Origin of the sequence: Pandoraea sp., from assembly GCF_004297875.1 — a bacterium.
Lineage (GTDB): Bacteria > Pseudomonadota > Gammaproteobacteria > Burkholderiales > Burkholderiaceae > Pandoraea.
Genome location: NZ_SCSK01000001.1, coordinates 1 through 113,105, shown reverse-complemented (window position 1 = coordinate 113,105; position 113,105 = coordinate 1). Strand labels below are relative to the sequence as shown.

The following is a 113,105-nucleotide window of genomic DNA, read 5'->3' as shown; positions in this document are numbered from 1 at the left end:
CGTCGACGCCGTGGTGGCGAACCAGCCCCAACAGCGTGGCGCCGTAGCGCCGCGTATATTCGACGCGCAGATGATTGGCGAGATCGACCTCGATACCCAGGCGCTCGACGATGTAGGCGGTCATGCCGGCGTTGATGCGCGGAAAAATCGCGTGCGAAGCGTGGTGCAGCGTGTTGTCCAGATCGAACAGCCAGACCGGGCCGGCGGACCCTCGCGCGGGATTCTGCGGGCGAGAACGGGAACAGCGGCGGGACGGGGTCACGATGCGCTCCTGCTAGCCGGTCAGTCGCGCCAGATGATAGGGCGTACTGCCGTATCTGGCGGGGCCGGTGATGGTCTCGACGCCGGCCAGCCTCCATGGCACCGGCCGGGTGAAGCGCGGGCCGGCATAGACGAAGGTGTGAAACTCGCCGTTTTCGCCGCAGGCGTCGACATCGCGCGGCAGATCGTCGAGCAGCGCCAGATCATATTCCCGGCCGACGAACTCCGGGCCCAGGTGCCGACCGTCGACGCAGACCAGGATCGCGCGGTAGCCCAGCGCGATGAATTCGTGCGCCAACGCCAATCGCGGCTGTTGCCACAACGGCAAAACGGCCTCCAGTCCTGCCGCGGCGCAGACTTTCTCTTCCCAGTCGCGATGCGCCTGGAGGTCTATATCGCCAAACACGCCGTGGGTAATGCCGTCTGCCGCGAAGCGCTGCAATTGAGCGGTAAAGACGCTTTCGTAGGACTCCCAGCCGGCCCGCGCGCTCACCAGCGCAATGCCCAACGCATCGGCCTGCGCCTGCAGCAGCGCGGGCGGCAGACCGTGCGAGCGCGAACTGGCGCCGTTCTCGTCGAGCATCGCCAGCAGGTATCGCACTGCGTAGCCCTGGGTCAGCGCACGATGGAGCGCGAGGCAGGAATCCTTGCCGCCGCTCCAGGAAAAGAATGCCTCAGGCGCGCTCAATGCGAGCGAATCATGGTACCGAACGGCTGTTCGGTCAGAATTTCGAGCAGCACCGAGTGCTCGATGCGGCCGTCGATGATGTGCACCGACTTGACACCGCTCTTGGCGGCATCGAGCGCCGATGAGATCTTCGGCAGCATGCCGCCCGAGATCGTGCCGTCGGCGAACAGTTCATCGATCTCCCGCGCCGAGAGGTCGGTGAGCAGATTGCCGTGTTTGTCCATCACGCCGGGGATGTTGGTCATCATGACCAGCTTCTCGGCACCCAGCACGGTGGCCAGCTTGCCGGCCACCAGATCTGCGTTGATGTTGTAGGACTGGCCGTCGTCGCCCAGGCCGATCGGGGAAATCACCGGAATGAAGGCGTCGTCCTGCAATGCGCGCACCACCGCCGGGTTGATCGACTCGACTTCGCCGACGAAGCCGATATCGAGGAATTCGCCGGCCCGGTCGCGGTCCGGCAACATCATCTTGCGCGCGTGGATCAGGCCGCCGTCCTTGCCGGTCAGGCCCACCGCCTGTCCGCCATACTGATTGATCAGCATCACGATGTCCTGCTGGACTTCGCCGCCCAGCACCCACTCGACCACTTCGATCGTCTCTTCGTCGGTCACGCGCATGCCCTGGACGAAGGTGCCCTGCTTGCCGATTTTCTTGAGCGCCTGATCGATTTGCGGGCCGCCCCCGTGCACCACCACCGGGTTGATGCCGACCAGCTTGAGCAGAATCACGTCGCGCGCGAAGCTTTGCTTGAGCCGCTCCTCGATCATCGCGTTGCCGCCGTATTTGATCACCACGGTCTTGCCGTGGTATTTGCGGATGTATGGCAGCGCCTCGGCCAGAATTTCGGCCTTCAGAGTCGGTGCGATGCTATCGATATTAGGGGCGGGCAGATCGGACATGGCAGCAAGATTTCGCTCGGTGGTCGGGAAACACGGCGCATTGTACAAGACTGCGCCGAATTCGTGCGATTTCCGCGGGCTCTCCAGGCACGGTAGAATCCGCCTTGCGCCGCGTCCGGCGCAACGTTAGGGCCGCAAGCCCGAACCAGCCGGCATGGCGCCGGACACATGAACCCGAGAGCATCGGCATGACGGTCGATACCGCCGAACTGGAAACACTGCGTACGCCACTGCTGAAGTTTGCGCGGCTGCAGCTGCGCAACGACGCGATGGCCGAGGACGTGGTGCAGGAAACACTGATCGCCGCGCTCGAGCGGCCCGATCGCTTTGCCGGCCAATCGTCGCTCAAGACGTATCTGACAGGCATTCTCAAGCACAAGATCATCGACGCACTGCGCGCCGGCGCGCGGGAAATCTCGCTGTCGCACGCCGGGGCCGACGACGAGCGCACCGACGACGAACTGTTCGACGCGCTGTTCGACACCACCGGGCACTTCCGCGATAAGCCGCGAGACTGGGGCGATCCGGACGCCGTATTGCGGCAAAAGCAGTTTTTCGAGATCCTGGAGTTGTGTGTCGAGAAGCTGCCCGCCAAGACCGGGCGGGTGTTCATGATGCGGGAGTGGCTCGAACTCGACACCGACGAAATCTGTAAGGAGCTGGGCGTGAGTACGACTCATGTTTGGGTCATGCTCTACCGGGCACGCATGCGGCTGCGCGAGTGTCTCGATCTGAACTGGCTGGGTCAAAGCGCTTAACGCCTGGGGGTTGCCGATGAAATTCAAATTGACTTGCCATCAAGCACACCGTCTGGTGATCGAGCGCATGGATCGCCAACTCGGTAGCTTCGAGCGTGTGCGGCTGCGGGCGCACCTGGTGATTTGCGACGCCTGCACGATCTTCAACAGGCAGATGCGCCTGCTGCGCCGCGCCATGCGCCAACTCGGCCAGGATGACTGACCGTGCCGCGCGCTACCCAAGGCAATCGCGATGGCATGGCGACACCGGCCGACTGCCCCCGTTGCGGCGCGCCGGTGAGTTGCGGGCATGCGCAGGGCGCCGCGCGATGCTGGTGTTATACCGCGCCGCATCTGCCGCGCGAACAACTGGGCGAATATGACCGCTGCCTGTGCCCTGCGTGCCTGAGCGCGGCGCAGGCCGCCGCCATACGTAACGGGCGGTGACGGCCGATCCGCGCGCGGCGCTCAATCTTGCGGCACGTCGTCCTTGCTTGCGGCCGGCAGCCACGGACACAGGCGCCGATTGGCGCCCTGCCGCGGGCCGGCGCCGGCATTGTGCGGTGTGCCCGTGCGCCACGGCGATGCGGGCGGACCAGGCACGGGGGCCTGCTTGCGCGGCGGGCTGACGCGCTTTTGCTGCCCATCGCGAAATACCAGTTTCTGGCGAGTACCGAGCGTTTTGTTGGCCATGATGATTACGATCCGGACAGGACCATCGCTGCCGCCCCAGGCGTCCCAGCCATCGGCTCGCATAGGGGCATGCTCGTTCCATAGTCTACGCCCGCGCGCGACAGCCTGCGCCAATGTGGCATAGTGTCGCAGTTTGTCGCGCTCCCTGCGCGGTAAACTCGCCGCCATGAAACTGTTTCCCTCCGGACGCACCAACCTCGCCCAGCTGTTCTGGCTGCGCTGCCTGTCGATTGCCGGCCAGCTCATTGCCATCTTCGTCGCCCGCGAGGGACTGGGCGCCCACTTCCCGCTCACGCCAATGCTGGTGGTGATCGCCCTGGAGGTGGCTTTCAACGGGCTGACATGGGTGCGCATGCAATTCACCGCCGGCAAGCTCGGCCGCGATACCGACGTGGAATTGATGGGCCATCTGCTGGTGGACATCGGCGCGCTGTCGGTCCTGCTGTTCTTCTCGGGCGGCGCGACCAACCCGTTCGTCTCGCTCTATCTGCCCGGACTGGCGATTGCCGCGGCGGTATTGCCATGGCGCTATGCGGCGCTGCTGGCGCTGCTGTCGCTGACCGCCTACGGGATTCTGAGCGTCGCCTATGTGCCCCTGAATCTGGACTATCCGGCCGATCTGATGACGTTGCACCTGGCCGGTCTGTGGGTCAATTTCGTCATCAGCGTGCTGTTGATCACGTGGTTCGTCTCGCGCATGTCGGGCGCCCTGCGCACCCGGGATGCCCAACTCTCGGCCGCCGAGCAGCGCCTGCTGCGCGACGAGCGGATGGCCGCGCTCGGCTCGCAGGCAGCCAGTGTCGCGCATGAACTCGGCACGCCATTGTCGACCATGGCGGTGGTGATCGGCGAGTTGCGCGACGAGATGCGCACCAACCCGGAACTGAAGCCGTTCGACGCCGACCTGGAGACGCTGGAGCAGCAGATCGCGCTGTGCAAGGGGGCGATCGGCCATGTTCAGGCGCGCGCGGCGGCGTCCGTGCGCCAATCGGTGCAGGTCTGGCTGCCGGCGTTCGTCGAGCAATGGCGGCTGCGCCATCCCAATGTGGAATTCACGCTGAAGCTGCCGCGTACACTGAGTGCGCCGGTCGACGATACCGTGCAGGTCGGACAAATTCTGACGATTCTGCTCGATAATGCAGCAACGGTCTGCCCCTCGCACGTCGTGCTCGGCTGCGAACTGAGCAGCTCCGGCCTGGTCTTCCATGTTATCGATCGTGGGCCGGGCATTCATCCGCTGCTGCGCACCCAACTCGGCACGGCTCCGGTGGTGAGCAGCCACGGCGGCCACGGCATGGGGCTGTACCTGGCATTTGCGAGTGTGGCGCGGCTGGGCGGCACACTGGCGCTGCACGAGAACCGTCCGCTGGGCACGCGCGCCGAATTGCGTCTGCCGATGACGCCCAGGTCGCGCCCGGACTCACCGGACCTATCCACCGATAACGAGACGCTACCCGAATGAGCGAGCAGCATTTTCTTCTGATCGACGACAACCCCGTATTTGCCAGCACGCTGGCACGCGCGCTCACGCGTCGCGGCTTTGCCGTGCAGATCGCGCACGATGCGAGCGCGGCGCTGGCGCTGGCGCGCACGCGCGCGTTCGACGCGATCACCGTCGACCTGCACCTGGGGCCGGATCCCGGCCTGCCGCTGATCGCGCCGTTGCGCGCGCTGCAGCCCAAGGCCAGTATTTTGGTGCTGACCGGCTACGCCAGCATCGCCACGGCCGTGCAGGCCGTCAAAGACGGCGCCGACAATTATCTGGCCAAACCGGCCAATGCCGAGACGATCCTGGCGTCACTGCGCCTGGACGCAAGCGAGGCGCGTGCCGAGGCGGCCCTCGAGCGCCCGTCGCCGCTGTCGGTGGCTCGGCTGGAGTGGGAGCATATCCAGCGTGTCCTGGCCGAGCACGAGGGCAATGTCTCGGCCACCGCCCGCGCCCTGAACATGCATCGCCGCACATTGCAGCGCAAACTCGCCAAGAAGCCGGTCAAGCAATAGCGAGGGCAAAAAAATTGGCCGCGCAGGCGGCCAATCAATATCATCAGGCAACACGCCGCAGGCGCGCCGCCTCAGAGAACGTAACGCGACAGATCTTCGTCCTGCGACAGCGCGCCGAGGTACTTGTCGACATAGGCGGCGTCGATCACCACCTGCTCGCTGGCGCGTTTGCCTGCCGAGAAGGAAATCTCTTCCAGCAGTTTTTCCATCACCGTATAGAGCCGCCGCGCACCGATGTTTTCGGTCTTCTCATTGACCGAGTAGGCGATTTCCGCCAGGCGCTGAATGCCGTCCCGGCTGAACTCCAGCCCCACGTCCTCGGTCGCGAGCAGCGCCTGGTACTGCTTGACGAGGCTCGCATCGGTCTGGGTCAGGATCGATTCAAAGTCGCCCACGGACAGCGAGTCGAGCTCGACGCGAATCGGGAAGCGACCCTGCAACTCGGGAATCAGATCGCTCGGCTTGGCCAGATGAAAGGCGCCGCTGGCAATGAACAGGATGTGATCGGTCTTGATCATGCCGTATTTGGTGCTGATCGTGGTGCCTTCGACCAGCGGCAGCAGATCGCGCTGCACACCTTGCCGGGAAACCTCGCCGCCGCCCACTTCGCTGCGTGAAGCGATCTTGTCGATTTCGTCGAGGAACACGATGCCGTTTTGCTCGACATTGCGCACCGCCTGCAGCTTGATCTCGTCGTCGTTGAGCATTTTCGCCGCTTCCTCGTCGGTGAGCAGCTTGAGCGCTTCCTTGACCTTGAGCTTCTGGCGTTTCTTGCGGCCCGTGCCCAGATTGGCGAACATGCCCTTGATCTGCTCGGTCATTTCTTCCATGCCGGGCGGGCCCATGATTTCCATGCCGGGGGCGGCCTGCTCCAGATCGACTTCGATGTCCTTGTCGTCGAGCTGGCCTTCTCGCAAGCGTTTGCGGAAGGTCTGTCGCGTCGCGCTCTCCGGCCCTTCTTCCGGAGCGCTGTCGGCCGCGTGAAAGCGAATGTCACGCGACGGCTCCCGCGCGGGCGGCAGCAGGATGTCGAGGATGCGGTCCTCGGCCTGATCTTCGGCCTTGGTGCGCACCTTGCGCATTTCGGTCTCGCGGGTCTGCTTGACGGCGATCTCGATCAGGTCCCGCACGATGCTGTCGACATCGCGCCCGACGTAGCCGACTTCGGTGAATTTGGTGGCCTCGATCTTGATGAACGGCGCGTCTGCCAGCTTGGCCAGGCGACGCGCGATTTCGGTTTTGCCGACCCCGGTCGGGCCGATCATCAGGATGTTCTTCGGCGTGATTTCCTGGCGCAGCGGGTCGGCGACCTGCTGCCGGCGCCAGCGGTTGCGCAACGCCACCGCGACGGCCTTCTTGGCCTTGTGCTGTCCAATGATGTGCTTATCAAGTTCCGAAACGATTTCGGAAGGCGTCATATGTGTCATGAGTCCGATCCTGTGGCCCGCTTATTCGAGCGTCTCGATGATGTGGTTGCTGTTGGTGTAGATGCACATCTCGCCGGCGATGGCCAGCGACTTGCGCACGATCTCTTCGGGCGTCAAGTCAGTGTTTTCGAACAGCGCGCGAGCTGCGGCTTGCGCGTAGGAGCCGCCCGAACCGATCGCGGCAATGCCGCCTTCCGGGTCGAGCACGTCCCCGTTGCCCGTCAACACCAGCGTGGTCTCGCTGTCGGCGGCGATCAGCATCGCCTCGAGCCGGCGCAACATGCGATCGGTGCGCCAATCCTTGGCGAGTTCGACCGCGGCACGCGTCAGATTGCCCTGATGCTTCTCGAGCTTGGCCTCGAAGCGGTCCAGCAACGAAAAAGCGTCGGCGGTGCCGCCCGCGAAGCCCACCAGCACCTTGCCCTGGTAAATGCGGCGCACCTTGCGCGCGCTGCCCTTCATGACGATATTGCCCAATGTGACCTGGCCGTCGCCGCCCAGCGCCACCTGGTTGCCGCGCCGAACCGAGACAATCGTCGTACCGTGATATTGCTCCATGCCTGTTCCTTCTAGAGGGGCACGATCTGCCCGTGAAAAACCGCCCAAGGCCGCGGGAGGTGACCGCCGGCGGTTTGGACGAAGATTGTTTTTGTAGTTTAGGGCAGCCAAAAAAATATCAAGGCCGCGGCGCAGCATGAAAAAAGCACACGCGCTGCGTGTGCTTTTCGGGGAAACTCGTTACCAGTGTGATTAAAAAACCACACTGGTGCGGTTGTGTTGCAGACCGATCAGTCGCCGAACAGTTTTTGGCGCAATTCGCGCCGCTCCTGCGCTTCGAGCGACAGCGTGGCGGTCGGCCGCGCCAGCAATCGCGGCACGCCGATCGGCTCGCCGGTTTCCTCGCACCAGCCGTATTCGCCCGATTCGATGCGCGCGAGCGACTGTTGCACCTTCTTGAGAAGCTTGCGCTCCCGATCGCGCGTGCGCAACTCGAGCGCGTGCTCTTCCTCGATGGTCGCGCGGTCGGCCGGGTCGGGGACAATCACGGTCTCACGCAGATTCTCCGTCGTTTGCCCCGCATTGCGAAGAATTTCTTCCTGAAGCTGCTCGAGCCGATGCTTGAAGAACGCGAGCTGATCCTCGTTCATGTAATCCTTCTCGCTCATCTTCAGGATTTCGGCTTCGGTCAAAAGTTTTTTCTTGCTCATGGGTTTTTGTGGCATCTCTCTCGGATTGGCTGGCGATGCCGCAGCCGGCATATCGCCGGCCTCAGCGCCAGTGCTACCGGTTCCGTATCGGTCACGTGGCAATACGGCTCCGGGCTAACCTCCTGGTGTGCCGCATCGCCGAACCATCCCGCCATCAGACGCAGCGCGGTGTCTCCCACCCCGCTGCCGCCTCGAAATGGGTCGCTCCAACGCTCCCGCACCCCGTTTGGCGATACGCACCCTTCTTACCATTGCACCGGCAATGTGCATGCGGCGCGCTGGCGCCGCGACCCCCGGTGGGCAGGTATTGTAACCGAATCATTCTTCAATGCCCGGAACGCCTGTTGCCCGTTAAATCAGGCAGCGCTCCAATCCTTGCAGAATAATCTCTTTCGGCAAATCGGCCCCGATAAATACCATTTTGGTATTCGGCCGCTCGCCGATCTGCCACGGTCGTCCCAGGTCGCTGCCCATCATCTGATGCACGCCTTGGAAAACCACCCGCCGGGGAACGCCTTTCATGCTCAACACACCTTTATAACGCAATAAGCGCTCGCCGTACACCTGCAGAATGCTGCCCAGGAAATCCTCCAGCTTTGCCGCATCGAAAGGACGCTCACTGCGGAACGTGAAGGATTTGATCGCATCGTCGTGAGCGTGATGATGGTGGTGGTGATCATGACCGCAATGCGCGTGATCGTGATCGTGCCCATGCTCATGCTCGTGGGCCTCGTCGGCGAGAAAATCGGGGTCGATGTCCAGCTTCTCGTTCAGATTGAATCCGTTCAGATCGAAAAAGTCTTTCAGGTTCGCATCCCCGAAGTTGACCTGCTGCTGAGGCGCGCGCGGGTTCATATGCGTGAGGCGATGCTTGAGTTCGGCCAGCTCGGCTTCGTTTACCTGGTCGGACTTGGTGATGAACAGGCGGTCGGCGAACCCGACCTGCCGCTGCACGACCTCGTGCTGATCGAGCTGCTGCTGGCCGTGCTTGGCGTCGACCAGCGTGATGACCGCATCGAGCCGGTACGTATCGGCGATTTCGTCGTCGATGAAAAAAGTTTGCGCGACCGGGCCCGGATTGGCCAGCCCCGTCGTCTCGATCACGACGCGATCAAACGCGATCTGCCCGTCATCGCGCCGCGTATTCAGATCGGACAGCGCCTGCACCAGATCGCCGCGAATCGTGCAGCAGATGCAGCCATTGCTCATCTGCACGATCTGCTCGCTGCTTTCCTGCACCAGAATATCGTTATCGATATTCTCCTCGCCGAATTCGTTTTCGATCACGGCGATCTTCATGCCGTGCGCTTCGGTAAGGATCCGCTTGAGCAGCGTCGTTTTGCCACTGCCGAGAAAGCCGGTCAGGATGGTCACGGGAATCATGGAGATGAGGTCCTTTTCAATGAAATTGCTGAAATCCGAAAGCCAGGGCTTCAACCAGCGCCGTCAACTCGCGCATTGAGCGCACCTGCCCCGAACGGTAAATTCGATCTGCTCGCCGACAAAGCCCCGCGGTAACCGCCTGAACTCGTGCCCGCTCAGTTGGGGGCGAGCCGGCCAATCGTCAAGGCAAAAGGTGCGATGGCACTGCATGCAGCGGAAATGACCATGCCCGGCGTGGGGTTGTGCCGCCAGCGCCTGCTCGGCGCCCGCGGCCGTTGCCATCGCAAAGCGGTAAAGCCGGTCGTCGCCGACCTGCCTGAGCGCCCAGCCTTGCGCCACCAGCCAGTCGAGCACGCGGTAGACGGTCACCCGGTCGAGCGGATCGCCGGCCAGGGCGGCCAGCACTTCATGATGCGCCAGCGGCCGGCCGGCCTTGAGCAGCAGCGCGAAAATCCTGGCGCGGGCAGCCGTCACCCGCTCGCCGCGCTCGCGTAGACGGTCACACGCCTGTTCCAGGTAGGGCTGCAAGACAAGCTTATCCATGGGCCGATTTAAGCACAGCCATTTTACAGACGCAACAGAGTTGCATCAGCATGGCGCCACCCTCGCGGGCTCGTCAGCCGGCCGCGCCAGTCGTTAATCGGCCCGCTGCAGCCACAACCCTTTCAGATATTCGCCTTCGGGAAAGCTCATCAGCATCGGATGATCGAGCCCGGCCGACAGGCGTCTGAGCAGGCGGGCGTCGACGCCGGCATCGGCCGCCGCGCCGGCCACGATCTTCTGGAACAATTCGCCGTCGATCGCGCCGGAACACGAATAGGTCCACAACTGGCCGCCGGGGCGCAACAGGCGCAGCGCTGCCATATTGATGTCCTTGTAGGCGCGCGCGGCGCGCGTCACGTGTTGCGGAGACGGCGCGAATTTCGGGGGATCGAGCACGATCATGTCAAAACTCTTGCCTTCCTCGCGCAGCGCTCGCAGCGTCTTGAACACGTCCGCGTCCCGCCACTCGGCGCGCGACGCTTCGAAGCCATTGGCCTGTGCGTTGCGCGCAGCCAGCGCGAGCGCCTCGCCGGAAGAGTCGATCGAAATCACGTGGCGTGCTCCGCCCTTGAGGGCCGCCAGCGAAAAGCCACCGGTATAGCAAAAGCAGTTGAGCACGTCGCGCCCCGCCGCCTGCTGCTGAATCAGCAGGCGATTGTCGCGCTGATCGATATAAAACCCGGTCTTGTGGCCACGACGCACGTCGACGTGATAGCGTATGCCGCTCTCTTCGGTCAGCAGTGCCTCGGGCGGCTCGGCCCCGGCCAGCACGCCGGTGATGCTGGCCAGCCCTTCGCGCTCGCGCACCGCGACGTCCGAGCGCTCATAGACGTTGGGACAGCCGGTGGCGGAGGTGAGTGCCGCCACCAGTGCCGCCTTCCAGTGCTCGACGCCGGCGGCCATGAATTGGCAGACCAATTGGTCAGCCCCATGCTCGCCGCGATAGCGATCGACAATCAGCCCCGGCAGGCCATCGGCCTCGCCAAAAATCAACCGCACGGCCGCCGTGCCGGGCACCATGGCCTCGCGGTAGGCAAGCGCCGTCTGGACGCGACGCTTGAAAAATGCATGATCGACCGGCTCTGCCTCGTTGAGGGTCCATACCCGGGCGCGGATCGCCGAGTGCGGGCTGTACGCCGCACGCGCCAGAAAGCGGCCGTCGTCAGCCTTGACCACAACCGTGGCACCCAGCGCGGGCTTGCCCTCCACGCGCGCGACGGCGCCCGCATAGATCCATGGATGGCGGCGCAAGAGCGACTTTTCCTTACCGGGTTTGAGGATCAGTGTGTTCATGGATGCAAGGCTGTGCGAGGGATCGGCGCGGGCGCTGGCACGGCGGCGGGGCCCGGCGAAGAGGGCCGCATGATACACCCGCCCCGGCGACCCGGCTCAATCTTTCTTTTTGGCGCGCGGATGGGCCTGATCATAAACCTTGGCCAGATGCTGGAAGTCGAGCTTGGTATAGATCTGCGTGGTGGAAATATTGGCGTGCCCCAGCATTTCCTGCACCGCGCGCAGATCGCCGCTCGATTGCAGCACGTGGGAGGCGAACGAGTGCCGCAGCATGTGCGGATGCACATGGGTTGGCAAGCCCGCGGCCAGCGCGTGCTGCTCGAGCGCAAGCTGAACGGCTCGGGCATTGATGCGGGCTCCGCGCACCGACAGAAAAAGGGCGTGCGGCTCGCCCCTGGCCATTTGTTCGCGCACGGCCAGCCACGCCTGAAGGGCCTTGGCCGCATGGCTGCCAACCGGTACGCTGCGCATTTTTCCGCCTTTGCCTGTCACCACGACTTCGTGCTCGGCGGCGTTGAGCCAGCTGCGTGAACGATAGCCGGAGCTGTCAAAGAATGCTGTATCGAGACTGACCAGTTCGGACAGGCGCAGCCCGGACGAATAAAGCAACTCGAACATCGCGTGATTGCGCCGGGCAAGCGGCTCGTCACCTGCACAATAGGCCGTGAGCGCCACGGCCTGCTCGGCCGACAATGCCTTGGGCAAGGGTTTGGGGCTCTTGGGCGCGCGCACCCCATTGACCGGATTGGCCGCGAGCGCCACGCGCTGCGCCAGCCACGCGAAGAATCCGCGCCAGGCCGACAATTTGCGCGCAATAGAGCGCCCGCTCAGGCCTTGCGCATGCAATTGCATGGCAAACCGGCGAATATCGGGATGCGTCAATTGCGCCAGCGCCCTGCCGTCGGCCAGCTGCATCAATTGCGCCAGATCGCGTCGATAGCCCTCCAGCGTATGCGTGGCGAGCTTGCGCTCGGTCGCCAGTGCCGCGAGATATTCATGCACCTGCGCTTGCCCGGCTCGCCCAGATTCAGGCTCGGCGAGGTCGTCTGCGCGGGTCGGCATGGGGCTTTGGACAGCGCTTAGCAGGTGGTCCGCAGCCTGCCGAGCGTGGCGCTGGCCAGCTGCCCGATCTGCGTGAGGAAATCGGTCGACATGCCTGCGTGAAAGCGACGCGGGTCGGGCGAGCCCATGACCAGCAACCCGAATACTTCGGCGTCCTCGCGCAGCGGATCGCGCAAGGCCAGCAGCGCCACCGATGCGGGCTCGACTTCGGCGCCCAGCCAGGTCACCGCCTCGAAGCCGGTGTTGCTGCCGCAGTACGGAGTGCTCAGACTGCCCGCGAAGATGCGCACTTCCTCGCTGACATTGCGCGCAAATTCGGCCGGCTGATAAGGTTCGTCGACATGCCACGCGCGCAATGCCGAGACCGGCACGTCGAACACCTCACGCAAGCCTCGCGTGATGGCGCCCGGCACGGCGTGCGGATCGCGCTCGCCGAGCACTTGCAAAGTCCAGCGATGAATTTTGCTCGAGGTGCCGTCGTTCTCGTGACCATAACGCAGCAGCTCGGCCAGACGGCGTTCGAGCTGCTTGTTTTTGTCGCGCTGCATCTCGACCTGCCGCTCCTGCAGCGACACGGCGCGCTGGCCATGCGGGCTGGTCAGCTTGATGTTGGCCACCAATTCAGCATGCTTTTCGAAGAATTCGGGGTGGGACTGCAAATATTCGGCAATGTCGCGATCGTTCATGGTGTCCGTGAAAATGAGGAGGGCGCCCGCCAAGGGTGCGCGCCTCGCATTACAGTTCGATTTCGCCTTCGAACACGGTGGTTGCCGCGCCGGTCATGACGACAGCGCCGGCACCGTCCCAGGCGATCGACAGGATGCCGCCGTGCGTATGCACTGCTACCGGGGTATCGAGCAAACCGCGGCGAATGCCGGCCACCACCGCCGCGCATGCGCCCGTGCCGCAAGCGAGCGTCTCGCCGGCGCCCCGCTCGTAGACGCGCAACCTGATCGTGTGACGATCGAGCACTTGCATGAACCCGGCATTGACCCGGTTCGGAAAGCGCGCATGACGCTCGATGAGCGGGCCATCGTGCGCCACCGGGAACCGCTCGACGTCATCGACCGTTTGCACCGCGTGAGGGTTGCCCATCGACACCACGGAGATCCAGACGGTCTTGCCGTCGACCTCGAGCGGCCATAGCAGATCGTCATGCTCCGGCCGGCCGGTGAGCCCGTGCGCGTCGAATGGCACCTTGGCCGGCGACAGTTCTGGCCGGCCCATATCGACCGAGACTTGCCCGTCCTCATGCATGGTCAGGGTGAGAATGCCCTGTTGCACCTGTACGCGCACGCTGCGCTGGTCGGTCAGCTGATGGTCGCGCACGAATTTGACGAAGCAGCGCGCGCCATTGCCGCAATGCTCGACCTCGCCACCGTCCGCATTGAAAATCCGGTAGCGGAAATCGACGCCATCGATGGTCGGCTTCTCGACCACCAGGAGCTGGTCCGCGCCCACACCGAAGTGGCGGTCGGCCAGCGCGCGCCATTGCTCGGCACTCAGGTCTACCTGTTGATGGATGCCGTCGAGCACGACAAAGTCGTTGCCGGCGCCGTGCATTTTGGTGAATTTGAGTTTCATTGCGCTATTGTAGTGGAGTCGCGGCGCCGGCACCGGCGTCAATACACGCCGGCCTCGCCCTCGGGCCGCGTCTTGAAGCGCTTGTGCACCCAGTAGTACTGCTCTGGCATGCGCAGGATCTGTTCCTCGAGGAAGGCATTCATGCGGCGCGTATCGGCCACCGGGTCACCGCTCGGGTAATTCTCCCACGGGGCGAACACCTTGAGCTTGTAGCCGCGGTAATTCGGCAGCACTTCGGTGACGATCGGCAGGATCTGCGCGCGGCCGGCCTGCGCCAGACGCGAGATCGATGTCAGGGTGCATGCCTGCACACCGAAAAACGGCACGAACACCGAATTGCGCAACCCATAGTCCATATCCGCGGCCAGCATGATCGGCTTGCGCTCGCGCAGCACCCTCAGCACCTCTCGCGCGCTGTCGGCGCGCGATATCATTTCGGCGTCGAAACGGCCCCGCTGCCGTTTGGCCAGCGCGTCGAAAAACGGGTTCGACATCGGCGTGTAGAGCGAAGCGCATGGCCGCCTGAGCGCATGGTTGATAAAAATCGAGCCCGCCTCGATGCCGACAAAATGAAACCCGAGCAGAATCGTCGGCGGCATGTCGGGATCGGTCAGGTCCACTTCGCTCTCGACCTGCACCAGTCGCTCCATCTTCTCGCGGTCGGCAAACCACTGCACGCTGCGCTCGGCGTAGCTGCGAATCGCGTGCCGGAACGCGGCGCGCGCCACGCGCTCGCGCTGCGCGTCATCCCAGTGCGGGAAACACAGGCGCAAATTGGTGTGCACGACCCGGCGGCGCGAACTTGGGATCAGGTACAGCAGGCTGCCCAGCGCATCGCCGAATCGGCCCACCACGCCATAAGGCAGGCAATTCAGGGCGCGCAACAAGGTCGCGCCGAACAAGTAACCGAATTTCCCGGGTTTCTTCTTGGACATAATCGAATCACAATCAGCCGCAAAGCCGCCGCGCCCCTGCTCGCTCATCCTCGGCGACCCCCCTGCGGCGACTTGACAGCGCAAAAATTTTCAGAGGCGTATAATAAACGGATCGCCGAGTTAACAGACAACTTGCGGGGCGATTCACGGTCGGGGTGACCCGGCCGTCAGTAAAGTAATCCGCTAAAGCGTCGCCGCTTCAACGAAAGACGGCAACGTGAAAAGCCAAAATCGTTTAGGAGCTTGAAGTGGCGACCGACTACCTGTTTACCTCCGAGTCCGTTTCCGAAGGCCATCCCGACAAGGTGGCCGACCAGATTTCCGATGCTGTGCTCGACGCCATCCTGGCCCAGGACAAGTATGCGCGCGTCGCAGCCGAGACACTATGCAATACCGGCCTGGTCGTGATGGCCGGTGAAATCACCACCACCGCCACCGTCGATTACCAGCAGGTCGCGCGCGAAACGATCCGCCGCATCGGTTACGACAACACCGACTACGGCATCGACTACAAGGGTTGCGCGGTGCTCGTGGCCTACGACCGCCAATCACCCGACATCGCGCAGGGCGTGGACCGCGCCCACGACGACAACCTCGACCAGGGCGCCGGCGACCAGGGCCTGATGTTCGGTTTCGCCTGCAACGAGACGCCGGAGCTGATGCCGCTGCCAATTTATCTGGCGCACCGGCTGGTCGAGCGGCAATCCGAGCTGCGTCGCGACGGCCGCCTGGACTGGCTGCGCCCGGATGCCAAGTCGCAGGTGACGATCCGTTACGTCAACGACCGGCCGCACAGCATCGACACGGTCGTGCTCTCGACCCAGCATCACCCTGACATCACACTGGACAAATTGCGCGAGGCAGTCGTCGAGGAAATCATCAAGCCAGTGCTGCCGAAGGATCTCATCAAGGGCGACGTCAAATTCCTGGTGAATCCGACCGGACGCTTCGTGGTTGGCGGCCCGCAGGGCGACGCCGGCCTGACCGGGCGCAAGATCATCGTCGACACGTACGGCGGAGCCGCGCCGCACGGCGGCGGAGCCTTCTCCGGCAAGGACCCGTCCAAGGTAGACCGTTCGGCTGCCTATGCGGGCCGTTACGTTGCGAAAAACATCGTGGCCGCCGGTCTGGCGGAAAAATGCCTGATTCAGGTGTCTTATGCGATCGGCGTGGCGCGCCCGACCTCGGTGATGGTCAATACCTTCGGCACCGGCAAGGTCAGCGATGCGAAGATCACCGAACTGGTGATGAAGCATTTCGATCTGCGACCCAAGGGCATTATCCAGATGCTCGACCTGCTGCGTCCGATTTACACCAAGGCCGCAGCCTACGGCCATTTCGGTCGCGAAGAGCCGGAATTCACCTGGGAGGCGACCGACAAGGCCGCCGAACTGCTGGCCGATGCGGGCCTGCGCGCCGTGGCCTGAGCCCCGCCAGCCCGAATTCCGCAACGCGCCGCCGGGGTAACCCGCGGCGCGTTTTTCATTGGCTCAGCGCAGCAACAATCGAAGCATTGCGGCAAAGCGCTTGCCGTAGGGGGCGCTGAGCAGTCCCATGCCGTTGACGCGCGCCTGGTAGAACACCGGTTTCATTTTGGTGAAGGCCAGAAAGCCGTCATAACCGTGGTAAGCGCCCATGCCCGAGGCGCCGACGCCGCCGAACGGCAACGTATCCTGCGCGATATGCAGCAGGGTGTCGTTGACCGTCACGCCGCCCGCCACGGTTTGCGTCAGGACCTGCTCGACCCGCCGGCGATCATCGTCGAACATATACAACGCCAATGGACGGGCATGAGCGTTGACATAGGCGATCGCCTCGTCGAGCGAGTCATAGGGCACCAGCGGCAGGAGCGGCCCGAAAATTTCTTCCTGCATCAGGCGCATCGAATCGCTGACGCCGGTGTAGACCACCGGCGGCAAGCGCCGCCGGTCAACTTGCGGGGTATCGGCCGACAGCAGATGCGCCATCGCGCCCTGGCTCAGCGCATCGTCGTGCAGCCCTTGCAGCCGGCCGAAATGCCGCGGTGAAATGATGCTGGCGAAGTCGGGATTGTCGGCCGGCCGCGGATAGAGGCGCTGGGCAATGCGCGTTGCCTCGGTAACGAATTCGTTCTGCCGCTCGCGCGGGACCAGCACGTAGTCCGGCGCGATGCACGTCTGGCCGGCGTTGAGCAGCTTGCCCGCGAGAATGCGCTCCACCGCATTCGAAAAACGCGCGCCCGGGCCAATGATGGCGGGCGATTTGCCACCGAGTTCGAGCGTGACCGGCGTCAGATGCTCGCTTGCGGCACGCATCACGTGATGGCCTACCGCGGTCGAGCCGGTGAACAATAAATGGTCGAACGGCAGCGCGGAGAATTCGCGGGCGACCTCTGCATCGCCATTGACCACGGTGATCTGATCGGGCGGGAAGTAGCGTGCAACCAGTTCGGCAAAAAGCTCTCCAAAACGCGGCGTGTATTCCGACAGCTTGATCATCACACGGTTGCCCGCGGCCAGCGCATCGGTCAGCGGGCCGACGGCCAGATACAGGGGATAATTCCACGGCACAATGATGCCGACGACCCCCAACGGCTGCGGTACCAGCGCGGTGCGAGCCGGCAGGAACCACAGGCCGGCCCACTGCCGGCGCCGTCGCATCCAGCGCTTGCCGTGCGCCAGCGCATGGCCGATTCCGCCCAGGCTGGGAAACAGTTCGAGCAAATCGGTCTCCTGCCGCGGCCGCCCGCCGAAATCGGTGTCGATGGCCTGCGCCAGCGCCTCGCGATGCTCGCGCAGCATCGTGCGCAAAGTGGTCAAGCGGGCCGCTCGCGTCGACCAGCCGGGTACCGGTTCGCGCGCATAAGCCTCGCGCAGCGCAGCAAAACGTTGCGCCAAATTTTCCATCCTGCTCTCCCTGTCGATTTTATTGATGTCTCGTTATGGCGCGAACGCGCGCGCCAGAATCGCTTCCTGTGTTGCCTGGTTGACGTCGGCCGGCAGCGTACCGTAGACGCGTCCGCCGGACATTTCGAAGCGGCTGGCGAGAAAAGCTCCGGCGAGCGCGCTCGGCGCATGTGCGAGCATCAGGCCGGCCTGCGCCAGCAGGATCCATTGCTGAGCGATATGCCGCGCCATCGCTTCACGCGTCTCGGGCGGGCCGCTCACCTGCCGTCTCAGATCGGCCAATGCCGCCTTGAGCGCCGCGTGCCCCGACACCTGGTCGTCCAGTGCGTCGAGCAACGCATGCGCCAGCTCGGGCTCGCGCTGCACCGCACGCAACACGTCGAGGCACATGATGTTGCCGGAGCCCTCCCAAATCGAATTGACGGGCGCCTCGCGGTACAGCCGCGCCATCGGCCCGGTCTCGACGTAGCCGTTGCCGCCCCACACCTCCATGCTCTCGCCGGCGAATTCGAGCGCGCGCTTGCAAACCCAGAATTTCGCCGCAGGCAGCAAAATTCGCCGCCACGCGCGCGCCACGGGATCGTCCGGTCGGTCGAATGCGGCCGCCAGCTGCATCATCAGCAAGGTGGCGGCGGCCGACTCGAGCGCCAAATCGGTCAATACATTGCGCATCAGCGGCTGGGCGATCAGCGCCTGGCCGAACGCGCGCCGATGCCGCGCGTGATGGATTGCCTGCACCAACGACTGGCGCATCAGCGCGGCGCTGCCGATCACGCAGTCGAGCCGCGTATAGGTGGCCATCTCGAGGATGGTGGGAATGCCGCGCCCCTCGTCGCCCACCATCACGCCGTAGGCGTCCAGGAACTCGACCTCGCTGCTGGCGTTCGAGCGGTTGCCCAGCTTGTCCTTCAAACGCTGGATCTGCACCGGATTCTTTTGTCCGTCCGGCTTGAACCGCGGTACGAAAAAGCACGACAACGCATCGTGATCGGTGGTGCGCGCCAGCACCAGGTGGGCATCGCACATCGGCGCGGAGAAGAACCATTTATGCCCCACCAGCGCATATGCGCCGCCGCGCCCGCCCGGCCCCAGCGGCGTGGCCCGCGTCGTATTGGTACGCACGTCCGAGCCGCCCTGCTTCTCGGTCATGCCCATGCCGATCAGCACACTGCGCTTTTGCGCCAGCGGCAAATCGCGGGCGTCATGCTCGCGGGCGAAAAGTTTGTCCTGGAGTTGCGCAAACAGCGCCGGCTCCCTGGCGAGCACAGGAATGCTGGCGAAGGTCATGGTGGTCGGGCACAGGGTGCCGGCCTCGACCTGCCCATGCAGGAAATAGCCGGCCGCGCGCGCGGCCATCGCGCCCGGGCCCGGCGCGGACCACGGCAGCGCATGCAGGCCCTCGCCGCGCAACAGCCCCAGCAACGCATGCCAGCTCGGATGGAAATCCACCCGATCGATACGCCGCCCCTGGGGATCGTGGGTCACCAGTTCGGGCAAATGGTGATTGGCCTCGTCGGCCCATTGCTGCACCTGCGTCTGGCCAAGACGCGCACCGAAGCGCTGCAATTCGGCGGCGTGCCAGCCGGCGCCATGACGCTCGACGGCCTCACCGAGCAAGGCATCGCAGCCATACAGGTCGTAGTTCTCCAGCATGGGCACCTGGTTTTCGACCTGATGCGTCGTCCATGGTGAACTCATGATATGTCCCTCCGAGCACGGTCCGTTCCGCGAACGGCCTGCTTTCATCATAGATGACGCGCCGCTTGCGCCGCGCTGCCCACATCATAGAAGGGTTGCCGGCGCCAGGCAGCCGGCAAATTAGAGGAATACCTCGCATTGAGTCCGCCGACGCCGCGATTGCCGTGACTACAATCAGCGCACAACGACGATATAAAAACCGGGAGGAAGACATGGAGTACGACTATCTCGTGGTCGGCGCGGGATCGGGCGGGTGCGCGCTCGCGGCGCGCCTGGCCGACGCGCTGCCCGAGCGCACGATTGCGCTGCTCGAGGCCGGGCCCGACGACCATCACTGGCTGGTCAAAACGCCGCTCGGGCTGGCCGGCCTGGTGCCGTTCAAGTCGGCGCGCAACTGGGCGTTCCATACGACGCCGCAGCCCGCGCTCGACGGCCGGCGAGGCTATCAGCCGCGCGGGCGCGGCCTGGGCGGCAGCAGCTCGATCAACGCCATGATCTACACACGCGGGCATCCGCTCGATTACGACGCGTGGGCCGACGCCGGTTGCCCCGGCTGGCGCTGGCAGGACGTGCTGCCGTATTTCAAGCGAGCCGAGCACAATGAACGCGGCGCCGACGCCTGGCACGGCACGCAAGGGCCGTTGAACGTGGCCGACCTGCGTTCGCCCAACCCGTTTTCGATGCGCTTTGTCGAGGCCGGCCGCCAAGCCGGCTTTGCGGTCAATGGGGATTTCAACGGTGCCTCGCAAGAGGGTGTGGGCCTGTACCAGGTGACGCAAAAGAACGGCGAGCGCTGGAACGCGGCACGCGCTTATTTGCACGGCCGCACGCGGCAAAACCTGCATGTCATGACAGGCACCAGCGCATTGCGTATCGTCTTCGAGGGCCGGCGCGCCGTGGGAGTCGAGGTGCAGCGGGGCGGCCGGCGCGAGACGTTGCGCGCACGCGCCGAAATCGTGCTTGCCGCCGGCGCCTTCAACAGCCCGCAATTGCTGATGTGCTCCGGCATCGGTCCGACCGAGCACTTGCAATCGCTGGGCATCCCGGCGTTGGTCGAGGCCCCCGGGGTCGGCGCCAACCTGCAGGATCACCTCGATGTCATCATCAATAAATGCGTGCCGTCGAGCGATCTGATCGGCTTCTCACCCGCCGGCATCGCACATTTGAGCGGTGCGCTGTTTGGCTACCTGCGCGAGCGGCGCGGCGTGTTCAGCAGCAACGTGGCCGAGGCCGGCGGCTTTTTGTCGAGCCAGCCGGGGCTCGATCGCCCCGATCTGCAATTGCACTTCCTGGTGGGGATTTCCGACGATCACAATCGCAAGCTGCATGTGCGTCACGGCTTTTCGTGCCACGTGTGCGTCTTGCGCCCGAAAAGTCGCGGCAACGTCACCCTGGCCAGTGCCGATGCGCGCCAGGCGCCGGTGATCGACCCGCGCTTTTTGAGCGAGCCCGAAGATCTCGAAGGCCTGTTGCGGGGCCTGCGCATCGTGCGCAAGATTCTGGCGGCGCCCGCGCTCGCCGAATTCGGTGGCAAGGAGTTGTACTCGCAGGATGTGCAGAGCGATGACGGGCTGCGGGCGCTGATCCGCGCGCGGGCCGATACGATCTACCACCCGGTGGGTACCTGCCGGATGGGCAGCGACGCGGCCGCCGTGGTCGATCCGCAGTTGCGCGTGCGCGGTATCGAGCGGCTGCGCGTGGTCGATGCCTCGGTCATGCCCACGCTGATCGGCGGCAACACCAACGCGCCGACCATCATGATTGCCGAAAAGGCCGCCGATCTGATGCGGCATGACGCGTCGTGAAACGCGCCTGCCGTCACACCGGAGTCAGGCTAGGCTGACAGCTTCTTGCGCAGCAATTCGTTGACCTGCTGGGGGTTCGCCTTGCCTTTGGTGGCTTTCATCGCCTGGCCGATCAGCGCGTTGAAGGCCTTCTCCTTGCCGGCCCTGAACTCTTCGACCGACTTGGCATTGGCCGCCAGCACTTCGTCGATGATCTTCTCCAGCGCACCGGTGTCGGAGATCTGCTTGAGGCCTTTCGACTCGATGATGCGATCGGCTGCCGCTTCGTCGTCGGCGGGCTCGTCCCACATATGCTGGAACACTTCCTTGGCGATCTTGTTGGAGATCGTGCCGTCGGCGATGCGCGCCAGCAAGCCGGCGAGTTGCGCGGCCGACACCGGGCAGGCCGCCAGTTCGATGCCGTCACGGTTGAGTTGCGAGGCCAGCTCGCCCATGATCCAGTTGGCGGCCGGCTTGGCACTGGCCGCGCCGGCCCGGGCGACGACCGCCTCGAAATAGGTCGCCATGGCCTTGGATGACGTCAGCACGGCGGCGTCGTATTTGGTCAGTCCGTACTGCTCGACCAGGCGCGCTTGCATCGCGCCGGGCAACTCCGGCAGTTCGCCGCGCACACGCTCGATCCAGTCGGCGGCGATCACCAGGGGCATCAGATCCGGATCGGGGAAATAGCGATAATCATGCGCGTCTTCCTTGCTGCGCATCGAGCGGGTTTCTCTCTTGTCCGGATCGTACAGGCGCGTCTCCTGCACGACCTCGCCACCGTCCTCGATCAATTCGATCTGACGCCGCACCTCATAGTGAATTGCCTCCTCGAGGAAGCGAAACGAGTTCAGGTTCTTGATTTCGGCGCGCGTGCCGAAAGCTTCCTGCCCCACCGGGCGCACCGAGACGTTCGCGTCGCAGCGAAACGATCCTTCCTGCATGTTGCCGTCGCAAATGCCCAGCCACACCACCAGGCCGTGCAGCGCCTTGGCATAGGCCACCGCCTCCGCGGCGCTGCGCATATCCGGCTCGGTGACGATTTCGAGCAGCGGCGTGCCGGCCCGGTTCAGATCGATACCGGTCATGCCTGCGAAATCCTCATGCAGCGACTTGCCGGCATCTTCCTCGAGATGGGCGCGCGTGAGCTGCACCGTCTTTTCGTAGGCCGGCATGCCCGTCTTCTCGTCGGCCGGGACTTGAATGGTCAGCGCGCCGCCCTGCACCACCGGGATTTCGTACTGGCTGATTTGATAGCCCTTGGGCAAATCCGGGTAGAAATAATTTTTCCGGGCGAAAATGCTTTGCGGCGCAATCGTCGCACCGATCGACAGCCCAAACTGGATCGCGCGTTCGACCGCGCCCCGGTTCATGACCGGCAATACGCCAGGCAGCGCCAGATCCACCGGGCACGCCTGTGTGTTGGGCGCCGCCCCGAAGCGGGTCGATGCCCCTGAAAAAATTTTTGATGCCGTGGAGAGCTGCGCATGCGTCTCCAGGCCAATCACGACTTCCCATTGCATAGTGCTTACCTTTTCATTCATCAGCCCGCGCGGCGCGTGGCCGCCGCGCAGATGCCGGCGTGAGGATCGAACATGACCGGCCATGCCTCTTGGTAAATGCCCGGCGTACAGTACTGCTCGCAATTCGCATGCGCCAGCGTCACGCGCCCCGGCTCCTGCCAGACCATCAGCTCGCAAGCGCTGCCGTCGCGCGCGCGCAGCTCGATTTGCGGACGTGTGCGCGTTTGCCGAAACTCGGACAGCTCGAAATGGCAACTGCCGCGCTGCCCAACCCATAGCCGCCAGGACAGCGCCTGCACCCAGTTGTCGCGCACCTTCAGGGTCGCCTGCTCGCGAAAGCCGTCCACATCCGTCTGAGCACAATGGCCGTCGAGATCGATCGGGTGATAGGCGATCGGCGCACTCGGCAGCGAACTGAAACTGCACGACGCAAGGAGCACGGCACAACCGGCCGCGGCCAGCGCATACCGCATCAGACGCCCCCCTGCGGTTGGCGGCGATGCCAGTCGGTCACCTGCTGGAACGCGTGCGCGACCTGCAGCATGCGCGCCTCGTCAAAATAATTGCCGATGATCTGCATGCCGACCGGGCGCTGCGCCTGGCCGAAGCCAACCGGCACGCTCATGCCCGGCAAGCCCGCCAGACTGACCGACAGCGTATAGATATCGGCCAGGTACATCTTGAGCGGATCGTCGCTCTTCTCACCCAGATTCCATGCCACGCTCGGCGCGACCGGTCCGATGATGAGGTCGCACTGGGCGAAAGCGTCCTGGAAGTCCTGCGCGATCAGGCGGCGAATGCGCTGCGCCTGCAGGTAATAGGCGTCGTAATAGCCATGCGACAGCACGTACGTGCCCACCAGGATGCGGCGCTTGACCTCGGCGCCGAAGCCTTCGGCGCGGGTCTTCTTGTACATGTCGAGCAGATCGGCATATTGCGCGGCCCGATGTCCGTAACGCACGCCGTCGAAGCGCGACAGATTGGACGACGCCTCGGCCGGCGCGATCACGTAATACACCGGGATCGACAGTTCGGTCTTGGGCAACGAAATCTCGACTCGCACGGCCCCGAGGCTCTCCAGCGTCTGCAAGGCATTTTCGATCGCCGTGCGTACGTCGTCGGCCAGCCCGTCGCCGAAATACTCGCGCGGCAGGCCGACGCGCAGCCCGGCCAGCGGCTGAGCCGCACTCGCGCCGGGCAACGGCTGGCCGAGCTGGCGCATGTAATTTTCGGCCGGACGCTCCAGGCTGGTCGAGTCGCGCTTGTCGAACCCTGCCATGGCGCTGAGCAACTGCGCGCAGTCCGCCGCGCTGCGGCCGAGCGGGCCGCCCTGGTCGAGCGACGAGGCAAACGCGATCATGCCGTAGCGCGACACGTTGCCGTACGTCGGCTTGATGCCCGTGAGCCCGCAAAAAGCGGCGGGCTGCCGAATCGAGCCGCCGGTGTCCGTGCCGGTAGCCACCGGCGCCAGCCCACCGGCAACTGCCGCGGCAGACCCGCCGGACGATCCGCCGGGCACGGCGCTCAGGTCCCATGGGTTTTTCACGGGGCCAAAATGGGAGTTTTCGTTCGACGAGCCCATCGCGAACTCGTCCATATTGGTTTTGCCAAGGCATACCATGCCCGCTTCGGCCAGGCGCTCGACGACGGCGGCATCGAACGGACTGCGGTAGCCCGCCAGCATGCGCGAGCCGGCCGTGGAAACCCATTCGCGGGTGACGAAAACGTCCTTGTGAGCCAGCGGAATACCCAGCAGCGGGGCGGTCGCGCCGCCTTCGCCGCGCGCCAGCCGTGCGTCGGCCGCGCGGGCCTGGGCCAGCGTGGCCTCGGGCGACACGTCGACAAAGGCGTTGAGCGCCCGAGCCGCGTCGATACGGGCCAGATAATGTTGGGCCAGCTCGACGCTGGACACGCGCTTGGTGTCGAGCGCCGTGCGCAGGTCTTGCAAATCGGTCAGGGAGAGTTCCATAAAACCATCAGGAGAAAATGCGATTGAGCGGCGCACAGCATTGCGCCGCGCTCATTCAATGACTTTGGGTACCAGATACAGCCCGTCCTGCACGGCCGGCGCGGGCCGTTGATTGGCCTCGCGGTCGACCGCCTCGGTCACCGCGTCCTCGCGCAGGCGCAGGCTCACCGCCTGGATCTGTTCGATCGGATGCGCCAGCGGCGCGACGCCTTCGGTGTCGACCGCCTGCATCTGTTCGACCAGCCCGAAAAACCCATTCAATTCCGCAAGCGTGTGCTCGGCTTCGCCGGGCGCGAGTTCGATGCGCGCCAGATGCGCGATGCGCGTGACATCGCTGAGATTCAATGCCATGAAATATCTCAATAAAAATCAATGCGTTTGAGTCGCCGACGGCATGCCGCGACGCGGCCAGACAGGAGGATTTTCCGAAAGCCGGCTATGGCGGCGCCGGGGTCGGTTCGCGGCGCCAAACTCCGCTTTTTTCCTGCAAAATCCCCAAAATTATAAGGTATCATTGCACATTAAATTTTTGGCCGGGCAGCATTTTGCATGTTTTAGCCCGGTCGATGCCGCGCTCGCGGGCCCCGAAGCGGCGTGCGGCACTCGACATGCAGCCACCCGGTTGGCCTTGGTGCGATTGGCACAGGACCAGCGCTGGCGCATCGGCCCGCAGAAATTTCGAGTTCGAGCCCCGTATTTCAGACACTGCCAACCCGCCCATCGAATTCGGCCGGTGGCATCACGCGAAACAGGATTTTGCATGTTCGGTTTTCTACGCAGCTATTTTTCCAACGATCTGGCAATCGACCTCGGTACGGCCAACACGCTGATCTACATGCGCGGCAAGGGTGTCGTCCTGGACGAGCCCTCGGTCGTCGCGATCCGTCAGGAAGGCGGCCCCAGCGGCAAAAAGACGATTCAGGCGGTCGGCAAGGAAGCCAAGCAGATGCTCGGCAAGGTGCCCGGCAACATCGAGGCGATCCGGCCCATGAAAGACGGCGTGATCGCCGATTTCACGGTGACCGAGCAGATGATCAAGCAGTTCATCAAGATGGCGCACGAATCGCGCATGTTCTCACCGAGCCCGCGCATCATCATCTGCGTGCCATGCGGCTCGACGCAGGTCGAGCGGCGCGCGATCAAGGAAGCCGCGCACGGCGCCGGCGCCTCGCAGGTCTATCTGATCGAAGAACCGATGGCCGCGGCCATCGGCGCCGGCCTGCCGGTATCGGAAGCCACCGGCTCGATGGTGGTCGACATCGGCGGCGGTACCACGGAAGTCGGCGTGATCTCGCTGGGCGGCATCGTCTACAAGGGTTCGGTACGCGTGGGCGGTGACAAGTTCGACGAGGCGATCGTCAACTACATTCGCCGCAACTACGGCATGCTGATCGGTGAGCAGACCGCCGAAGCGATCAAGAAGGAAATCGGCTCGGCCTTCCCCGGCTCCGAGGTCAAGGAGATGGAAGTCAAGGGCCGCAACCTCTCCGAGGGCATTCCGCGCGCCTTCACCATCTCCAGCAACGAAATTCTCGAAGCGCTGACCGACCCGCTCAACCAGATCGTCTCGTCGGTCAAGATCGCACTCGAGCAAACACCGCCCGAGCTGGGCGCCGACATTGCCGAGCGCGGCATGATGCTGACCGGCGGCGGCGCGCTGTTGCGCGACCTCGATCGCCTGCTGGCCGAGGAAACCGGCTTGCCGGTGCTGGTGGCCGAAGACCCGCTGACGTGCGTGGTGCGCGGCTCCGGCATGGCGCTCGAGCGCATGGACAAGCTCGGCAGCATCTTTTCGTACGAGTGAACTTGCCAAGAGCACGGCTCCGCGGCGCGGCCGACGGATCCCTTTAAGACGGTTTTTCAAGGCATTGCATGCAGTACAGTCCGCCGCCACTCTTCAAGCAAGGGCCGTCGGCGCTGGCGCGACTCATCTGTTTCGTCGCGTTGGCCGTCGGCCTGCTCGTGGTCGACTCGCACTACAAGACGCTGGAAAATCTGCGCTATTTCATCGGCACGGCCCTGTATCCGTTACAGCGCGTGATGCTGGTGCCGCGCGACAGTCTGGTCGGCGCTTCCGATTTCCTGGTCAGCGAAGGCCAGTTGCGCGCCCAGAATCGCCTGCTGCGCGAGCGTAACCTCGAGTTGTCGGCGCAAGCGATGCGCAACGCCGAGCTCAGCGCCGAGAACGACCACCTGCGACAATTGCTGGCGCTGCGCGACCGCATGCAGGTACCGACCATCCCGGCCCAGATCGAGTACGACACGCGCGATCCGTTCACGCAGAAGGTAGTCATCGACCGCGGCTCGCGACAGGGGGTCAAGGCCGGCGCCCCCGTGATCACCGAGCAGGGACTGCTGGGACAGGTCACACGCGTATTCTTGATGTACTCCGAAGTAACCCTGATTACCGACAAGGATCAGGCCGTGCCCGTGCAACTGTTGCGCAGCGGCGTGAACAGCGTGGTCTACGGGGGCTTGCCGGGCGGCGCGCTCGATCTGCGCTTCATCCCCTTGAGCGCCGACGTGAAAGTGGGCGATCAGGTAGTCACCAACGGCCTGGGCGGTGTGTATCCCGCCGGCGTGCCGGTCGCTCGCGTCACACGTGTGGACAAGCAGTCCGACACGACTTTCGCCCGCATCGTCTGCCAACCGGTGGCGCAACTGCACAGCCAGCGGCAGGTGCTGGTGCTGCAATACAACCCGCCACCTCCGCCCCCGACCGAGGCCGCCGGCTCCACCGATCAAAACGCGCCGCCGACCGACAAGAACGGCAAAGACGGCAAGAAAGGCGACGCTCGCAAGACCGGCAAGCCCCAGGGTGCGACCGCGCACGGCAAGGCCACTGCCGCGCCCGCGCAGAAAACGCCGGAAAAGAAAACACCATGAAGAGTCTTCCATGACCCGCCCGCAATACATACTGCTGCCGGTCAATCCGTACTTCATCGCCATCAGCCTGATCGCCGCCTTTCTGGTCAACCTGATGCCGTGGGGTGACGTTCCGGTGATGCCCGACTTCGTCGCGCTGGTGTTGATTTTCTGGAATATTCACCAGCCCCGCAAAGTCGGCATGGGCATCGCCTTCATCGTCGGGCTGCTGATGGACGTGCACAATGCGGGCCTGCTTGGCGAGCACGCACTCGCCTATACGCTGCTGTCCTACGGTGCGATCATGATTCACCGGCGCGTGCTGTGGTTCACGCTCTTCACCCAGGCGCTGCTGGTGCTGCCGCTGCTGTTGCTCGCCCACCTCGTGCCGTTCCTGATACGGTTGGCGACCGGCGCCCCGTTTCCCGGCTGGTGGCCATTGCTGGCCGCGTTCGTCGAAGCGGCGCTATGGCCGATCGTCAGCATCCTCCTGCTGGCGCCGCAGAAGCGCGCCGTCGATCGCGACGATACGCGGCCGATCTGATTTCGCCACGCCAGGGACGGCCCGCTTCGCATGACCGAATTCAAAAATCTCGAGCAGCAACTCAAACAGTTTCACCTGCGCATTTCCGCTGCCGGGCTGTTCGTGCTGCTGTGCTTTGGGCTGCTCGCGGGACGCTTCGTCTATTTGCAGGTGTTCAAGCACAAGCTGTATGCACTGCAGGCCGACGAAAACCGCATCGCACTGGCGCCGATCGTGCCCAATCGCGGCGTCATCATGGACCGCAACGGCGTGGTGCTGGCCGACAATTACTCCGCCTATACGCTGGAGATCACGCCGTCGAAGATCGACGAACCACTGCCAAAGCTGATCGACCAACTGGCCACGGTGGTACGTATTACGCCGCGCGACCGCTCGCGCTTCAAGCGGCTTCTCGAGGACGGCAAAAGTTTCGAGAGCTTGCCGATCCGCACTCGGCTGAGCGATGACGAAGTCGCGCAGTTTGTTGCTCAGCGTTATCGTTTTCCGGGTGTCGAGGTGCATGCCCGCCTGTTCCGGCAATATCCGCTCGGCGAGACGGCCGCACACGTGATCGGCTATGTCGGCCGCATTTCGCAGCGCGATCGCGAGCACCTCCAGAAAATGAGCGAGGAAAACGACGCCGATCCCGCCCACTACGACATTCGGCGCGATATCAACAACTATCGCGGCACCGATTACATCGGCAAGACCGGTGTCGAGCAGAGTTATGAAACCCAGCTGCATGGCGTCACCGGTTTCGAGGAGGTCGAGGTGACCGCGGGCGGCCGGCCCGTGCGCGTCATCTCCCGCACGCCGGCGACGCCGGGCGACAACCTGATCCTGTCGATCGACATCAAGCTGCAGGAGGTCGCCGAGAAGGCTTTTGCCGGACAGCGTGGCGCACTGGTGGCAATCGAGCCGTCGACCGGCGATGTGCTGGCTTTCGTATCGGAGCCCAGTTTCAACCCCAACCTGTTCGTCGAGGGCATCGACCAGCAAAACTGGGATGCGCTCAACAACTCGCCCGACAAGCCACTGCTCGATCGCCCCTTGCGCGGCACTTATCCGATCGGCTCGACCTACAAGCCGTTCATGGCGCTGGCCGGACTGACCCTGGGCAAGCGCACCGAGGACTGGAGTTTCCACGATCCTGGTTTTTACAAGCTCGGCAACCACGTCTTCCGCAACGACGTGCGCAGCGGACAGGGACAAGTCAATATGTACCGCTCCATCGTGGTATCGAACGACACCTATTACTACATGCTCGCGCACGATCTCGGCGTCGATGCCATTCACGATTTCATGGTGCCCTGGGGCTTCGGACAGCTCACCGGTATCGACATCGCCGGCGAGGCGCGCGGCGTGTTGCCCTCCAAGGCCTGGAAGCGCATGGCATACAAGACACCGGCGCAACAGCGTTGGTACGAGGGCGAGACGGTGAGTCTTGGCATCGGCCAGGGCTATAACTCGTTTACGATCCTGCAGACCGCGCACGCGGTCGCCACGCTGGCCAATAACGGCGTGGTGATGAAACCGCATCTGGTACAGGCCGTTCAGGATCCGATCACGCATCAGATTCAGCTGACCGTGCCGCATGCCAGCTTCCGGATCCCGGTCAAGCAGAAGTACATCGACTTCGTCAAACATGCGATGGAAGGCGTGACGAGCAATCCCGAAGGCACGGCCTACCGCCAATTCATTGGCGTCCCCTATACGGTCGCCGGCAAAACCGGTACTGCACAGGTCTTTTCGCTGACCAAGGGCGAGGTCTACAACCATAACCTCGTGCCGGAATTCAAGCGGGATCATGCCGTTTTTGAAGCGTTCGCTCCGGTAGACCACCCGAAGATCGCGCTGGCGTTGTTGGTCGAAAACGCCGGGTGGGGCGCTTCGGTCGCGGCGCCCATCGCCCGCAAGGTACTGGACTATTATTTGATCGACGAGCCCAAGGAGCGCGCCGCGCAAGCCGCCGCCAACCAGGCGGCGGGCATCCCCGGCGCTGCCAGTGCGCCCGGCGCCGCCAGTGGCGTCGTGGCGCCGGCCTCGGCGGCGGACGCCCGCTCGGCGCAGTCGCCAGGCGCGACCGTATCGCGCACGTCAGGCCCGCCGCATGCCGCCAAGGCTCCCTTGCCGCTGTTCAGGGACGAGGCGCGCCGACGCGCCGCGCTTCGCTCCCACGGAGAAAGCCAATGATGACGCTCGACAAGCCGTCCATCACGGACCGGGTAAAGCGGGCATTCGCCGCATTCGATTTGCCCCTGGTGGTAATCATGTTGTTGCTGCTGGCGATCGGACTGGTCGCACTCTACAGCGCCAGCATCGACGTGCCGAGCCGGGTCACCAGCCAATTGCGCAATATCGGGCTGGCGTTCGTGCTGATGTGGCTGCTGGCATCGCTGCCGACCCAGAAACTGATGCGCATCGCCGTGCCCCTTTACGCGTTCGGCATCGCCCTGCTGATCGCGGTATTCGTGATCGGCGTCACCAAGAACGGGGCGCGACGCTGGATCAATGTGGGCGTGGTGATCCAACCGTCCGAGATCATGAAAATCGCCATGCCGCTGCTGCTGGCCTGGTATTTTCAGAAGCGTGAAGGCGGCGTGCGCTGGTACGACTATGTTGTGGCGGTGGTTTTGTTGCTGATCCCGGTGGGACTGATTGCCAAACAGCCCGACCTCGGTACGGCGCTGCTGGTCGCTGCCGCCGGACTCTACGTGATTTATCTGGCCGGACTGAGCTGGAAACTGATCTTGCCGGTCTTTCTCGCCGCCGTCATCGCCATCGGGTCGCTGCTGGCCTTCGAGAGTCGCATCTGTCAGCCCAACGTCAGTTGGGTCGGGCTGCATGATTATCAGAAACATCGGATCTGCACATTCCTGGATCCGACGTCGGATCCGCTGGGCAAAGGGTTCCACACCATTCAGGCAGTCATCGCCATCGGCTCCGGCGGCGTTACCGGCAAGGGTTGGCTCAAGGGCACCCAGGCCCACCTCGAATTCATCCCTGAAAAACACACCGACTTCATTTTCGCGGTCTTCGCCGAGGAATTCGGCCTGATCGGTGAGAGCGTGCTGTTGCTGCTCTATTTTGCGCTGGTGGTGCGCGGCCTGATGATCGCCGCCAGCGGAGCCACGCAGTTCGGGCGATTGCTGGCCGGGGCGATCAGCATGATTTTCTTTACTTATTCGTTCGTCAACATGGGCATGGTCAGCGGCATCCTGCCCGTGGTCGGCGTGCCATTGCCATTCATGAGTTACGGCGGCACGGCGCTGGTCACGCTCGGCGTGGGCGTCGGCATTCTGATGAGCGTCGCGCGCGAAAAACGCCTGATGCAGAGTTAGAGGCCGCCTGCCCGAGCGCGGGCAGGCGGCCTCCCTTTATGGCTCAGTGGGCCGGACTGCCTGCCGGCGCCGCCTGTTGAGCAGTCTCGGCCGCGCGTCGTGCTGTCAGGGCTCGCAATTTGCCCAACGCAGCGATGTCGCCCTGCGCTGCCGCGCGCGCATACCACACGCGCGCTTGATCGATGTCGGGCGTCATGACACCGTAGCCGTGCTCGTAGTAACTCGCGACGATGTATTGCGACGGCAGGTCGCCCCCTCTGGCCGCTTTGAGATAGAGATCGAAGGCTTTGTGGTAATCCAGCGGGACGCCGCGCCCAATGAAGTATTCGTTGGCCATCGCCGCTTCAGCCTCGATGTGCCCCTGTTCGGCGGCCTTGCCGTACCAAAAATTGGCGTCCTTGATGGATTTGTTCACCACATACCCATCGTCGAACATCTTTCCGTAAAGAAATTGGGCCTGACTCATGCCAGCCAGAGCGGCCTTGTGCAGCCATTGCGCGCCCTCTTGCGGCGCCGCCTTCGCTGCGCCCTCGCCATTGAGCAGCATCATCGCGTAATCGAATTCAGCCAGGCGGTTTCCCTGGCCAGCGGCCTGGCGAAACTGCGCCAACGCCTGTTTTCGATGTCCTGCCTGGTAATTGCGTATGGCCTGCTCGGTCAATTTTTTTGCCGGCGGCGGCGCCTGGGCGGCGTCCGCCGACGATGAGAGCGCTGCGATCGCAGCACCGCAGACGAGCGCCATCGACGCGATCCGCCTCATGTTTTGCCATGCTTTCATGAAATACCCCCGCAGCTTCATTGCACCTGGTTGAACGCCTGACGCTTAGTCGGCATGCAAGCGGAATCCTGACACCTCGCTCGTTGCACCGATCATCATAGCCCGATCGGCCCGAACCTGCGCTGCGGGTTATCGGCTAGCGGCAGACCTCGGCCCAGCAGTTGGGCGTTTCGTACAGACGCACCCGCGTCAGACGCAGATTGACGCCGTAATGAGCGTCGAACACCGCTGCCAAAACGTCGAAAGCGACGGCCGCGAGGTTCTCTACCGTCGGCACCCGGTCCAGCACGACCGTCTTGTGATCCGGCAGGCTGTCGAGAAACCCCCTGACGGCAGCATCGTTCTCGTAGACCAGGAAGGCGTGATCCCACACGTCGATCAGGTGCTCGCGAGCGAGCGTCTTGACGTCGGCGAAGTCCATCACCATGCCGTTGTCGGAGGCGCCCTCGTGCTGCATGATCTCGCCGCACAGGGTAATTTCCAGAACGTAACGATGTCCGTGCAGGTTACGGCACTGGCTCCGATGATCGGGAATGCGGTGACCTGCGTCGAACTCAAGTTTTCGGGTAATGGTAATCACGCAAAATCGCTCTTCAATGAGGAGGCGGCCCCGTAGCCGGCGTTGCACTCAATCGACACACGCCGCGCTGGCCGGGCCTGGCGCCCCCTAGGGAATATTCAGATACTTGTGCGTTTGCATCGACAGCCGCCAGCGCGGATGCTGCTTGCAATAATCGATAGCCCAACGCGTATTGGCCTCGCGCAGCGGGCCGTCCATCGGCTGCAAATAAAAGTGCTCGAAGTCCAATGCCTCGTACCCGGCCAGCGACTGACGCGCCTGCGGCACCACCACTTTCAGCTCGTGCCCCCGAGTCACGACCAGCGGCGCATCCGCTTTCGGACTGACGCAAACCCAATCGATGCCGGGTGGCACAGGCTGGGTGCCGTTGGTCTCGATCGCGATGCGGAAGCGCGAGCGGTGCAGCGCATCGATCAATGGCTCATCGAGCTGCAGCAAAGGTTCTCCACCGGTGCACACGACGAAGCGGTGCTCGCTGTCGCCGGCTGGCCAGAGCGACGCGATGCGTTCGGCCAGGGCTTCCGGCGTCGCATATTTTCCGCCGTTCTCGCCGTCAGTGCCGACAAAATCTGTATCGCAAAAGCGGCACACCGCGTCGGCGCGGTCCTGCTCGCGGCCAGTCCAGAGGTTGCAACCCGCGAAGCGGCAAAATACGGCCGGCCGGCCGGCGTTGGCGCCCTCGCCCTGCAATGTATAGAAAATTTCCTTGACGGTGTAGGTCATTGTCCGCCCTGGGCTATGTAGCCCTCATATCCACGGCGACGCAACTCGCACGCCGGGCATTCGCCGCAACCGTAACCCCAGGCATGCAGCTCACCGCGCTCGCCGAGGTAACAGGTATGCGTGGCTTCGCGCACCAGCTCGACCAAAGGCGCACCGCCCAGCGAGTGCGCAAGCCGCCAGGTCTGGGTCTTGTCGATCCACATCAGCGGCGTCTCGACGATGAAACGGCGATCCATGCCAAGATTGAGTGCCACCTGGAGCGCCTTCATGGTGTCGTCCCGGCAATCCGGATAACCGGAGAAGTCGGTCTCGCACATGCCGCCGACCAGCACGCGCAAGCCGCGACGGTAGGCAATGGTGGCGCCGATCGTCATGAACAGCAGGTTGCGGCCCGGCACGAAGGTGTTGGGCAAATGATCCGCGCTCATTGCAATCGAGACTTCGCGCGTCAATGCGGTGTCGCTGATCTGACCGAGCACCGACAGGTCGATCATGTGATCCTCGCCCAGCCGCGGGGTCCACGCCGGGAATTCGGCACGCAACCGTGCCAGCACGTCGGTGCGGCAATCCAGCTCGACCCGATGGCGCTGGCCGTAATCGAAACCGAGCGTTTCCACGCGAGCATAGCGCGCCAGCGCCCAGGCCAGGCAAGTGGTCGAGTCTTGTCCGCCGGAGAACAAGACCAGTGCGGCATCTTCAGATATCGTCATGATCGCATGTACGCAAATTCCCCTGCTGCGGGGATCCCCACGCCGAATCCATCACACATGCGGGACAGCGGCGGGCTCTGGCGGCGACCATTTTGCCGGACCGCGCATGAGGCGGGCAAAATCGTCGCAAAACGCAAAAAGGGCTTGCATGGATGCAAGCCCTTGGTGTTCTTGGTGGCGTACCTTACCACATAAAAGAACCATTTCCGTCCGAATTGTAGCAAATATTGCAACGCAATCGGAAACCGGCTCAATTCATAGGGGACAACAACGAGCACCGCGCATGCGCGCGGATCACTCGACGGAGATCAGCTGGCGCTTGTAAATGTCCCTCTTCTCAACTGAGTCCCAATACTTGGCCGTCAGAACCTTGATCCGCGCCGGAGAAGTAATCGTCAGGCGTTGGACCTGATCAGTCAGCTTCAATGGGAATCGGATCGAGACCTTCCCGTCATCAGTCCGCAGATCCAGCCGGCCAGTGTCGGTGATTCCAGCCACTCTGCCGTCAATGAGTTCCTCGTACCGCTCCGGCTCACGGATGGTATCAAGTAGCGTTCTGATGCGAGTAATCTCGTCAGGCCTTCCCTCCCAGAACTGCCGTCCACGCGGAGATTGCCAGGTAAATTGCGCCGCCAGCCCAGCTCCGTCCAATGCCTTCATGAACTCACTGAGCTGGTGCGCCGAACGACCGCCGACCGCGTCAACTGCATCGTAGAAATCATCCTGCCTCGCGTTCAGCAGACGAAACATCTGCGTCAGCGTCGCTTGCAACAAGCTCTCACCCGTTAAATCGGGTAACGCGCTCCCCGTCACGAAGATCCGGGTAGAGCCGTGACCCAAGCCAGCCAGCTTAAGGTTGAGCGCGCTTACGATATCGTCCGCAACGCCGCGTGCAGCATCGTTTCCGTAACGCAGTCGGTGTGCAGCAAGCTTCCATGCTTTCGACAATGGCTCCATGGCTGAAATAAACCAGTCGAGAGCAATGCTGCCGTTCGCACGAGGGCCGATGAGGCGTAAGTCAACCAGCTCACCGGCCTCCTCGGCCTCTTCGAGCATTAGCTGGTGCGCAACGCTATGAGCCGCGTCGCTCTGATTTTTCGCGGCCAGTTGCAGGAAGAAGTCTTCCGGATCTGCTTGGGCACGCTCGGCTGTCTCGCTTGCGAACTTGGCTAGTGAGTCAGCGTGCTCTTTCAGGAACTTGCTGCTCATAAGTGAATCTCCGCAAAGCCCTTCGCCGAGACACGGTCGTGCCCGAATCCAAGGACACCACGCCAATATGCCTCTCTATGAAAAACATCATCTTGCGGAGACATCTCGATGTAAAGATCCAGGTTGAAGATGTTCTCTGCCGCTGCTCTGTTCAATAAGTTATCCACTTGCTGCCGCAGCGCAGCAGTCACGTTGACGTGGCCATTGACCCAGCGCGGATTCCACAATACGCAATCGATATCGCCCGGGGACGGCTTTTCTGTCAAAAATGAACCGTCGAGCCACAATGTGCCGCCTATGCCCAGTGCCTGCAACGCCCCATACCACCTGGCCAGGTTCTGGTGCAGATCCTGGCGGCGGAGGTCTGCGCCGAATGGCGCAACGGCCAAGGCGTGGAGACCTTGAATCGTCATGTTGTGCATTCCCGGCTGCAGCAGCGGTGGGAAATCAGGTTTCGCCATTCTTCTTATCTGTTTGCGATCAGCAATGAAGGGCCGCCTGATCGACAAGCTGCCCCCTCCCCGAACGGCCGATGGTATCAGTTATCGGTCAGCGACATCCGATTCGTCGGCCGGCCATTGCCCATCTCGTCGAGATCCAATTTCCCGCCAGGTCAAGTTAGTCTGACGATGGCTCGGACCAAAATGCGTCGCCGTCCTCCGGACCATCCCGCAGACCGACAATGCCAAGGTATAGAAGAACGGGGATGGTTTTGCGATTAGCAGCCCCTTGCAGGTCAATCGCCAGCCAGCCGAGACTGAGCCCCCATACTATCGGACCTAACCACTCAGCCCACCAAGGGAACCTCGCAATGAGATTCTTTAAAAGCTCTTCAGCAGCTTTACGCCCAATGAAAGCCGCTATCGCTGCAACAGCGAGCCCCTGAACGATCGTCGCAGTTATTTCGGGGCCGAGCAGAGAAAACAATATCGGCAGAAAATATGCTTTGTTTTTCTTAATCTTATCGAAAAACTCATCCTGCTGATCCTTCCCCACCCCCGCTTTATCAAACATCTCACGTTGTTGCTCAGGCTTTAGTTCGAAAAACATCTTTTCTACGGTGAATTTCACCAATCTTTCAAGCTTCGCCTCGACACCACCAATTAATTTCTGCCTTACCTTTAATTTCTTGCTCACATCCTCGATGATTTCATGGATGCTAACTCCCGCCGGCTCCTCCGAAGATGTCAATTTTCTGTACGCGTACGCAATGTCTGAGCTGCCAAGATAGCGAATTTCTCGCTCTAAAGTCTTTGCCAGCGACTCTTTTTGGGATCGACGGCCGCCTTGCTTAAAGGAACCAAGCGCCTCGTTCAATTCGGTATCTGACGATAGGTTCGTGAAACTCTCAATTCTATCGATCAAAAACGAAAAATCATCTGCCTCGCATTTCATCAACAGCGAATTCAATTCGTATGCCATTTTTCTTCCCGTAGCTTATCGTCGTGAACTTGCCTCAGTTCAATAATTCGCACCCGCAACAGATTCGTTGCGCACTTGCAATCACTCCAACTTCGAGAGCGTGCCAATTACGGCACGCAAGAGGCGTCTGGCCTCAAATCCGTCCGTCGTTTCTGCAAACCCGCGTCGAACGCGATCGGCTAGCTCATAGCATCGTTCGTCGTCGCTGAGCGTCTCCAATCCGATCAGGAGCTCCTCGTCACTGGCAACAGCGTTCCATGCTGCCTCGCCGTCCCGCCATTCCAGATCGACGGCGCTGCACTCCTCGCCAGGTTTTACATAACCCGGAGGCGCAGGAATTGGGTCGCCATTGCCTCGAATCAAGCTAACCAGCTCCCACCGCGAATAATCCTCGGTGTAGTCGTGGAACGCTTCTGCCAGAAAACCGCCATCGACTGCGGCCTCGAGCAGCACCAGCCAGCGGAGCGTCTCAGGAGAGGCTGGTCCTTCGCACGACGACTTGACGTCGTCCGGTACGCTTTTCATGATCGCCTGCGCCAGCTTCTCGGGCGACACGCTTGAGCGTATGGATCCACCGCAGTGATTTTCGAGATATTTGGCCTCGCTGCCGCTCGTGTACCGGAAGATTGTCCGGCTCGGCCGGCCAACCGGGTGAAACTCACATCGCCAGTACGCACCGGATGGGGACGCGTACGGAAGAAGCAGCATCCTTCCGTAGCCATTCCGAATCAACCAGATGCCGGCCTGCAGTACCTTGGCCCCTGCTTCCATGATCACCTGCTCGGGTGATTTCTTTTCGAAAATCGAATCTTCATCAGACTTGGCCATAGGCCTTTGGTCTCCATTTTTCATGGTTCACAGCTCGCGCTCGCTCCTTCCACTGCCGACCTGTGAACAACGGCTGGATTTCGTCGGGCAATTGCTGTGAAAACCATGTGTCTACCTTGGGGACAATCGCTCATCCACCGTGAATCCGAGAAAGGTGTCCACATGCGTGTTCGTCTTGCGCACACAAACTTCAGAGGGTTTGCCGCGCGCCAAGCCATTGATCGTCAATGACTTCTTCCCCTTTTGCACTGACAGGGCTCTGCCTTGTTAACTTCTACTACGTTAACACATAATTAAATATTCAATATCTATGCCCCGGTCGTCAACCAGCACCAATGAACGCATTCAATCGCGCTTACACACGTAAGCATGATCGGGCGCCCATTCCTGCGGGAGACATGGATGGCACTCAAGCCCTGTATTTGCTGCGGCGACCTGTTCGAACCGCGCCCGCAAACACCACATCAGACCTACTGCTCGTCATCGACATGTCAGCGAGCTCGAAAGCGTCAGTGGCAGCGGGAGAAGCTCAGCACCGATCCCGATTACCGTGACAACCAGCGGGACGCACAGCGCGCCTGGCAAAAGCGTCACCCGGATTACTGGCGCCAGTACCGGAGCGACCATCCGGATTATGTGGCCCGTAACCGAGCTCAACATCGGGATCAGCCCCAAAGCTCGTTCGGCGATTTTGCAAAGATGGACGTGTCGCCGATCGCCCCAGGGCTGTACTGGATTCGGCTGGCTGCCGCGCCAGGACGAGAGCCGAAGGCTTCGTGGCTTGTCGCGATCGAGCCGGTTTGCGTCGACTGCCCGTGCAAAAAGGATGCGTGCAAAGAGAGGACGTGATCGACATCGAAAAAGCCGGCCCTTACCGTCTTTCTCACACCATCTCTCGAACATCCTGCATGGGCGTAAATTCGGCGGCACCACGAGCTTCCTGCTCCCGGAACGCAGCCAACGGGCAACGGGAATCCGAGAGCGTTCAATCGTTTCACTCACGCGATCGGTTGCCATGTTGCAAGAAGAAGACCCTAGCGACGCCACGCCCTCGCCGGCCGTTCATCGGGCAGCAGAATATGTCCGGATGTCGACCGAACATCAGCAGTATTCGACGGAGAACCAGGCGGACAAGATCCGGGAGTATGCGAATCGTCGCGGCATCCAGATCGCCCGGACCTACGCGGACGAAGGCAAGAGTGGCCTGAGCATCGATGGGCGACACGCTCTCCAGCAGTTGATTCGGGACGTCGAGTCTGGTCACGCTGATTTCGAGATGATCCTGGTCTATGACGTCAGCCGGTGGGGACGTTTCCAGGATGCCGACGAAAGCGCCTATTACGAATACATCTGCCGACGAGCTGGCATTCAGGTCACATACTGCGCTGAACAGTTTGAGAACGATGGCTCGCCGGTTTCCACTATCGTGAAAGGCGTCAAACGAGCAATGGCCGGTGAATACAGCCGTGAACTGTCGGCCAAGGTTTTCGCTGGGCAATGTCGACTGATCGAGCTGGGATATCGTCAAGGTGGCCCCGCCGGCTATGGTCTGCGACGCGTCCTCGTGGACCAAAGCGGTACGTTTAAGGCCGAACTGGCGCGGGGTGACCACAAGAGCCTACAAACCGACCGCGTGATTCTGATGCCGGGCCCTGAGCCGGAGGTGGCCACGGTCAATCAGATCTATCGCTGGTTCGTCAACGATGGGTTGACCGAGTCGGAAATCGCAACGCGGCTCAACGCTCAATGTATCGGCACGGATCTGGGTCGAGACTGGACCCGTGCGACCGTCCGCCAGGTGCTCAGTAACGAGAAGTACATCGGCAACAACATCTACAACCGGATTTCATTCAAGCTCAAGAGGCATCGGGTAGTCAATCAGCCCGAGATGTGGATCCGGAAGGACGGCGCATTTGAGCCCATTGTGCCGGCCGAGATCTTTAACAGAGGGCGAAATATAGGCAAACCAGGCCGAAATCGGCCCGGTCCCGGGCGGCGCGTGGCACACGCAAAATCGCCAGGAAACCCGCATGGCGCGGGAAACGGCAGAAATGAAAACGCCCAACCGAGAGAGGTTGGGCGTCTAATTTTGGTGGCCTGGGACGGAATCGAACCATCGACACACGGATTTTCAATCCGCTGCTCTACCAACTGAGCTACCGGGCCAAGGAAGCGAGATTATAAGCAAATCCCGGTATGACTGCAAGCCGCCTGCAACAAATAGGCGGCGTTTCAGCGTTCGTGCTTGGCCCTGCTCAGTTCAACCCCCAATTGCTTGAGCTTGCGATACAAATGCGTCCGTTCCAGCCCGGTTTTCTCGGCCACACGCGTCATGCTGCCGTTTTCCTTGGTCAGGTGGTACTCGAAATAGGCGCGCTCGAAGGCGTCGCGCGCTTCGCGCAGCGGAACATCGAACGAAATGCCGGAGGACGACGCCGGCGCAGTGCCGTCATGAGTGCTGGCTCGGCTTGCCACGCCATTGCCGAACCCGTCCTCGTCGATATCGACATAGCTATCGGACTCGTCGTCGAGACCGGCCACCTCCACACCTGCCGCATCGGCGGCACCGACCTTGCCCGGGCCCGAGTCCTGTCTGCCGTGGGCGAGTCCCTGCGCGACCGCCTGCAGCAATTTCTGCAATGCGATCGGCTTCTCCAGGAAATTCAGCGCGCCAATCTTGGTCGCTTCGACCGCGGTATCGATCGTTGCATGTCCCGACATCATGATGACCGGCATCGTCAGTTGACCCTGTGCGGCCCACTCCTTGAGCAGCGTCACGCCATCGGTATCGGGCATCCAGATATCGAGCAGGACCAGATCCGGAACCTGCTGCGCGCGATAGGCGCGCGCAGCCTGGGCGTTCTCCGCCACTTCCACCACATGACCTTCGTCGCTGAGAATTTCCGAGAGCAACTCCCGGATACCCATTTCGTCGTCCACCACCAAGATGGTTGCCATTTACGCTACCTTCGTGTGTTCCACCGTCTGCTCGCCGGACGGCGCAGAGTCTTCTTTCAACTGCGTGAACAGAATCGCGATCTGTGCACCGATCACACCCTCGCCGTCGGGACCCGGTCGATTCCTGATGTCGATGCGCGCGTCGTGCTCATCGATGATCTTCTTGACCATCGCCAACCCCAGTCCCGTTCCCTTGGCCTTGGTGGTGGCATACGGCTCGAAGGCGCGAGTGAGAATGCGCGCCGAAAATCCCGGGCCGCTGTCGGTGATCGTCAGGCGCACCGCATTGCGCTTGCGTGCGCCGTCGCGCGACTCGCCTTCTTTGTATTCTACTGTCTTCGTTTCAATACTGATAAGAGGGTTTGCGGATTCAGCGACCGCGTCCTGCGCATTTTGCAGCAAATTGTGAATCACTTGGCGCAATTGCGTGGGATCGCCGCGAATAATCGGCAAATCGGCCGCCAGGTTGGCGGTGATGATGTGACGGCTGCCGTCGTCGGCGTACAGGCCCAGCACCTCGACGATCAAGTCGTTGAGCTGGAGGTTCTGCAACACGGCCGGCGGGGTGCGCGCATAGTCGCGAAAATCATCGACCATCCGCTTCATCGCAGCGACCTGATTGACGATCGTGGCAGCCCCCCTTCGCAGCACTTCCGCATCGGCCGGCGGCAGCTTGTCCGACAGCTTGTGCTGCAACCGTTCGGCCGACAGCTGGATGGGCGTCAGCGGATTCTTGATCTCGTGCGCCAGCCGGCGCGCCACCTCGCCCCAGGCTGCGGAACGCTGGGCCGAAATCACATCGCTGATGTCGTCGAACACCACCACATAGCCGCCGGTGTTTTGCGCACCCTCGGGCAAGCGCGCCCCGCGCACCAGCAACGTCACCGGATCGGGCTCGTTGGGCAGCGTCAGCGCGATCTGCTGTTGCCAATGCCCGCCCGTGAGCTCGGCATTCGCTCCCTGATCGGCAAACGCCTTGCGCAGGATCGCGCCAAATTCCACCAGGGCCGGTATATCGTCGAGCAGGCGATTGAGCTCGTCCTGGAAGCTCTGCTTGAAAATACGTTCGGCGCCCGGATTGGCCGTCGTCATTCGAAACTCGCGATCGAACACGAACACGCCGGCCGTCAGGTTGGAAAGAATACTCTCGAGATAGGCCTTGGAGCTCTCCAGCGCCAGGCGATTATGCTCCACCGCGATACGGGCATCGGCCAGCTGGCGTGTCATCGCATTGAACGCCTGGGTCAGGAAGCCGAGCTCGTCGTTGGTGCGCATCTCGTGCTTGGGCGTGTAGTCGCCCTCGGCCACCTCCTTGGTGCCCTTGGCCAGCAAAAACAGCGGGCGAGCCAGCTGGTTGCCCAGCGCCAGCGCCAGCATCATTGCCACGAACGTCGCCAGGAACAGGCTCAGGGTCAGCGTGCCGATATACATTTTGCGCAGCCCCGTGCGCCCCAGGGCCTTCTCCTGATACTCGCGATAGGCGGTCTGCACCGCCTCGGCGTTGCTGGCAAGATTACGCGGCACGAGCTGAGTGACTTGCAGCAACCGCTGGCTGCTGCGCAGCGACGCGCCATACGACGACGGTATCGGGATGATGACGAGCCAGCGCAGCTGATTGCTTTGCGCGTCGCTGCTCTTGATGTCGCCGCCGCTGTCGATGCTCTCGTTGCCGCCCTCGAATCCGGCATAGCCGCCCGGCGCGCGCGCCTGGCGCAGTTCAAGGGCGGTTGGCGCCTGGGGCAGCAACTGACTGAAATTGCTCGAGGCCGAGGCCAGCACACGGCCGTTGCTGTCGAGCACGGTGGCCTCCTGCAGGCCGAACTGGTCACGCAGGCGCAGCAGGCCCAGCGACGAGGTCGGGTCGCCGCTTGCCGCCAGTTGATCCGCAACCAGATGCGCCTTGTTGCGCAGATCGCTCAGCCCATTGTCGAGCACCGCCCGGCCAAGCTCAAGGCCGGAGTCGAGCGCCGACTCGACGCGCACGTCGAACCACGATTCGATACTGCGAGATACGAACTGGAGCGATACCAGATAGATGATCACTCCGGGCAACACGCCGACCAGGGCAAAGTAGAACGCCAGCTTGGCAAGCAAGCGCGTGCCGAATTTGCCCTGCCGCAAACGCGCTACGATGATCCAGATCAGCGAGAAAAAGATCAGCAGGAAAATCAGCGCGACCGCGACGTTCGCGCCATAGAGCCACGAGTAATAGCGATCGAAAAACTCGGTGTTGGCGCTTGCCAGCGCCAATAGAATAAGCAACACCAAGGCGACCACCGCGACGGTGGCAACCAGCGCGCGACTGACGATTCGTTTGAGACGGTCGCTATTTGCCATGATCGGCGGCACTGGCCGGCCCCGGTACAGGTACAGGTACAGGTAACACCCCGCTCGCGGCGCTCGAAGCTGGCGCTGCCTCCGACACGGACGCAGCCGGCGGCGCAGGTGCCGGCTCGGCCGGCTGCGTCGGGGTAAAGATGAAATGCTTCCAGCTGGAACTCATATTCCAGTCCCGGTTATTGACGGCATCGATCTGAAACGGCTTGGGCATCAAAGCGGTATCGAGCCGCATGCGCACCGAGGCATGGTAAGTCTCGCCCGGCCTGACTTCATCACTTTTGATGACCCGCCAGGCGCTGACGTTGCGCACCAGGGCCAACGCCGACGCCAGCGTCGGAAACCCGAGTTGCAGGCCACCGCCGTTCGAGACGCGGTACTGGCGAGTCAGCGGCTGAAACCACAGACGGGTGCTTTGCGAGGCACTGACCACCTGCCGGTCGAACCAGTACCAGCGCGACTGGGTCAGCTCGAAATCAGTCGTGAAGTAAAGCGGAATGCCTCGATTGACCGCATCCTCCAGACTGCTGTTGAGCACGAAGTCGAAGTGGGCATCCAGCGTCCAGCCGCCGGCGCCGCGTTCGAGCCGGGTATCGCCGACCTTGATCTCGTTATCCGCGCGCGCAGCGTCCGTGCGCGACAGCGCAGAAGCAGCCAGCAGCAGCGTGAGCCAAACCAGGAGCGGTCGTCGCAAGGTTACCGTTTCCGAAAGCGTGCGTAAAAAAAGCCGTCGTGCGCGCCGTCAGGGGCTGGCAACAACTGGCCGGGAGCGTCCAATCGTACCGCATCTGGCGAGACTCGTTCAAACCATTGCGCCTGGGCCTCGTTTTCGTCCGGAAATATCGAACAGGTGACGTATAGCAGTTCGCCACCGGCCGCCAGGGCACCCCACAAGGCCTGCAGGATGCGGCGTTGCGTCAGGACCAGGCGGGGGACGTCGTCGGCGCGACGCAACCAGCGGATGTCAGGATGGCGCCGCACGATACCCGAGGCCGAGCATGGCACATCGGCCAGAATGCGTTCGAACGGCCGGCCGTCCCACCATTGCGCCGGGTCGCCGGCATCGCCCACGCGCACCGTCGCGTGCAGCCCCAGCCGATCGAGATTCTGATCAATGCGATCGGCGCGGCCGGCATCGGCCTCGAGCGCTACCAGGTCGATATCGGCCAGTTCGAGCAAGTGCCCGGTCTTGCCGCCAGGGGCCGCGCAAGCATCGAGCACGCGCATGCCGTCGGCCGCGCACAGGAGCGGCGCGGCGAGTTGCGCTCCGGCATCCTGAACCGACAACAGGCCTTGTTGGAATCCCGGTAACCGCTCGACGGGCACTGCGCGCGCGAGCCGGATCGCCGCGGCATCGCTCGGCTCGCCATCCAGGCCGGCCGCACGCAGGCTTGCCAGCGCCGCCTCCAGCGTCGTGCGACGACGATTCACGCGTACCGTCAGCGGCCCGCGCGTATCGCCGGCCGTCAAAATCGACTCCCATTGCGTGGGCCACGCGCGACGCACTGCATCGATCCACCACAGCGGATAATTCCAGCGCGCCTCGGGTTGTTGCATGACCTGCGCCGTGAGTGTCTCCTGTTCGCGCAGGAAGCGTCGCAGCACCGCATTGACGAACCCTTTGGCCGACGCCGTGCGAACGTTGGCCGCCACCGCGGCGACGGCCTGGTCGACGACCGTGAAGGGCGGATAGGCCGCCTCGCCAGGCGCATCCAGCAGCAACGCCAGGGCGCACAGCAATATACCCCGCACCTGACCGGCGGGCGCCTGTCTGGCCAGGGCGGCGAGCAACGCCCGCGTCGTCCCGAGGCGGCGCATCGCGCGATACGACAAATCCTGCGCCGCCGCCCGCGCGTTGACCGGCGCACCGAGCGTCGCGCGGCCGAGGGCCGCCGGCAGGGCGGTGCCGCTCAGGACGGCATCAACGGCGCGCGCGGCGCGGTCGAGCGAAAAAGCCAGGCCTTCCGGATTCAACGATGATTTCGGCATGAAGCGTAGTGCCGCACGACGCGGCCTCAAAAAAAGAAATGCCCGCACCAGGCGGGCAGGTCGGTTGGCGATACCTGTTAAACCGGATACTGCCCGGTGCGCGCCATTTCCATCAGGCGGGCAATCCGGTCTTCGGTGGCCGGATGAGTCGAGAACAGATTGGCGATCGCGCCGCCCGCGAGCGGGTTCATGATCATCATCTGGGCCGTGGCGGGGTGTTCTTCGGCCGCCGCGAACGGGATTCCCTGCGCGTACCGATGAATCTTGTCGAGCGCCGAGGCCAGCGCCTGCGGGTCACCCGAAATTTCTGCGCCGCCGCGGTCCGCCTCATACTCTCGCGCGCGCGAAATCGCCATCTGGATCATCATCGCGGCCAGTGGCGCGAGAATCGCGACCGCGATGCTGGCGATCGGATTGGCCGGGCGGCCATTCTCATCGCGCCCGCCGAAAAACATCGCGAAATTGGCCAATGCCGAAATGGCGCCGGCCATGGTCGCCGAAATCGTCGAGATCAGAATATCGCGATGCCGCACGTGCGTCAGCTCATGCGCCATGACACCGCGCAACTCCCGCTCGGACAAGACCCGCAGGATGCCGGTGGTGGCGGCCACCGCGGCGTGTTCGGGGTTGCGCCCGGTGGCAAACGCGTTGGGAGCATCCTCGTCGATCAGGTACACACGCGGCATCGGCAAGCCGGCCCGTTGCGCCAGTTCCTGGACGACACCGTAAAACTGCGGCGCATTGGTCTGGTCGACCTCCTGCGCGTTATACATGCGCAGCACCATCTTGTCGGAAAACCAGTACGAAAAGAAATTCATCGCCAGCGCAAACGCAAGCGCCATCATCATGCCTCGCTGGCCCCCGATCACTCCGCCCACGACAACGAACAACGCCGTAATGGCGGCCATCAGGATGGTCGTTTTCACCCAATTGAACATGCGCGTCTCTCCTTGCGTGCGAAGCGTTGCAGAGCCATACGGCTCGACCACCTTATGTAGTCGGCGCTTTAGATGGGGGAATTTTCCAAAAATTCAAGCGCTTAGGATCTGTCTTAAACGCTAGCGCCTCACCAGAGCCAGGCGCAGGCCGAGCCCGATGAAAGCGCCGCCGACGATCCGGTTCAGCCAGCGTTTGAGCGCGGGACGCTGCCCCATGCGGTGTGTGAGGCTGCCTGCCATCCATGCCACGCCGCTGTTCCAGACCGTGCTCATGGCGACGATGATCGCGCCCAGCGTGAGAAACGCAAGCGCCTGGTGAGGACTGTCGCCACGCACGAACTGCGGCAGGAAGGAAAGGAAGAAAAGGATCACTTTGGGGTTCATGACGTTGGTCAGGAAGCCCTGCAGAAACACCGCCCGCAGCGATCGCTGGGGCGCCGTCTCGGTCGGCCCCGCCGGTGCCGCGTGGCGCGCGCTCAACAACCGAACGCCCAGATAGATCAAATAGGCTGCGCCGGAAAACTTGATGATGGTGAAAGCCAGCGGCGAGGCGGCCAGCAGCGCAGTCAGCCCAAACGTGCTGGCCAGCGTATGGACGCAGCAGCCGGCGGAAATGCCCAGCGCGGAGGCCACGCCCGCCGCACGCCCCTGCGCGACACTGCGCCCGACGATATAAGCCGTATCGGGGCCAGGGGTGACATTAAGCAAAAAGACGGTCAACACGAACAACGGCAGACTTGAGATACCCAGCATCATGCACTCCTGGCCGCACCCAGGCGCTCGCCTGGCTGAATGGGAAACCCTTGCAGAAACTCGCGCGTCGGCAAACGTTTGCCGCCAGGCTTCTGCCATTGCGTGATGCGCACGGCCTGCCCCGCATCGGCCGCGCCGCAGGCGATCACCACCCCCTCGGGTCCGACTGACAATACCGTGCCCGCGGCCGCCCCAAAAGCGTGCCCGTCGGCGATCTGGGCACGCCATACCTTGAGCGCTGCATCATGCAGCTCGGTCATCGCGCCCGGAAACGGGTCGAACGCCCGAATCTGGCAAACGAGTTGCTGCGCGCTGCGGGTCCAGTCGAGCACGGCCTCGTCTTTGCCGATCTTGGCCGCGTAGGTTACCCCGTCGGCCGGCTGCGGCGTGGCCGGCAAGTTGCCGTCGCGCGCCAATTGGGTGAGCGCCAGGACGATCTGGCGAGCGCCCAGCGATGCGAGTCGATCGTGCAAGGTTGCGGTCGTGTCGTCGGGGCCGATCGGCTCGCGCGCGACCGACACCATGGCGCCGGTATCCAGCCCGGCATCCATTTGCATGATGGTGATGCCGGTCTCATGGTCGCCTGCCTCGATCGCGCGATGAATCGGCGCGGCGCCGCGCCAGCGCGGCAGCAGCGATGCGTGGATATTGAGACAGCCGTAGCGGGGAATATCGAGCACCTCCTGCGGCAGTAACAGGCCGTAAGCCGCCACCACCATCACGTCGGCATGCGCCTGGCGCAATTGCGCGAGCGCCTCGGCGGCTTGCTCGGGATACTTGCCAGTGCGTTTGAGCGACGGCGGCTGCGCCACCGGCAAGCCGTGCGCCAGCGCGAACTGCTTGACCGGGCTGGCGTGAAGTTTCATGCCGCGCCCCGCCGGACGGTCAGGCTGGGTCAGCACCAGCGGCACCTCGAAGCCTGCCGCTTGAATCGCAGCCAGGGCGGTTTCGGCAAATTCCGGCGTACCGGCAAAGACAACGCGCAAGGTCATGGGAGGTCGGGAATTCGAGTGAAAACAACCGGCTGCCAGGTCGTCATGGCAACTTGCCGACAAAGGGTACCGCGGTGTGCCCGCTCAGCCGGCTTCCCGCTCCAGCTTTTTCATTCGGCCCTTGATGCGGTTGCGTTTGAGCGGCGACAGGTATTCGACGAACACGTGGCCTTTCAGATGATCGATTTCATGCTGGACGCATACTGCCAGCAATCCCTCCGCCTCCAGCTCGAACGACTTGCCGTACTGGTCGAGCGCGCGCACGCGTACCCGCTCCGCACGCTCGACGTCGTCGTAGATGCCTGGCACCGACAGGCAGCCTTCTTCCCAGACCTTCCTCGCTTCGCTGCGCCAGACGATCTCCGGGTTGATGAAGACCTGCAACGCATCGCGCGCATCGGAGATATCGATCACGATCACCTGCTCGTGGACGTCGACCTGGGTTGCCGCCAGCCCGACGCCCGGCGCGTCGTACATGGTCTCGGCCATGTCGGCGACCAGCTGGCGGATGCGCTCGTCCACCGCGCCGACGGGTTTGGCGATCTTGTGCAGCCGCGGATCGGGGTAACGAAGGATATTAAGTAACGCCATGGCAAATGTTTAGGACAGCGCCGCCTTGTCACGGGTCAACCGCTGCATGCAGAATCAGCGTCCGCACCGAGCAGCGCCGATCGTCGGGAAAACGGCCGAAAGCCCGCGCATGGCTCGCAACTTCATATATTGGATAATGGAAAATTTTAGCACAGCGCTCGCCTGGCCGCCCGCCGCCGCCAGCGCCAACCACCCGCGCCGCCATGCCCAGTTCCGCCGATGAAATCCGCGACTGGCTGCGCTTGATGAACACTGCTGGCGTGGGCCCCGAATTCGCCCGCAAATTGCTTGCGGCGTTCGGCTTGCCCGCCCAGATCTTCGCGCAATCCGCGCGCACGCTCGCCACGGTCGTGCCGCCCCGCCTGGCCGCTGCCCTGCTGGCCCGGCCTGACCAGCCCTTCGAAGCGCTGGCGGCCCGCACCGCAGCCTGGGCGGCCGAACCAGGCAATCATTTCCTCACCCTGGCCGACCCCGACTACCCGCCCGCGCTACTGGATCTCGCGGATCCGCCGCCCGTGCTCTATGCCAAGGGACAACTCGCAAGGCTGAGCCGCCCAGGCGTGGCGATCGTCGGCAGCCGCCATGCGACGCCTCAGGGCCTGGCCAATGCCGAGGCCTTTGCACGCACTCTCGGCGGCGCCGGCCTGACGATCGCATCGGGCCTCGCCCTGGGAATCGACGCGGCAGCCCACACAGGCGCCCTGGGCACGGCGGGCAGCACCGCGGCGGCCGTGGGCACCGGCCTCGATATCGTGTATCCCGGGCGACATCGCACGCTCGCTGCACGTATCGCGGCCGACGGCGTGCTGCTGTCGGAATTTCCGCTCGGCACCCCGGCCCTGAGCCATCACTTTCCGCGCCGCAACCGCCTGATCGCCGCGCTGTGCCGCGGCACGCTGGTGGTCGAGGCGGCCGCCCAATCCGGTTCGCTGATCACCGCGCGGCTGGCCGCCGAACTCGGGCGCGAGGTGTTCGCCATGCCGGGCTCGATCCACTCGCCGCTGGCCAAGGGGTGTCATCAACTCCTCAAGCAGGGCGCCAAGCTGGTCGAGACCGCACAGGACATTTTCGAGGAGTTGCGCTGGGCCGCCGGCGAGGCGCCATGCGCGCCGCCCGCCAGGCTGATGCCGCTTCGACCCAGTTTGGCTCGCCCGGGTCATGACGGCCCGGCCAGCGACGACACCTTGCTGCGGGCGCTGGGGTATGATCCGGTGAGCGTCGACCAACTGTGCGAGCAAACCGGCGTGCCGGCCGCGCAAATGCAAAGACGCCTGTTGGCGCTGGAGCTGGAGGGCGCCGTGACCCGCCTGCCTGGCGGACTTTACCAGCGCACCACCCAGATTTGACACGTTTTTCATGGCTGCTCTCGACCCCGTCGCCCAGCGTGACCTCATCATCGCCAAGCTCAACACGCCGGATACGCTGTTGGTCGCATGCCTGTGCGCGGCATGGTGCGGTACCTGCCGCGAATACCAGCAAGCCTTCGATGCGCTGGCCGACAGCCATCCCGAGATGTGTTTCGTTTGGGTCGATATCGAAGATCATGGCGATTGGCTCGACGATCACGACATCGAAAACTTCCCGACCATCTTGATTCAGGACGAACATCGCCCTCGTTTTTTTGGCACCGTGTTGCCATTTGCCAATATCCTGGAGCGCATGCTGAACGATCCCGCGACCCTCGGCAGCGATACGCCGCAGGCCCCCGATCTGCGCGCCCACCTCACCGCAACCGGCGCCCGCTGAGCACCGCCCATCGCCTGCCGGCCCGTCGCTGCCATGCTTGCCGATTGATAAAACGGCGCTTATTATGTGCCGCGTCTGGGCCCCGGATGCCGGCCCAGCGTGCGCCGGTATGTTATAAAGCGATCGAATACAGTCCGGCCGTCCCTCGAAACCCTATAGAACGTCATGTCAAAAGCCCTGATCATTGCTGAAAAACCGTCCGTCGCGAATGACATCGCGCGGGCCCTGGGCGGCTTCACCAAACACGACGACTATTTCGAGAGCGACGATTTCGTGCTGTCCTCCGCCGTCGGTCACCTGCTGGAGATTGGCGCGCCCGAAGAATATGAAGTCAAGCGCGGCAAATGGAGCTTCGCCCATCTGCCGGTCATTCCGCCGCATTTCGACCTCAAGCCGATCGCCAAGAGCGAGTCGCGCCTGAAAGTGCTGACCCGGCTGATCAAGCGCAAAGACGTCGACCGCCTGATCAACGCTTGCGACGCGGGTCGCGAGGGTGAATTGATTTTCCGGCTGATCGTCCAGCACGCCAAGGCCAGGCAACCGGTCACGCGACTCTGGCTGCAGTCGATGACCCCGCAGTCGATCCGCGACGGTTTCGCCAAGTTGCGCGACGACGCCGACATGCTGCCGCTGGCGGACGCCGCGCGCAGCCGCTCGGAAGCCGACTGGCTGGTGGGCATCAATGGCACGCGCGCCATGACTGCCTTCAACAGCAAGGGCGGCGGCTTTTTCCTGACGACCGTTGGGCGCGTACAAACGCCAACGTTGTCGATCGTCGTCGAACGGGAAGAAAAGATCCGCAAGTTCGTGTCGCGCGCCTACTGGGAAGTCAAGGCGCAATTTGTCTGTGCCGCCGGATTTTACGAAGGGCGCTGGTTCGACCCGCAGTTCAAGCGCAACGAATTCGACCCTGAACAGCGCGATTCGCGCCTGTGGAGCCAGGCCGCCGCCGAATCGGTGGTCGCCGCCTGCCGCGGCAAGCCGGGTACCGTGACGGAAGACGCCAAACCGTCCACACAGCTCTCGCCGCTGCTGTTCGACCTGACCAGCCTGCAACGCGAAGCCAACTCGCGCTTCGGCTTCTCGGCCAAGAACACGCTGGGCCTGGCGCAGGCGCTCTACGAAAAACACAAGGTCCTGACCTACCCCCGGACCGACGCGCGCGCGCTGCCCGAAGACTACCTTGCGACCGTCAAGGAAACGCTCGAAGTCCTCAAGGAAAGCAACAACTACAACCCGTTCGCCAAGCAGATTCTCAGCGCGGGTTGGGTCAAGCCGAACCGGCGCATTTTCGACAACAGCAAGATCAGCGATCACTTCGCCATCATCCCGACCCTGCAGGCGCCGAAAAATCTGTCCGAGCCCGAACAGAAGCTTTACGACCTGGTGGTTCGACGGTTTCTCGCCGTGTTCTTCCCGGCGGCCGAATACCTCGTCACCACGCGCATCACCGAGGTCGTCGGACATCGGTTCAAAACCGAAGGCAAGGTGCTGGTCGCCGCCGGCTGGCTCGCGGTCTACGGCAAGGAATCGGCACCTGCTGCCGACGACAAATCGGCCAAGGACGGCGAGAGCGGCAATCTGGTGCCGGTCGCCAAAGACGAAAAAGTCAAAACCGACGCCATCGAGGCCGTCGGCCTGCAGACCAAGCCGCCTGCACGCTACTCCGAAGCCACGCTGCTCTCGGCAATGGAAGGCGCCGGCAAGCTGGTGGAGGACGACGAGCTCCGCCAGGCGATGGCAGGCAAGGGGTTGGGCACGCCGGCGACACGCGCTGCCATTATCGAAGGACTGCTGACAGAAAAATATCTGGTGCGCGAGGGGCGCGAACTGCACCCCACCGCCAAGGCCTTCCAGTTGATGACATTGCTGCGAGGCCTGGGCGTCGACGAATTGACATTGCCCGAACTGACCGGCGAGTGGGAGGCCAAGCTCTCGCAAATCGAACGCGGACAGCTCAAGCGCGACGCATTCATGCAGGAAATCGCGCAAATGACGCAGACCATCGTCAAGCGCGCCAAGGAATACGACTCCGACACGGTGCCGGGCGACTATGCCACGCTGACCAGCCCCTGCCCGAATTGCGGCGGCGTCGTGAAAGAGAACTATCGACGCTTTGCCTGCACCAACTGTGCCTTCTCGATCTCGAAAATCCCGGGCAGCCGGCAATTCGAAATCCCGGAAGTCGAGGAATTGCTGAAAACCAAGCAGATTGGTCCGCTGACCGGCTTTCGCAGCAAAATGGGCCGGCCGTTCTCGGCCATTCTCAAGCTCGTCGAAGATAAAGAGGCCGGATATAAGCTGGAATTCGACTTCGGTCAGGACAGCGGCGACGAAAACGGCGAGCCCCCCGATTTTTCGGCACAAGAGCCGCTTGGTCTCTGCCCGAAATGCGGCGGCAAGGTCTACGAGCACGGCATGCGCTACGTGTGCGAAAACAGCGTCGCCCAACCGAAGACCTGCGATTTCACCTCTGGCAAAGTGATCCTGCAGCAGGAGATCTCACGCGAGCAATTCCAAAAATTGCTGTCCGACGGCAAAACCGACTTGCTGCCGAACTTCAAATCGTCTCGCACCGGCCGCACTTTCAAGGCCTATCTGGCCAAGCAAAAAGACGGCAAGATCGGTTTCGAGTTCGAGGAGAAGGCGCCGCGCAAAACGGCCGCAGCCACGCCGGGCAAGGCCGCAGCGGCCGTCAAGACCGCCAGGAAAACGCCAGCCCGGCGCACCAAGCGCGCCGCCGGCGATGAATCGGCCGGGCCAAGCGACGAGTAATCGGGTTGCGCCGGGCGCGCCGGCGAAATAGCGGCGCTAGCGCACCGATTGCTGCCAGTCTTCCCCAGCAGCAGGCATGGCGATGCCGCCTTCGCGCTGCGCCAGCCAGCAATCGGTACGCGGCTTGGCGTCGGCCTGGCGGAAGCATTCCACGGTCATGTCGATGAACGTGCGAATCTTCGCCGACAGGTGCTTGCGGCTCGGATAGACCAGGTTCACGTCGAATGTCGGCAGCGTATAGTCGGGCAGCAACGCCACCATATCGCCATGCTTGAGGTCGCTGCCGACCAAATATGAGGGCAGGAACGCGATACCGTGCCCGAGCAATACGCTCTGGCGCAGCATGGCGGTGTTGTTGCAGATGAACTGATTCTGAAATTGGATGCGAATTTCCTCTCCATCCGCGCTGGTGAAAATCCGCTCGTTTCCAAAAATCTCGCTGGGCATGCCCAGCATCGCGTGTTGCGCCAGGTCGTGCGGCGTGTTCGGCGTGCCGTGCGCGGCCAGATAGCCGGGCGACGCACACACCAAGACGCAGGTCTCCGACAACAGCCGCGTGATCAGCGTTTCGCTTTGCACCATATGCGCGGCGACGATGCCGACGTCATAACCCTCTTCGACCATATCGAACGGCCGATCCGTCAGGGTCAGATCCACCAGCACCTGCGGGTGTTGCTTTTGATAACGGTGCATCAGCGGCGCCAGATTGCGCAATGTGAACGACACCGGCGCAACCACGCGCAGCACGCCCTTGGGCTCGCTGGACGCGCTGGAGACCATCGCGTCGGCCTCCTCGACCTCGTCGATAATCTGCCGACAACGCTCCAAATACGCTTGTCCGGCCCCCGTGAGCGAGAGACTGCGCGTCGTGCGATTGAGCAGGCGAACGCCCAAATGCGATTCCAGCTCCGCGACATGGCGCGTGACCACTGCGGCAGACAAATCGAGCTGCGCAGCAGCTCGGGCAAAACTGCCGTTATCGGCCACCTTGACGAAAACGCGCATCGACTGCAAGCGATCCATGAAATATTCGACGACCCTTCGGGCCGCGCCAGCGATGACAAAACGAAATCTTACAGGAAGGCGCGTCAACGCGTCGGCTGCGCCATTACGCCTTCCTTTCTTGACTAAAGTTAAGGTGCATACGATGAATCTGCACTAAAGTTTGTCTATTAATCCATTTTGTCGGCACATCCCCGCGCACATGCCCAACCCATCCGAAGCACTCTCCGTGGACGACCTGTTCGACCCCGCGCTGCTGCGCAAGTACGATCTCAACGGGCCGCGCTACACCTCGTACCCCACGGCGCCGCAATTCCACGACCGCTTCGGCGCCGCCGAATATCGCCAGGCGGCCGCGCAGAACCGTCAGAGCGGGCAACCACTGTCGCTCTACATGCATCTGCCGTTTTGCGACACCGTCTGTTTCTACTGCGCCTGCAATAAAGTCATCACGCGCAACCGCGCCCGCACCCGTCCCTACCTCGATCGCCTGTACCGCGAAATCGCTGCGCAGGCCGCCCTGTTCGATGGCGCGCGGCGTCCGATTGCGCAATTGCACTGGGGCGGCGGCACGCCGACGTTTCTGTCGCACGACGAAATGAGCGAGTTGATGGCCGTCACGGGCGCTCATTTCCAGCTGCTGGGCGACGACCAGGGCGAATACTCGATCGAGGTCGACCCGCGCGAGGCCAGCCCCGACACCATCGCCCTGCTGCGCGAGCTAGGTTTCAACCGGCTGAGCGTGGGCGTGCAGGACTTCGATCCGCAGGTGCAGCGCGCCGTCAACCGGATTCAGCCGCGCGCCGTGACCGAGGCCACGGTGAACGCCGCACGCCAGACCGGATTCCGCTCGATCAGCCTCGATCTGATCTACGGCCTGCCGCACCAGTCGGTCGCCAGCTTTTCGCGCACCCTCGATGCGGTGCTGGAACTGGCGCCCGATCGGCTGTCGGTGTTCAACTACGCACACCTGCCGCAGTTCTTCAAGATGCAGCAGCAAATCGACGAGTCGGCGCTGCCCGGCCCGGCTGAGAAATTGGCAATCCTCAAGACCTCGATCGAGCGCCTTGGCGAGGCCGGCTACGTCTATATCGGCATGGACCATTTCGCCCGGCCCGATGACGAGCTGGCCCAGGCGCAGGTCAATCGCACCCTGTACCGGAATTTCCAGGGCTACAGCACCCATGCCGATTGCGATCTGATCGGACTGGGCGTCTCCGCCATCGGCAAGATAGGTAATTTTTACGCACAAAATCTCAAAGTTCTGCCCGACTATCAAAATGCCATCGACGCCGAAGGCTTGGCGGTCACGCGCGGCATCATGCTCAACGACGACGACCTGCTGCGCCGCGCCGTCATCAACCAGTTGATGTGCCACTTCGAATTGCCGCTCGAACCGCTCGAGACGCAATTCGGCATCGACCCCGCCGACTACTTCCGCGACGAATTCGAACGACTGCGCGCCTTCGAGGCCGACGGCCTGCTCGCCATCGAACCCGACCGGCTGCGCGTGCGACCGGCTGGGCGCCTGCTGGTACGCAACATCTGCATGGTGTTCGATCGCTATCTTGCCGCGCAGCCGGCGCAGCGCTTCTCCAAGACTCTCTGAGGCACCATACGCAAAAAACCCGCAGCATCGATGCCGCGGGTTTTTTTGTGTCATGGCAACAACCAGCGGCCTCAAGCCCCCAGTTGCGCCTCCAGTCGGGCCTTGGCCTGCAGCAGCGCTTCCGGCATGCCGTGCTTGAGCTTCTCGAACAGCTCGCCATGCAGCGCCAGCTCATGGCGCCACGCATCCCGGTCGATCGAGGTGACCTGCTCGAACTGCTGCTCGGTGAACGTCAGGCCGGCCCAGTCCAGATCTTCGTAACGAGGCGAGATGCCGAACAGATGATCGGTGCCCGTGGCCTTGTCCTCGATACGTTCGAGCATCCATTTCATCACGCGCATGTTCTCGCCAAAGCCCGGCCACACGAACTCGCCATCGGCATTCTTGCGGAACCAGTTGACGCAATAAATCTTCGGCAGCTTGCCGCCGGCCGCCGCCAGCTTCTCGCCGAGCGCCAGCCAGTGCTGAAAATAATCGCTCATGTTGTAGCCGCAAAACGGCAGCATCGCGAACGGGTCGCGGCGCACCACGCCTTGCTGGCCAGCTGCGGCCGCCGTGGTCTCCGAGCCCATCGTGGCGGCCATGTAGACGCCTTCGGTCCAGGTGCGCGCCTCGCTCACCAGCGGCACCGTGGTCGAGCGCCGCCCGCCGAAAATGAACGCGTCGATCGGCACGCCGGCCGGGTTTTCCCAGTCCGGATCGATCGATGGGCATTGCGCGGCAGGCGCCGTGAAGCGCGCGTTCGGATGCGCTGCCTTGCGCCCGGTCTGCGCGGCGATTTCCGGCGTCCAGTCGCGGCCTTGCCAGTCGATCAGGTGCGCGGGCGGCTCCTTGGTCAGGCCTTCCCACCACACGTCGCCGTCGTCGGTCAGCGCGACGTTGGTAAAGATCACGTTGTCCTTGAGGGTGGCCAGCGCGTTGTAATTGGTCTTCTCGCTGGTGCCGGGCGCCACGCCGAAGTAACCTGCCTCGGGGTTGATCGCATAAAGACGGCCGTCCTTGCCGGGTTTGATCCACGCAATGTCGTCGCCGATCGTGCTCACGCGCCAGCCTTCGAAACCCTTGGGCGGGATCAGCATCGCGAAATTCGTCTTGCCGCAGGCCGAGGGAAACGCCGCCGCAATGTGATACTTCTTGCCCTGCGGCGAAGTCACGCCAAGGATCAGCATGTGCTCGGCCAGCCAGCCCTGGTCGCGCCCCATGGTCGAGGCGATGCGCAACGCAAAACATTTTTTCCCGAGCAACGCGTTGCCGCCATAGCCGGAGCCAAAGCTCCAGATTTCGCGGGATTCCGGAAAATGCACGATGTACTTGGTATCGTTGCAAGGCCACGGCACGTCGGCCTCGCCCGCAGCCAGCGGCTTGCCCACACTGTGCACGCAGGGCACGAAGGTGCCGTGCTCGCCCAGCACGTCGTACACCTCGCGCCCCATGCGGGTCATGATGCGCATATTGGTCACCACGTACGGGCTGTCCGACAGCTCGACGCCGATATGGGCGATCGGCGAGCCCAGCGGCCCCATCGAGAATGGCACCACATAAAGGGTACGGCCGCGCATCGCGCCGGCAAACAGGCCATCGAGCGTCGTGCGCATCTCGTTCGGATCGACCCAGTGGTTGGTCGGACCGGCATCTTCACGGCGCGCCGAGCAGATGAAAGTGCGGTCCTCCACGCGCGCCACGTCCGACGGGTCCGAGCATGCAAGGTATGAATTGGGGCGCTTGGCCGGGTTCAAGCGAACCAGCGTGCCTTGCCGCACCATTTGCTCGCTCAACCGGTCGTATTCTTCCTGCGAGCCGTCGCACCATACGATCCGATCGGGCTGAGTCAGCGCGGCGACGCGCGCCACCCAGTCGATCAGGCCACGATGCTTTACATAGCCCGGCACGTTCAACGCCGCGACGCCACCCATTTGAGGCTGATTCATCCACAAATCTCCGTAAAGGGTTGAAAAGAAAACCTTTGATGCACCCTTCCGGATCAAGCCGCCAACAAAAGAGACTGTTCAAGCCTCGCCAGGCGCGTTGCTGGTGTCCCGTGGCGGCCGATACCTCGCCGCGGGCCGGGCAACGCGTCCGCGGAATCGGAGGCCGTCGCCGAATAGGGTGAAAACTTGCCTCGCCGAGCGCCATCAGTGCGCTCTAAAATAGGGGACCCAGCATACCACCGTGCAAGCGGCCAAAGTTTTGCGCTGCACCATGGGTGTGCTCCGCCCTGTCCGCTGACTGCCATTATGAAAATAGCCATCCTCGACGATTACCAGGACGCCGTTCGCAAGCTCGAGTGCTTTGCCATGCTGGCTGGGCACGATGTCAAGGTGTTCAACAACACCGTCAAAGGCGTCGGGCAACTGGTCGCCCGCATCGGCGACGCCCAGGCACTGGTGCTGATTCGGGAGCGCACCGCCATCACCGCGCAACTGATCGACAAGCTGCCTCATTTGAAAATGATCAGCCAGACCGGGCGGGTCGGCAGCCACATCGACCTGGAGGCATGCACCGCGCGCGGCATCGCCGTGCTCGAAGGGGTGGGCTCGCCGGTGGCGCCCGCCGAGCTGACGTGGGCGCTGATCATGGCGGCGCAACGGCGCATTCCGCAGTACATGGGCAGTCTCAAGCACGGCGCCTGGCAGCAGTCGGGCTTGAAATCGTCGAGCATGCCGCCCAACTTCAGCCTGGGCCAGGTATTGCGCGGCCAGACCCTGGGAATCTGGGGTTATGGCAAGATCGGCCGTCTGGTGGCCGGCTACGGCAGGGCATTCGGCATGCGGGTGCTGGTGTGGGGCCGGGCGGCCTCGCGCGAGGCCGCGCAGGCCGATGGCCATACCCTGGCCGAGAGCCGCGAGGCGCTGTTCGAGCACAGCGACGTCCTGTCGCTGCACTTGCGCCTGAACGACGAAACCCGCCACATCGTGCGCCTCGAAGACATGCTGCGCATGAAGCCCGCCGCCCTGCTCGTCAATACCAGCCGCGCCGAGCTGATCGAGGAAAACGCGCTGATCACCGCGCTCAACCGCGGTCGCCCCGGCATGGCGGCCATCGACGTGTTCGAGAGCGAGCCGATCCTGCAAGGCAACCCGCTGCTGCGCCTGGAGAATTGCATCTGCACGCCGCACATCGGCTACGTCGAGCGGGAAAGCTATGCCCTGTATTTCGAGACGGCCTTTCGCAACCTCATCGATTATCTCGACGGCAACACCCAAAGCGTGGTCAATCCGGCCGCCCTGCACGGATTCGGGCGTTGAGTCGCGCCGGCTCAGGCGTTCAGATGACGTAAAAAGCGCTCGCCGTCGCGCCGGCCCAACTGATAGGCGGGCAGCATCAGCTCGGGATGCGTATAGTCCCAGCTTGAAATCGGCACCGGCTCGGAGGGCTGCACGTACCAGCGCTGCTGGCCATCGAGGTTGACGGTAAACATCTGCGGACGCGGATAGCGTCGCGTCATCAGCACCAGCACATGGCCAGGCACGGGATCGAGCGCATCGACCGGCACGTTGTCGACCAAGCCGCCGTCCAGCACGGGCTTGCCGGCACGCCGCAGCACCGGCGTGAAGGGGGGCGTACAGGACGATTGCAACAGCAGATCCGCCAACTCCTCGAGATCGGCGCAATCGCGCACCCGCACATACTCGGCGGAAAACCCGAGGCGCCGACCGAGCGTGGGATGCAGCGCATGCCGCACGTGCTTGTCGACGTTGTAGGCGAGCAGCCCGGCCACCAGTGCGGTGCGCGCGCCCAGCCAGCGCGGGATATGCGACACCGCGACGCGAATCTCCGGCGCCTGCTCGCGCAGCCTGGCAAACTGCCCCGCGTAGATATCGAGCAGCGCCTGGCGATAGATACGGTAGTGGGGAAATACCCGTTCGCGGCGCAGCAGATTGCCCCAGTAAGCATTCTTGCGATTGTCCTTGAGCGCGGTGCGGTAATACGCCATCACCCAGTCGGCATCGCGCGTATGCAACATGCATGCGGTCGCGGCGCCCGCCGACACCGCGGCAATCACTCTCGGCCTCAACGGCATCTCGACGTTCACGCGATCCCAGAACCCCGCCTGCCACCAGCAGCGGTTGCCGCCCCCTGCGAATACCATTTGATCGAACATGCCATCCCCCGCCCCCGTTGGCGCTCCCTGCCCGATACAACGCGCCAGCCGGCGGATCGGTGCACAGCTATCTAGAGCAACGCGTAGGTGGTGGTCGCATGCACGGCCATCTCGCCGCTCTCGTCATGGATTTCGATTTCGCCGAACACCAGATTGCGGCCCAGGCGCAGGACCCGCGCGCTCACGCGCGTGTCTCCCTGCCGCACGGCACGCATGAACTGCGTGGTCAACGAGACCGTCGTCATCGGCCGAAAGCCGCCCAGGGCAGCCGAGATCGCCACGATCATCGCGGTATCGGCCGCTGCCATGAAGACTTGCCCGCACACCACCCCGCCGGCATGACGCAACGCGTCGGAAAACGGCAGCCGCAGCACGCTGTGCCGCTCGTCCACGGACTCCACCTGCAAGCCAAGCGCGCCGACCCACGGCGCCAGCACCTGTCCCAGCAACGCCTGTGCGGCATCTCGATCCATCCTTGATCGCTCCTCGTTGGATATCTTCACCCCGGACAGTCCCGCGCGCCCGACCCGGCCACTCGCGGTGCAGCCCCGGTCGGGGCAGGCGCGGACGGGCCGCACGCGCAAGATACCTCATCAATCGAAAGACACGCCAGATTCATTTCGTTTTGGTACAGTTAGGCATTTTTATCATGACTGGGGACAACACCATGCGAGGGACGGACGATCTGGGTAAGTTGGTATTGCGGCTCAACCTGGGCATTTTGCTGCTTTTCCACGGCGTCAAAAAAATCACCGGCGGCATCGGTTTCGTTCATACGATGGTCGTCGCGCACGGCCTGCCCCCGCAAGTCGCGTACCTCGTGTACATCGGCGAGGTGGTCGCACCGGTGCTGCTGATTCTCGGCTTCTATTCGCGCATCGGCGGACTGATCGTCGTCATCAACATGCTGTTCGCGCTGTTTCTCGTGCATATGCATCAACTTGGCAGTCTCGCACCCACGGGTGGATGGGCGCTGGAACTGCAAGCGTTCTATCTGGTCAGCGGCCTGTGCGTGCTGCTGCTCGGTGCCGGCCGCTTCAGCATCTCGGGCGGCCGCGGTACCTGGGACTGAGCGCCGCGCCGCCGCGTCAGCGCGGGCACCAGGCAGCGGGGCCGGGCGCACCGATGGTGTCCCGGCCTTGGTCTTTCCAGGAGTTGTATCAAAATATGCCCACACGCCATGGGTGTAATCAGCGGTAATACGCCCGTTGCACTTTGCAAGATTTGCCGCTTGGCAATCACGTACTCTGGAACTGCCGATTCCGGTCACCTTTTTGGAGTGCGTATCATGCAGAAAAACCAGCTTTCCTTACTCGCCGCGTCGGTCGCGCTGGCGGCTTCGACCCTGTTGGGCACCGTCCGGGCCGCCGAGCCGCCGAGCTCACCTGTGGCCGCGCACGCGCCGATGGCGCGGCATCACGGTCACGACTTCATGCGCTCGATGCAACAGCTGCACGACCAGCTCAAGCTCTCGCCGCCCCAGGAACAGGCATGGCAACAAGCGCTCGCCCACATGAAGCGCAACCGCCAGGCGCAGCACGAAAACATGGGTCGTTATCGCGCCTTGCGCGACTCGATGCAGCATCAGCGGATTCTCGACCTGTCCTCACTGCGTGCCCAGCGCGACAAAATCTTCGCCGACAACCAGCGGCTGCGCGCCGATACCGAAGACCAGTGGCTGGCGTTCTACAATGGCCTGAACGACAATCAAAAAGCGACCGTCAGCGCCGCCATCGAGGCCCGCATGGCGAAGATGAATGCCTGGCGAGAGCACCATCGCACGCACCGCCACTGGCACCATCAGGAGCCCGGCGCACCGGCGGGCGCGTCGCAACCGGGCGCGCAACAATAGCCGGCGGGCCACGCCGCCGGTCGCGGGATCAGGCGCTCACACCCAGGATCACGCTCGATGCCTTGAATGCCGCGATCGCCGGCTCGCCCTCGGCCAGACCGAGTTGGGTCACACTGTCGTTGGTGACGACGGCCGTCAGAATGGTCCCGCCGGGCAGGGCCAGCGTCACCTCGGCGTTCACCGCGCCGCGCGTGACGCTGCCGACCACGCCGGCCAGCTGGTTGCGCGCCGACAGGCGCACGGTCGACGGGCCGCCGCTCATCAGCATGACCCATGAGGCCTTGATCAATGCGAACGCCTCGCTGCCCACGCGCAGCCCCAGCGCGGCGGTACTCTCGCGCGTGAGCACCGCGACCACCGCCTGGCCGCCGGGCAGGGCCAGCTCGACCTCGTCGTTGACGGCACCGGGGCGCAACGCGCTGACCGTGCCGAATAACTGATTGCGCGCGCTGGTGCGCATCGCCAGCCGCCCGATCAGGCGCCACTGGTCGTCGAACCGGTCGATATTCTCACCGATGCGGGCGAGGAACTTCCGGTGCTCGCGTTCGACCGCGCGGAACGTCTCGATCAGCCTGATCGCACGTTCGGTCAGGGCCGTACCGCCCCCGCCCTTGCCACCGGTCGAGCGCACCACCAGGGGCTCGCCCGCCAGGTTGTTCATCGCATCCACCGCATCCCACGCGGCCTTGTAGCTCATGCCAGCGGCCTTGGCCGCCGCCGTGATCGACCCGCACGCCCGAATCTGCTCGAGCAGGGCGATGCGGGCATGGCCGCCCAGGCTGCCGGCTTCGCTTTGCAGCCAGAGAGCGCCCTCCAGCTGCAGCGCGGCAGGCTCGGGGCGGCGGGAATCGTCGGGTTCGGACATCGCAGGACAGGATCAGGGATCGACATAAAGGCAACGCGCCTAGGATACCGACACCTGGCGCACGTCGGCAAAATACACGAACTCGGCGAACGAGGCGGGCCGGCTGAACAGATAGCCCTGCGCATATTGCACGCCCCGCGCGCGCAGATAATCGCGCTGCGTATAATTCTCGACACCCTCGGCCACCAGCTTGAGATTCAGGCGGGTGCCCAGATCGATGATCGAGTCGAGAATCGTCAACGCCACCGTATCCTCGGTCGAGATCGGCAGGAATTCCTTGTCGATTTTCAGGTAGTCGAACGGAAACTGCTTGAGGTAGCTGAGCGAATTGTTGTCGGTGCCGAAGTCGTCCAGCGCCACGGTCACCCCGGCATGCCGCAACTCGCTGAGCACCGCGCGCGCGGTGCCCGCATCCTGGATCACGCAACGCTCGGTGATTTCGATCGTCAGCGGATACGTGCCGATCAACGTGCCGTAATACTTCGCAATGTCGCTGACGATCGTGCGGCTGCGCAAATGCCGTTCGGCCAGGTTGACGCTGATCTGGAGACCTGCCGGCAGATCGCCGGCGCCAAGATCGCTGCGGATCTGGCGCAGCACGAAGCGGGTCAGGTCGATGATCAGATCGCTGCTCTCGGCCAACGGCACGAAGGCGTCGGGCCGCACCAGTCCGTGCGTCGGATGATGCCAGCGCAAGAGCGCCTCGGCTCCCGTGCAGCGTCCGCTCGAAAGCTCCACCACCGGCTGGTAGTACACCTTGAACTCACCGCGCTTGAGTCCGCGGGCAATCTGCCGGCGAGCGTACTGGTCGGGATTGAGACGGCGGTGCATCAACAAGCCCAGCAAGGCCGCGATGATCGCCCCGAAGGCCATCAGCAGGGGGATCTGCGACCACGCCAGCCGTCTGAGCAAATCCTCGCTGGTCGCCAGCCGCACCGAAAACGGGTAACGCGTCGATGCCAGCGTCACGCCGAGCACATCCAGCCCGGCCGGGACCGCCGGCATCGAACGCTGCAAACGACGCGACTCGGAACTCAACGCCCCGCCCGGAAAACCGACCGCCGCCCAGCGAAAATCGCGGCCGCGAATGTTATCCAGGATATCGAACAGATAAGGGCTGTCGATCGAGCCGAGCACCCCGTCGGTCGGGGTCACCGGCAGATACAGCAGCAGCGCCGGCCGCCCCGGCACCAGCGGGGTCCCGCCAAGCAGGCGGATCTGCTCGCGCGTGGACGGCTCGGGCAGCAGACTGGACAGCGGCTGGCTGAAGCTTTGCGTGGCCGACGAACAAACCATCTGGCCGCGCTGCACCAACACGATGGCGCGGAAATACGGCTGCATGGCCGCGGCGGACTGCAGCTTCGGGCCGACCTGCGCGCAGGGCTGATCGACCCAGGATCCGACTCCCTCCAGCGCCCGGTGCGACTGCTCGATCACCCGCTCGATGCCCGCGCGAGCCCGCGACGCCGCATCCTGCAACATGCCGTTGGCCTCGTCCCGCACACGCAGCCACGCCAGCACGAACACCACCGCCAGCGTCAGCGCCATCACCAGCAGAGTCCCCAGCCACTGCACGACACGAGAGTGCTTGATCATGTTCGCCGCTAAGTGAAAAAGTGAGTCACGCCAACGCCCCGCGCCGCGATATCGCCTTCCGGCGCGGCAAACAGGGGCATTTCGTACAGTGATGCAAAACCGGTCGTGCCGCCCCGAGAAACAGGGCGTTGGCAGCAAGATCACATCAATAATGCCTTCCCGCTCATGGGGGACTGTACACGATTCCCGAGTCCTCACCAATGATGACTATTCGGGATATAGCGAAAGACTATCAGGCAACGAGATGTCCGGTTCTCGACAATAATTGGCAAAACAACGAATTCCCGATGATCTACACTCGTGCTATCCGATTGACACCCTCTTCCAAGTTATTCCGTTGCCATGGACACCAGTTTGAAGCAAGGCCGCCAGACGCCGACCCCGCCGGGCCGGGCCGCCGAAAACGCCACCGTTTTCGGCATTCTTGGCGCCATCAGTTTTTCCCATTTGCTCAACGACATGATCCAGTCGTTGATCCTGGCCATTTATCCGCTGCTGAAGAATTCTTTCGATCTCTCGTTCGGCCAGATCGGGCTGATCACCCTGACCTATCAAATGACCGCGTCCATGCTGCAACCGGTGGTGGGCTTCATCACCGATCGCCGGCCGCAGCCGTACTCGCTGCCGGTCGGCATGGGCTTCACGCTGGTCGGCTTGCTGCTGCTGGCCACCGCCCCGAACTTCGGCATCCTGTTGGTCGCCGCGGCGCTGGTCGGCATGGGCTCGTCGGTGTTTCACCCCGAGTCCTCGCGCGTGGCGCGCATGGCCTCGGGCGGGCGGCACGGCCTCGCGCAATCGCTGTTTCAGGTCGGCGGCAATGCCGGCACCTCGCTCGGGCCGTTGCTCGCGGCGCTGGTCATCGCACCCTATGGGCGCGGCACCGTTGCCTGGTTCTCGCTGGCCGCGCTGCTGGCCATTTTCGTGCTGATCCACGTGAGCCGCTGGTACAACGCCCATCGCCAGGGCAGCCGGGGCAAGGCGGCCACGCGCCGCGCCGGACACGCGGAACTGCCGCGCAACAAGGTGTTGTTTTCGCTGGGCATCCTGATGCTGCTGATCTTCTCCAAATACTTTTATTTGGCCAGCCTGAACTCCTATTACACCTTCTATCTGATCGACAAATTCCACCTGTCGGTGCAGAGCGCGCAGATCTACCTGTTCATTTTCCTGTTCTCGGTGGCCGTCGGCACGCTCGCGGGCGGCCCGATCGGGGACCGTGTCGGCCGCAAATACGTCATCTGGGTTTCGATTCTGGGCGTCACGCCATTCACGCTGGCGCTGCCCTACGCCAACCTGTTCTGGACCGGCGTGCTGACCGTCGTCATCGGCCTGGTGCTGGCTTCGGCCTTCTCCGCGATCCTCGTGTACGCACAGGAACTGGTGCCCGGCAAAGTCGGCATGATCGCCGGCATGTTCTTCGGCTTTGCGTTCGGCATGGGCGGGATCGGCGCTGCGGTGCTCGGCAAACTGGCGGATGCGACCAGCATCGAGTTCGTCTACCACGTCTGCTCGTTCCTGCCGCTGATCGGCGTACTGACCGCCCTGCTGCCGAATCTCGAGCGGCCGCGGCACGCCAGCGCGTGAGTTTGCCGCCGCGCCTGGCCCGCAGTGGCCCCGGCCAACGGCACGGCGCGCTACATCCAGCCGTTGACGGTCGCCACGAAATAGCGCGGCGCCTGCGGCGGCGCACCCGCGCCGCTGGCCACCTCCGATTTGCGCGGCCGACGGAACTCGATCACGCGCACGCGATGATGGCGCAGGCCGCAACGGACGCGCAGATTTTCCCAGCGCCCGGTCCGCTCCCCATATAGCGACCCCGGCATCGCGACAGCCGTGTCGATCGGAATCGGGTGGCCGATCGAGAAAATCGTCGTGCGATGCCTGACGCTCGCCGCCAGCACCTCGCTGTCGGACTGCGCAAACGCATGACCGGTCAAACGCAGGCGCACTGCCTGGGTGATCGCCTGCGCGCAGCGGGCGACCTCGCTGCCGACGTGCAATTTTTTAGTGAGGTAATTGAAATAATCATGATCAGGCGCGGCATGCAGCACAACGACCGGCAGACCGACGGCCAGCGAAAGCGCTAGCCGTCGGAGCAGGCGCCCCGAGTGGATTGGCATTGCTTGGAGTCCCCGTGATTGACAACTTGGAGGGACTATTATCGCCATGCCAGGGGCGACACGCAAATCGCGCCGCGCGGGCTCAGGGCAAACCGCAGTAAGCCTCGAGCCGGTAGCCGTCCGGATCGATCACGAAGGCCGCGTAATAATTCTCCCCGTAATCGGCGCGCAGCCCGGGCTTGCCGTTATCGGTGCCGCCGGCGTGCATGGCGGCGGCGTGGAATGCAATTACGCTCTCGCGATTGGGTGCGCGCAGGCAAAAGTGCAGCCCCGAGCCGGTATCGGCCGGCACCGGGCGCGCCGCCATGCCGATCCACAAGGCGACACCGTCGCGCCCATATCCCAACATATCCCCGGACTCGCTCAAACAGGTATATCCCAGCGGACGTAATGCCGCATCGTAAAACTTCCTGGCGACATCAATATCTCGCACTCCGATCGATACATGATCCCACATCGTTCACCTCCTGAATCGCGCCGTCGTGGCGCTCAAAAAAGCCGATCCACCATCACGGCGCGACGCGGCTGGCCTGAAACTCCCCTTCGAGCCGCCAGGTCTTGCCGTCGGCCTCGAGCGCTTCGCCGATCCAGCGAAACGACGCAGGCGCGATCTCGGTAAAGCGCCAGCGCGTCGGCGTGCCGTTGGCGTGACGGCCAAGCTGAACGATCTCGTCGCCGCAGCGGCGCCCGATCATCTCCTCATGCACGCCGGCCACCGGATTGAACCAGGACACCCGCCACGCCTCGATCAAGGGATCCCACACGCGCAGCGTGGTGCCGTACATATCGCGGTCTTGCTCTGGCGCCGTGGCGCGCTGCGCGCGGCGCGGCATGATCCACACGTCCTGCATCGCGCGGCCTTCGAGCACCCAGCCGAAATGGACCTCGCCGGTCACGCCCCGGCCGCGCAAATCGACCCGGTAGTGCTGCACCTCGAGCGCCCAGCTGCCGACCAGCCACCCATACGCATCGAGTTCGGCCGGAATCTCAGGCGCTCGCCGCGGCGCCGCCAATACCTCATGAAAACCGCCGCCCAATGCGGCCCGCACCACTTGCATCGTCAAACCTCCTAAAATAGGCGCATCGCCTGCTGTTCGCGTCGCGCGGCTGCCGCCGGTCGGCACCGCCCGCGTGAACATCAGCATAGGTCCGCACGAGGGAATGATTCTTGGCGAAAATTGCGCTCGAACTGGCTCAGGCACTTTCCCGGCGCGCCACCACGGGCGCGGCCGGCAATGCGTCGCGCCGCCGGTTGGCGCAGGGCGACGGCTGGGCGGTCGACGACGTGATATGCACCGCGGGACCGCAGGATCGCGCTTTCGAGGAGCGCCACGAAACGGTATCGATCGCCATCGTGCTGGCCGGCAACTTCCAGTACCGCAGCGTGCCCGGGCGGGCCCTGATGACACCGGGTTCGGTGCTGCTGGGCAACGCCGGCCGGTGTTTCGAATGCGGGCACGAGCACGGTGCGGGCGACCGCTGCCTGGCGTTTCGCTACGCACCCGACACCTTCGAGCGCCTGTATGCCGAGGCTGGCGCGCGCGGCCCGACACCCGAGTTCCGCCACCCGAGCCTGCCTGCCCTGCGCGCCCTCGCGCCGCTCGTGGCGCAGGCTTGTGCCGGGCTGAGCGCACCGCACAGCGACATCGCCTGGGAAGAACTCGCCCTGCGCCTGGCCGCACAGACCGTACGCGTGGCCTGGGCGCTGCCCGAGGCAGCCGGGGCGATGCCGCGTGGCGCCGAAGCGCGGGTCGCGCAGAGCGTGCGCGAGATCGAGCATCGATCCGGAACACCCCTATCGCTGAGCGGTCTGGCCGGCGAGGCGGGCCTGAGTCCTTATCACTTTTTGCGCACTTTCGAGCGCGTCACGGGGCTGACCCCGCATCAATACCTGCGCCGCACGCGCTTGCGCAACGCCGCCGCCCGGCTGTTGAGCGACGACGCGAAAATTCTCGACGTCGCGCTCGATAGCGGCTTTGGCGATGTATCGAATTTCAATCACGCCTTCCGTGCCGAATTCGGCCTCAGCCCACGCGCCTATCGCCGGCAGGGCGCGCCGCGCGCCAGCGAATCAGCGCTTGGCAGCCAGCCGGCTTGAAGGCGACAATACCAGCCCCCTGCTCCTGCCCCTGCGCCCATCGCCATGCAACACCTCGAATTCGAACTGACCGGCGACTTCGTCGCGCTCAACGACCTGCTCAAAGTCACCGGACTGTGCGACAGCGGCGGCGCCGGCAAGGCGCTGGTAGCCAGCGGCGCGGTCAGCGTCGATGGCCACACGGAGACGCGCAAAACCTGCAAGATCCGCGCGCACCAGACCGTAGCACTGGGCGATGTGCGCATCCATGTCATCCCGGCGCGCCCATAGTCCGGCTTGATGCGCCCGATGCCAGGAGCTCAATCGGCGTCCAGGCAGACGGCCGCACGCGCAGGCCGCGCCGGTCGGCGCGAGACCTGCAGCATGCCCAGCGCGGCCAACAGAAGGAGCATCGACGCCAGCGGCAGCGCATGGGCGCCGGCCGCGCCATACACGCGCCCGGCCACGGCCGACCCAGCCGACATGCCGACGTACAGCGCCGACGCGTTCAGCGCCAAAACCACCGCGCGCGCCTGCGGCGCCAATTCCACCAGGCGACGCTGCTGCGCGGGCACGAACACGTCGTTGGCAACCGCCCACAGGATCAGCACGACAAACGCGACACCGCTCACACCGGGCGCCGCGTAAGCCAGCGCGAAAGTGCCGATCAGCACGCCCAGCGCAACCGCTCCGCGCTCCAGCGGGTGGCCACCCAGCGAGCCACGCCATTGCCCACGATACTGGCGACGCCAAACACCAACAGCGCGCTCGAGGCCTCGCCGCCGGACAGGCCGAAGCGCTCCCGCAACAGCGGCACGATCAGCGTGTAACTGACGAACAGCCCCGCCATTTGCAGGAATACCACGCTCACGCCGCTGGCAATCGCCGGCTGGCGCAACAGCCCGACCAGGTCGCGCGGCGCCATGCGCTGGCCCGCCTCGCGCACCCTGACGAATACCAGTACCGCGACGATCACGCCGACATTCAATCCGGCCACCACGACGAACAAGGGGCGCCAGCCGATATTGAGCGCGACCCAGGCCGATGCCGGCATGCTGAGCACCGACGACAGCGTCATGCCCATGAAGACCGCGGCCAGCGCGCGCCCCTGCTGGTGGCGCTCGACCAGGCCAGCGCCGAGCGCCGACGCCACCGGCCCGATCGCGGCGGCACCCAGCGCGGTCAGCACGCGCGCGGCAAACAACGCGCCGTAGCTGGGCGCCGCGGCGGCCAGCAACGCACCGAGCGTGGCCAGGCTCAAGCCGCCAAGCAACAGCGCGCGACGCTCCAGAGCGCCCAGCACCATCTGGATCAGCGGCGCGCTTACCGCATAGGTCAAGGCAAACACCGCGATCAGGTTGGCCACCGCGCCCCGGCTCACGTGCAAGCCATCGGCGATCGACGGCAACGCGCCGATCGCCGCCATGGTCGTGGTGCCCATCACGAAATACGCGGCGGTCAGGGTGGCGAGGGCATAAGCGCGTCGTCGATCGTTCATGAGTGTTCTCCCGGGGCTGCCAGGCGTTGGCAAGTGCTTGTCACTCTAGGGAAGATCAATGTATATTAAAAATGGATTATTAATATACGACCCATAACCAACATGGATTTGCGCAGTCTTGATCTGAATCTGCTGGTGTCGCTCGACGCCCTGCTCGCCGAGCGCAACGTCACGCGTGCGGCCGCGCGCCTGCATGTGAGCCAGCCGGCCCTCTCGGCTCAGCTCGCGCGGCTGCGTGCGATTTTCGACGATCCGTTGCTGATGCCCGCCGAGAGTGGCCGCGGCATGGTCGCAACGGCCCGCGCCGAGCGCTTGCAGACAGAATTGCGCGGTGCGTTGCATCACCTGCAAATGGTCATCAGCCGCGCGCCGAGTTTCGATCCGCATAACGACGTGCGCAGCTTCACCCTGGCCTCCAGCGACAATGCCAGCATGCTGATCGGCCTGCCGCTGTTCGAGGCGCTGCGCACGGCCGCTGGCGACGGCATCCGCATCGCCTGGCGCAGCGTCGACGGGGCGCGCGTCGCGGCGCAGCTGGAGAGCGGCGAAATCGACTTTCTGATCGCCGCGCCCGACGTCATGCCGCCGGCCATGAAAGCCACCCGCGTCATCCAGGAGCGCTTCGTCATGGCGCAACGCAAGGGGCATCCGCGCGGCACCGGTCCGCTCGATTTGTCGAGCTACTGCGCGCTGCGGCATGTGCTGGTGTCAATCAGTGGCGGCAACTTTCACGGCTTCATGGACGAGCATCTCGAAAGGCTCGGCGCACGGCGCACGGTTGCCGTGTCGGTCCAGCAGTTTGGCCTGGCCGCCGCGATTCTGCAGGTGACCGACTACGTGTGCACGCTGCCGGCCCGGCTCATGCAGCGCTACACCGACACGCTCGATGCGTTCGAGCTGCCTTTCGCGGCACAGGGCTTCTCGCTCTATCTCGGCTGGCATCCACGCTTTCATGCCGATCCAGCCCATAGCTGGCTGCGCGACATGATCCTGCGCTGCGTACGCTAAGCACTTGCCGTACGGCACGCGCGGCGCGCGCGCCCGATGCCGGTCGTGATCGGCTCGCACTGGCATATATCGTATCGTCGCCTAAAATAAAGGCAGCCTCGCATTGCCAGAGCACGCCATCCGTGCTGGGCGGTGCGGTCTGTGCGCCCTCTCTCAAGCGAGAGCATGCGTGCGGTCGATATGTGGGACACCGTTATTTTGAGGCAGCGTTCGCACAGCCCACCGGAATAATCTACCGGGCGACCTCACGCGTTCATTCAAAGGAGGTTGTATGGCTAACGCCACTGGGCTAAGCGTCTCCGGCAAACTGCGCCGGGACGCCGGGATCATCGGACTGCTCTTTGCGAGTACCAGCAGCATTGTCGGCTCAGGCTGGCTGTTCGGGGCCTTCCATGCGTCGAAAATCGCCGGACCGCTGAGCATCTGGAGTTGGGTCATCGGCGCTGTCATCATCATGCTCATCGCCTTGTGCTTTGCCGAGCTGGCGGCCCTGTTCCCGCGTAGCGGCGCCCTGGTGCACATGAGTCACGCCAGCCACGGCGACGGCCTCGGGCGCATCTGGAGCTGGATGCTGTTTCTCGCCTATGTGCCGATACCGGCGGTCGAAGCCGAGGCGATCGTCACGTATGCCAACAACTACCTCCCTTATTTCATTCAGCCCGGTAGTCAAGGACTCCTGACCGTCACGGGTTTTATCGCCTGCGCCGCGTTGCTCGGCCTGATGGCGCTGCTCAACCTGATGACGGTGCGCTGGCTGCTCAACTTCAACTCCACCATTACCTGGTGGAAGATCCTGGTGCCGGCCATCACCATCGTGGCGCTCATCGGCGCCAGCACGCACTGGGATGTGATGCATGCCGACCCGACCGGGTACAAGCTCTCCGGCATGTTCACCTCGCTGCCGGCTGCCGGCATCATTTTCAGCTACCTGGGGTTCCGTACCGCGATCGACCTTGGCGGCGAAAGCTCGAATCCCAACCGCAATATCCCGCTCGCGGTGATCGGCTCGGTGCTGCTTGCCGCCGTACTCTACGTGCTGTTGCAGATCGCCTTCCTCAAGGCATTGGCGCCGGCCGATCTGGCGCGCGGCTGGGCCAACCTCAACTTCACCGGGCAGATGGGGCCGTTCGCCGGTCTGGCCGCGACACTCGGCCTGGGCTGGATGGCGACGCTGCTCTATATCGACGCCTACATCTCGCCCGGCGGTACCGGCCTGATGTACATGACCGGTGGCTCGCGCGTGCTGTTCGCGGTCGGCGAACTCGAAGCCGGCCCGCGTTGGCTGGTCAAGCTCAACAACAATCAGGTGCCGTGGACCTCGGTGCTCCTGATGTGGCTGGTGGGCGTGATCTTCCTGTTGCCGTTCCCGGCCTGGCAGCAAATGGTCAATTACATCACCTCGATTACCGTGCTGACCTACGGCCTGGGCCCCGTCGCGCTGCTCGTCATGCGGCGCAGCCTGCCCAACCTGAAGCGTCCGTTTCATCTGAAAGGCGCCCAGCTCATCGCGCCCATTGCCTTCGTATGCAGCAACTGGGTCATCTATTGGACCGGCTATAAGACCAACTCCTTCCTGTTCGCCCTGATCGCCGTCGGTTTTGTCCTGTACGCGCTGCACTACCACCTGGTTGCCAGGAAACCCGTGCGCGACTTTGGCTGGCGCCATATTGCCTGGCTGCTGCCCTGGTTTGGCGGCCTGTGGGTTCTGTCCATGCTGGGCGGCATCGGTGGCGGCAAGGATCTGCTTGGCTTCGGCTGGGAAGTCGTGTGCGTGGCCGTATGGAGTCTGATTGTGCTGTGGTTGGCGGTTGCCACCGCGTTGCCCAAACACGAAACGGCCGAGATCATGTCCCGCATGGAGAAAACCGTCTGACGGCTCGCGCGCCGCAAGCGCCGGCATCCGCTTGCCGTCCGCGGCGGGCGGATACCCGGCGCCGGAGTACAATGCGCCGCTACGCCGTCAAGGACATATCGTGAAGAAAACCGATCTCGAGAAACTGAAAGGTCTGAAGCTGACCAATCAACTGAAGCAAAGCCAGCCGGCGCGCGGCGGCAAGGGCGCGCGCACGAAGGCGGGACAGCCCGCGCGCGCCAGCAAGTTGATGAACGCGTTGCTCAAATCGCCGGAACCCGAAGCGGACGAGCGCAAGGCAGGCGACTGAGCCTCGCGCGCTCAGTCGCGGGTATCGGGCGAGGGCAGCGTCGAAATTCCCTGCGCCTGCGCGGCCGCTTCCTGCGCCCGTAACGCGCGCAAGAATCCCTCCCGTTGCCGCAGGCGCGCCCAATAGGCCGCGACGGCCGGCGTGAAGTGTGCCGCCAGCCCCAGGTGCTCGGCCAGCAGCAACGCATAGCCGACCGAGACGTCGGCGGCGGTAAAACGCCCGGCGCACAAATAGTCCTGCTCCGCCAGCAGCGTCTGCAGGCTGCGCAAGCGCGCCAGAAACCACTTTTGATAATCGGCCGCGACCTGCGGCATGCGCCGCTCCTCCGGCTCGAAATGGGTATAGCGCAATACCAGCGTTTGCGGAAAGGTCAGGGTCGCCTCGCCGAAATGCAGAAAGTTCAGGTAGCTGCCGAAATCCGGCTCGCCGGCCTCGACGTTCAGCGTATTCGGCATGTAGCGCGCGGCCAGGTATTGGCAGATCGCGGCCGACTCGGTCATGCGCGTCGCACCGTCGAGCAGCAACGGCACCGTGCCGAGCGGATTGACCTCCAGATAAGAGCGGTCCCGCGCGCGCGGCGGAAACGGCAGCATGCGCAGTTCGTAGCGCAGGCCCAACTCTTCGAGCATCCAAAGCGGACGAAACGAGCGCGCGCTGACGCAATGAAAAAGCGTGATCATGGGCGAGCCGCCGCTCTCAGGTTTTGAGTCGATAGCCGGTCTTGAAAATCCACGCCACGACCGCCAGGAACACCGCCAGAAACACCAGCGTCATGCCCAGGCTGATGCCGATGCTCACATCGGCGATGCCGTAGAAGCTCCAGCGAAAGCCGCTGATCAGGTAGACCACCGGATTGAGCAGCGCCACGGTGCGCCAGAACGGCGGCAGGATATGGATCGAATAGAAACTGCCGCCCAGGAACGTCAGCGGGGTGATGATCAACAGCGGCACCACCTGCAGTTTCTCGAATCCGTCGGCCCAGATGCCGATGATGAAGCCCAGCAGGCTGAAGGTCACGGCAGTGAGCAGCAGAAACAGCACCATCCACACCGGATGATCGATGCGCAGCGGCACGAACAGCGTGGCGGTCGCCAGGATGATCAACCCCAGGATGATCGACTTGGTCGCGGCCGCCCCCACGTAGCTCACGACGATCTCCAGATACGACACCGGCGCGGAGAGCAATTCATAGATCGTGCCGGTGAACTTCGGAAAATAAATGCCGAACGATGCGTTGGAGACGCTTTGCGTCAACAGCGACAGCATGATCAGGCCCGGCACGATGAACGCACCGTAACTGATGCCGTCGATCTGCGCGATGCGCGAACCGATGGCCGCGCCGAATACCACGAAATACAGCGAGGTCGAAATCACCGGCGAAATCACGCTTTGCATCAGCGTGCGCCAGGTGCGCGCCATCTCGAACAAATAAATCGCGCGGACTGCATACAGATTCATTGTCCGTCCCTCACTAGGCTGACGAAAATATCTTCCAGCGAACTCTGCGTGGTTTGCAGATCGCGGAACGGAATGCCCGCCTGATTCAGATCCCTGAGCAGCGCCGTGATGTCGTTACCCTCCGTGTGCTCGCCCTGCGTATCGTAGGTGTAAATCAGTTCGCGCCCGTCGCTGGTCAGCTCCAGGTGGTAGCCAGCCAGCGCCGCCGGCACCGCGTCGAGCGGCTGCTGCAGTTGCAGGATCAGTTGCTTCTTGCCGAGCTTGCGCATCAGTTCGGTCTTGTCCTCGACCAGCATGATCTCGCCATTGCTGATCACGCCGATGCGGTCGGCCATTTCCTCGGCTTCGTCGATATAGTGGGTGGTCAGGATGATCGTCACGCCGGAGCCCTGCAGCGTGCGCACCAATTCCCACATGTCGCGCCGCAGCTCGACGTCGACGCCCGCGGTCGGTTCGTCCAGGAACAGCACCCGCGGCTCGTGCGCCAACGCCTTGGCGATCAGCACGCGCCGCTTCATGCCGCCCGAGAGCGTCATGATCATGTTGTCCTTCTTGTTCCACAGCGACAAATCCCGCAACACCTTTTCGATGTATGCGGGATTGGCGGGCTTGCCGAACAGGCCGCGACTGAACGACACCGTCGCCCACACCGTTTCGAACGCATTGGTGGTGAGTTCCTGCGGCACCAGTCCGATGGTCGCGCGCGCGGCGCGATAGTCGGCAACGATATCGTGCCCGTCGACCACGATGCTGCCCTCGGTCGCGTTGACCAGGCCGCAGACGGTGCCGATCAGCGTGGTTTTGCCGGCGCCGTTGGGGCCCAGCAGCGCGAAAATCTCGCCCCGGCGAATCTCCAGATTGACATGCTTGAGCGCCTGGAAGCCGGTTGCGTAGGTTTTCGACAGATTCTTGATCGAGATGATTGGCTGCATGGACGCGACGATAGCACATGCCGGCGCATCGTTGGAAAACGCCCGCAAAGCCTGTCCTGGCCTGAAGATACGCCGCGTCCTGACTGATTCGGAGTGCGATCGCGCGCGCTTCGATCAGCGCCTGGACAGATCGACCACCACTTTGCCGAACGCGCCACGCGCCAGGTGCTCGAGCGCGGCGGGCAACTCGGTCAGCCCATACGAGCCGGCCACCACCGGCCGGATATTTGCCGCGTCGAGCGCACGCACCAAATCCGCCAGCGCGCGTCGATGACCGACGCCGATACCCTGCACGGTGGCGCGGCTGAGCATCAGCGGATACACGGAACTGCGCAGCTCCGTGCCCTGCAACATGCCGATGACCGAGATCCGCCCGCCCTGGGCTATTGCCTGCAGCGACTGCTCGAAATTGTCGCCGCCGGCGAGCTCCAGCACATGATCCGCGCCACGCCCGCCGGTCAGCTCGCGCACCACGTCGGCCCACCGCGGCGACGTCGTACGATCGATGCACCAGGTCGCGCCCAGCGCCTTGACGCGCTCGAGCTTGTCCGCGCTACCCGAGATCACGGCCACGCGCGCGCCCTGCGCGCGCGCGAGCTGCAGGGCAAACAGCGCGACACCGCCCGTGCCCTGCACCACCACCGTATCGCCGGGCCGGGTCCGAGCCTGCTCCGCCAGCGCAAACCAGGCCGTTGTCCCGGCGCAGGTCAGCGTGCTGGCCTCGACGTGCGTGAGCGACTGCGGCGCGAGGACGAGTTGGGCCTCGTCGAACACAACATATTCGGCCAGCATGCCTGGCCCCGGGCCGCCAAAGGGATGAACCGGCACCGGCGCGATGCCGTCGCTCCAGTTCGTGAAGAATGCATTGACAACGCGATCCCCAGGCTGCAAACGCAGCACTTGCGGTCCGAGCTCCACGACTTCGCCGCTCATATCCGAGCCCGGGGTGAACGGCATATCGAGCGTCATGCCCATGCCATCCTCGATCATCAGCAAGTCGCGGTAATTCAGCGCCGCCGCCCCGATCTTGACCAGAACCTGGCCACGCCCGGGGGTCGGCACGGGCACCTCGGCCAAGCGCAGGTGAGCGCGCCCAAAGGTTTCCATCTGCCAGCGCCGCATCAACGAATTCATCATGTCCTCCTGTGTGCATCGATCAGGAATACGAGCATAATGATTCTTCAATATACCCAGTGATGATTTTTGACTGACTATTTGGTGAAACAATGGAACCAATTGCCGGCGACCGCCTGACCGGTATCGAGACCTTTGTGGTGGCCGCCGAAGCAGGCAGCTTCGCGCTTGCCGCCGAACGGCTCAAAGTAACGCGCTCGGCCGTGAGCAAAACCATCGCGCGCCTGGAAACCCGGCTGGGCGTGCGGCTGCTGGTGCGCACCACCCGCAGTCAGACCCTGACCGAAGCCGGTCAGGCGTTCTACGAGCGCTGCATCAAGGCATTGCGCGAACTCGACGACGCGCAGGCCGCGCTCGAGGCGGGGCATCATGAGCCGGCGGGGCGCGTGCGCGTGAGTGCGCCGGTGATTTTCGGCCGGCGCCATGTCGCCCCCGTGTTGCAGGAACTGATGAAGCGCCACGCGCGACTCGAATTCGAAATATCGCTGACGGACCGGATCACCGATTTCGTCGACGATGGCATCGACCTCGCGATTCGCAGCGGCTCGATAGCCGACAGCAGTTCGCTCGTCGCGCGGCCGCTCGGCAGCCAAACGATGATCGTATGCGCCGCCCCGGCCTATCTTGCGGCGCGCGGCAAACCCGCCGGCCTTGACGATCTCGCCGCCCACGACGGTATTGTCTATGCGCGCCATGGCAAGGTCTTTCCCTGGTCGTTGCGCGACACGACCGGTCATGCGCGCGAGATCCGCATCGCGCACCGGCTGCGCTATGACGATCTCGAAGCGATCGCCGCGGCCGCCGTCGACGGCATCGGGCTGGCGCGCCTGCCGATCTGGCTGGTCTACGATCATCTGCAGGCCGGACGGCTGGTACGCGCACTCGACGAGGCGGATCCGGTCGGCGCGGCAACGCGTCTGGTCTGGCCGCACACCAGATATCTGCCGCTGAAAATGCGTCTGGTCATCGACGCGCTATTGGCAACGCTGCCGCCGCTGCTCGCGCGTCGCGCGCCATAAAATCGGCGCATCCGCCGGCGCGCCTCAGGCGAGCCGCGCCGCGCGCACCGCACGCTCCAGATAGTCGGCGAAACGCGCGACGGCCGGCTCGGCCTCGTCCGCGCGGCGCAGCAACAGCACCTGCGACTCGAGCTGATTGCGCGCCAGCGGCCGGTAACACACGCGGTCGTTGCCCACACGCCGCAGGGTGCTGGGCACCAGCGCCACCCCGAGACCGAACTCGACCATGCTGACCACGCTCTGCCACAAGCGCGCCTCATGGCGAATCAACGGGCTGAAGCCGGCCTCGACACACATGGCGATAATCAGGTCGTGATAATGCGGCGACACGCTGCGCGGGAACAGAATGAAAGGCTCGTTGGCCAGCGCGCGCACTTCGATCGTGCGCCGCCTCGCCAGCCGGTGGGCGACCGGCAGGCAACACACGAACGGCTCGGACAGAATCGGCGCCGACACGACTTCGGGCGGGAAATTGCCCCAATGCGCGTACCCCATGTCGATCTGCATGCGCTGGATCGCCTGAACCTGCTCGCTCGTATTCATTTCCTTAAGGATGATCTCGACGGCGGGATGCTCGGCCTCGAAGCGCTGCATCGCCTGCGGCAGGCCGCGATACAGCATGGCGTTGACGAAGCCGATGCGCAGGCGGCCCGCCAGACCGTGCGCCGAGCGCACCGTCACGCGCCGCGCCTCGTCGGCCTGCTGCAGCAGTTTGCGCGCCTCGTCGAGCAACACCCGGCCGGCGTTGGTCAGCGCCACCGATTTGTTGGTCCGGCTCAGCAACTGCACGCCCAGCTGCTCCTCGAACTTGCGGATATCGAAGCTCAGCGCCGGCTGAGAAATAAAAAGCCGCTTGGCCGCGCGGCCGAAATGCAGCTCCTCGGCAACCGCCACGAAATAACGCAACTGCTTGAGGTCCACGCTTCTCTCCGCCCGGGTTATCGATAAATTCCATTTATCGTAACGCAAAAATCTTGTATTGGACGCCTATCGTCGCCCCTCCTATGCTGGGCCCACACAGGAGACAAGCGCATGAATTCAACCGACCTCGCGCCAGCGGCCGGCGCCGACAACATACCCGATAGCCGGGGCATCAATTTCTTCGCCAGCGACCCCGGCTTTGCCCGCCTGCTGCGGCATTACCTGGGCGAAGACACCTACCGGCGCATCGAGCCCCAGCTCGTCGCGCTGGGCCAGCGCGCCTCGGACGAACTCGACAGGTGGGCTTCGAACGCCGACCGGCATCCGCCGCAACTGCTGCATCGCACCCGTCGCGGCGAGGCCCTGCAGCGCATCGACAAGCACCCCGACTACGTCGCGCTCGAGCGCGTGGCCTATGCCGAGCTGGGGCTCGCGGCGATGAGCCACGACGGCAGCGCACTGCCGCCGCTGGTCAAGTACGCGCTGACCTTCCTCTTCGTGCAGGCCGAGTTCGGCCTGTGTTGTCCGGTCAGCATGACCGACTCGCTCACCCGCACACTGCGCAAATTCGGTGCGCCGGCACTCGTTGAGCACTTCCTGCCGCGACTCGCCTCGCGCGACTTCGACACGCTGTACCAGGGCGCCATGTTCATGACCGAGCAGGCGGCCGGTTCCGACGTGGCGCAAATCGCCACGCGCGCCGCGCAGGCCGTCGGGCCGGACGGTCAGCCGCAATGGCGTCTGTATGGCGATAAATGGTTCTGCTCGAATGCCGACGCCGATCTCGCGATGGTCCTGGCGCGCCCCGACGACGCGCCGCCGGGCATCAAGGGCCTGGCGCTGTTTCTGCTGCCCAAAACGCTGCCGGACGGCTCGCGCAATCACTATCGCATCGTGCGCTTGAAAGACAAGCTCGGCAGCCGCTCGATGGCCAGCGGAGAAATCATTCTCGACGGCGCCGTGGCCCACCTGATCGGCGAAGTCGGCCGCGGCTTTCACCAGATGGCCGACATGATCAATATGTCGCGCCTGTCCAACGGCGTGCGGGCCGCCGGCCTGATGCGGCGCGCACTCACCGAGGCGCTGCACATCGCACGCCATCGCGAGGCATTCGGCCGCAAGCTGGTCGACATGCCGCTGATGCAGCGGCAGCTCCTGAAAATGCAGTTGCCGGCCGAACAGGCGCGCTCGATGTTCCTGCAGATCGCCTCGATCCTGCCGCGTGCCGACCACGGCGACACGGAGGCGGGCAAATGCCTGCGCATTCTCACGCCATTGATCAAATTCCGCGCTTGCCGCGATGCCCGGCGCGTCACCGGCGATGCGATGGAGGTGCGCGGCGGCACCGGCTACATCGAGGAATGGAGCGATCCGCGGCTGGTGCGTGACGCTCATCTGGGCTCGATCTGGGAAGGCACCAGCAATATCGTCGCGCTCGACATCGCGCGCGCGACCCAGCGCGACGGCGCGCTCGAACCCCTGCGGGCTCACCTGCTGCGCCTGCTGGACGATGCCGCTGTGCCGGCAGCCAGTGCCGAGCTGCTGCGCACCACCGTCGGGCGCGCCTGCGATGCCATGGCCCGCGTTGCGCAAGCCGGGCAGGACGAGCTGGTTCGGCAGGCCGGCTCGGCGCTGTACCATGCGAGCACCGCCGTGTTCATGGCGCATGAAGCGGTCCACCTGGCGCCCGACTGGCGCCGGCTCGCGCTCAGCCACCTGGTATTGCGCCACAAGCTGCTGCCGGCCGACCCGCTCGAGCCGACCTGCGCGGCGGACCCGGCGGACATACTCGCGGCCGTGGTGCAGGAGCGGGCCGTCACCCTCGCGCAGGCGATGCAATTGCTGCCGGCCAGGAGCGCGCCATGAATTGCGCCACCGCCGCATCCGTTACCGGCGCCCTGCAAGGCATCAAGGTCGTCGACCTGAGCCGCGTGCTGGGAGGCCCTTACTGCACCCAGGCGCTGGCCGACCACGGCGCGCAAGTGATCAAGCTCGAGCCGCCGGCGGGCGACGAAACACGCGGCTGGGGGCCGCCGTTCGTCGACGGCACCGCGTCGTACTTTCTCGGCGCCAATCGCAACAAGCAGGGCATCGCGCTCGACCTGTCGAGCGAAGCGGGGCGCGCCATCCTGTGGCGCCTGCTCGAAGATGCCGACGTGCTGATCGAAAATTTCAAGCCGGGAACGCTGGCGCGCTGGGGCATGGACTATCAGCGCGACTTGCGGCCCCGCCTGCCGCGGCTGATTCATTGCGCGATCACCGGCTTCGGCGCCGACGGGCCGCTCGGCGGCCTGCCGGGCTACGACGCGGTGATTCAGGCGATGGCCGGCTTGATGAGCGTCAACGGCGAACGAGACGGCGGCGCGCTGCGCATCGGACTGCCAATCGTCGACATGGTCACCGGCCTGAACGCCATGGCCGGCATTTTGCTCGCGCTGGCCGAGCGCGAGCGCAGCGGGCAGGGGCAATCGGTGGACGTGACGCTGTACGACTGCGGCGTCTCGCTGCTGCATCCGCATCTGCCGAACTACTTCGGCTCGGGCCGGACGCCGCAGCGCAGCGGCAACGCGCACCCGAACATTGCGCCGTACGACAGCTACCGCTGCGCCGACGCGCCGATCTTCCTGGCGATCGGCAACGATCGCCAATTCGCCAAACTGTGCGATCACCTCGGCGCGCCCGAGCTCGCATGCGAGCCGCGCTTTCTCGACAATCGCAGCCGCTGCGCACACCGCGCCGAACTGACGGCCGCGCTCGAGTCGCTGCTGAGCGGGCATGCGTGCGAGCCGCTGGCGCACGCGCTGATGGCCGCCGGCGTGCCGTGCGGGCCGGTGCGCACGGTCGACGCAGTGGTTCGGCATGCGCACACCGCGCACCGCGACATGGTGGTCGAGATCGGCGCCTATCGCGGCACCGGCTCGCCGATCAAGCTCTCTCGCACGCCGGCGACCTATCGCAGCGCGCCGCCGGCACTCGGCGGCGACACCCGCGCCGTGCTCGATGCCCTGGGCATCGATGCATCGACCCAGCACCGCCTGCGTGAGGCCGGCGTGCTCAAGGACTGATAGCCCCACCGCGGCGAGTCCGGCACGCAGAGGCCGCGCCGTCCACTTACTTCAGGAAGGAGACACCCATGACACATCCACAACCGCTTCACCGCACGGGCCGCCAGCCGGCTCGCGCGGCGGCCGCCGCGTTCGTCGGCACCACCATCGAGTGGTACGACTTCTATATCTACGCCGCGGCTTCCGCGCTGATTTTCGGCAAACTGTTTTTTCCATCGCACGAACCGTTCTTCAGCACGCTGGCATCGTTCGGCACCTTCGCCGTGGGCTTTTTCGCGCGCCCGTTCGGCGGGCTCGTCTTCGGCCACCTGGGCGACCGCATCGGGCGCAAGCGGGCCCTCGTCGCCACGCTGCTGATCATGGGCCTGGGCACGGTCGGCATCGGCTTTTTGCCGACCTATGCGAGCGCTGGCGTGCTCGCGCCGGTGCTATTGGTGGTCATGCGCGTCGTGCAGGGCATCGCGATCGGCGGCGAGTGGGGCGGGGCGGTCCTGATGGCTGGTGAGCACGCCCCCGGGCAGCGGCGCACTTTCCTCGCATCGTTCGCGCAGTTGGGCAGCCCGGCCGGGCTGATCCTGTCGTTGCTGGCGTTTCGCGCCGTCACGGCGATGGACAAGACGGCGTTTCTCGACTGGGGCTGGCGCCTGCCGTTTCTCGCCAGCGCGGTGCTGCTGATCGTCGGCCTGCTGGTGCGCCTGGGTGTGAACGAATCGCCCGAGTTCGAGGCGGTACGCCGCGAGCGGCGCACCGCCACGCTGCCGATCGCCGAAGTCGTGCGCAACGCGTGGGGCACCGTGCTGTTGTGCCTGGGCGCCAATGTCATTGGCGTGGCCGGCGCATGGTTCGTCAATGCGTTCATGCTCAATTACACGACGCAAACACTCGGGCTCGACCGCACCCTGATTCTCGACTGCCTGTTCATCGTCGCCTTCATTCAATTCTTTACCCAGCTCGCCTCGGGCTGGCTGGGCCAGCGCATCGGGCCGGTACGCTTTCTCAAGGCAGCAGCCGCGCTCGCCATGCTCTCGCCCTATCCGATGTTTCTGCTGGTCTCGACCGGCCGGCCGGCGGCCATCGTGGCCGGCATCGCCATCGCGGTGATGTGCATGTCGAGTTCCTACGCGGTGATGGCGGGCTTCATGACCAATGCATTCCCGGTGCGCGTGCGCTATTCGGCGATCTCGCTGTCGTACCAGCTGTGCGCCGCGCTGGCGGGCGGCCTGACGCCGCTGATCGGCACGCTGCTGGTGCATCAATATCCTGGCCAATGGTGGCCGCTGGCGCTTTTCTACAGCACGCTGGCGGCGATCTCGCTGCTGTGCATCAGCGCGCTGGCCATGAAGCAGTCCGCGGCGTCGTTGACCGCGGGCGCGGCGATGGCCGAGTAACAGCGGCATGCCGCGGGCCGGATCCGGCTCGCGGCGGCTCGGCTTGGCCGACCCGGGGCGTTAGTCCCGGCCCACATGCCCCAGCGGCAAGGCCGTGGTGTGCTTGACCACCTCCATCGCAAAGCCCGCGCTGACGTCGAGCAATTCCGCGACCTTGATCAGCCGCTTGTAGACGTCGTCATAGCCGGCAATATCCGAGACGACCACCTTGAGCAGGTAATCGGTCTCGCCGGTCATCCGGTAGATCTCGACGATCTCCGGAATCGCGCGCACTCCCTTGAGAAAGCGCTGTGTCCACGCGTCATTGTGCTGGCTGGCGCGAATGCTGACGAAAGCGGTCAGGCCCAGGTTCAGCTTGGCCGCGTCGCACAACACCACCTGCTGCCGGATCACCCCCTCGTCGCGCAGCTTCTGCACGCGGCGCCAGCAGGGCGTGGGCGAGAGGTTGACAGCCTTGGCGAGCTCGTTCAGGCCGATCGACGCATCGGCCTGCAACAGCGCCAATATCTGGATGTCTTTCTTATCCATATCTCATTTATTAGAAAAATTTTCTAATTATATGGCGATCCGTGGAGAATTTTGAAAGCCTTTTTCTCAGGCCAATCCCTATCATTGGTCTTCAGAGACATCTCGCAACGCGTCCGGGCAACCGCCGGCGCCGAGCGAGAGACGGCCTGCCGCGGGTAGGGCGGCCCCGACGACAACCCAGCATTCCCGGCATTCGTTCATGAACAAACTATCCAGGCTATTCAAGGAACATCCGGCATCGGTCGGTGAGAGCTATTGGCAGCACATGGGCGCTTCGTTCTCGTTTTGCGTGCCGATGCTGCTCGCCTCGCTCGCGGCCATCGTGCATGGCTTCTTCCCGTTTCTGTTCGTCAAGACCGGCAGCAACACCGTGGCGCGGCTGCACGAGCGCATGGTCGTCAACCGCGCGCGCACAACGTTGCGCCAGCCCTGAAATCGCAACCTACCCACCTACCACGACATGACAACTCCCTTCGAGCACGCGTCGCGCCCGCTGGCGACCGATACGTATCTGCTGCATGGCATCGGCGACGCCGCCGAATTCGGCGGCATCGTCAACCCGCCGGTATATCACGCCTCGACCGTGACATTCCGCAATCTTGCCGACATGGAGGCGCGCGGGCGCGCCATCGATGCGGCCGACACCGACGTCATGTGGTACGGCCGCAAAGGCACGCCGACCACCTTCGCGCTGCAGAACGCGCTGGCTCACCTCGAGGGCGGCTACCGCTCGCTGCTGGTGTCGTCCGGCCTGGCCGCCTGCACCAGCGCGATCATGGCGTTCGTCAAGGCGGGCGATCACATCCTCGTGAGCGACAGCGTCTACGGGCCCACGCGCCATTTCGTCGACACCGTGCTGGCCCGCTGCAATATCTCGGCGACCTACTACGACCCATGCATCGGTGCCGGCATCGCCTCCCTGTTCCGCCCGAACACGACGCTCGTCTTCACCGAGTCGCCGGGCTCGCAGACTTTCGAGATTCAGGACATTCCGGCCATCGCACAGGCCGCGCACGCGCGCGGCGCGGTGGTGGTGATGGACAACACGTGGGCCACGCCGCTGTACTTCAAGCCGTTCGAACACGGCGTCGACGTCTCGGTGCAAGCAGCGACCAAATACATCGTCGGCCACTCCGACGCGCTGATGGGCGTCATCACCACCAACCAGGCCACCTGGCGCACGGTGCGCGAGTACGTGTTCGCCGCCGGCCAGCATGCCGGCCCCGACGACGTCTACCTGGCGCTGCGCGGGCTGCGCACGATGGCCGTGCGTCTGGAGCGGCATCAGCGCAACGGGCTGGCGCTCGCCCAATGGCTGGCGCAGCGGCCCGAAGTCGCGCAGGTACTGCACCCGGGCCTGCCCGACGCGCCCGGGCATGCGCTCTGGAAGCGCGATTTCACGGGCGCCTCGGGCCTGTTCAGCGTGGTGCTGGCGCCCGGCTTTTCGGATCACGCGTTCCGCGCCTTTATCGATCATCTGGCGCTGTTCCGTCTCGGCTTCTCCTGGGGCGGCTTCGAGAGCCTGGTGATGCCGTTCGACTTGCGGGGCGAGCGCACCGCGGCGCCACCGCCGGCCGCAGCGGCCGGCGGTCAGGCATTCCGATTACATGTAGGACTCGAAGCAAAGGAGGATCTGATCGACGACCTGGCAATGGCAATGCGGCAGCTCGCAAGGCAGTGACAGCGCTGTACAAAAAATAAATCTTTGATTCAACAGGAGACACCCCCCATGAAGTCCTCGAAAATCTGGTTCAAAGGCCTGCTGTTGGCAATCGCCTTGAATTTCACCGGCGCGGCCGCCGTGCATGCCGAAGACCTGCTGCAATCGGTCAAGGCCAGCGGCGTGCTGAAAATCGGCCTGGAAGGCACTTATCCCCCGTTCGGCTATCGCGACAGCGCGGGCAAGCTCGACGGCTTCGACGTCGCGGTGGCCAAAGCGGTCGCCACGCGCATGGGCCTCAAGCCGGTGTTCGTCACCACCGAATGGAGCGGCATCATCGCCGGCCTGCAGGCAGGCAAGTTCGACGTCATCGTCAACCAGGTCTCGATCACACCGCAGCGTCAACAGGTGCTCGACTTCACGCCGCCCTATGCCTACTCGTCCGCGCAATTGATCGAGCGCACCAGCGACAAGCGCAACTTCAAATCGCTGGCCGATCTCAAGGGCAAGAAAGTCGGCGTCTCGCTGGGCAGCAACTTTGCCGATCTGGCCCATTCGGAGCCGGGCGTGATCGTCAAGACCTATCCCGGCGCACCCGAGACCCTGAGCGACCTGGCCGACGGGCGCATCGACGCCAGCATCAACGACCGGCTGATGCTGCCCTACCTGATCAAGACCTCGCACCTGCCGCTGCGCACCGGCGCGCTGCTCAATGGCGCCAAGTTCGAGATGGGCATACCGTTTCGCAAGGGCAACCCGGCTTTTGCCAAAGCCATCGACGATGCGGTGAGCTCGCTGCGCCAGGACGGCACGCTGCGTAAATTGTCGATGCAGTGGTTCGGCACCGACGTCAGCCAGCCCATCGCGCAGTAATCGCCCCCCAGCCCGCTGTACCGCAGGCCCGACGCGCCCCCTTGCGGCGGCCGGCGTGCCTGCGCTCGCCAGAGATCACATCATGGAACCTGCTGCTCTGCTCGCTCACGCGCTGCCCCTGCTGCTCAAGGGCGCCGCGCTCACCGTTGAATTCGCCGTGGCCTCGATGGTGCTCGGCCTGCTGGTCGGCGTCGCGGTCGCCATCGTTGGCATCAGCGGCCAGCCGATCGCCGTCGCGATAGCGCGCGGCTACGTCAGCATCATGCGCGGCACGCCGCTGCTGGTGCAGATATTCGTCGTCTACTACGGTTTGCCCAATATCGGCATCTCGCTGGACCCGACCACGGCCGGCATCCTGACGCTCACCGCCAACGCCGGCGCGTATCTGTCGGAGAGCATGCGCGGTGCGATCCTGGGCATCGGCAAAGGCCAATGGGCGGCCGCCCACAGCCTGGGCCTCAATCACCTGCAGACGCTGCGCTACGTGATTTGCCCGCAAGCGCTGCGGCTGGCGGTGCCGAGCCTGGGCAACACGCTGATCAGCTTGATCAAGGACACCTCGCTGGTGTCGGTCATCACGGTCACCGAGTTGCTGCGCTCGGCGCAGGAAGTCATCGCCGCGACCTTCCAGCCGCTGCCGCTGTATCTCGCGGTCGCCCTGATCTATTGGATTCTCAGCACCGGCCTGGCCTGGCTGCAGCGCCGCGTCGAGTCGCGCCTGGCGCTGCCGGCCTTGCGCTAGACGGGCGCGGCACAACACAACTCGGGAGAGCGCGCAATGATTGCGATGGAAAATGTATCGAAGTGGTACGGGCAGTTCAAGGTGCTCGACAATTGCACCGCCCAGGTCGGCAAGGGCGAAGTGGTCGTGGTGTGCGGCCCGTCCGGCTCCGGCAAATCGACGCTGATCAAAACCGTGAACGGCCTGGAGCAGTATCAACAGGGCCGCATCACCGTCGACGGGGTGGAGCTCGGCGCGCCGTCGATCAAATTGACCCAGTTGCGCGCGCGCGTGGGCATGGTGTTCCAGCATTTCGAGCTGTTTCCCCATCTGTCGATTCTCGACAACCTGACGCTGGCACAGATCAAGGTGCTCAAGCGCGCCAAGGAAGAGGCGCGCCTCAAGGGGCTTGCACTGCTCGAGCGCGTCGGCCTGCGCGAACACGCGCACAAGTACCCGGCGCAACTGTCGGGCGGCCAGCAGCAGCGCGTGGCGATCGCTCGCGCGCTATCGATGGACCCCATCGCGATGCTGTTCGACGAGCCGACCTCGGCGCTCGATCCGGAAATGATCAACGAGGTGCTCGACGTGATGGTCGAGCTCGCGCGCGAGGGCATGACCATGATTTGCGTGACGCACGAAATGGGTTTCGCAAAAAAGGTCGCTCACCGCGTCATCTTCATGGACGGCGGCGCGATCGTCGAAGATGCATGCAAGGATGCCTTTTTCGGCGCCCCGAATTCGCCGCGCGCGCGCGATTTCCTGGCCAAGATCCTGCATTGATTTGGCGGCGCGGGGACGGCGCGCCGCATCACGGCGCGCCGAACAGCGCGGCCACGCCTTCGGGCGAACTCAGCATGGCCGCGCCGTCGTGGCCCACACCCGGTACGACCAGGCCGCGATGCGCCAGCGCGGCGCCGTGACGGGCCTGGAGGTAGCGAAAGTACGCCTGCCCGCGCGCCAGCCGCTGGGGTCCCTGGGCCTGCGCCGCGCACGACACGTCGAGCGCCGGGTGACGCGGATCGCAATCGTTCTCTCCCCACAGATACACCACGTCGCGCCGCACATAGCGTGCTTCGAGGGCATCGAACGAAGTATCGCCGACGTAGGCCGGCGCATCACGCGGGCCATATTTCCATCGATCGAAATCAGCGCAGCGGGCGCGCTCGAAGGGGCCGAAGCCACCGTGCCCATCGGGCCGCCGATCGTCGAAATAGACGTAGCTCGACGGATTGGCAATCACGAAGCGCGTCGCCACGCGCGGCGCATCGGCACGGTGGGGCGCGACCACCGCGTAGCGATGCACGACCTGTGCGCCGCCCGAGTGTCCGGCCAGCACCACCCGCGACAGGGCGGGAAAGCGTCCGGTCTGGGCGCAGCGCGCGACGATCGCGTCGAGCACCTCGAAGGAACTGCGCGGATGCGGAGCCAGCCCCGCGTCGCCGCCCATCCAACCGGTCCAGTCCCAATGCAGCGTATCGGCTGGCAACCGGTGCGCGGCGACATCGGCCTGCGCGAGGAACTGCGGCACGATCAGCACGGTGTCGTCCAGCGAGCGGCGCGCCGCGCGCAGGGCCGCCTCGGCGAACGCATAGTAAGCGTCGGCGTTGCGCAGGCGACCGTGAATCAGTATCAGCGCCGCGGTGACATGCGCGCCGCCGCTCTCCCAGGCGGGCGAGACGAAGGCGGGCAGCCGGCCGCCGCCCGGCAGGTCGAACCAGCTGGCGCCCACCGCGCGCACCGGCCGCTCGTTGCCGGCCCGTTCGTCGTTGATATCGGCCGCATCGATCGGGGAGGGGGCTGCGCCAGGCGTGTCAATCATGTCTTGCGTCATTCAATGCGTGGTATGCGAAGTCGTCACGCCCACCGGCTGTGGCACGCCCTGCCCGTAGTCGCGCTCGGCGTACGCGGCGCGCCCGGTGCGCGTGAAAAAGACCAGGGCGAGCGAAATCAGCGCCGCCGCGATCAAGTAGAACGCGGGCATCAGGTTGTTGCCGGTGAGGTGGGTGAGCCAGGTAACGGTGACCGGTGCCAGACCGCCGAACAGCGTCACCGCCAGGTTGTAGGACAGCGCCACGCCGGCCGAGCGTGCCTGCACCGGGAAGATCGTCGCCAGCATGCCCGGGTGCGGTCCCGACATGGCCGCCATGAAGACGGTGGCGATGATCTGCGCGCTCAGCAGCCGAGCCGGCGACGGGTCGGCGACCACATACCAGAACAGCGGATAGACGCTCAGCAGCCACAGGATCACGATCGGATAGAAAAGGCGGTAAGCGCCGTAACGATCGGCCAATTTCCCGGAGACCGGAAACAGGAAGAAATTGATCGCGCCCGAGACCAGCGTGGTGAGCAACGCCGCTTTCAACGGCATGTGCAATTGCCGCTGCACGTAGATCGGCAAGTACGAATGCCACAGGTAGTTGGCGGCGGCGCCGACGATGATCACGCCCATCGCGCACAGGGCCGCATCGCCGTTGTCGCGCACGAAGCTGCGCAGGCTGGTGCGCGGCGCATGGCCCAGGCGTTGCTTGAGCGCTTCGAACTCCGGCGACTCGTCGACACGGTGGCGGATGTAGAAGCCGAGCGGCCCGATCAGCGAGCCCAACAGGAACGGCACCCGCCAGCCCCAGCTATGCAACTGCTCGGGCGAGAGCCAGGTGGTCAATAAATATCCGCACCCCGACGACAGGATCAGCGCAAAAGCCTGCGACGACATATTGAAGCTGCCGTAGAACATCTTCTTGCCCGGCGGCGCGTACTCGACCAGCATGGCCGAGGCCGTGCCGAACTGAGCGCCGACGGCCAGGCCCTGGATCAACCGGGCCAGCACGACGATGCACGGCGCGGCGATGCCGATCGTCGCATAACCGGGCGTGAGCCCGATCATCAGGGTGCTGGCGGCCATCATCAGGATCAGCAGCGACAGTACGCGCGGACGACCGACCCGATCCGCGTAGGCGCCGAGCAGGACCCCGCCCAGCGGCCGCACGAAAAAGCCGATGGCGAAAGTGGCCAGCGTCAGTGAAATCGAAAGATAGCTGCTGTGAGTCGGAAAGAACACCTTGGCGATGGTCTTGGCGAAGTAGCCGTACGCCAGGAAGTCGAACCATTCGAGACCGTTGCCTACCACCGAGGCGACGATCGCGCGGCGAACCTGTTGTGGCGTGAGCCGGGGGGAGGGTGACGTGTTCATTGGCTTTTTGTCTCCTGCAGTCGATGGCACCCCGGCACGCCGAACAGCGCACTTTGCGCGCATGGCGTAGTCAGCACGCGTGCCTCGTTGTGGCCGGCACCCGGCACGACGATCATCGGCTGTGCCAGGTTCGGGTGACGTTGCCTCAAATAGGCGTAATACGCAGTGGCCCGGGCGAGGCGCTGGCTGCCTTGCGCCTCGGCCGGGCAACTCTTGTCGAGCGCGCGTTGCGCCGGGTCGTTGTCGTCGGCGCCCACGAAGTACGTGATGTCGCGCCGGACGTAACGTTGCTCAAGTCTTTGCGGCGTGCTGCCGGCCAAATAGGGCGGCAGGTTTTCCAGGCCATATTTCCAGTCGTCGTAGCCCGGGCATTGCGCCGCATCGTAGCGGGCGAACGTGACGCGCCCGTCGCGCGGGTCGCCCACCGGCCGCAGCTTGTCGAAATAGGCATACGACGACGGGCTTGCCACCACGAAGCTCACCCGTATGCCGCGCCGCGCCAATGCCCGCAGGCCGTGGGCGGCCAGGGCGTAGCGCTGCGCCACTTGCGCGCCGCCCGAGAACCCGGCCAACACGACGTCGCGCAGTTGCGGGAAATTCGCGCGCTCGGCCAGACGCGCGAGCAGTGCGTCGAGCGCGGCGTACGAGCTCAGCGGCTGCGGGCCGGCGGCGGGCTCACCCCCCATCCAGCCGGTGCCGTGCCAGTGCAGCACGTCGGCCGGCACATGGTTCGGCGCCATATCGATGGTGGCCAGAAACTGCGGGGCGATCAGCAGCGCGCGCTGTCCCGCCGCGCCGGCCGCCTCGGCCGCGCGCCGCAATGTGGCGTAGTACGTGTCGGCGTTGCGCAGCTTGCCGTGCACGACAATCACGGCGCGCGTCACGCCAGGCTGGGGCCGGGCAAGGTCGGCCGACGCAATCAGCGGCAGCAGCGCCGGATGGCCGGGGCGCCCGATGTCGATCATCGAGCTCGCCACCACCTTGACCGGCCGCAGATGCGCCCGATACACATGCACGGGCGCGGCGCCGGCCGGCCGCGCGGCGACGCCCAGCGCGCCACCAGCGAGCCCCATCAGCAGGGCCGGCGCGATCCGGCGCGCGCGTCGGGTCAACGAAATCAGGCGGCGCAATGCGAGGTTGTCTTTCATGGTCGGGGCCTCACCTCAGAAGCGATGCCGGATGCCGAGCGTGGCCGCGGTTTGCACGGCCATGAACGCGGTGGACTTGGTCACGCCCACGGCGGTATAACTGCCGTCGCCGTTGTGTGTCGCGCCGGCATAAGCCAGCGTCGCGTACAGGTCGGTGCGACGCGACAAATGATATTGCCCGCTGAGCACGCCCATCAAGGCGTTCGACACTCCAGACTGGCCCGCTTGCTGGTAATAGGCGGCGGCCGTGAGCTTGACGCGCGGCGACACCGCGTAACGCACACCGCCGAACCAAAGCCCCGCGGTGGCCGAGGCGCCCTTGACCGGTTCGCTCAAGTAATGCTCGTAGCCGCCCATGAGCACGGCCGGGCCGATCGCCTGACGAGCCGAAGCGCTCCAGTTGCTGGTCTTCGCATGCAGGCCGGCCGCATTGATCGCACCATTGCGGTAATCATAGGCGAGCCCCACGCCGAAGCCCCGATAGCGATACTCGAGCCCGGCGCCATAGGCCGCGCTGCTTTGAAACGACGCCGGATCGTTGCCGAAGCTGTAATCGCCGATCACCGTCAAACCGCCCGCGTGCCCGACGTACTTGACCGAATTGTTCACGCGGGCCTTGAACGCCATGCTGTCGCTCGAGCCGCTCGAGGGCAGCCAGGTGTACTGCGGCGAGAAGCTCATCGGGTCGTAATGCAGCAGGATGTCGTACATTGCGGTGTACTGCAGGCCTGCCGACAGCGCGCCCCAGCGGCTCGCCAGTCCGACTTCGGCGGTACGATTGAACAGCGTGCCCTGGCTGGTCTGCGTGCCGTCGTTCAAGTCGAACCCAGCCTCCAGCGCGAAGAACGCCGCCAACCCGCCGCCCAGGTCTTCACGGCCCTTGAAGCCGAAGCGATCATTCGACAGCCCGCCGCTTTTCTCGCGCGTGAGGCGATCACCCGCCGCATCGGCGTGGGTCACGGTTTCCACGTTGACGTCGAGCACCCCATACAGCGAGGTAAAACTCGAACCCGGCGTGTTGATGTCGGAAAACGTTTCGGCCGACGCCGTGCCCGCCAGCGCCATGGCCAACAGCGCCGCGCCGACGGCGCTGCCTGGAAGTGAAATGCGCATCGTGTCTCCTTATCGGTTTTATCGTTGTGCGATGCCGAGCGAGCGACGGCGCGATTGGCACTGCGCCGCTCCAGACCCGACATGTGATGCCATGCTAGGAATTCACATGCCGGATGTAAAATACATAATTCCGACCCATGCCATATGCGAAACATATGGCAATTCGCGCGAGGCACTGGCGACGATGGAATTACGGCATCTGAAATATTTCCTGGCAGTGGCCGAGGAGCGCCAGTTCACGCGCGCCGCGGCGCGGCTATTCATCGAGCAGCCGCCGCTGTCGCAACAGATCCGCGCGCTGGAGAATGAGCTGGGTTTCGCGCTGTTCTCGCGGCTGCCGCGCGGGGTCGAGCCCACGCCGGCCGGCGAGTCGTTCGCCGACGACGTGCGGCAGGCGCTTTCCCTGCTCGATCTGGCGGTACGCAAGGCCGCGCGCATCGCGCGCGGAGAACTGGGCGCGGTAGCCGTTGGCATGACCAGCTCCGCGGCATTTCATCCGCTGCCGCTGACCCTGGTGCGCGAGTTTCGCGAACGCTACCACGACGTCGCGATCGACCTGGTCGAGCTCAATGCCGCGGAAATCATCGAACGGATGTCGCGCGGGGCGATCCAGGTGGCCATTCTTCGCAAGCCGATCGACACGCCGGACGGGCTCGCTTTCGAGCCGCTGTTCGACGAAGAGATGGTGGTGGTGCTGCCCGATGGACATCGCCTGGCCCAACCCAAGCGGGGCCGTGCCGGCATTCGACTGAAGGATCTGGCCGGCGAGGACTTCGTGCTGGTGCGACGCCCCGGCGCGCCCGGTATCTACGCGGACTTTCTCGCCGCCTGCCGCGCCAGCGGTTTCGAGCCGCGCGTGGTGCAGGAAGTCCCGCGCATGGCGGCCGGCATCAATCTGGTGGCCGCCGGGCTCGGCATCACGGTAGTGCCGGCCTCGATGCAGCGCTACGGCCAGCACAGCGTCGTATTCCGGCGCCTCGCGCACAGCACGCGGGTCTCGGCGCCGCTGCATCTGGCTTACCGCGCCGCCGAGCCCAACAGCGCCGCGCGGCAACTCACGCAGCTGATCCTGGCGCGCGCGCACGGCAAGCCGGGCGCCGCGGGCCAGCCGAATCCTCACCCCGCGGCGTGGTGATAGCGGTACTCCTGGGTCTTTCCGCCATAGCCATATGACGCGGCGCGCACGTCCTGCACGTAGATGTAGCTCTCTTCATGCAGATTGCCCAGCAAGCGCGAGAAAGCGTCGAATGCCTCGCTGATGTATTGCGCCTTCTCCTGCTTGGTGTTGGTCTCGTCGGTGACCTTGATGTCGAAATAGATGCTGCTCTTGCCCTGCTCGGTGAGCGAGCGGCCGCCGACGATCCAATGATCCGGATCGACGTAATCGATCGCGATCGACGTGACCTCGGGCTTTTTCCCGAGAATCCGCGAGGTGAGATCGAGCAGGATGCCGGAGACCTCGCGGGTCAACTCCTTCGACGGTTTGGCGCTGATTTTGACGTTCAGGATAGGCATGACGACGGCTCCTTTTAGTTAGCTATGCAACTATCTATCGAAAAAAAATCACTCGATCGCCGAGCGGGTGTCGCGTACCTTATCGACCACCGCGGCAAACTCGTTCGCTCCCAATACTTTCTTCAAGCGTGCCGTGACCCTGCCGCTGGCCTCGTTGAGCGCTCGCTTGATCGCCAGCGCCTGCGCGGTGGGGTGAATCTCCAACTCGCGCCCATCGCGCTGCAGGCTGCGGCGCTCGATCAACTGCCTGGCCTCCAGCCCATCGAGCGCGCGGGTGGCGGTTGGCCGCGCAATCGCCAGCGTCTGGGCCAGCTCTCGCTGCAGCATGCCCGGCTGTTCGAGGATCGCCCGCAGCATGAATGCCTGCGGCGGCGTCAGCCCGAACGGCTGGAACGCGGCCGCCCACTCACGCTCGAGCTGGCGCGCCAGTGCCGACGTATTGAAGTAAAGGCAGTGATCGAACATGAAACGCAGTTTAGTCCCACATAGTTAGCTATGCAACTACAATTTTTCGCAGTCGCTCGCGAGGCGGGCAGCAAACGCCACATCGAAGGCGGTTCTCGATTATGCTGGACGCCTGGCGCGATGCCAGCCATCCCCTCGACTCGTTACCGACACCGACCATGTCATCCAAATACTTCGTGCGCCTGTCCGACGTGCCCGGCTATCACCCGGCCAACCACCACGGCACCACCAACCGCCGCCTGATCTCGCCCGACACCGTCGGCGCGCGGCACATGGAGATCCTGCACGGCACCATCGAAAAGAACCAGGGCGCGCTGCCGCATGCCCACCCCGATCTGGAGCAGGCCTGCTACGTGCTGGCCGGGCGCGCGCTGGTTCAGGTGGGCGACGAGCCGCAGCGCGAAGTCGTGCCGGGCGATGCGGTGTTCTTCCCGGCCGGCGTGCCGCATGTGGTCACGGCCGTCAGCGACGAACCGCTGCAATTGCTGGTGATCTACGCGCCGCCATACGGCGAGAATCCGGCCCAGGTGGTGCGCTAGCGCGGCGCGGCCGGCGTCACGGCAGCAGCGTGTCGAGCTCGCACGTCGAGCGCGAGCCAAGACGGGCGAAATTGCGCGTCAGCCATTGGCCGGCGCTGCGTCGTCCCTCGTCGCGCAACGCGGCGATAAATGCGGCGTCGGTGTTGGCCTTGCTCAGCGTATGCAAGCGACTCATGAAGGCCGGCGAGTCGATCAGATGCAAATAGAAATGCCGCAAGCGCCGATCGAGGCGGCCAAATGAAAAGAACGCGCGCTCGGCGGCCCATTTCGCCTGCACCAGCGCGCGCAGTTCGGTCGAGAATGCCGTGTTGAAACTGATCTCGGTCAGGCGCCGCGAAATCTCGTCGGCCGAGGCGGGCGTCTCGCGGTTGGGCGAGGGCTGCAGCAGCACCAGCACCAAATCGTTGGCGGCGCACTGGTGCAACAGCGGCGCGATCGGCGGATTGGCGCTCAGCCCGCCGTCCCAATAGGCCTCGCCGTCGATCTCGATGCTGTGATGCAGGGTCGGCAGGCAGGCCGAGGCCAGCAGCACGTCGAGCGTAAGCTCGCGGGTGCCGAACAGCCTGAGCGTGCCGGTACTGACGCGCGTGGTGGCGATGAAAAGCGCGACTGCACACTCGGCGCGCATGCGTTCGAAATCGATCTGCCGGCTCAGGATGTCGCGCAGCGGATTCATCCCCAGCGGATTGAGCTGATACGGCGAAAAAAACCGCGTCATGAACAAATACGCCTTCATCGCCGCCGCCGCGCCGCCCTGGGTGCCGTCGCCCAGCGGCATGGTGCCGGGCGAGGCGATGCCGCCAGGCAGCGCGCCGGTCGCCACACTTTCCCAGAAATCCTTCAGCGCCTGACGCGCGCCGTCGCGCCCGCCGAGCATAAGGCCATGCGCGAGCACCACCGCGTTCATCGCGCCGGCGCTCGCGCCGCTGATGCCCTCGATGTCGACGCGCCCGTCCTCCAGCAGACGGTCGAGCACACCCCATGTAAACGCGCCGTGCGAGCCGCCGCCTTGCAGGCCGATCGTTACCGTTTTATTGCGCATGCGCCACCCTCGTGAGGTGCTGCGGGAATTCAGGGGCCGCGCCGGGATGCCGGCGACAGCGAATGTTGCGACGCAGCAATTCCTCAGTCTATTGGCTAACGCGGCGCCGGTCAAACCTCTCGGGCGGGCCGCCCAGGGCGCGCCCGATTCAGCGACCGACCGCGTATGCCTGCATCAGGCGCGGCGTGGCCGCGGCGCGCAGCAAGCCGCCACGCACGCCGACCGCGCACAGGCGCCCGAGCGCCCAGTCGTCCATCACCTGCAGGTCGTGGCCGCGTTCGCGCAACGCCGCCAGCGTCGCGGGCGAGTAGCGCCCTTCGATTGCGAGATGGCCGAGCTGCATCGCGCGCGGGTAGAACGACGCCGGAAAATGCGCGGTCTGGAAGGTCGGCGCATCGATCGCCAGCTGAAAGTTCATGCCGTGGTGCACGTGCTTGACGAACATCTGCAGCGACCATTGGTCCTGCTGGTCGCCGCCGGGCGAGCCGAACGCGGCATAAGGCTTGCCTTCGCGCGTGACCAATGTCGGCGTGAGCGTGGTGCGCGGGCGCCGCCCGGGTCCGAGACTGGACGGCAAGCCCGGCGCCATCCAGAACATCTGGCCGCGCGTGGTGATGCAAAAGCCCAGCTCGGGCACCGCCGGCGAGGCCTGCAGCCAGCCGCCCGAGGGCGTGGCCGACACCATGTTGCCCCAGCGGTCGACCACGTCCAGGTGCACGGTGTCGCCCTTGAGCTCGGGCAGCGGCGCGAAGGTCGGCTCGCCCTGGCCGAAGCCGCCGGTCTGCGCGCGTCCGGCGTTGGCCAGGATGGTCGCGAGCCGCGCGTCGCTATCGCCAAGCTGGCCCGGGCGCAGCTCGCGCGACGCGTGGCGCGCATCGACCAGACGGCTGCGCGCGTCGTTGTACGCGTCGCCGAGCAAGGTCTGCAACGGCACTTCGCAAAAGTCCGGATCGCCGTAAAAGATATCGCGATCGGCGAACGCAAGCTTCGCGCATTCGACCACCGTGTGGACGAACTCGGGCCCGGCCGGGTCCATCGCCGCCAGGTCGAAGCGCTTGAGCAAGGCCAACTGCTGCAGGAACACCGGCCCCTGCCCCCACGGGCCTGTCTTATGCACGCGCAGTCCCGCGTACTCGTAGCTCGCCGGCTCCTCGTAGGTCGGCGCCCACCGCGCGAGATCGTCGGCGGCAAGCAGGCCCGCGTTACGCCGCCCGGAGGTATCGAGCACCGCGGTGGTGCGGAAGAACGTGTCGATCGCCTCGGCCACGAAGCCCTGGTAGAACGCCAGCCGCGCGCGCTCGCATTGCTCGGCGCGATCGCTCACCGCGCCGGCCTCGGCCAGCAGACGCCGATAAGTCGCGGCGATGCCGGGATTGCGCATCAGGGTGTGCGGCGCGGGCGCCTTGCCATCGCGCAGCCAGACCTCGGCCGAGGTGGGCCATTCGTTTTGAAAAAATGTTTCGGCCGCGAGAATCGACGATGCCACGCGCGGCAGCACCGGATAGCCGTTTTCGGCGTAGTCGATCGCATAGCCGAGCACCTCGGCCAGCGGCAGCTGGCCGTAGTCGCGCAGCAACGCCATCCAGCCGCCGAAGGCGCCGGGGACCACCGCCGGCAGGAGCCCCGTGCCCGGCACCACCTCCAGGCCCAGCGCGTGCATGCGCTCGATGGTCATGGCCGCCGGCGTGACGCCCTGTGCGCACAGCACGCGCACGCGGTCTTGCGCCGCACTGTAGAACACCACCGGCAACTCACCGCCGGGGCCATTCAGATGAGGCTCGACGATTTGCAGTACGAAACCTGCTGCTGCGGCCGCATCGAAGGCGTTGCCGCCTTTTTCCAAAACCGCCATGCCGACGCTGCTGGCGAGCCAGTGCGTCGACGCAACCATGCCGAAAGTCCCGATCAATTCCGGGCGCGTGGTGAACTGCATGCTGATTTCTCCCCGCCGGTGGCCGCTGGCCCGCCGGCAATGACTATGAACGCACCATCCGGGCCAGCCCGATCGCGCGCTCCATGACCAGCACGATGAGCAGGATCATCGCAATCTGCAGCGCCGAGGCCGCGGCGATCACGAGTTGTCCGCCGTCGAACTGCAGGAAACCGAAGATCTCGATCGGCAGAGTGGTGACACCGGGGCCGGTCAGGAAGAGCGCCGTGTTCAACTCGCCGAACGAGACGATGAAGGCAAACAGCCAGCCCGAGAGCACGCCCGGCCAGATCAGCGGCAGCGTCACCAGCAGGAAGCACGTCAGCGGCGAGGCGCCCAGACTCTGGCCGGCCTCGTCGAGCGATGTGTCGAAGCTCTGCAGGCTGGCGTATGTCGCACGGAAACAGTAGGGCATGCCGACCAGGACGTGGGCGATCGCCAGGCCCGCCAGCACCGGCATGCCGATGTAGCGGTAGCACATCAGCAGCGACAGGCCGAGGATGATGGTCGGGAAGACCAGCGGCGCCATGTACAGCGCCTGGAAGAACCCGCTCGCGCGCCGGCCGCTGCGCACGGTCGCTAGCGCCGCCATCACGCCGAGCACGGTCGCCACGCTCGAGGCGAACAGCGCCAGCTCCACGCTGAGCGTGAAGGCGCCGCGCATTTGCTCGCGGGAGAAGAAATCGGCGAACCAGCGCAGCGAGAAGCCGGTCGGCGGAAATTGAAAAAAATCGGATGGCGAGAACGCCGTGACGATCACCACCAGGAGCGGCCCGAGCAGCAGCACGAAGACCAATGCGGTGACCACCGCGGACAGAAGATCGCCGAATCGTTTCATTGGGCGCGCCCCCTGCCTTGCACCCGATGCGGCCGCAGCAGCAGTTGGATCACCGCGCCGGCGGCCAGTGCCAGCGCCAGCAAAATGAATGACAGCGCCGCCGCCTGCGGCCACTGCAGCGTGCTCACCGCATCGAACACGGCGCTGACCAGCAGCTTGTATTGCACCCCGCCCAGCAGCGCGATGGTCACGTAGGCGCTGAGCGTCAGGAAGAACACCAGCATCATGCCCGAGGCCACGCCCGGGCTCGACAGCGGCCACGTCACCTGCCAGAAGGCGCGCCACGGATTGGCGCCGAGCGACTCGGCCGCCTCGTGCAGCGAAGCATCGATCGCGGTGAGCGAGTTGGCAATCGAAATGATCATATAGGGCAGCAATATCGTCAGCAGTGCGATCACCACGGCTTCGAAGGTATCGACGATGCGCAGCGGCACGCGGATCCAGCCGAGCTTGACGAGCACCAGATTGACCACGCCGTTGCGCCCCAGAATCTCCAGCCAGCCATAGGCGCGCACCACGTTGCTGATCATCAGCGGGAACAGCAGCACCATCATCGTGACAAGCCTGCGGCGCGGCCGCATGCGCGCCAGCACCAGCGCCACCGGGTAGCCGAGCAGCAGGCACACGCCCAGCACCGCGGCGGTCACACCGAGCGTGCGCCGAATCAGCAGCAGCATGTAACGGTCGCTCAGCGATTGCACGTAGTTGGCGAGCGTCGCATGGTGGCTGAAGAGTTGCGTGCTCGACGGCGCCATGAAGCTCACGTAGAACAGCAGCAGCAGCGGCGCGACGAAGCACACCAGCGTCGCCAATAGCGGCGGCGCGGCCACGGCCCAGAAAAACGGCCGGCGATAGAACGGGCGGGCAACTCGCATCAGGGCTCCCGCAGCATGACCATGCTCGAGGCGGCCCAGGCGCAGCGCACTTCCTGCCCCGGCGCGAGTCCGCTCGCGTCGCGCACATAGGCCTGCATGGGCGCGCCGCGGCGCTCGAGATACACGTGCGTGGCGGCGCCCCGATAGATGATCTCGCGCACCGTGGCCGTCACGCTCTCGCGGCCGCCCACCTCGGCGTCGGGGACGATATCGATTTTCTCCGGGCGCAGCGCCAGCTTGACGCGCGCGCCGAGGCGGGCGGTGCAGCCGTCGACCCGAATCTGCGCGTCGCCGATATCGATGCGCGCACCGTCGTCGCCGGCGTTGACTACCACGCCGTCGACAAAATTGCTGTTGCCAAGAAAGCCGGCGACGAATTCGGTGCGCGGTCGCTCGTAGATTTCGCCCGGCGTGCCGACCTGTTCGACCACGCCGGCACGCATCACAGCGACGTGATCGGACATCGTCAACGCTTCCTCCTGATCGTGCGTGACGAATATCGCGGTAATGCCGAGCTTTCGCTGCAACTGCCGCAACTCGACCTGCATCTGCTCACGCAGCAGCTTGTCGAGCGCGCTGAGCGATTCGTCGAGCAGCAGCACGGTCGGCTGGATCACCAGCGCGCGGGCCAGCGCCACACGCTGCTGCTGGCCGCCCGAGAGCTGTTTGGGGTAGCGGCTCTCGAAGCCGGCGAGCTTGACCAGATCGAGCGTCTCGCGCACGCGCCGCGCGGTTTCGTCGCGCGAGAGCTTGCGCATCTTCAGGCCAAAGGCCACGTTCTGCGCCACCGACATATGCGGGAACAGCGCGTAGTTCTGAAACACCATGCCGAAGTTGCGCCGGTACGGCGCGATGTCGGTGACGCGCTCGCCGCGAATGTACACCTCGCCCTCGGTCGGCCGCTCGAAGCCGGCAATCATGCGCAGCGTGGTGGTCTTGCCGCAGCCGCTGGGCCCCAGCAGCGAGAAGAACGCGCCGCGGGGAATGTCGAGATTCAGCGCCTTGATGGCGACGACATCCTGGAAATGCTTGGTGACGTTTTCAAAGCGCACGTCGGCTTCTGCCGTGAGATCCATGCTAGGAGTCCGATGAATTCGATATCTAGTCAACACCCAGGGTGAGCCAGGCGTCGCAGCGCGTCTGGCGCGCGAGCGCTTCGAGAAACCGCAGCGGCAGTTCGACGGCGAGCAGCCCCTGGGCCAGCGCGCGAGTGTCGGTGCCCGGCGGCTCCCCGGCCGCCAGTCCGGCGCCGGCGTCCTCGAGCACACGCAACGCGCCGCCGGCCCCGCTCGGCGGTGCGGCAACCTCGGCCAACGAGAGCGCCAATGCGCGCAGGCGCGTGATTTCCCGCCGCAGCAAACGACCCATGGCATCGTCGGCGGGCACAAGCCGCTCGAGCGCCTCGCGGGCCGCAGTCAGCAGCCGCCGGCGCGCATCCGGCCACCCGCTCGGCTCGGACGACTCGCCGGCCGTCGTATTTGGCTGCGGCGCGGCCGGCGCGCGGCCCGTGCAAAGCAGCTGGACCGCGTTGAGAATCAGGCGAAACGACGGCGAATCGTTGGGTTCGTAGAAATCGAGCGTCTGCGTCATCACCGCCTCGCCGCGAATCGGCAAATAGGCGCTCACGTAACGCTCGAGTGCGATGTATTTGCGCACCACGTCGCCCATTTCCGGATGCGGCGAAAACAGCACCGCGCGCGGCGCGCCGTCGGACTGCGCGCCGCCGAGCAGGATCGCGGCCTTGCCGGCCATCTCGGTGGCAAAGCCGGCCGCATCCAGCGGATTGTCGATCGGCAGGCGCGCGGGCAGCGTCAGCGCGCAAAAATGCGCGGCACTGCGCGTCGGCGAGCGCACGGCCTCGTAGATCGGGCCATGGTAATAGGGCATCTCGACCAGCGGGGCGCAGCCGCGCGCGAGCGGCCCGGGCCCGAGCTCGATGGAAACCAGCCCCGCGCCGCTGCGCAGATACTCGTGCGAATAACGCGGGCTCGCCTGCGCCACGCCGAGCCAGTGAGGCCGCCCCTCGGACAGATAGAAGGCGCCGCCGCACGAGGCAATGCAGGCGCCGCCGCGCGCGAGAAAGCGGCGGATCGCGCGGTCGATGCCCGGCGTGTCTTCATTGCGGTCGAGCCCCCAGGTCTCGAAGCCGCCGGGCAGCATCAGCAGATCGTAAGCGTCGAGCGCGCCGGCGGCCACCGGCGCGCCGTCGAGCACGTCGAACGGCAGGCCGAGACTGGCCAGGCTGTGCGCATAGTAGCCAAGGTAGGGATAGGCGCATGCCGCGCCGCCGAAAATGGCAATGCGCGGCACATGCACGGCGTCGGCCTTATCGAGAAGCTCGCGCGCCCGGTCGCCGGCCAGGCCGACCGATTCGATGCCGCTCGCGGCGATCGCGCGACGCACCGGCCCGGACGCCGCGACGACGTAATCGCCGGCACGCAAGCCCGCGACATCCTCGCGCATCACATGCACCGCGCAGCCGCGCGCAGCCAGGCGGTGCGCCAGCACGGCAAGCACACAGCCTTGCGCGTTGTCGCCCCAGCGCAAGGCAAGCATGTCGGCAGGCATGACGAACGTGCGGCGCGCGTCCTCAGGCGCCCGCGACAATGCGGTTCCAGCGGCTCATCCAGCTCACGCGCTGCTCGCTCATGTATTGCTGATCGAGGTCGACGAGCCGGGAGCGCTCCGCATCGCTCAGCACGATGCTCTTTTGCAGCGCGGGCGGCAGCAGGGCCTGGGTCTTGCGATTGGTGCCCGGATAGTTGAAAGCCTCGGCGAAACCGATCTGCCCCTGCGGGTCGAGCGTCAGATTGAGGAACCGTTCGGCATAATCCAGGCTCGGCGCATTCTTGGCGATGCCGGTACCCCACGAAATGGAAATCGCGCCCTCTTCCGGAAACACCCATTTGACGTCGCGGTTGCGCTTGGCGACGGTCTCGGTCTGGGCGTTGTACAGCACACCGATGGTTGCCTCGCCGCTGACCAGGTCGGCCATGATGGTATCGGTGTCGGGCTCGAAAATCGGCTGCAGCTTGACCATCTTTTCGAACATCTCGAAACCGGCGTCGCCGTCCTTGGGCGACTTGCCGGCGGCCATCGCGCCGATCGGAATGATGTACAGGCCGATCGAATGCGACGAGGCGGGCAGCACGATCTTGCCGCGAAACTCGGGTCGCCACAGATCGGCCCACGAGCGCGGCGGCTTCTTGATCGCCTTGGCGTTATAGGCGATGCCGATCGCCGAATAGATCTGCGCGACCCAATACTCGTGCTTGAACTGCGGATAGACGTCCGGCAGATTGGTCAGGCGCGGCGAGTGAGGATTGATCTTCTGCAGCACGCCCTGGCTGACCGCCAGCGGGAACAGCCCGTCGTGCAATTGCACCAGATCGTAGGTCTGGTGCGCGAGCCCCACTTTCAATTTGGTGATGCGCTGGTCGGGCGTCGAGCCGCGATCCTCGATCACCGGCACCCCGGTCTGCGCGGTCAGGCGCTGGCCGACCCCCTTTTGCAATGCATCGCCCCACAGGCCCCCCCAGGTCAGCACCGTCACGCTCGCGGGCTTGGCTTGCCCGAATGCGTCGACCGCGCCCAGCGAACCCAATGACAGCAAGGGCAACGCCCCGCCGATTTTCAGAACACTGCGTCTTTTCATAAGAAACCTCGCGTTCTCGCATGCCCCGCGCATGCCGGCAACCCAGGGCGGGTTGCAACGCGATCGATTTTAGAACCCATTAAGTTTTGGTGTCAAACTAAAACACTTGTATTTTCTTTATTTAATGCACCATAACGAGGAAAACCGCTATAGAATATTGAACCAATAATTAATTGGTTCAATATTCGCCATGCCCCAAAACGAACCCGAGGCGCTTGCCGCCCTGCATGCCTACATCGCCAGGCAGCAGCTCAACGAGGGCGATGCGCTGCCGGCCGAGCGGCAGCTCGCGCTCACGCTGGGCGTGAGCCGGCGCAAGCTGCGCGAGGCGCTGTCGCACCTCGAACTCGAAGGGCGCGTATGGCGCGGCGTGGGGCGCGGCACCTTCCTCGGCTCACGGCCGCAAAAATTCGTTTCGGGCTTCGACGCGCTGTTTCGCGATACCAGCCCCGCCGACGTGATGGAGGCGCGCTTCATCATCGAACCGGCAGTGGCAGCCCTGGCGGCCACCAAGGCCAACGCCGAAGATCTACAGGAAATCGAAAAATGCGTGCGCAAGAATGCCAGCGCGCGCAACGACAGTGAATGGCAGCAATGGGATCACCGCTTCCACCACCTGATCGCGCAGGCCACACGCAATCAGGCAATGATCGCCCTGATCGGCGCGATGAACAGCGCGCGCGCGCAGCCCGGCTGGCGCTCGCGCCGCATCGCCACGGTCGACGACGAAGGGCGGCGCCGCTCGGCCGCGCAACACCGCGAGGTATACGACGCGCTCGAAGCGCGCGATCCGGAGGCGGCCAGCGCCGCGATGCGCCGGCATCTGGTGCAGGTGCAGACGATCCTGCTGATGTGAGCCCGCAAGCGTGCCGGGGTAGGGCGTAACATGTCAGGCTTTTCACATTCATCGAGGTCGCCGTTATGTTGATGAAAGCCCTGCGAGTCGGTCTGGGCCAGTTGATCGTGCTGGGCGATGCGCTCAGCCGGCCGCGTGCGCAGCGCCGCGCGCCCGAGGCTCAGGCGCGCGTGGCCGCCGAAGCCGCGCATCTGTCGCTGTATCAATTCCACGCCTGTCCGTTTTGCGTCAAGACGCGGCGCGCGCTGCATCGCCTGAACGTACCGATGACGCTGCACGATGTCAAGAAGGACGCGGCAGCGCGCGAGCGTCTGCTGGCCGGCGGCGGCAAGGTGAAGGTACCCTGCCTGCATATTCAGGATAACGACGAATCGCGCTGGCTCTACGAATCGAACGCGATCATCGCCTATCTGGACCAGCGCTTCGGCTCGATTGCCTGAGCCCGCCGGGGCCGCGCGGTCAGCGCGCCGTCGCCTCAATGCGGCTGCGCCGATGGCGTCGGCCGTGGCGATTGCAGCGAAGCTCCCTGCAACGCGTCGGCCGACCAGCCGCCGCCCAGGTCGCCGATCAGCGACGCGGTACTGAGCAGGCGCTGCGCCTGCACGCTCAGGGCACTTTGCTGCGCGCTCAACTGCGTGGCCTGCGCGGTCGCCACGGTGGTGTAGTCGACCGTGCCGGCTTCGTATTCGCGCCGCGCGATCTCGGTGCCGCGCGTCGCATCGCGCACCGCCGCATCGAGCACCTCGGCCTGCCGGGCAAGCACGTGCAGACCCGAGAGATCGTTCTCGACATTCTGAAACGCACTGAGCACGGTGCCCCGATAGTTGGCCTCGGCCGCGTCATAAGCGGCCCGGGCCGCATCCACCTGCGCGCTGCGCTGACCGCCGTCGAACAGCGTCTGTCCGACATCGGCGCCCAGCGACCAGACGCGATTGGCCGCGTGCAGCAATCCGGCCAGCGGCGACTGCGTGAAGCCCGCCACGGCCGATAGCGAGACAGTCGGGTAATAGGCCGCCACGGCCACGCCGATGGCCGCATTCTGCGCGGCCATCTTGCGCTCGGCCACGGCGATGTCGGGGCGCCGCTGCAGCAGCGTCGAGGGCACGCCGACGGGGATCTCGGGCAGCGTCGGCAGGGCGGTGCCGGGCGGGATGTCGAGGTCTTGCGGATTCTTGCCGACCAGCACGGCAATCGCATGTGCGTATTGGGCCCGCGCCACGCCCAGCCCGATCAGGCTGGCCTGGGCGTTTTCGAGTTGCGTGCGCGCGGCAATCAGGTCGGACGGCGGCACCGTGCCGGCACGGTCCTTCTCAGTGACCACGCGCAGATATTGTTCGTCGGACGCCACCGTCTGCCGCAGCAGTTCGGCGCTGGCATCGTTGATGCGCAGCTCGATGACCGTGGTGGCCAGCGCGATCTGCTCGGACAGCGTGGCGTTGGCCAGCGTCGCTTCGCTGGCCTGGGCCGTGGCGGTGTTTTGCTCGATGCCGCGCCGCACTTCGCCCCACAGGTCGGGCGCCCAGCTGATATTGCCTTCGAGCGATCCCGAGTCGCTCACCGAGCGGCCAAACCCGGCGCTGCTCGAAACATTGCCGCTCGCGCTGTGCTGGCGGGTCGCCGAGCCGGTGAGGCCCAGCACCGGAAACAGGCCGCTGCGTGCCAGGCGCACCTCGGCCAGCGCCTGCCGGTAGTTGGCGTAGGCCTGCCGCACGCTCTGGTTGGAGACCGACACCATCGGCTCGAGGCGATCGAGCAACGGGTCATGAAAGGCGGTCCACCAGTCGCCCTTGGGGCCGGCCGCGGCGGCGGGCGAGGCCGGCGTCCAGCCGGGCAGCGGTTGGTAGTGCGCGGGCACGTCCACCGCCGGACGATGGTAGTCGGGGCCGACCATGCAGCCGGCGAGCCCCAGCGAGAGCGCCACGGCCAGCGTTGCCGGAAGCGGGGAGGGAAGCCTGGTTTTCATGCGTTGGTGTCCGATTGTCTGTTCCATGGCAAGCCCGCCGACCACTTGATGAACTTGCCGCGCAAACGGTCGAGATACAGGTAGATCACCGGTGTCGTGTACAGGGTGAACATCTGGCTGAGAATCAGCCCGCCCATCACCGTGATGCCCAGCGGCTGGCGCAGCGCCGAGCCCTGGCCGAGCCCGATGGCCAGCGGCGCGGCGCCCAGCACGGCCGCCGCGGTGGTCATCATGATCGGCCGCAGCCGGATCACGGCGGCGTCGTGAATCGCCTGCTTGGCGTCCATGCCCTGATCGCGCTGCAGGCGAATCGCGACGTCGACCATCATGATGCCGTTCTTCTTGACGATGCCGATCAGCAAAATGATGCCGATCATCGCAATCACCGAGAACGGCGTGCCGAAAATCAGCAGCGCCAGGGTCGCGCCGATGCCGGCCGAGGGCAGGGTCGACAGGATCGTGATCGGGTGAATGGTGTTCTCGTAGAGAATGCCGAGCACCAGGTAGACCACCCCCAGCGCGGCCAGGATCAGCAACGGGATGGTGCCCATCGACTGCGCGTAGGCCTGCGCGGCGCCGGCGAAGGCGCCGTGGATGCTGGCCGGCATTTCGATGTCCTGCTCGGCCTGGTTGATGGCCACCGCCGCCTGGCTGAGCGAGCCGCCCACCGGCAGGTTGAAGGAGATCGTCCCGGCCACCAGCCCGCCCTGGTGATTGACCTGGGTTGCGGTGTGGCTGGCGGAGTACGTCATCAGCGCCCGCAGCGGCACCATGGTCTCGCCGGCGGTGCTCAGCGCGCTGCCGCTGGAGGCGCCGCCCTTGCTGTTGGAAATGCTGTTGGTGCGCTGGTTGGCCTCGGCGTCGGCGTTGAGCGCGTTGGTCGAGGTCGACGCGGCGCCCGCGCTGGCGACCGATACCAGCGCGCTCGACATCTGCGACTGGGCGGTGCCGCTGGGGTTGCCGGCCGCCTTGCTCAGGTAGACCCGCTCCAGCGCCTGCGGATACTGCGCATACTTGGGCGCGACTTCCATCACCACGAAATACTGGTTGAGCGGGTTGTAGATGGTCGACACGGTGCGCTGGCCAAACGCGTCGTACAGCGTGTTGTCGATCTGGTTCGGTTCGAAGCCGTAACGCGCCGCGGTGGCCCGGTCGATATGGATCTCGGTCTGCAGGCCGTGCTGCTGCAAATCGGTGTTGACGTCACGCACCTGGCCCGGATACTTGCCCAGCGCGCTCACCAGTTTGGGCACCCAGGTGAAGAGCGCGTCGGCATCGTCGCCGGTGAGCGTGTATTGATATTCGGCGGCCGACTGCCGGCCGCCCACGCGCAAGTCCTGCTGCGCCTGCAGGAACAGCCGCGCGCCCGAGACGCGGTCGAGCTTGGGCCGCAGGCGGCTGACCACCTGCGCGGCCGAGACATGCCGCTGGGCCAGCGGCTTGAGCTCGATGAAAACCACCGCGGTATTGAGCGCGCGCCCGCCGGTAAAGCCGGCCACCGATTCGACCGCCGGGTCCTGCTGCACGATCGATTGCAGCTGGGCGAGCTTTTTCTTCATGGCGGGGAACGAAATGCTCTGGTCGGCGATGATCTGTCCGATCAGGATGCCGGTGTCCTGCTCCGGGAAAAACGTCGAGGGCAGCAGCTTGAACAGGAACACGTTGAGCACCAGCAGCGCGATCAGCAGCAGGCCGACCAGGCGCGCATGGTCGAGCGCGACGGTGAGCGAGCGCGCATAGGCCGCCTTGAAGCGCTCGAACTGCCGCTCGACCCAGGCGCCCCAGCGGGTGCTCGAATGCGCGGCACTCTTGCGAGTGAGCAAATAGGCGCACATCATCGGCGTGATGGTCAGCGAGATCACCAGCGAGATCAGGATGGCGATCGACAGCGTGACCGCGAATTCGTGGAACAGCATGCCGACGATGCCCGGCATCAGCAGAATCGGCAGGAACACCGCGATCAGCGACAGGCTCATCGCGAGCACCGTGAAGCTGACCTCGGCGCTGCCCTGCAAGGCCGCCTCGCGCGGGCTCAGGCCCGCCTCGAGGTGGCGCATGATGTTCTCGAGCACCACCACCGCGTCGTCGACCACGAAGCCGGTGCCGACCGTCAGGGCCATCAGCGAGAGGTTGTCGATGCTGTAGCCGAGCAGATACATCGGCCCGAAGGTGCCGATGATCGACAGCGGCAAGGCCACCGCCGGAATCAGCAGCGCGCGCGGCGAGCGCAGGAACACGAACACCACGCCCACCACCAGCAGCACGGCGAGAAACAGCGAGCGCTCGGTGTCGTCCACCGATGCCTTGACCGACTGCGAATGATCGAGCGCCACGCCCACGCGAATCCCGCTGGGCAGGCTCGCCTCGACGCTCGGCAGCACCTTGCGGATCTGGTCGACGGTCTGCACCACATTGCTGCCCGGGCGCGGATAAACGATCACCAGCACCGCCGACTTGCCGTTGTAGAGGCCGGCGTTGCGAATGTTTTCATTCGAATCGACCACCTCGGCGACGTCGCGCAGCAGTACCGGCGCGCCGTTGCGATAGGCGATCACGAGATCGCGGTAGGGCGCCGCCTCGTTGATCTGGTCGTTCGAGAGCACCATGAACCGCTGGCCGGCCTGGTCGAGATAACCCTTGGCGCTATTGGCGTTGGCCGCGGCCAGCGCGGCCCGCACATCTTCCAGGCCGATGCCGTAGCTGTTGAGCTTGTCCGGCTCGAGCTCGACCCGCACGCTGGGCAATGCGCCGCCGCCCAGCGTGATCTCGCCGACCCCGTCGACCTGCGAGAGCTGCTGCAGGATCACCGAGCTGGCGGAGTCGTAGAGCTGCGCCTTGGTCAGCGTGTCGGAGGTCAGCGCCAGCACCATCACCGGCGAGTCGGCCGGGTTGAACTCGCGGTAGCTGGGGTTGCCGCGCAGGGTGGTCGGCAAATCGGCGCGCGCGGCCTGGATCGCCGCCTCGACGTCGCGCGCGGCGCCGTTGATGTCGCGCTTGAGCCCGAACACGGTGATGATGCGCGTCGAGCCGACACTGCTCGTCGAGGTCATCTCGTTGACATCGGCGATGGTGCCCAGCCGCCGCTCGAGCGGCGCGGCCACCGTCGCGGCCATGGTCTCGGGGCTGGCGCCGGCCATGTTGGCCTGCACCACCACCACCGGGTAAGCGACGTTGGGCAGCGGCGCTACCGGCAGCTGAAAATAGGCCAGCACCCCCGACAGAAGAATCGCGATGGCCAGCAGCGTGGTCGCCACCGGCCGCCGGATAAAGAGCGCCGAGAGGTTCACGGCGCACCCTCGGCGGGCTGCTCGCGCGGCTTACCGCGCACGCGCCGCGCGAGCCGGTCGAAGAACAGGTAAATCACCGGCGTGGTGAACAGCGTCAGCAATTGGCTCAGCAGCAGGCCGCCGATGATCGCCAGGCCCAGCGGGCGGCGCAGCTCGGAGCCGGTGCCCGTGCCCAGCAGCATCGGCAGGGCGCCCAGCATGGCCGCCAGGGTGGTCATCAGAATCGGCCTGAACCGCAGCAGCGACGCCTCGAAGATCGCCTCGCGCGGCGCCTTGCCGCGCTGGCGCTCGGCGTCGAGCGCGAAGTCGACGATCATGATGGCATTCTTCTTGACGATGCCGATCAGCAAGACGATGCCGATGATGCCGATCACGTCCAGGTCGCTGCCGGCAAGCATCAGCGCGAGCAGCGCGCCGATGCCCGCCGAGGGCAGCGTCGAGAGGATCGTCACCGGATGGATGAAGCTCTCGTAGAGCACGCCCAGCACGATATACACGGCGACCAGCGCCGCCGCCAGCAAGTACACCTCGCTGGAGAGCGACTCCTGGAACGCCTGCGCGGCGCCCTGGAAGGCGGTGGTGATCGAGCGCGGCAAATGGCTGGCCTGCTCGGCCTGCCCGATCGCCTTGACCGCCGTGCTCAGCGAAGCGCCCTGGGCCAGGTTGAACGAGATGGTGACCGCCGGGAACTGCGCCAGATGGTTGATCACCAGCGGCGACTTGACGATCTGCAGATTGGCGATCTGCTTGAGCGGCACCTGGCCGGTGCCCGCCGTCTGGCTCGGCAGGTACAGGTCGCCCAGCGCCTGCAGATTCGGCAACGACTGCGGCTTGGCGACCAGAATCACGCGATATTGGTTGGCCTGCTGAAAGATGGTCGAGACGATGCGCTGGCCCAGCGCGTCGTACAGCGCGTTGTCGACGGTCGCCGCGGTAATGCCGTAGCGCGCGGCCAGTTGCCGATTGAGCTCGACGTTCACGCTCAGGCCCTGGTTGTCGAGATCGCTGGTCACGTCGGTGATCGACGGGATCTGCTTCATGCGCTCGAGCAGCCCCGGCACGTATTGCTCGAAGGTCTGCTGGTTGGGCCCGCGCAGCACCAGCTTGTACTGGTTGGGCGAGACCGTGGTGTCGAGCGTGAGGTCCTGCTCGGGCTGCAGGTACAGCTTGATGCCCGGCACGCCGGCGACTTCCTGCCCCAGGCGGCGGGCGATCTGGCGGGCGGTGAGCGAGCGCTGCTCGTGCGGGCGCAGGTTGATCAGGAAGCGGCCGTTGTTGAGCGTGGCGTTGGTGCCGTCGATGCCCACGTAGGAAGTCAGCGAGGTGACGTCGGGGTCTTTCAGGATCGCCTCGGCCAGCGCGCTCTGGCGCTCGGCCATTACCTTGTAGGAGACCGAATTGTCGGCCACGCTGATGCCCTGGATCACGCCGACGTCCTGTACCGGAAACAATCCCTTGGGAATCGCCACGTACAAGAACACGGTGAGCGCCAGCGTGCCGAGCGCCACCGCCAGCGTCAGGCCCTGGTGATCGAGCACCCAGTGCAGGCCGCGCTCGTAGGCGGCCAGCGTCCTGTCGAAGGCGCGCTCGCTGATGCGCTCGAAGCGGCTCGGATGGCGCTGCGCCCGCGCACGCAGCAGGCGCGCGCACAGCATCGGCACCAGCGTGAGCGAGACCACCGCCGAGATGACGATGGTGACGGCCAGCGTCACGGCGAATTCGCTGAACAGGCGCCCGATCACGCCGCCCATGAACAGCAGCGGGATCAGCACGGCGATCAGGGAGACCGTCAGCGACAGAATCGTGAAGCCGATCTGGCCGGCGCCTTCGAGCGCCGCCTGCAACGGCGTCTTGCCCTCTTCGAGATAACGCACGATGTTCTCGATCATCACGATCGAGTCGTCGACCACGAAACCGGTGGCGATGATCAGTGCCATCAGCGACAGATTGTCGATCGAGTAATTGAGCTCGTACATCATCGCCAGCGTGCCGATCAGCGAGACCGGCACCGAGATGCTGGGGATGATGGTGGCCGGCAGATTGCGCAGGAACACGAAGATCACCAGCACCACCAGCGCCACGGCCAGCACCAGTTCGAGCGCCGCGTCGGACACCGAAGCGCGGATCACGCCGGTGCTGTCGGAGACCACCGCGACGTGCATGCCGGCCGGCAGCGCCGCCTCGAGCCGGGGCAGGGCTTTCGTGATCTGGTCGACAGTGGCGATCACGTTCGCCCCCGGCTGGCGCCGCACGTTGAGAATGATCGCCGGCGTACGGTTGTACCAGGCGCCCTGCTCGACGTTCTGCGCGGCCTGGCTGACGTGGGCGACGTCGCGCAGGTACACCGGTGCGCCGTTGCGATAAGCGATCACCGTGTCGAGATAGCCGGCCGGGTCCTTGATCTGGTCGTTGGCGTTGATCGTGTAGTCGAGCTCGGGGCCGTCGAAATTGCCCTTGGGCTGGCTGACGTTGACGGTGTTGAGCAGCGTGCGCAGATCGTCGATATTCAGGCCGTAGGCGGCCAGCTTCTGCGGATCGGCCTCGACCCGCACCGCCGGCACGTTGCCGCCGGCGGCGGTGACCTGGCCCACGCCGGGCACTTCGGCGATTTTCGCGGCGAGCCGGTTATTGGCGACATCCTGCAGCTGGGTCAGCGACATCGACTTGGAAGTCAGCGCCAGTGTCAGGATCGGCTGGTCGGCCGGATTGACCTTGGCGTAGGTCGGCGGCGCCGGCAGCCCGCTGGGCAACAGGCTGTTGGCCGCGTTGATGGCCTGCTGGACGTTTTGCTGGGCGACGTCGAGATTGAGCGCGAGGTTGAATTGCAGCGTGATGACCGAGGCGCCCTCGGAACTGTACGACACCATCTGCTGCAGGCCGGGGATCTCGCCGAGCTGCACCTCCAGCGGCGCGGTCACGGTGGTGGCCATCACGTCGGGGCTGGCGCCCGGGTAGAAGGTCGTCACCTGGATGGTCGGGTAATCGACGTCCGGCAGCGACGAGACCGGCAAAAAGCGAATCGCCACCAGCCCCACCAGCACGAAGGCGATCATCAGCAGCAGCGTGGCCACCGGCCGCAGAATGAACAGGCGGGAGATATTCATCGGCGCGCGACCCGCTGGCTACGACGCGCGCGCGGCACTGCCCGGGGCCGCCGGGGTTGCGGCCGGCGCGCTCGCCGGCGAACCCGGCGCGGGCCGCTGCGCCGGGGCGAGCCGAATCCTGGCGCCGTCGCTCAGGCGGTCGAGACCGTCGGTGACTACCGTCTGGCCGGCGCTCAGGCCCGCGACGATGACCGTATGCCGGCCGTCGCTGGGGCCCACGGTGACCTTGCGCACCGAAACCGTCTGGTTGGGATTGACCAGAAACACATAGTCGCCCGGCGCGCCGCTTTGCACCGCCGCGGTCGGCACCAGCACGACATGCCGCAGCGTATCGACCAGCAGCCTGACGTTGACGAACTCATTCGGGAACAGCGCCTCGTCGGCGTTGGCGAACATCGCGCGCAGCGGCACGGTGCCGGTACTGGTGGCCATCTGATTGCCGAGCGCGTACAGCGTGCCGGTGGCCAACTGTTTGGTGTTGTCGCTGTTATAGACCGTCACCGGCAATTTGGCACCGGCGTTCACGCGCTGCAGCACGCTGCCCAGAGCGTTTTGCGGCACGGCGAACTCGACCGTGGTGGGTTTGATGGTGGTGATCACCACCAGCTGGCTCGAGGTGGTCACGTAATTGCCCGGATCGACCAGGCGCAGGCCGACGCGGCCGGCCACCGGCGCGGTGATGTGGGCATAGGCCAGATCGAGCTCGAACTGCGCGATGCTGGCGCGGTCGGCCTTGACGGCCGCCTCTTGCTGCCGCACGGTGAACTGCTGGTCGGCGTAGGTCTGCTCGGCAATCGCCTGATGCTGGTGCAACTGCGCATAGCGCGCCAGATCGGCCCGGGCCTGGGCCAGCGCGGCCTGGTCCTTGGCCAGTTGGGCCTCGGCCTGCTGCTTGCTGATTTCGTACTGCCGGGGATCGATCTGCGCGAGAAACTGGCCCTTGGCGACGTCCTGGCCTTCCTGGTAGCCCACCGCCGTCAGGTACCCGCTCAACTGCGGCAGTACGGTGACGGTGGTGATCGGCGTGACGGTGCCCAGCGCGCTCAAGGTCTGCGGCATGTCGCCCACCGTGGCGGCGGCGACCGTGACCACCTGCGCCGGCATGCCGCGCTGGACTTTCTTGCGGCCCAACAGGTGGTACAGCACCAGCGCGACGAGCACCAGCAACACCACCAGGATGATCAGGCGCCCGCGGCGCCCCTGCTTGACTTGCGTGGACGGGGCCTCGCTCATATCACTCTTGTATGGATGCCTCCCGGCGATAGGTAGTAACCCGCATCGTGTTGTGAAGAAGTCGGCTGCTGCCTTGTATCCGGCCTAGTGTGTGGATCGATGGGTTGCCCCGCTCGGCCACTGGC

At 64.6% G+C, this 113,105-nt stretch carries 108 protein-coding genes, 1 tRNA gene and 2 pseudogenes (1 of these 111 running past the window's edge); 40 read left to right on the top strand and 71 right to left on the bottom strand.

Annotated elements, in window-relative coordinates; translation table 11 throughout:
* The 3 genes in view from EPN80_RS00555 to argB are tightly spaced (at most 12 nt apart) and all read right to left on the bottom strand, a layout consistent with a single transcriptional unit that may run on beyond the window.
* On the bottom strand, window positions 1–262 hold the 5' end (the start) of the coding sequence (locus tag EPN80_RS00555) for a pyrimidine 5'-nucleotidase (RefSeq protein WP_062551242.1). It extends 488 nt beyond the left edge of the window; 262 of the gene's 750 nt are visible here — the first part of the coding sequence; it begins with the start codon at window positions 260–262; its stop codon lies off the left edge, out of view.
* Window positions 263–274: 12 nt separating this feature from the next.
* Entirely contained in the window at window positions 275–949 is a 675-nt protein-coding gene (locus EPN80_RS00550) for a diphthine--ammonia ligase (RefSeq protein ID WP_047215438.1), read from the bottom strand.
* Window positions 946–1,851, bottom strand: coding sequence for an acetylglutamate kinase (argB, locus tag EPN80_RS00545; protein ID WP_047216730.1), 906 nt, complete (start codon window positions 1,849–1,851; stop codon window positions 946–948). Before argB ends, EPN80_RS00550 begins: the two co-directional genes overlap by 4 nt.
* 188 nt (window positions 1,852–2,039) lie before the next feature.
* On the opposite strand from argB, the gene EPN80_RS00540 reads away from it, so the two are divergent.
* From EPN80_RS00540 to EPN80_RS00530, 3 genes are read left to right on the top strand one after another with little or no spacing between them, the layout of a single operon-like run.
* The gene (locus EPN80_RS00540; protein ID WP_293022273.1) at window positions 2,040–2,609 is read left to right on the top strand and encodes a sigma-70 family RNA polymerase sigma factor; all 570 of its coding nucleotides are present in this window, start codon (window positions 2,040–2,042) and stop codon (window positions 2,607–2,609) included.
* 16 nt (window positions 2,610–2,625) lie between these two features.
* Window positions 2,626–2,811: a zf-HC2 domain-containing protein gene (locus tag EPN80_RS00535; RefSeq protein WP_047216731.1), complete on the top strand. Its 186-nt coding sequence runs from the start codon at window positions 2,626–2,628 to the stop codon at window positions 2,809–2,811.
* A 2-nt stretch (window positions 2,812–2,813) separates the two neighbouring features.
* Window positions 2,814–3,035, top strand: a complete 222-nt coding sequence (locus EPN80_RS00530; protein WP_293022270.1) for a cysteine-rich CWC family protein — start codon at window positions 2,814–2,816, stop codon at window positions 3,033–3,035.
* A gap of 21 nt (window positions 3,036–3,056) precedes the next feature.
* Here EPN80_RS00530 and EPN80_RS00525 read toward each other — a convergent pair whose 3' ends face one another.
* Entirely contained in the window at window positions 3,057–3,344 is a 288-nt protein-coding gene (locus EPN80_RS00525) for a hypothetical protein (protein WP_293022267.1), read from the bottom strand.
* Window positions 3,345–3,447: 103 nt separating this feature from the next.
* Here EPN80_RS00525 and EPN80_RS00520 point away from each other — a divergent pair, with 103 nt between their 5' ends.
* The gene (locus EPN80_RS00520) at window positions 3,448–4,743 is read left to right on the top strand and encodes an ATP-binding protein (RefSeq protein ID WP_293022264.1); all 1,296 of its coding nucleotides are present in this window, start codon (window positions 3,448–3,450) and stop codon (window positions 4,741–4,743) included.
* A complete protein-coding gene (locus tag EPN80_RS00515; protein ID WP_047215443.1) occupies window positions 4,740–5,282 on the top strand; it encodes a response regulator transcription factor in 543 nt (180 codons plus the stop codon). Before EPN80_RS00520 ends, EPN80_RS00515 begins: the two co-directional genes overlap by 4 nt.
* A 71-nt stretch (window positions 5,283–5,353) precedes the next feature.
* Here EPN80_RS00515 and hslU read toward each other — a convergent pair whose 3' ends face one another.
* The 10 genes from hslU to EPN80_RS00465 all read right to left on the bottom strand — a co-directional run bounded on the left by hslU (window position 5,354) and on the right by EPN80_RS00465 (window position 14,717).
* A complete protein-coding gene (hslU, locus tag EPN80_RS00510; RefSeq protein WP_047215444.1) occupies window positions 5,354–6,709 on the bottom strand; it encodes an ATP-dependent protease ATPase subunit HslU in 1,356 nt (451 codons plus the stop codon).
* Between the two features lie 21 nt (window positions 6,710–6,730).
* Entirely contained in the window at window positions 6,731–7,267 is a 537-nt protein-coding gene (gene hslV, locus EPN80_RS00505) for an ATP-dependent protease subunit HslV (RefSeq protein WP_047215445.1), read from the bottom strand.
* 230 nt (window positions 7,268–7,497) lie between these two features.
* Window positions 7,498–7,917, bottom strand: a complete 420-nt coding sequence (gene dksA / locus EPN80_RS00500; protein ID WP_047215446.1) for an RNA polymerase-binding protein DksA — start codon at window positions 7,915–7,917, stop codon at window positions 7,498–7,500.
* 351 nt (window positions 7,918–8,268) lie between these two features.
* A complete protein-coding gene (locus tag EPN80_RS00495) occupies window positions 8,269–9,300 on the bottom strand; it encodes a GTP-binding protein (protein ID WP_047216732.1) in 1,032 nt (343 codons plus the stop codon).
* A gap of 63 nt (window positions 9,301–9,363) precedes the next feature.
* A complete protein-coding gene (locus EPN80_RS00490; protein WP_047215447.1) occupies window positions 9,364–9,843 on the bottom strand; it encodes a Fur family transcriptional regulator in 480 nt (159 codons plus the stop codon).
* Window positions 9,844–9,936: 93 nt separating this feature from the next.
* Entirely contained in the window at window positions 9,937–11,136 is a 1,200-nt protein-coding gene (locus EPN80_RS00485; protein WP_047215448.1) for a class I SAM-dependent rRNA methyltransferase, read from the bottom strand.
* 96 nt (window positions 11,137–11,232) lie between these two features.
* On the bottom strand, window positions 11,233–12,198 hold the full coding sequence (gene xerC, locus EPN80_RS00480) for a tyrosine recombinase XerC (protein WP_047215449.1): 966 nt from the start codon (window positions 12,196–12,198) through the stop codon (window positions 11,233–11,235).
* Window positions 12,199–12,215: 17 nt separating this feature from the next.
* On the bottom strand, window positions 12,216–12,884 hold the full coding sequence (locus EPN80_RS00475) for a DUF484 family protein (protein WP_047216733.1): 669 nt from the start codon (window positions 12,882–12,884) through the stop codon (window positions 12,216–12,218).
* Window positions 12,885–12,933: 49 nt separating this feature from the next.
* A complete protein-coding gene (gene dapF / locus EPN80_RS00470; protein ID WP_047215450.1) occupies window positions 12,934–13,782 on the bottom strand; it encodes a diaminopimelate epimerase in 849 nt (282 codons plus the stop codon).
* 38 nt (window positions 13,783–13,820) lie between these two features.
* Window positions 13,821–14,717 (bottom strand): lipid A biosynthesis lauroyl acyltransferase, encoded by an 897-nt coding sequence (locus EPN80_RS00465; protein ID WP_047216734.1) that lies wholly within the window; start codon window positions 14,715–14,717, stop codon window positions 13,821–13,823.
* 248 nt (window positions 14,718–14,965) lie between these two features.
* Between EPN80_RS00465 and metK the strand changes: the two genes are divergently transcribed.
* Window positions 14,966–16,144: a methionine adenosyltransferase gene (gene metK, locus EPN80_RS00460; protein WP_047215451.1), complete on the top strand. Its 1,179-nt coding sequence runs from the start codon at window positions 14,966–14,968 to the stop codon at window positions 16,142–16,144.
* Window positions 16,145–16,207: 63 nt separating this feature from the next.
* Here metK and EPN80_RS00455 read toward each other — a convergent pair whose 3' ends face one another.
* Both EPN80_RS00455 and EPN80_RS00450 read right to left on the bottom strand, forming a co-directional pair.
* The gene (locus EPN80_RS00455; RefSeq protein WP_047215452.1) at window positions 16,208–17,602 is read right to left on the bottom strand and encodes a coniferyl aldehyde dehydrogenase; all 1,395 of its coding nucleotides are present in this window, start codon (window positions 17,600–17,602) and stop codon (window positions 16,208–16,210) included.
* Between the two features lie 33 nt (window positions 17,603–17,635).
* Window positions 17,636–19,300, bottom strand: a complete 1,665-nt coding sequence (locus EPN80_RS00450; protein ID WP_047215453.1) for an isovaleryl-CoA dehydrogenase — start codon at window positions 19,298–19,300, stop codon at window positions 17,636–17,638.
* A 212-nt stretch (window positions 19,301–19,512) separates the two neighbouring features.
* Here EPN80_RS00450 and EPN80_RS00445 point away from each other — a divergent pair, with 212 nt between their 5' ends.
* Window positions 19,513–21,105 carry a GMC family oxidoreductase N-terminal domain-containing protein gene (locus EPN80_RS00445; protein WP_293022245.1) on the top strand — a complete coding sequence of 531 codons (1,593 nt, stop codon included), beginning with the start codon at window positions 19,513–19,515 and terminating at the stop codon, window positions 21,103–21,105.
* A gap of 29 nt (window positions 21,106–21,134) precedes the next feature.
* Here the strand turns inward: EPN80_RS00445 and gatB are convergent, their stop codons facing one another.
* Genes gatB through gatC form a run of 4 tightly spaced genes read right to left on the bottom strand, consistent with a single transcriptional unit; the run spans window position 21,135 to window position 24,927 of the window.
* Window positions 21,135–22,607 carry an Asp-tRNA(Asn)/Glu-tRNA(Gln) amidotransferase subunit GatB gene (gatB, locus tag EPN80_RS00440; RefSeq protein WP_047215455.1) on the bottom strand — a complete coding sequence of 491 codons (1,473 nt, stop codon included), beginning with the start codon at window positions 22,605–22,607 and terminating at the stop codon, window positions 21,135–21,137.
* Between the two features lie 20 nt (window positions 22,608–22,627).
* On the bottom strand, window positions 22,628–23,080 hold the full coding sequence (locus EPN80_RS00435) for a hypothetical protein (protein WP_293022241.1): 453 nt from the start codon (window positions 23,078–23,080) through the stop codon (window positions 22,628–22,630).
* Window positions 23,080–24,576: an Asp-tRNA(Asn)/Glu-tRNA(Gln) amidotransferase subunit GatA gene (gene gatA / locus EPN80_RS00430; RefSeq protein ID WP_047215457.1), complete on the bottom strand. Its 1,497-nt coding sequence runs from the start codon at window positions 24,574–24,576 to the stop codon at window positions 23,080–23,082. The genes EPN80_RS00435 and gatA overlap by 1 nt, the downstream gene beginning before the upstream one ends.
* 51 nt (window positions 24,577–24,627) lie before the next feature.
* Window positions 24,628–24,927 (bottom strand): Asp-tRNA(Asn)/Glu-tRNA(Gln) amidotransferase subunit GatC, encoded by a 300-nt coding sequence (gene gatC, locus EPN80_RS00425; RefSeq protein ID WP_047215458.1) that lies wholly within the window; start codon window positions 24,925–24,927, stop codon window positions 24,628–24,630.
* Window positions 24,928–25,336: 409 nt separating this feature from the next.
* Between gatC and EPN80_RS00420 the strand changes: the two genes are divergently transcribed.
* From EPN80_RS00420 to rodA, 5 genes are all read left to right on the top strand, one after another.
* Window positions 25,337–26,380: a rod shape-determining protein gene (locus EPN80_RS00420; protein WP_047215460.1), complete on the top strand. Its 1,044-nt coding sequence runs from the start codon at window positions 25,337–25,339 to the stop codon at window positions 26,378–26,380.
* 68 nt (window positions 26,381–26,448) lie between these two features.
* Complete coding sequence (gene mreC / locus EPN80_RS00415) at window positions 26,449–27,462, top strand: rod shape-determining protein MreC (RefSeq protein WP_293022234.1); 1,014 nt, start codon at window positions 26,449–26,451, stop codon at window positions 27,460–27,462.
* A 10-nt stretch (window positions 27,463–27,472) separates the two neighbouring features.
* The gene (mreD, locus tag EPN80_RS00410) at window positions 27,473–27,985 is read left to right on the top strand and encodes a rod shape-determining protein MreD (RefSeq protein WP_293022231.1); all 513 of its coding nucleotides are present in this window, start codon (window positions 27,473–27,475) and stop codon (window positions 27,983–27,985) included.
* 30 nt (window positions 27,986–28,015) lie between these two features.
* On the top strand, window positions 28,016–30,157 hold the full coding sequence (gene mrdA, locus EPN80_RS00405) for a penicillin-binding protein 2 (protein ID WP_293022228.1): 2,142 nt from the start codon (window positions 28,016–28,018) through the stop codon (window positions 30,155–30,157).
* Window positions 30,157–31,305, top strand: a complete 1,149-nt coding sequence (rodA, locus tag EPN80_RS00400; RefSeq protein WP_293022404.1) for a rod shape-determining protein RodA — start codon at window positions 30,157–30,159, stop codon at window positions 31,303–31,305. The genes mrdA and rodA overlap by 1 nt, the downstream gene beginning before the upstream one ends.
* A 43-nt stretch (window positions 31,306–31,348) precedes the next feature.
* On the opposite strand, the gene EPN80_RS00395 is transcribed toward rodA, so the two are convergent.
* The 8 genes from EPN80_RS00395 to EPN80_RS00360 form a co-directional block, all read right to left on the bottom strand.
* A complete protein-coding gene (locus tag EPN80_RS00395) occupies window positions 31,349–32,083 on the bottom strand; it encodes a tetratricopeptide repeat protein (protein ID WP_293022226.1) in 735 nt (244 codons plus the stop codon).
* A gap of 136 nt (window positions 32,084–32,219) precedes the next feature.
* Complete coding sequence (queD, locus tag EPN80_RS00390; RefSeq protein WP_293022224.1) at window positions 32,220–32,663, bottom strand: 6-carboxytetrahydropterin synthase QueD; 444 nt, start codon at window positions 32,661–32,663, stop codon at window positions 32,220–32,222.
* 87 nt (window positions 32,664–32,750) lie between these two features.
* A complete protein-coding gene (gene queE / locus EPN80_RS00385; protein ID WP_293022221.1) occupies window positions 32,751–33,386 on the bottom strand; it encodes a 7-carboxy-7-deazaguanine synthase in 636 nt (211 codons plus the stop codon).
* The gene (gene queC, locus EPN80_RS00380; RefSeq protein ID WP_293022219.1) at window positions 33,383–34,096 is read right to left on the bottom strand and encodes a 7-cyano-7-deazaguanine synthase QueC; all 714 of its coding nucleotides are present in this window, start codon (window positions 34,094–34,096) and stop codon (window positions 33,383–33,385) included. Before queC ends, queE begins: the two co-directional genes overlap by 4 nt.
* Window positions 34,097–34,390: 294 nt before the next feature.
* Entirely contained in the window at window positions 34,391–35,305 is a 915-nt protein-coding gene (locus EPN80_RS00375) for a hypothetical protein (protein WP_293022218.1), read from the bottom strand.
* On the bottom strand, window positions 35,302–35,766 hold the full coding sequence (locus tag EPN80_RS00370) for a hypothetical protein (protein WP_293022216.1): 465 nt from the start codon (window positions 35,764–35,766) through the stop codon (window positions 35,302–35,304). Before EPN80_RS00370 ends, EPN80_RS00375 begins: the two co-directional genes overlap by 4 nt.
* Before the next feature lie 157 nt (window positions 35,767–35,923).
* Window positions 35,924–36,727 (bottom strand): hypothetical protein, encoded by an 804-nt coding sequence (locus EPN80_RS00365; RefSeq protein ID WP_293022214.1) that lies wholly within the window; start codon window positions 36,725–36,727, stop codon window positions 35,924–35,926.
* Between the two features lie 81 nt (window positions 36,728–36,808).
* A complete protein-coding gene (locus EPN80_RS00360; protein ID WP_293022212.1) occupies window positions 36,809–37,555 on the bottom strand; it encodes a hypothetical protein in 747 nt (248 codons plus the stop codon).
* A gap of 402 nt (window positions 37,556–37,957) precedes the next feature.
* On the opposite strand from EPN80_RS00360, the gene EPN80_RS00355 reads away from it, so the two are divergent.
* Together EPN80_RS00355 and EPN80_RS00350 are read left to right on the top strand one after the other, a co-directional pair.
* On the top strand, window positions 37,958–38,404 hold the full coding sequence (locus EPN80_RS00355) for a hypothetical protein (RefSeq protein WP_293022210.1): 447 nt from the start codon (window positions 37,958–37,960) through the stop codon (window positions 38,402–38,404).
* A gap of 166 nt (window positions 38,405–38,570) precedes the next feature.
* Window positions 38,571–39,497, top strand: a pseudogene (locus tag EPN80_RS00350) (recombinase family protein); the annotation flags it as partial.
* A gap of 148 nt (window positions 39,498–39,645) precedes the next feature.
* Here the strand turns inward: EPN80_RS00350 and EPN80_RS00345 are convergent.
* The 9 genes and pseudogenes from EPN80_RS00345 to def form a co-directional block, all read right to left on the bottom strand.
* Window positions 39,646–39,721: transfer RNA gene (locus EPN80_RS00345), tRNA-Phe, on the bottom strand.
* A 66-nt stretch (window positions 39,722–39,787) separates the two neighbouring features.
* Window positions 39,788–40,513 carry a response regulator gene (locus EPN80_RS00340; protein WP_293022208.1) on the bottom strand — a complete coding sequence of 242 codons (726 nt, stop codon included), beginning with the start codon at window positions 40,511–40,513 and terminating at the stop codon, window positions 39,788–39,790.
* Window positions 40,514–42,850, bottom strand: a complete 2,337-nt coding sequence (locus EPN80_RS00335) for a PAS domain-containing sensor histidine kinase (RefSeq protein WP_293022206.1) — start codon at window positions 42,848–42,850, stop codon at window positions 40,514–40,516.
* Window positions 42,851–42,965: 115 nt separating this feature from the next.
* Window positions 42,966–43,544: pseudogene (locus tag EPN80_RS00330) on the bottom strand (DUF4390 domain-containing protein); the annotation flags it as partial.
* Between the two features lie 2 nt (window positions 43,545–43,546).
* On the bottom strand, window positions 43,547–44,839 hold the full coding sequence (gene rsmB, locus EPN80_RS00325; protein ID WP_293022204.1) for a 16S rRNA (cytosine(967)-C(5))-methyltransferase RsmB: 1,293 nt from the start codon (window positions 44,837–44,839) through the stop codon (window positions 43,547–43,549).
* A 77-nt stretch (window positions 44,840–44,916) separates the two neighbouring features.
* Entirely contained in the window at window positions 44,917–45,777 is an 861-nt protein-coding gene (htpX, locus tag EPN80_RS00320; RefSeq protein ID WP_293022202.1) for a zinc metalloprotease HtpX, read from the bottom strand.
* Between the two features lie 120 nt (window positions 45,778–45,897).
* Window positions 45,898–46,530 carry a LysE family translocator gene (locus tag EPN80_RS00315; protein WP_293022200.1) on the bottom strand — a complete coding sequence of 211 codons (633 nt, stop codon included), beginning with the start codon at window positions 46,528–46,530 and terminating at the stop codon, window positions 45,898–45,900.
* A complete protein-coding gene (fmt, locus tag EPN80_RS00310) occupies window positions 46,530–47,522 on the bottom strand; it encodes a methionyl-tRNA formyltransferase (protein WP_293022198.1) in 993 nt (330 codons plus the stop codon). The genes EPN80_RS00315 and fmt overlap by 1 nt, the downstream gene beginning before the upstream one ends.
* Window positions 47,523–47,606: 84 nt before the next feature.
* On the bottom strand, window positions 47,607–48,113 hold the full coding sequence (def, locus tag EPN80_RS00305) for a peptide deformylase (protein WP_293022196.1): 507 nt from the start codon (window positions 48,111–48,113) through the stop codon (window positions 47,607–47,609).
* A 203-nt stretch (window positions 48,114–48,316) separates the two neighbouring features.
* On the opposite strand from def, the gene dprA reads away from it, so the two are divergent.
* The 3 genes from dprA to EPN80_RS00290 all read left to right on the top strand — a co-directional run bounded on the left by dprA (window position 48,317) and on the right by EPN80_RS00290 (window position 52,634).
* Entirely contained in the window at window positions 48,317–49,459 is a 1,143-nt protein-coding gene (gene dprA / locus EPN80_RS00300) for a DNA-processing protein DprA (RefSeq protein WP_293022194.1), read from the top strand.
* 10 nt (window positions 49,460–49,469) lie between these two features.
* Window positions 49,470–49,859: a thioredoxin family protein gene (locus EPN80_RS00295; RefSeq protein WP_293022192.1), complete on the top strand. Its 390-nt coding sequence runs from the start codon at window positions 49,470–49,472 to the stop codon at window positions 49,857–49,859.
* A 165-nt stretch (window positions 49,860–50,024) separates the two neighbouring features.
* Window positions 50,025–52,634, top strand: a complete 2,610-nt coding sequence (locus EPN80_RS00290; protein WP_293022190.1) for a DNA topoisomerase III — start codon at window positions 50,025–50,027, stop codon at window positions 52,632–52,634.
* Between the two features lie 36 nt (window positions 52,635–52,670).
* Here the strand turns inward: EPN80_RS00290 and EPN80_RS00285 are convergent, their stop codons facing one another.
* Window positions 52,671–53,657, bottom strand: a complete 987-nt coding sequence (locus EPN80_RS00285) for a LysR family transcriptional regulator (protein ID WP_293022187.1) — start codon at window positions 53,655–53,657, stop codon at window positions 52,671–52,673.
* Between the two features lie 181 nt (window positions 53,658–53,838).
* Here EPN80_RS00285 and hemN point away from each other — a divergent pair, with 181 nt between their 5' ends.
* Window positions 53,839–55,245 (top strand): oxygen-independent coproporphyrinogen III oxidase, encoded by a 1,407-nt coding sequence (gene hemN / locus EPN80_RS00280; RefSeq protein WP_293022185.1) that lies wholly within the window; start codon window positions 53,839–53,841, stop codon window positions 55,243–55,245.
* A gap of 71 nt (window positions 55,246–55,316) precedes the next feature.
* On the opposite strand, the gene EPN80_RS00275 is transcribed toward hemN, so the two are convergent.
* Window positions 55,317–57,173 (bottom strand): phosphoenolpyruvate carboxykinase (GTP), encoded by a 1,857-nt coding sequence (locus tag EPN80_RS00275; protein WP_293022183.1) that lies wholly within the window; start codon window positions 57,171–57,173, stop codon window positions 55,317–55,319.
* Between the two features lie 306 nt (window positions 57,174–57,479).
* Here EPN80_RS00275 and EPN80_RS00270 point away from each other — a divergent pair, with 306 nt between their 5' ends.
* A complete protein-coding gene (locus tag EPN80_RS00270) occupies window positions 57,480–58,490 on the top strand; it encodes a D-2-hydroxyacid dehydrogenase family protein (RefSeq protein ID WP_293022180.1) in 1,011 nt (336 codons plus the stop codon).
* Between the two features lie 11 nt (window positions 58,491–58,501).
* Here EPN80_RS00270 and EPN80_RS00265 read toward each other — a convergent pair whose 3' ends face one another.
* The gene (locus EPN80_RS00265; protein ID WP_293022178.1) at window positions 58,502–59,347 is read right to left on the bottom strand and encodes a patatin-like phospholipase family protein; all 846 of its coding nucleotides are present in this window, start codon (window positions 59,345–59,347) and stop codon (window positions 58,502–58,504) included.
* A 71-nt stretch (window positions 59,348–59,418) separates the two neighbouring features.
* Window positions 59,419–59,820, bottom strand: a complete 402-nt coding sequence (locus EPN80_RS00260; RefSeq protein ID WP_293022176.1) for a PaaI family thioesterase — start codon at window positions 59,818–59,820, stop codon at window positions 59,419–59,421.
* 194 nt (window positions 59,821–60,014) lie between these two features.
* Between EPN80_RS00260 and EPN80_RS00255 the strand changes: the two genes are divergently transcribed.
* Window positions 60,015–60,419, top strand: coding sequence for a DoxX family protein (locus tag EPN80_RS00255; RefSeq protein WP_293022402.1), 405 nt, complete (start codon window positions 60,015–60,017; stop codon window positions 60,417–60,419).
* 216 nt (window positions 60,420–60,635) lie between these two features.
* Window positions 60,636–61,199 (top strand): periplasmic heavy metal sensor, encoded by a 564-nt coding sequence (locus tag EPN80_RS00250; RefSeq protein ID WP_293022174.1) that lies wholly within the window; start codon window positions 60,636–60,638, stop codon window positions 61,197–61,199.
* A 28-nt stretch (window positions 61,200–61,227) separates the two neighbouring features.
* Here the strand turns inward: EPN80_RS00250 and EPN80_RS00245 are convergent, their stop codons facing one another.
* Entirely contained in the window at window positions 61,228–62,064 is an 837-nt protein-coding gene (locus EPN80_RS00245) for a TOBE domain-containing protein (protein ID WP_293022172.1), read from the bottom strand.
* A gap of 39 nt (window positions 62,065–62,103) precedes the next feature.
* Window positions 62,104–63,660, bottom strand: coding sequence for an EAL domain-containing protein (locus EPN80_RS00240; RefSeq protein ID WP_293022170.1), 1,557 nt, complete (start codon window positions 63,658–63,660; stop codon window positions 62,104–62,106).
* 342 nt (window positions 63,661–64,002) lie between these two features.
* Between EPN80_RS00240 and EPN80_RS00235 the strand changes: the two genes are divergently transcribed.
* Complete coding sequence (locus tag EPN80_RS00235) at window positions 64,003–65,244, top strand: MFS transporter (RefSeq protein ID WP_293022168.1); 1,242 nt, start codon at window positions 64,003–64,005, stop codon at window positions 65,242–65,244.
* Window positions 65,245–65,294: 50 nt separating this feature from the next.
* Here EPN80_RS00235 and EPN80_RS00230 read toward each other — a convergent pair whose 3' ends face one another.
* The 3 genes from EPN80_RS00230 to EPN80_RS00220 form a co-directional block, all read right to left on the bottom strand.
* Window positions 65,295–65,780, bottom strand: a complete 486-nt coding sequence (locus EPN80_RS00230; RefSeq protein WP_293022166.1) for a hypothetical protein — start codon at window positions 65,778–65,780, stop codon at window positions 65,295–65,297.
* A gap of 82 nt (window positions 65,781–65,862) precedes the next feature.
* Entirely contained in the window at window positions 65,863–66,237 is a 375-nt protein-coding gene (locus EPN80_RS00225) for a VOC family protein (protein WP_293022164.1), read from the bottom strand.
* Window positions 66,238–66,289: 52 nt separating this feature from the next.
* Window positions 66,290–66,838, bottom strand: coding sequence for a hypothetical protein (locus tag EPN80_RS00220; protein WP_293022162.1), 549 nt, complete (start codon window positions 66,836–66,838; stop codon window positions 66,290–66,292).
* Between the two features lie 110 nt (window positions 66,839–66,948).
* On the opposite strand from EPN80_RS00220, the gene EPN80_RS00215 reads away from it, so the two are divergent.
* Together EPN80_RS00215 and EPN80_RS00210 are read left to right on the top strand one after the other, a co-directional pair.
* The gene (locus EPN80_RS00215) at window positions 66,949–67,878 is read left to right on the top strand and encodes a helix-turn-helix transcriptional regulator (protein ID WP_293022159.1); all 930 of its coding nucleotides are present in this window, start codon (window positions 66,949–66,951) and stop codon (window positions 67,876–67,878) included.
* A 45-nt stretch (window positions 67,879–67,923) separates the two neighbouring features.
* A complete protein-coding gene (locus EPN80_RS00210; protein WP_047215488.1) occupies window positions 67,924–68,148 on the top strand; it encodes an RNA-binding S4 domain-containing protein in 225 nt (74 codons plus the stop codon).
* A gap of 29 nt (window positions 68,149–68,177) precedes the next feature.
* Here EPN80_RS00210 and EPN80_RS00205 read toward each other — a convergent pair whose 3' ends face one another.
* Both EPN80_RS00205 and EPN80_RS00200 read right to left on the bottom strand, forming a co-directional pair.
* Window positions 68,178–68,531, bottom strand: coding sequence for an MFS transporter (locus EPN80_RS00205; RefSeq protein WP_293022154.1), 354 nt, complete (start codon window positions 68,529–68,531; stop codon window positions 68,178–68,180).
* A complete protein-coding gene (locus EPN80_RS00200) occupies window positions 68,525–69,355 on the bottom strand; it encodes an MFS transporter (protein WP_293022152.1) in 831 nt (276 codons plus the stop codon). Before EPN80_RS00200 ends, EPN80_RS00205 begins: the two co-directional genes overlap by 7 nt.
* Window positions 69,356–69,457: 102 nt before the next feature.
* On the opposite strand from EPN80_RS00200, the gene EPN80_RS00195 reads away from it, so the two are divergent.
* The 3 genes from EPN80_RS00195 to EPN80_RS00185 all read left to right on the top strand — a co-directional run bounded on the left by EPN80_RS00195 (window position 69,458) and on the right by EPN80_RS00185 (window position 72,525).
* On the top strand, window positions 69,458–70,363 hold the full coding sequence (locus EPN80_RS00195; RefSeq protein ID WP_293022149.1) for a LysR family transcriptional regulator: 906 nt from the start codon (window positions 69,458–69,460) through the stop codon (window positions 70,361–70,363).
* A gap of 271 nt (window positions 70,364–70,634) precedes the next feature.
* A complete protein-coding gene (locus EPN80_RS00190; RefSeq protein WP_293022146.1) occupies window positions 70,635–72,236 on the top strand; it encodes an APC family permease in 1,602 nt (533 codons plus the stop codon).
* 100 nt (window positions 72,237–72,336) lie between these two features.
* A complete protein-coding gene (locus EPN80_RS00185; RefSeq protein ID WP_293022144.1) occupies window positions 72,337–72,525 on the top strand; it encodes a hypothetical protein in 189 nt (62 codons plus the stop codon).
* An 11-nt stretch (window positions 72,526–72,536) separates the two neighbouring features.
* Here the strand turns inward: EPN80_RS00185 and EPN80_RS00180 are convergent, their stop codons facing one another.
* The 4 genes from EPN80_RS00180 to EPN80_RS00165 form a co-directional block, all read right to left on the bottom strand.
* Window positions 72,537–73,205 (bottom strand): glutathione S-transferase family protein, encoded by a 669-nt coding sequence (locus tag EPN80_RS00180; RefSeq protein WP_293022141.1) that lies wholly within the window; start codon window positions 73,203–73,205, stop codon window positions 72,537–72,539.
* 16 nt (window positions 73,206–73,221) lie between these two features.
* Window positions 73,222–73,983: an ABC transporter permease gene (locus tag EPN80_RS00175; RefSeq protein WP_293022138.1), complete on the bottom strand. Its 762-nt coding sequence runs from the start codon at window positions 73,981–73,983 to the stop codon at window positions 73,222–73,224.
* Window positions 73,980–74,915, bottom strand: a complete 936-nt coding sequence (locus EPN80_RS00170) for an ABC transporter ATP-binding protein (RefSeq protein WP_293022136.1) — start codon at window positions 74,913–74,915, stop codon at window positions 73,980–73,982. Before EPN80_RS00170 ends, EPN80_RS00175 begins: the two co-directional genes overlap by 4 nt.
* A gap of 114 nt (window positions 74,916–75,029) precedes the next feature.
* Window positions 75,030–76,049 carry an NAD(P)-dependent alcohol dehydrogenase gene (locus EPN80_RS00165; RefSeq protein ID WP_293022400.1) on the bottom strand — a complete coding sequence of 340 codons (1,020 nt, stop codon included), beginning with the start codon at window positions 76,047–76,049 and terminating at the stop codon, window positions 75,030–75,032.
* A gap of 92 nt (window positions 76,050–76,141) precedes the next feature.
* Between EPN80_RS00165 and EPN80_RS00160 the strand changes: the two genes are divergently transcribed.
* On the top strand, window positions 76,142–77,068 hold the full coding sequence (locus EPN80_RS00160; RefSeq protein ID WP_293022134.1) for a LysR family transcriptional regulator: 927 nt from the start codon (window positions 76,142–76,144) through the stop codon (window positions 77,066–77,068).
* Window positions 77,069–77,092: 24 nt separating this feature from the next.
* Here EPN80_RS00160 and EPN80_RS00155 read toward each other — a convergent pair whose 3' ends face one another.
* Window positions 77,093–77,989: a LysR family transcriptional regulator gene (locus EPN80_RS00155; RefSeq protein ID WP_293022132.1), complete on the bottom strand. Its 897-nt coding sequence runs from the start codon at window positions 77,987–77,989 to the stop codon at window positions 77,093–77,095.
* Window positions 77,990–78,100: 111 nt separating this feature from the next.
* On the opposite strand from EPN80_RS00155, the gene EPN80_RS00150 reads away from it, so the two are divergent.
* The 3 genes from EPN80_RS00150 (at window position 78,101) to EPN80_RS00140 (ending at window position 82,442) form a co-directional block, all read left to right on the top strand.
* Window positions 78,101–79,855: an acyl-CoA dehydrogenase family protein gene (locus EPN80_RS00150; protein WP_293022131.1), complete on the top strand. Its 1,755-nt coding sequence runs from the start codon at window positions 78,101–78,103 to the stop codon at window positions 79,853–79,855.
* The gene (locus tag EPN80_RS00145; protein ID WP_293022129.1) at window positions 79,852–81,054 is read left to right on the top strand and encodes a CoA transferase; all 1,203 of its coding nucleotides are present in this window, start codon (window positions 79,852–79,854) and stop codon (window positions 81,052–81,054) included. Before EPN80_RS00150 ends, EPN80_RS00145 begins: the two co-directional genes overlap by 4 nt.
* A gap of 68 nt (window positions 81,055–81,122) precedes the next feature.
* A complete protein-coding gene (locus tag EPN80_RS00140; RefSeq protein ID WP_047215500.1) occupies window positions 81,123–82,442 on the top strand; it encodes an MFS transporter in 1,320 nt (439 codons plus the stop codon).
* 60 nt (window positions 82,443–82,502) lie between these two features.
* Here the strand turns inward: EPN80_RS00140 and EPN80_RS00135 are convergent, their stop codons facing one another.
* Entirely contained in the window at window positions 82,503–82,970 is a 468-nt protein-coding gene (locus EPN80_RS00135; RefSeq protein WP_293022117.1) for an Lrp/AsnC family transcriptional regulator, read from the bottom strand.
* 199 nt (window positions 82,971–83,169) lie between these two features.
* Here EPN80_RS00135 and EPN80_RS00130 point away from each other — a divergent pair, with 199 nt between their 5' ends.
* From EPN80_RS00130 to EPN80_RS00110, 5 genes are all read left to right on the top strand, one after another.
* On the top strand, window positions 83,170–83,403 hold the full coding sequence (locus EPN80_RS00130) for a DUF6356 family protein (RefSeq protein ID WP_293022115.1): 234 nt from the start codon (window positions 83,170–83,172) through the stop codon (window positions 83,401–83,403).
* A gap of 60 nt (window positions 83,404–83,463) precedes the next feature.
* On the top strand, window positions 83,464–84,651 hold the full coding sequence (gene metC, locus EPN80_RS00125) for a cystathionine beta-lyase (RefSeq protein WP_293022397.1): 1,188 nt from the start codon (window positions 83,464–83,466) through the stop codon (window positions 84,649–84,651).
* A gap of 48 nt (window positions 84,652–84,699) precedes the next feature.
* On the top strand, window positions 84,700–85,503 hold the full coding sequence (locus EPN80_RS00120; protein ID WP_293022112.1) for a transporter substrate-binding domain-containing protein: 804 nt from the start codon (window positions 84,700–84,702) through the stop codon (window positions 85,501–85,503).
* 82 nt (window positions 85,504–85,585) lie between these two features.
* Window positions 85,586–86,245 carry an amino acid ABC transporter permease gene (locus EPN80_RS00115; protein WP_293022109.1) on the top strand — a complete coding sequence of 220 codons (660 nt, stop codon included), beginning with the start codon at window positions 85,586–85,588 and terminating at the stop codon, window positions 86,243–86,245.
* A 36-nt stretch (window positions 86,246–86,281) separates the two neighbouring features.
* A complete protein-coding gene (locus tag EPN80_RS00110) occupies window positions 86,282–87,007 on the top strand; it encodes an amino acid ABC transporter ATP-binding protein (protein WP_293022107.1) in 726 nt (241 codons plus the stop codon).
* 28 nt (window positions 87,008–87,035) lie between these two features.
* On the opposite strand, the gene EPN80_RS00105 is transcribed toward EPN80_RS00110, so the two are convergent.
* The 4 genes from EPN80_RS00105 to EPN80_RS00090 are packed head-to-tail and all read right to left on the bottom strand — an operon-like array spanning window position 87,036 to window position 91,678.
* Window positions 87,036–88,046, bottom strand: coding sequence for an alpha/beta hydrolase (locus tag EPN80_RS00105; protein ID WP_293022105.1), 1,011 nt, complete (start codon window positions 88,044–88,046; stop codon window positions 87,036–87,038).
* A 12-nt stretch (window positions 88,047–88,058) separates the two neighbouring features.
* Window positions 88,059–89,417 (bottom strand): MFS transporter, encoded by a 1,359-nt coding sequence (locus EPN80_RS00100; RefSeq protein WP_293022103.1) that lies wholly within the window; start codon window positions 89,415–89,417, stop codon window positions 88,059–88,061.
* A complete protein-coding gene (locus EPN80_RS00095) occupies window positions 89,414–90,565 on the bottom strand; it encodes an alpha/beta hydrolase (RefSeq protein WP_293022101.1) in 1,152 nt (383 codons plus the stop codon). The genes EPN80_RS00100 and EPN80_RS00095 overlap by 4 nt, the downstream gene beginning before the upstream one ends.
* Window positions 90,566–90,580: 15 nt before the next feature.
* Complete coding sequence (locus EPN80_RS00090) at window positions 90,581–91,678, bottom strand: porin (protein ID WP_293022098.1); 1,098 nt, start codon at window positions 91,676–91,678, stop codon at window positions 90,581–90,583.
* Between the two features lie 184 nt (window positions 91,679–91,862).
* Here EPN80_RS00090 and EPN80_RS00085 point away from each other — a divergent pair, with 184 nt between their 5' ends.
* On the top strand, window positions 91,863–92,813 hold the full coding sequence (locus tag EPN80_RS00085) for a LysR family transcriptional regulator (protein ID WP_293022096.1): 951 nt from the start codon (window positions 91,863–91,865) through the stop codon (window positions 92,811–92,813).
* Here the strand turns inward: EPN80_RS00085 and EPN80_RS00080 are convergent.
* Together EPN80_RS00080 and EPN80_RS00075 are read right to left on the bottom strand one after the other, a co-directional pair.
* Complete coding sequence (locus EPN80_RS00080; RefSeq protein WP_293022093.1) at window positions 92,795–93,193, bottom strand: 4-oxalocrotonate tautomerase family protein; 399 nt, start codon at window positions 93,191–93,193, stop codon at window positions 92,795–92,797. The two genes, EPN80_RS00085 and EPN80_RS00080, sit on opposite strands and share 19 nt — an antisense overlap.
* Before the next feature lie 48 nt (window positions 93,194–93,241).
* On the bottom strand, window positions 93,242–93,658 hold the full coding sequence (locus EPN80_RS00075; RefSeq protein WP_293022090.1) for a MarR family transcriptional regulator: 417 nt from the start codon (window positions 93,656–93,658) through the stop codon (window positions 93,242–93,244).
* 158 nt (window positions 93,659–93,816) lie between these two features.
* Between EPN80_RS00075 and EPN80_RS00070 the strand changes: the two genes are divergently transcribed.
* Window positions 93,817–94,197, top strand: coding sequence for a cupin domain-containing protein (locus EPN80_RS00070; RefSeq protein ID WP_047216748.1), 381 nt, complete (start codon window positions 93,817–93,819; stop codon window positions 94,195–94,197).
* Window positions 94,198–94,213: 16 nt separating this feature from the next.
* Here EPN80_RS00070 and EPN80_RS00065 read toward each other — a convergent pair whose 3' ends face one another.
* The 7 genes from EPN80_RS00065 to EPN80_RS00035 form a co-directional block, all read right to left on the bottom strand.
* Complete coding sequence (locus EPN80_RS00065; protein WP_293022081.1) at window positions 94,214–95,239, bottom strand: patatin-like phospholipase family protein; 1,026 nt, start codon at window positions 95,237–95,239, stop codon at window positions 94,214–94,216.
* 148 nt (window positions 95,240–95,387) lie between these two features.
* A complete protein-coding gene (locus EPN80_RS00060; RefSeq protein ID WP_293022078.1) occupies window positions 95,388–97,172 on the bottom strand; it encodes a gamma-glutamyltransferase family protein in 1,785 nt (594 codons plus the stop codon).
* A gap of 43 nt (window positions 97,173–97,215) precedes the next feature.
* Window positions 97,216–98,007 (bottom strand): ABC transporter permease, encoded by a 792-nt coding sequence (locus tag EPN80_RS00055; protein ID WP_293022076.1) that lies wholly within the window; start codon window positions 98,005–98,007, stop codon window positions 97,216–97,218.
* Complete coding sequence (locus tag EPN80_RS00050) at window positions 98,004–98,882, bottom strand: ABC transporter permease (protein ID WP_293022074.1); 879 nt, start codon at window positions 98,880–98,882, stop codon at window positions 98,004–98,006. The genes EPN80_RS00055 and EPN80_RS00050 overlap by 4 nt, the downstream gene beginning before the upstream one ends.
* On the bottom strand, window positions 98,882–99,958 hold the full coding sequence (locus EPN80_RS00045) for an ABC transporter ATP-binding protein (protein WP_293022072.1): 1,077 nt from the start codon (window positions 99,956–99,958) through the stop codon (window positions 98,882–98,884). Before EPN80_RS00045 ends, EPN80_RS00050 begins: the two co-directional genes overlap by 1 nt.
* Window positions 99,959–99,983: 25 nt before the next feature.
* On the bottom strand, window positions 99,984–101,489 hold the full coding sequence (locus EPN80_RS00040) for a hypothetical protein (protein WP_293022069.1): 1,506 nt from the start codon (window positions 101,487–101,489) through the stop codon (window positions 99,984–99,986).
* On the bottom strand, window positions 101,473–102,537 hold the full coding sequence (locus EPN80_RS00035; protein ID WP_293022067.1) for an extracellular solute-binding protein: 1,065 nt from the start codon (window positions 102,535–102,537) through the stop codon (window positions 101,473–101,475). The genes EPN80_RS00040 and EPN80_RS00035 overlap by 17 nt, the downstream gene beginning before the upstream one ends.
* 190 nt (window positions 102,538–102,727) lie before the next feature.
* Here EPN80_RS00035 and EPN80_RS00030 point away from each other — a divergent pair, with 190 nt between their 5' ends.
* Both EPN80_RS00030 and EPN80_RS00025 read left to right on the top strand, forming a co-directional pair.
* On the top strand, window positions 102,728–103,393 hold the full coding sequence (locus EPN80_RS00030) for an FCD domain-containing protein (RefSeq protein WP_293022065.1): 666 nt from the start codon (window positions 102,728–102,730) through the stop codon (window positions 103,391–103,393).
* 65 nt (window positions 103,394–103,458) lie between these two features.
* A complete protein-coding gene (locus EPN80_RS00025) occupies window positions 103,459–103,833 on the top strand; it encodes a glutathione S-transferase N-terminal domain-containing protein (RefSeq protein ID WP_293022063.1) in 375 nt (124 codons plus the stop codon).
* Between the two features lie 35 nt (window positions 103,834–103,868).
* Here the strand turns inward: EPN80_RS00025 and EPN80_RS00020 are convergent, their stop codons facing one another.
* From EPN80_RS00020 to EPN80_RS00005, 4 genes are read right to left on the bottom strand one after another with little or no spacing between them, the layout of a single operon-like run.
* Window positions 103,869–105,356: an efflux transporter outer membrane subunit gene (locus EPN80_RS00020; protein ID WP_293022061.1), complete on the bottom strand. Its 1,488-nt coding sequence runs from the start codon at window positions 105,354–105,356 to the stop codon at window positions 103,869–103,871.
* Window positions 105,353–108,643, bottom strand: a complete 3,291-nt coding sequence (locus tag EPN80_RS00015; RefSeq protein WP_293022059.1) for an efflux RND transporter permease subunit — start codon at window positions 108,641–108,643, stop codon at window positions 105,353–105,355. Before EPN80_RS00015 ends, EPN80_RS00020 begins: the two co-directional genes overlap by 4 nt.
* Window positions 108,640–111,747 carry an efflux RND transporter permease subunit gene (locus tag EPN80_RS00010; protein ID WP_293022056.1) on the bottom strand — a complete coding sequence of 1,036 codons (3,108 nt, stop codon included), beginning with the start codon at window positions 111,745–111,747 and terminating at the stop codon, window positions 108,640–108,642. Before EPN80_RS00010 ends, EPN80_RS00015 begins: the two co-directional genes overlap by 4 nt.
* An 18-nt stretch (window positions 111,748–111,765) precedes the next feature.
* The gene (locus EPN80_RS00005) at window positions 111,766–112,980 is read right to left on the bottom strand and encodes an efflux RND transporter periplasmic adaptor subunit (protein ID WP_293022054.1); all 1,215 of its coding nucleotides are present in this window, start codon (window positions 112,978–112,980) and stop codon (window positions 111,766–111,768) included.
* Between the last annotated feature and the right edge of the window lie 125 nt (window positions 112,981–113,105).

Coding starts and splice junctions, on each gene's coding strand:
- argB (WP_047216730.1), bottom strand. CDS start 1,851: ATGTCCGATCTGCCCGCCCCTAATATCGATAGCATCGCACCGACTCTG.
- EPN80_RS00540 (WP_293022273.1), top strand. CDS start 2,040: ATGACGGTCGATACCGCCGAACTGGAAACACTGCGTACGCCACTGCTG.
- EPN80_RS00535 (WP_047216731.1), top strand. CDS start 2,626: ATGAAATTCAAATTGACTTGCCATCAAGCACACCGTCTGGTGATCGAG.
- EPN80_RS00525 (WP_293022267.1), bottom strand. CDS start 3,344: ATGCGAGCCGATGGCTGGGACGCCTGGGGCGGCAGCGATGGTCCTGTC.
- EPN80_RS00520 (WP_293022264.1), top strand. CDS start 3,448: ATGAAACTGTTTCCCTCCGGACGCACCAACCTCGCCCAGCTGTTCTGG.
- EPN80_RS00515 (WP_047215443.1), top strand. CDS start 4,740: ATGAGCGAGCAGCATTTTCTTCTGATCGACGACAACCCCGTATTTGCC.
- hslU (WP_047215444.1), bottom strand. CDS start 6,709: ATGACACATATGACGCCTTCCGAAATCGTTTCGGAACTTGATAAGCAC.
- hslV (WP_047215445.1), bottom strand. CDS start 7,267: ATGGAGCAATATCACGGTACGACGATTGTCTCGGTTCGGCGCGGCAAC.
- dksA (WP_047215446.1), bottom strand. CDS start 7,917: ATGAGCAAGAAAAAACTTTTGACCGAAGCCGAAATCCTGAAGATGAGC.
- EPN80_RS00495 (WP_047216732.1), bottom strand. CDS start 9,300: ATGATTCCCGTGACCATCCTGACCGGCTTTCTCGGCAGTGGCAAAACG.
- EPN80_RS00490 (WP_047215447.1), bottom strand. CDS start 9,843: ATGGATAAGCTTGTCTTGCAGCCCTACCTGGAACAGGCGTGTGACCGT.
- EPN80_RS00485 (WP_047215448.1), bottom strand. CDS start 11,136: ATGAACACACTGATCCTCAAACCCGGTAAGGAAAAGTCGCTCTTGCGC.
- xerC (WP_047215449.1), bottom strand. CDS start 12,198: ATGCCGACCCGCGCAGACGACCTCGCCGAGCCTGAATCTGGGCGAGCC.
- EPN80_RS00475 (WP_047216733.1), bottom strand. CDS start 12,884: ATGAACGATCGCGACATTGCCGAATATTTGCAGTCCCACCCCGAATTC.
- dapF (WP_047215450.1), bottom strand. CDS start 13,782: ATGAAACTCAAATTCACCAAAATGCACGGCGCCGGCAACGACTTTGTC.
- EPN80_RS00465 (WP_047216734.1), bottom strand. CDS start 14,717: ATGTCCAAGAAGAAACCCGGGAAATTCGGTTACTTGTTCGGCGCGACC.
- EPN80_RS00455 (WP_047215452.1), bottom strand. CDS start 17,602: ATGGAAAATTTGGCGCAACGTTTTGCTGCGCTGCGCGAGGCTTATGCG.
- EPN80_RS00450 (WP_047215453.1), bottom strand. CDS start 19,300: ATGAGTTCACCATGGACGACGCATCAGGTCGAAAACCAGGTGCCCATG.
- EPN80_RS00445 (WP_293022245.1), top strand. CDS start 19,513: ATGGAGTACGACTATCTCGTGGTCGGCGCGGGATCGGGCGGGTGCGCG.
- gatB (WP_047215455.1), bottom strand. CDS start 22,607: ATGCAATGGGAAGTCGTGATTGGCCTGGAGACGCATGCGCAGCTCTCC.
- EPN80_RS00435 (WP_293022241.1), bottom strand. CDS start 23,080: ATGCGGTATGCGCTGGCCGCGGCCGGTTGTGCCGTGCTCCTTGCGTCG.
- gatA (WP_047215457.1), bottom strand. CDS start 24,576: ATGGAACTCTCCCTGACCGATTTGCAAGACCTGCGCACGGCGCTCGAC.
- gatC (WP_047215458.1), bottom strand. CDS start 24,927: ATGGCATTGAATCTCAGCGATGTCACGCGCATCGCGCATCTGGCGCGC.
- EPN80_RS00420 (WP_047215460.1), top strand. CDS start 25,337: ATGTTCGGTTTTCTACGCAGCTATTTTTCCAACGATCTGGCAATCGAC.
- mreC (WP_293022234.1), top strand. CDS start 26,449: ATGCAGTACAGTCCGCCGCCACTCTTCAAGCAAGGGCCGTCGGCGCTG.
- mreD (WP_293022231.1), top strand. CDS start 27,473: ATGACCCGCCCGCAATACATACTGCTGCCGGTCAATCCGTACTTCATC.
- mrdA (WP_293022228.1), top strand. CDS start 28,016: ATGACCGAATTCAAAAATCTCGAGCAGCAACTCAAACAGTTTCACCTG.
- rodA (WP_293022404.1), top strand. CDS start 30,157: ATGACGCTCGACAAGCCGTCCATCACGGACCGGGTAAAGCGGGCATTC.
- EPN80_RS00395 (WP_293022226.1), bottom strand. CDS start 32,083: ATGAAAGCATGGCAAAACATGAGGCGGATCGCGTCGATGGCGCTCGTC.
- queE (WP_293022221.1), bottom strand. CDS start 33,386: ATGACCTACACCGTCAAGGAAATTTTCTATACATTGCAGGGCGAGGGC.
- queC (WP_293022219.1), bottom strand. CDS start 34,096: ATGACGATATCTGAAGATGCCGCACTGGTCTTGTTCTCCGGCGGACAA.
- EPN80_RS00375 (WP_293022218.1), bottom strand. CDS start 35,305: ATGAGCAGCAAGTTCCTGAAAGAGCACGCTGACTCACTAGCCAAGTTC.
- EPN80_RS00370 (WP_293022216.1), bottom strand. CDS start 35,766: ATGGCGAAACCTGATTTCCCACCGCTGCTGCAGCCGGGAATGCACAAC.
- EPN80_RS00365 (WP_293022214.1), bottom strand. CDS start 36,727: ATGGCATACGAATTGAATTCGCTGTTGATGAAATGCGAGGCAGATGAT.
- EPN80_RS00360 (WP_293022212.1), bottom strand. CDS start 37,555: ATGGCCAAGTCTGATGAAGATTCGATTTTCGAAAAGAAATCACCCGAG.
- EPN80_RS00355 (WP_293022210.1), top strand. CDS start 37,958: ATGGCACTCAAGCCCTGTATTTGCTGCGGCGACCTGTTCGAACCGCGC.
- EPN80_RS00340 (WP_293022208.1), bottom strand. CDS start 40,513: ATGGCAACCATCTTGGTGGTGGACGACGAAATGGGTATCCGGGAGTTG.
- EPN80_RS00335 (WP_293022206.1), bottom strand. CDS start 42,850: ATGGCAAATAGCGACCGTCTCAAACGAATCGTCAGTCGCGCGCTGGTT.
- rsmB (WP_293022204.1), bottom strand. CDS start 44,839: ATGCCGAAATCATCGTTGAATCCGGAAGGCCTGGCTTTTTCGCTCGAC.
- htpX (WP_293022202.1), bottom strand. CDS start 45,777: ATGTTCAATTGGGTGAAAACGACCATCCTGATGGCCGCCATTACGGCG.
- EPN80_RS00315 (WP_293022200.1), bottom strand. CDS start 46,530: ATGCTGGGTATCTCAAGTCTGCCGTTGTTCGTGTTGACCGTCTTTTTG.
- fmt (WP_293022198.1), bottom strand. CDS start 47,522: ATGACCTTGCGCGTTGTCTTTGCCGGTACGCCGGAATTTGCCGAAACC.
- def (WP_293022196.1), bottom strand. CDS start 48,113: ATGGCGTTACTTAATATCCTTCGTTACCCCGATCCGCGGCTGCACAAG.
- dprA (WP_293022194.1), top strand. CDS start 48,317: ATGCCCAGTTCCGCCGATGAAATCCGCGACTGGCTGCGCTTGATGAAC.
- EPN80_RS00295 (WP_293022192.1), top strand. CDS start 49,470: ATGGCTGCTCTCGACCCCGTCGCCCAGCGTGACCTCATCATCGCCAAG.
- EPN80_RS00290 (WP_293022190.1), top strand. CDS start 50,025: ATGTCAAAAGCCCTGATCATTGCTGAAAAACCGTCCGTCGCGAATGAC.
- EPN80_RS00285 (WP_293022187.1), bottom strand. CDS start 53,657: ATGGATCGCTTGCAGTCGATGCGCGTTTTCGTCAAGGTGGCCGATAAC.
- hemN (WP_293022185.1), top strand. CDS start 53,839: ATGCCCAACCCATCCGAAGCACTCTCCGTGGACGACCTGTTCGACCCC.
- EPN80_RS00275 (WP_293022183.1), bottom strand. CDS start 57,173: ATGAATCAGCCTCAAATGGGTGGCGTCGCGGCGTTGAACGTGCCGGGC.
- EPN80_RS00270 (WP_293022180.1), top strand. CDS start 57,480: ATGAAAATAGCCATCCTCGACGATTACCAGGACGCCGTTCGCAAGCTC.
- EPN80_RS00265 (WP_293022178.1), bottom strand. CDS start 59,347: ATGTTCGATCAAATGGTATTCGCAGGGGGCGGCAACCGCTGCTGGTGG.
- EPN80_RS00260 (WP_293022176.1), bottom strand. CDS start 59,820: ATGGATCGAGATGCCGCACAGGCGTTGCTGGGACAGGTGCTGGCGCCG.
- EPN80_RS00255 (WP_293022402.1), top strand. CDS start 60,015: ATGCGAGGGACGGACGATCTGGGTAAGTTGGTATTGCGGCTCAACCTG.
- EPN80_RS00250 (WP_293022174.1), top strand. CDS start 60,636: ATGCAGAAAAACCAGCTTTCCTTACTCGCCGCGTCGGTCGCGCTGGCG.
- EPN80_RS00245 (WP_293022172.1), bottom strand. CDS start 62,064: ATGTCCGAACCCGACGATTCCCGCCGCCCCGAGCCTGCCGCGCTGCAG.
- EPN80_RS00240 (WP_293022170.1), bottom strand. CDS start 63,660: ATGATCAAGCACTCTCGTGTCGTGCAGTGGCTGGGGACTCTGCTGGTG.
- EPN80_RS00235 (WP_293022168.1), top strand. CDS start 64,003: ATGGACACCAGTTTGAAGCAAGGCCGCCAGACGCCGACCCCGCCGGGC.
- EPN80_RS00230 (WP_293022166.1), bottom strand. CDS start 65,780: ATGCCAATCCACTCGGGGCGCCTGCTCCGACGGCTAGCGCTTTCGCTG.
- EPN80_RS00225 (WP_293022164.1), bottom strand. CDS start 66,237: ATGTGGGATCATGTATCGATCGGAGTGCGAGATATTGATGTCGCCAGG.
- EPN80_RS00220 (WP_293022162.1), bottom strand. CDS start 66,838: ATGCAAGTGGTGCGGGCCGCATTGGGCGGCGGTTTTCATGAGGTATTG.
- EPN80_RS00210 (WP_047215488.1), top strand. CDS start 67,924: ATGCAACACCTCGAATTCGAACTGACCGGCGACTTCGTCGCGCTCAAC.
- EPN80_RS00200 (WP_293022152.1), bottom strand. CDS start 69,355: ATGAACGATCGACGACGCGCTTATGCCCTCGCCACCCTGACCGCCGCG.
- EPN80_RS00195 (WP_293022149.1), top strand. CDS start 69,458: ATGGATTTGCGCAGTCTTGATCTGAATCTGCTGGTGTCGCTCGACGCC.
- EPN80_RS00190 (WP_293022146.1), top strand. CDS start 70,635: ATGGCTAACGCCACTGGGCTAAGCGTCTCCGGCAAACTGCGCCGGGAC.
- EPN80_RS00180 (WP_293022141.1), bottom strand. CDS start 73,205: ATGATCACGCTTTTTCATTGCGTCAGCGCGCGCTCGTTTCGTCCGCTT.
- EPN80_RS00175 (WP_293022138.1), bottom strand. CDS start 73,983: ATGAATCTGTATGCAGTCCGCGCGATTTATTTGTTCGAGATGGCGCGC.
- EPN80_RS00170 (WP_293022136.1), bottom strand. CDS start 74,915: ATGCAGCCAATCATCTCGATCAAGAATCTGTCGAAAACCTACGCAACC.
- EPN80_RS00165 (WP_293022400.1), bottom strand. CDS start 76,049: ATGAATTCGTTGATGCGGCGCTGGCAGATGGAAACCTTTGGGCGCGCT.
- EPN80_RS00160 (WP_293022134.1), top strand. CDS start 76,142: ATGGAACCAATTGCCGGCGACCGCCTGACCGGTATCGAGACCTTTGTG.
- EPN80_RS00150 (WP_293022131.1), top strand. CDS start 78,101: ATGAATTCAACCGACCTCGCGCCAGCGGCCGGCGCCGACAACATACCC.
- EPN80_RS00145 (WP_293022129.1), top strand. CDS start 79,852: ATGAATTGCGCCACCGCCGCATCCGTTACCGGCGCCCTGCAAGGCATC.
- EPN80_RS00140 (WP_047215500.1), top strand. CDS start 81,123: ATGACACATCCACAACCGCTTCACCGCACGGGCCGCCAGCCGGCTCGC.
- EPN80_RS00135 (WP_293022117.1), bottom strand. CDS start 82,970: ATGGATAAGAAAGACATCCAGATATTGGCGCTGTTGCAGGCCGATGCG.
- EPN80_RS00130 (WP_293022115.1), top strand. CDS start 83,170: ATGAACAAACTATCCAGGCTATTCAAGGAACATCCGGCATCGGTCGGT.
- EPN80_RS00120 (WP_293022112.1), top strand. CDS start 84,700: ATGAAGTCCTCGAAAATCTGGTTCAAAGGCCTGCTGTTGGCAATCGCC.
- EPN80_RS00115 (WP_293022109.1), top strand. CDS start 85,586: ATGGAACCTGCTGCTCTGCTCGCTCACGCGCTGCCCCTGCTGCTCAAG.
- EPN80_RS00110 (WP_293022107.1), top strand. CDS start 86,282: ATGATTGCGATGGAAAATGTATCGAAGTGGTACGGGCAGTTCAAGGTG.
- EPN80_RS00105 (WP_293022105.1), bottom strand. CDS start 88,046: ATGATTGACACGCCTGGCGCAGCCCCCTCCCCGATCGATGCGGCCGAT.
- EPN80_RS00100 (WP_293022103.1), bottom strand. CDS start 89,417: ATGAACACGTCACCCTCCCCCCGGCTCACGCCACAACAGGTTCGCCGC.
- EPN80_RS00095 (WP_293022101.1), bottom strand. CDS start 90,565: ATGAAAGACAACCTCGCATTGCGCCGCCTGATTTCGTTGACCCGACGC.
- EPN80_RS00090 (WP_293022098.1), bottom strand. CDS start 91,678: ATGCGCATTTCACTTCCAGGCAGCGCCGTCGGCGCGGCGCTGTTGGCC.
- EPN80_RS00085 (WP_293022096.1), top strand. CDS start 91,863: ATGGAATTACGGCATCTGAAATATTTCCTGGCAGTGGCCGAGGAGCGC.
- EPN80_RS00080 (WP_293022093.1), bottom strand. CDS start 93,193: ATGCCTATCCTGAACGTCAAAATCAGCGCCAAACCGTCGAAGGAGTTG.
- EPN80_RS00075 (WP_293022090.1), bottom strand. CDS start 93,658: ATGTTCGATCACTGCCTTTACTTCAATACGTCGGCACTGGCGCGCCAG.
- EPN80_RS00070 (WP_047216748.1), top strand. CDS start 93,817: ATGTCATCCAAATACTTCGTGCGCCTGTCCGACGTGCCCGGCTATCAC.
- EPN80_RS00065 (WP_293022081.1), bottom strand. CDS start 95,239: ATGCGCAATAAAACGGTAACGATCGGCCTGCAAGGCGGCGGCTCGCAC.
- EPN80_RS00060 (WP_293022078.1), bottom strand. CDS start 97,172: ATGCAGTTCACCACGCGCCCGGAATTGATCGGGACTTTCGGCATGGTT.
- EPN80_RS00055 (WP_293022076.1), bottom strand. CDS start 98,007: ATGAAACGATTCGGCGATCTTCTGTCCGCGGTGGTCACCGCATTGGTC.
- EPN80_RS00050 (WP_293022074.1), bottom strand. CDS start 98,882: ATGCGAGTTGCCCGCCCGTTCTATCGCCGGCCGTTTTTCTGGGCCGTG.
- EPN80_RS00045 (WP_293022072.1), bottom strand. CDS start 99,958: ATGGATCTCACGGCAGAAGCCGACGTGCGCTTTGAAAACGTCACCAAG.
- EPN80_RS00035 (WP_293022067.1), bottom strand. CDS start 102,537: ATGAAAAGACGCAGTGTTCTGAAAATCGGCGGGGCGTTGCCCTTGCTG.
- EPN80_RS00030 (WP_293022065.1), top strand. CDS start 102,728: ATGCCCCAAAACGAACCCGAGGCGCTTGCCGCCCTGCATGCCTACATC.
- EPN80_RS00025 (WP_293022063.1), top strand. CDS start 103,459: ATGTTGATGAAAGCCCTGCGAGTCGGTCTGGGCCAGTTGATCGTGCTG.
- EPN80_RS00020 (WP_293022061.1), bottom strand. CDS start 105,356: ATGAAAACCAGGCTTCCCTCCCCGCTTCCGGCAACGCTGGCCGTGGCG.
- EPN80_RS00010 (WP_293022056.1), bottom strand. CDS start 111,747: ATGAATATCTCCCGCCTGTTCATTCTGCGGCCGGTGGCCACGCTGCTG.
- EPN80_RS00005 (WP_293022054.1), bottom strand. CDS start 112,980: ATGAGCGAGGCCCCGTCCACGCAAGTCAAGCAGGGGCGCCGCGGGCGC.